Origin of the sequence: Aerococcus kribbianus, assembly GCF_026805545.1 — a bacterium.
GTDB classification, from domain to species: Bacteria; Bacillota; Bacilli; order Lactobacillales; family Aerococcaceae; genus Aerococcus; species Aerococcus kribbianus.
Genome location: NZ_JAPRFR010000001.1, coordinates 922,741 through 1,038,083 on the forward strand (window position 1 = coordinate 922,741; position 115,343 = coordinate 1,038,083).

Sequence of the window (115,343 nt, forward strand, 5' to 3'; positions counted from 1 at the left end):
TAATAAGCCAAAACTCTGGGAACACGCCCCTTGGCAAGGGCGCTACGCCAATCCCCAACCCAAATATGTTGGGGGACCGGTAAGGCATGACGGTGGTAGCGTCCTGGTAAAATAGAACGTTGCGATTGAAACTTTTCTTGAATATCTGAAGAGGGCGTCGCAGTTAAAAGTAAGCTCGTTCCGTTAGCCTTCAAGGCACGTTGACTGGCTTGTTCTAAACTAGCATTATGGCGATAAGGGAAGGCATCAATTTCATCAATAACTAACAGGTCAAAGGCTGCTTGAAAGCGGAGCAACTGGTGAGTAGAGCAAATCGTCAACGGGGTATAAGCATAGCTTTGTTCAGATTGGCCATGCAAAAGCACTGTCTCCCAGTCAGAAAACACCTCAGCCAAACGGAGGTAAAGTTCATTAGCCACATCAATCCGAGGAGTGGCAATCCCCACCCGATGACCTTGTCTTAAAGCTGCAGTTATAGTAGGGTAAAGCATTTCTGTTTTACCCGCCCCAGTTACCGCCCAAACAAGATGGTCCTGACCCGCCTTATAAGCCTGTAAAATTTCTTGCGCCACCCGATTCTGTCCATCCGAGAGCTGGCCTTGCCAACGACACTGACCCACTTTACTAGGAAAAGTACTGGTATCCTCTAAATGATAGAGAAATTGACAGCTGCTCACTTTCCCAAACTGAATGCATTTCAGACAATAATGACAAGAATCTTGCGCACAGGAACAATGATTACGGGCAAAACGATTTTGATCCTGGTTAAAACACCGATTACAATAATGACCCTTACTTCGCTGACAAAGTGCGGGTATTTTCTTTATGTCTGGACAAGCATCCAGGTCAGTTGGATTAACTCCTAATTCTTTAGCGGTCACTAGCCGTCCACGCAATAAATTTTTATCCATAGTTTCCCTCCTAAAAGCCCCCCTATAGATAAATACGAAAAAAGTCTGGCAAATTACTGCCAGACTTAAAAATAATAGCAAATAAATAATATTATTGGACGGTCCACCCAACACCATAAGCCCCATCTCCTAAGTGGGTACCAATCACAGGGCCAAAATAAGAACGTGATAGCGAATATTCTGGATAACGATCAGCAATCTCTCGCATTAGATACTGAACCATTTCACTGTCTTCATTCCCCACAACTCCAATCCGTAGTGGGCCCTCCACACGTGCATCTGCTTCAGCCAACATCTCTAAGATACGGCCTGCTGCCTTTTTGCTGGTACGAATTTTATCAAATACTTCAATCTTCCCATCCTTAAAATAAAGTAGCGGTTTGATTTTTAATAAGCCACCCATTAAGGCTCCCGCCTGACTCAGACGACCACCTTTAGCTAGATGTTGTAAGTCATCCACAATAAAATAGGCTTCGATATGTTGACGCTGTTCTTCCAAAGCCGCTAAGATGTCATCAATCTCTGCACTAGCCGCCACCATATCAACTGCCTTTTCAACCATAAAGGCTTGGGGCAGGCAGGTTAATTGACTATCAATCACATGGACTTGAGCGTCTGTAATGGACTGACTCAAGGCTTGAATAGTTTGCGCTGTTCCCGAAATCCCTGATGAAATAGTAATAACAAGTAAATGGTCATAGTCTTGAGATAGAGCGTTTAATTTTTCTGTAATTACACCTGAGCTAGGTTGGGAGCTAGTGGGAATTTCATTTAAGTTAGTCATTTTTTGATAAAATTCTTCTGGACTAATGTCTTGCCCTTCAACATAAGTGCCATCCGAAAAAGTCGTTGTCAAGGGCAAAATGGTAATTTTGTGGGCATCAATGTAATTTTGGTCTAAATATGAGGTAGAATCCGTTACAATGGCAATGGACATGTTTTAGACTCCCTTCCTTGTATTCATACATGAAAATAGTATAACATAATTGCAAATGAGAGCTGAAACCTAAAGCCAAGAAAGGACAGAAATTATGATTGAATACCGAACAATTAAAGAAAGCGGAACCAACGAGATTGATATCAAAGGCTCCCGTTTTATCGGCCATATCGCCCGTGCCTTCAGCCAAAAGGAAGCTGATGACTTTATCAATCAAATCAAAAAAGACCACTGGAAAGCCACTCATAATTGTGTCGCCTATCAAATTGGTGATCATCATGAAATCCAACGCGCTCTAGATGATGGTGAACCCTCCGGTACTGCAGGTGTGCCTATGTTAGAAGTCTTGAAACAAAATGACCTCCACAATGTCGTCGTAGTGGTCACTCGCTATTTTGGGGGCACCAAATTAGGATCAGGAGGTCTCATCCGAGCCTATTCTTCAGCTGTATCGGAAGTCATGCATAAGGTAGGTATCGTTGAACGCCAAGTCCAAACGCAAGTGGACGTCATCGTTGATTACTCTCTATCTGGTATGTTAGAAAATTGGCTAGAGAATTCAAACTATCAACTACTCGATACTAGCTATCTAGAACACGTCACCTATCATTTAGGTGTTCCAAGTCAAGCAGTAGAAACTGCTCAAAAAGAAATTGTTAATTTAACTTCCGACCAGGTTAAATTTTCTATTGGACAAGAAGACTATGTAGATGTTCCTGTTGCTTTTGACTAAATGACTTACTTCAGATGTATAGAAAGCAAATTTAGGTCAAATAAAAACCGCCTAAACGCGATTAAAACGCGTTTAGACGGTTTTTTTAAATTTAATTGCTTGAGGAAAAACCTTAATTCCAATCAGATAAATCCTTTAGACGGCTATTCTTAATGTCTTCAATAGTTTGCGTTCCAGCTAATTGCATTACCCGTTTCAAGTCAGACTCGAAGTACTCAAGAACAGACTTCACGCCTTTCCAACCACCGAGAGCTAAGCCAAACAGGACAGGACGTCCTAAGGCAACAATATCAGCACCAGCAGCTAAGGCTTTAAAAATATGTTCTCCCCGACGCACACCAGAGTCGAAGACAATTGGCACTTGCCCAGCAACTGCTTCAGCAATTTCTTCTAAAACTTCAAATGAAGCAGGGGCTTCATCTAATTGACGACCACCATGGTTAGATACCCAGATACCATCCGCACCCGCTCCAATAGCTATAGTAGCGTCTTCAGGGGTTTGCACACCCTTAACAAAAACTGGTAAACCAGAATATTCCTTGATGAAAGTAACGTCCTTAGGTTCAATTTTTTGTTTGGATTGAGCATAAATATTATTTAGAGACATGTTTTTACCTGAACCAGTGAGGTAGCGTGACACAATTGGCATACCAAATGGATAAACAAATTGATTTTTATTGTCACGATCACGGTTACCAGAAACTGTCGCATCTGCAGTTAAAATAATCGCAGTTGCACCATCTGCTTTGGCTTCATCTAAGATATTTTTATTTAGTTGGTCATCTTTAGACATATAAATTTGGAACCAACGCGGATTGCCGTTTAAACCTTCTTCGATTTCAGCAAAAGTAGCACCTGAATAAGCAGAAATCGACATAATTGTGCCACCAAATTCAGAAATTCCCTTAGCAGTTCCTGCTTCCTTGCTGTCATGAGCTAAACCATGAGCAGCAATTGGCGCCATAACAAATGGGACCTTCAAGTCATGTTCAAAAATTTTAGTATTAGTTTCTGGAAATTCCACATCAGCCAATACTCGTGGTAGGATTCCTTTTGATTTAAAAGCCTCAACATTACGTTTACGCGTAAACTCTTCACCAGAGGCGCCAGCTAAATAATCAAAACCACCCTTAGGCATATAGTCTTTAGCCAAATCTTCTAATTCAATGGTGTTATAAATTTCTAATTCACGCAGTTCTTTGGATGCATTATACTCTTCAGTCATATGATTTTTTCCTTTCCAATACATTTATAATATTTTAGTACATTCATTATAACATAAGAAAGGAACCGTTTACATATTTTATTGGTTTTTATCTATAAAAATAATTATATTATTTTTTCCACCAATGATCGTAGACAGTAATTGGCAAATGGCGTTTGTGTTGAGAATTTAGATACAGTTGTTCAATACGCTCCGCTGCTTGATCAGGAATCCTTTCACCACGTAAATAGGCATCAATATGGGCATAACTCACTCCTAAGGCTTCTTCATCAGCTAAACCAGGTTTATTATCTTCTAAATCAGCAGTTGGCACCTTATTGAGGAAAAGATCCTCAGGACAATTCAAATAGCTTAAAATTGCTTGGCCTTGACTCTTATTTAAGCGCCACAAGGGCATAATGTCCGCAGCACCATCACCAAATTTTGTATAAAAACCTGTCACTGCTTCAGCAGCATGGTCTGTTCCCACAACGACTCCTTGTTGGGCCCCAGCAATCCCATATTGGGCAACCATACGTTGCCGGGCCTTAATATTGCCTTTATTGAAATCAGAAACGTCTTGGTCATTCGTTTCTAAAGCGGTCACCATAGCGTCGGTAGCAGCTTTAATATTGACAGTTTGAATTTGGTCAGGACTAATGAAGTCAAGAGCCATTTCAACATCAGCCGCATCTGCTTGTTGACCATAAGGGAGTTTCACAGCAATAAATTGGTAAGCCTCTTGTCCAGTTTCTTCACGCATTTCTTGACAAGCTAATTGGCAGATTTTACCAGCTAGAGTAGAATCTTGCCCCCCACTGATCCCCAAAACTAAGGTTTTCAAAAATGGGAAGCGATAGAGATAATCCTTGATAAAACCAATACTAGTGATTAATTCCTTAGCAGGATCAATCTCGGCTTTCACTTTTAAGGTTTGGATAATTTCTGCTTGTAAGGGCCGCACAGTGATTCCTCCTATTTATCAGCGATTTTCTTGACTTGGTCTTTGATGGCCTTAATCGATCCCATCTTTTCATCATAGAGACTTTGTGACAAGTCAACTGGGTATGGTTCAGGGTTTAACATCCGTTTATACTCATCCCATAATAGGTCTAAACTGGCTTTAGAATAACGTTTAATGGCATGGACATCAGGAGCCTGGTCATAAACTAACTTCCCATTGGCAAAGATTGTTTGTAAGAGCGGACGAGCAGTAAAGTCTTCTACAGTCTTATTGACATAGGTATAAGTCGGATGAAACATAAAAATAGAGTTTTCTTGGCGAGGGTCTTCATAATCAAAGCTCACATAATCGCCTTCTGACTTCCCATCACTATTACGCATAATTCGCCAAACTTGTTTTTTACCAGGGGTAGTCGTTTTTTCTGGAGAAGAAGAAATTTTCATTGTTGGCTGCAAGCTACCTGATTCATCTTCAATAGCACACAGCTTATAAACCGCTCCAAGGGCAGCTTGATCAAAAGCCGTAATAATCTGCGTCCCAACACCCCAAGAATCAACTTTAGCTCCTTGCATCTTCAAATTGAGAATGGTTTTTTCATCTAAATCATTAGAGGCTACAATAATGGCATCAGTAAAACCAGCCTCATCTAACATATGTCGGATACGTTTGGAAAGGTAAGTGATGTCACCACTATCGATACGTACACCAATGAAATTAATTTGATCACCCATTTCCTTGGCAACCCGAATAGCATTAGGCACACCCGACTTCAAAGTATCATAGGTATCAACCAAGAAAACACAGTCACGGTGAGATTGGGCATAGGCTTTAAAGGCCGTATAATCATTTTGGAAGGCTTGTACCATGGCATGAGCATGGGTTCCAGAAATTGGTACACCAAATTGTTTACCAGCACGCACATTGGAAGTCGAATCAAAGCCACCAATATAAGCCGCCCGTGCGCCCCATAAGGCAGCATCCAATTCTTGAGCACGACGAGCACCGAATTCTGCTAAGGTATCATCACCACATACATTCCTTACCCGCGAGGCCTTAGTCGCAATCAAAGTCTGGAAGTTAACAATATTCAATATAGCGGTTTCCACCAACTGACAATCAGCTAAGCTTCCTTCAATTTGCATTAACGGTTCATTAGCAAAACATACCTCCCCTTCCAACATTGAGCGAATGGTCCCTTGGAATTGGTAGTCTGCTAAATAATCCAAGAATTCTTGTGGGTAGTCTTGGGTTGCCTGCAAATAAGCAATATCATCCGCCGTAAATGAAAGATTAGTAATGTAATCAATCACTCGTTCTAAACCAGCAAATATCGCATAACCATTATCAAATGGGTGTTTTCTAAAATAAACTTCAAAAACCGCTTGTTGGTCAGCCTTACCGCTTTGCCAATAAGTTTTCATCATATTAATTTCATATAGGTCTGTATGTAGAGCTAAACTGTCTACTTCATATTTACTCATAATATCCCTCCACACATGCTTTTTATTATTATAGCATTTTATTTATACGGGTAAAATGAATTAGAACACATAGCGTTAAAGACAAAAAAACGGCTAGGACAGTTGTCCTAGCCGTTTAAATGATCTATTTATTGAATTAAATCAATATTCATGGCTTTAATTTCTTCTGGGGTGACAGTTGGTTTCATGTTCTCATCGATTCCAGAGCTTGAGACCTTGTCAAAGAGAATTTTAATCGTTTGTAGTAAAATTTTAAAATCAAGAATAATTGAATATTGTTTAATATAAATCAAATCAAAATTTAATTTAGAGTTAAAGTCAGAAGCGTATTTCCCATAAACTTGCGCATAGCCGGTAATCCCTGCTTGTACATTATGGCGGAGATAATAGTGAGGGTTTTGCTCTTGGAATTGGTTGACAAAGAATGGCCGCTCAGGTCGAGGTCCAATCATTGACATTTCTCCACGCAACACATTAATCAACTGAGGTAATTCATCAATACGTAGTGAGCGAATATACTTGCCGACCGTCGTCACTCGACTATCATTTTTTGTAGCAATTACTGGTCCTGATTGGGCTTCAGCTGTGACTGTCATCGACCGGAATTTCAAGATATCAAACTCTTCGCCACCTTTAGTAATACGTACCTGCCGATAGAAAACCGGACCTGGTGACGTCAATTTAATCAATATCGCTGTAATTAACATAATTGGTGACGCTACGACCAATAAGATGACTGCCATAAAGATATCCAAGCCCCGTTTAATAACCGCCTGGTCTGCAGGAATTTTGAAGTCTGAAGTCTCAATAATCGACTCATCCTCAAAATTCATAATATTAGGATTTACCATAACTAAGTTCTCAAACTTCGAATTCAAGAATAATTTTTTATTGGCACGCATTAAGAGATCATAAATTTTTAATTTCTCATCTTCATTGATTTGCGAGGCCAGATAAACAATATCAAACTCTTCAAGACGGTCACAAACATTATTAAAGTAATCAGATAATACCACATGGGTCACAATATGCCGGGTGGTTTTACTTGATTTAAAGTTAAAAATTGCCGGGAATACCTCTGATTCCTTACCCACAATCATCACACGTTTAGTGCTTGCATACTTACGATAGACATTAAAAATTAAGACTCGGAAAATATAAAGCATGACCACTGACACCAGAAAGTTAATTAAAACAACTGACCGTGGAAAAGCTAACCAACGACCGGCAAAGCTTAATACCATTGTCACTACTGATAAGAGAGCTTGTATAATCAAGGTAATAAAAAACAAGTCACCCTTGGATTTGTTATAGAGAATATAGACCCCAAACAAAATATTAAAAATTATAAAAATAATAATAATCCAACCAATCGCCCCTTGAAAGGCTTCAAAATTACGGCTGGGCACATAACGGCCATAACGGATAAAAAAAGATAATAAATAGGATAAGAAGAGGACAAGCGATTCCGCTGCCACGATGACGATACGATACCAATTTGTCCATTCGCCATTTTTTTGCATACTTTCACCTTTTTCATTTCTAAACTAGGTATTTATAGGGTTAGTCTAAAAAGTCAGCTTCGGTAACATGGGAAAGCAGTTTGTTAATAAACACACTCTCAATTCATGAACCGAAGCTGTCTCGTACCCTTGTTGTTTATTATTTTAGCACACTTTTCATAGGGAAAACATTGCCCGTCTTTAAAATTTCCTTAAAGTCACTAGTCTATTCAGCTGATTGACTGCTTTCTGCTGGGGCTAAAGCACTCTCTTGACTAGGTTGGAGAGTTGGTTGATTCTCAGGAATACTTTCACTAGGTGAAGACTCACTAGCTTGACTAGAACTTTCTTGGCTAGAATCACCTGATTCTGCTGGTGCAGACGATGTCTGCTGACTTGATTGACTAGCTCCTTGGTCAGAAGCAGGCTGACTAGGCTGTGATGGTGAAGAACTAGTCGATGCAGACTCAGATGCACTTTCTTGTGTTTGTGGTGCACTCGACTGGGAAGACTGTTGTGACTGTGATTGGGAAGATTGACTACTTTGTTTTTGATTGTTCGGTTGTCGTTGTGGACGGTGGTTGGTACTATTTTGTCCTTGTTGATTATTTTGGCGGGTTGGACTCTGGGTTTGATAGAATTTTTGACTATCATCATTGTCTTTACGTTGTCGTTGTTCTGACGCTTTGCGCTGGTTGTCACCTTCTGCCTCAATCGCCTTAATCGTTTCCTGACTTTGGCCAGACTCTCGGGCTTCTTTAACTAGACGATCAGTGATTTGGTCAGTAAGTTTGTCATCAGCCTTAGAAATGATTTCTAAGACTTTTGCCTTCATATAAGGATTTTCCAAAGAAGCACTACTCTTACGCAAGTCATCCAAAGCTTCAACCAAACCTGCATAATCTAATTGATCATTTTCGGCAATCTTTTGAATATCCGCACGTAAATCAGTGAAGAAAGCGACCTGTTCCTCGGCTTCAGTGAGTAAATAATCTAAAGTTTGATAGAAGCCATCATCAGCGCTTTGTAATTCTTGGTCATATTGTTTACGTATTTGACTGATATCTTCTTCAGAAGTTTCTTGAGAAACTAAGACATATTCTTGTAAGGTAGCACCGTTAAGTGGGCGCTTATCATTAAGCCCTTGGAATAATTTATTAGTTGCAGTCAATGCATCAAATCGACTAGTAATGTCTTGAACACGATCTTCTAATTGGTCTTTTTCCTTACTATTAGCGAGCTGGTTGACTGCTGTTCTTGCATTATCAATGGCTTCTTTTTTAATGTCTTCCTTCAAAAACATATAAGCATCATCATAATAAAGGTCATTCACCTGACCAGCCACATCACTGATTGCTTGCTGTTGGTCAGCAGCACTATCATTGTTAGTGCGTGTTGCTGCATAGACACCCGCACCCACTACTGCCAGCAAGGCCAATGTAATTAAAACGACAACCTGCCAGCGTTTTTGTTTACGCATAAACTCTCCCCCAATACTAAAATAATTCACTTATAGGATAGCATCATTAAGGCTATAGACTGAGGTCAAAATCCAAATTTAAACTATTTTTAACAATTTTGTAAGACAAGACTTAACGAAAAAATCTCCTAGTGGTTAGCACGGTTGGCTCCCACCAGGAGATTTTTAATCAGTTATTTGATTGAGTTATTTAAGCTTAGAAGCGAGCAGCAAATTCAGCAAATTGTTTACCTGCATTAGCTAAGAAAGCCTTAGTGTCTTCGTTTGTGATTTGACCTTTATCATCAGCGAGATCAGCAGTGCTACCGATGTATAATTCTGGTTGCGCCATAGCAGGCATATCAAGGAAAACTAATGAGTGACGTAATACATGGTTAGCTAGCATACCACCCATACCAGAGATGGATTGAGAAGCAACTAAGGCAGGTTTACCAGCCCAAAGGTTTTCACCCCAAGGACGAGAAGCCACATCTAAAGCATTTTTCAATGCTGCTGGGATAGAGCGGTTGTGTTCAGGAGTAACGAAGATAATAGCGTCTTGGCTAGCTACTTCTTCACGGAATTTTGTATAAGCTTCCGGTGAGTTTTCGTCATAATCTTGGTTATATAATGGCAGGTCAGCAATATTTAAGAAAGTCACTTCAGCATCACTAGGTAAGCCAGCTACTATGGCATTAGCTACCCCTGCAGAGTATGAGTTTTCACGAATAGAACCTACAACAACACCAAATTTAGTCATAAAATAATTCTTCCTTTCTGTAATTTCCTTTCGTATTCAACATCATTATCTTAATATTTCTAAATCGAAATATCAAGTTATATGCTTACAATAACACTTCGAAACCGAAATATCAAGTCCTATAACTTAGTAATTTGCTCTAGAGCCGCCAATATATTTAGGTCGCGACCGCAAAGCCGTCACATGGGCCTGACCAAGGCTTTTATTTTGTGGACGTACGGGAACTTGAACATGTTTAATATGCATACCAATCGCTGTATCACCAATATCTATACCCGCTTGGCCGACAATGTGTTCCACTTCTACCGGATTTACCATTTGTTCAAAGGCTGCTACCGAACAGGCACCTCCAGCATGGTATTGAGGACGCACATTCACAATTTCAAGCTGGTGCGTTTTAGCCAATTCGGCCTCTACCACCAAAGCCCGATTGATGTGCTCACAACCTTGGACTGCGAGATAAATATCCTTTTTCCCTAAGCTATCTAATAAAGTAGAGATAATCATTTCCCCTATTTCAGGACTAGAGTTCTTACCAATATGGTCACCCTGAATCTCGCTTGTCGAACATCCTAAAACAAAAATATCACCTGCAGATAGCTTAGCTTGACTCAATACGTCTTCAACAATTGCTTGCAGATCAGCTTGTAACGTTTCAAACACAGAATCCCCTCTTTCTTGATTAGAGTATAGCATTTTTCTGAGTATGATGAGACTATTTACTACTGACTGATGCTTAGGAAGCTGAGACAAAAATTCCGTCCTACCGCTTTTCATCGCACCCTAATTTCCAACAACTCAGAGCTCCCCCATTTCATCTCATCTTGTTTAGTCGAGTTCGCAATCGCAGGGCCGGCGTCCATTTCTGAATGAGGCATCAAAATGATTTTCACCATTTTTCGCCTCCTTCCGATATGGTCCGGCCCTGATCGCGATTGACTCACATCCTGTTTAGTCGGGTTCGCAAAAGATTATAGAAAACACAAAAAAGAGGCTGAAAATCCAGCCTCTTTTTGGTTAAGTTCCAAAAGCTCTTGGAGCTAAAGGATCTTATCTCATCTTAGTTATTAATACATTCCTGGCATACCTGGGTCAGCAGGGGCTTGATTGTCATTGTCTTCTGGATGATCAGCTACAACGGCTTCTGTAGATAGAATTAGTCCAGCTACTGAACCAGCGTTTTGCAAGGCAGAACGTGATACCTTAGTAGGGTCAACAATACCAGCATCAATCATGTCTACCCATTCGCCAGTTGCGGCGTCAAATCCAACACCTTCATCTTGTCCAGAAATTTTTTCAACGATAACAGAGCCTTCAAGACCAGCATTTTCTGCAATTTGACGAATAGGTTCTTCTAAAGCTCTCAAGACGATAGCTGCACCTGTTTGTTCGTCATCAGCTAATTCTTCAACCAGATCTTGGATGGCAGAACGAACAGCCATAAAGGCAGTACCACCACCAGCGACGATACCTTCTTCAACAGCAGCACGAGTCGCATTTAAGGCGTCTTCAATCCGTAATTTACGTTCTTTTTGTTCGGATTCTGTTGCGGCACCAACTTTAACAACTGCCACACCGCCAGCTAATTTGGCTAAACGCTCTTGAAGTTTTTCGCGGTCATAGTCAGAAGAGGTTTCTTCAATTTGACGACGAATAGTAGCCACACGTTGTTCTAATTGTTCTGAGCTACCTGCACCTTCAACAATAGTTGTATCATCTTTTGTGATCACAACTCGTTTAGCAGATCCTAATTGGTCAATAGTAGCATCTTTTAATTCTAAACCAAGGTCTTCAGAAATTACTGTACCACCAGTCAAGACAGCTAAGTCTTCTAACATTTCTTTACGACGGTCACCAAATCCTGGAGCTTTTACAGCAACTACATTGAAGGTACCACGAATTTTGTTCAAGACAAGGGTTGGCATAGCGTCGCCTTCAACATCATCGGCTACTAATAGTAGGGCTTTACCTTCTTGAACCACTTGTTCTAACAATGGCAAGATGTCTTGGATATTAGAAATTTTACGGTCAGTTAATAAAATGTATGGGCTGTCCAATACTGCTTCCATTTTTTCATTATCAGTCACCATGTATTGAGACAAGTAACCACGGTCAAATTGCATCCCTTCAACAACATCTAGAGAGGTATCAATTGATTGGGATTCTTCAATTGTAATAACACCGTCTTTGCCAACTTTTTCCATAGCATTAGCCACTAATTCGCCAATTTGTTTATCGCCAGAAGAAATTGCAGCTACATTGGCAATTGCTTCTTGAGAATCGATAATTACAGAGTTTTTCTTCAATTCATCAGTGGCTAAACGAACTGCTTTATCAATTCCGCGCCGAATACCAACTGGGTTAGCACCGGCAGTCACGTTTTTCAATCCTTCATGGACAATTGATTGTGTTAAAACAGTGGCTGTGGTTGTTCCATCACCAGCAATGTCATTGGTTTTAGAAGCGGCTTCAGTTACTAATTTGGCACCCATATTTTCAAAGCGGTCTTCCAATTCAATGTCTTTGGCAATGGTTACCCCGTCATTAGTGATTAATGGTGAACCAAAGCTTTGCTCCAAGACAACGTTACGACCTTTGGGACCTAAAGTTACCTTAACAGTATTCGCTAATGTATCAATTCCGCGCACCATTGCTTGACGTGCATCTTCTGAAAATTTAATATCTTTTACCATTTAGAATTCACCTCAAAATAATTTGTTGTTTACTTCTTTGTTGTATGAAATTACTTAGTCGACAACAGCTACAATATCAGATTCTTTAATAATCAAGTAACTTTCGCCTTGATATTCTACTTCAGAACCGGCGTATTTTTCGAATAGAACCCGGTCACCAACACTTAATTGGCTTTTAAATTCTTCAGTGTCGTCAGAAACAGCCAAAACCTTACCAATCTGCGGCTTTTCCTTGGCAGCTGACGGTAAGACGATACCTGAAACTGTCTTTTCTTCGACTTCTTCAATTTGGATAACAACACGACCATTTAAAGGTTTTAACATGATATTCCCTCCAAGTTTTACATACACTATTTAACTATTAGCACTCATCAAGTGTGACTGCTAACCTATGTCTATTATGATATACCACATATAAAAGGAATGCAAGAGATATCCTTGACTTTTTTTGACCTTTTTAAAAAACTTGCAAAAAATGCCCGATTAAGTTACTTTAATACTACGAATTCAAACGAAGGAGGGATTATATGAACAAAAAGATGATATTAAACTCTGCATTATTTAAACTAGTGTTCGCCCTCTTATTTTTAACTTTTGCTGTTAATAGCGTGAATGAAAATGGTTGGAATATTATTGCCATCCTTTTTATTGTCTTCGCTAGTTTTGATGTCTATAACATTATCAAACTCAGCAAAGTCTATAAAATCATCAAAGACCGTTCGTAAAAATGTCACCAATAAAAAAGACTAGTTAGCACCTCCTTAGTCCGATACTAGCCATGGACTAAGGTTGGCTAACTAGTTTTTTTATTTAGACGCATTAATATAGTAGATCAAGGTTTGTAGCTCATTGACAAGGTCCACATTTTGCACATGAATCCCTTCAGAGACATCTAAGCGCACCGGAGTAAAATTAAAAATTCCTTTTACACCTGCTTTTTCTAAGTCAGGGATAATTTTTTGGACAGCATTTTCAGGAACCGTGATAATAACCACCTCAATATCCATCAAATCCAATTGTTCCTGTAAGTCAGACATGGGATAAATGGGTACACCATTGTGAACTGTTCCTACAATATCTTCATTAATGTCAAAGGCTGCTCCAATATGGACATTATTTGATTTTTTGAAATTGTAATTCAATAAGGCGTTACCTAAATTACCGACTCCAATAAGTGCCACCGTTTGCAAACGGTCTTGACTTAGAGTACGGCTAAAAAAGTTTAACAAATATTCAATATCATAGCCATAGCCTCGTTTACCCAAGGCACCAAAATAAGATAAGTCACGTCTAATCGTCGCAGAATCTACTTTAACTGCTTCGCTCAATTCTGTTGAGGAAATACGTAACTTCCCCATATCATGAAACATTTTTAGATAACGATGGTACAAGGGCAAACGTTTGGCCGTTGCTTTGGGAATTTCTTTCATTTAAGGACCTCCATCCCTAATCTTGGTGAGTCTTTTCGAGTTTTTTATGAAACTTTATCACAATATTTCACTTTAGTTCTATTTTAGCACGTTATAAACAAAACACAACAGGCAGAGTTTTAGCATGTTTAAACTTAGTCTGTAATTCCTAGTCACCTATTTTTATGCTAAACTGGTGACAGAGTATTTGAGAAGAGGTTATACGTTATGATTATCTTACAAGGATCCAACTTAGAGCGACGTTTCGCTAGTGATATTTTATTTTCCAATGTTAACATTCGTGTACAAAATCATAGTCGCATCGCCTTAGTGGGTCGCAATGGTACCGGGAAATCCACCCTTCTAAAAATCTTAGCAGGTATTGAACGTCCCGATGAAGGTACTGTTTCTAAAAACCGGGACCTCTCTATTTCCTATATGGACCAACACACTGCCATCGACAGCCAGCTCACCGTCTATGAAGAAATGTTAGAAGTTTTTACCCCTGTCCTCCGTCTACTAGAACAAGCTCAACTAGCTGCGGAAGAACTCGGTGATCCGGATTTAATGGCTGATGAAAAAAAATATCAAGAAGCCCTTAAAAATTACGACCGCCTACAAGAAAAATTACAATATTATAATGCTTATTCCTATGAGTCAGATATCCGTATGGTTTTGCATGGTTTCCAATTTTATCCTGAAGACTATGACAAACCCATCCAATCTTTATCTGGTGGTCAACGCACCCGCTTGGCCTTAGCTAAAATTTTATTGGAGAAGCGAGACTTATTGATTCTAGACGAACCGACCAACCACTTGGACATCGAAACGTTAACTTGGCTAGAGTCCTATTTACCCAAGTATCCTGGAGCCATCTTAATTGTCAGCCACGACCGTTACTTTCTAGACGCCGTCTGTAATGAAACCTATGAAATGGACCATCAGGGCATCAACTATTACAAAGGGAATTATTCCTTCTACTTGCGAGAACGTGCGCTGCGAATGGAACAAGCCTTAAAAGCTTATGAAAAACAACAAGACAAAATTGCCAAGTTAGAAGACTATGTTCAACGCAATATTGTCCGAGCTTCAACCACTAAAATGGCCCAAAGTCGGCGCAAACAACTTGAAAAAATGGATCGTATTGAAAAACCTCAGGCCGACCAAAGATCTGCCCGCATCCAATTTTCTACTGCTCAAGAAAGTGGCAATGTGGTTTTAACCGCCAATGACCTGGCCATTGGTTACGACCATGATATTTTGGCCCAACCCATTAACCTAGACTTGCGCAAGCAACAAGCCATAGCTATTGTCGGTCCCAACGGAGTCGGAAAATCCACCTTACTTAAGACTTTAATTGGCCAGATTCCTGCCTTAGCCGGTGACATTTCTTATGGAGCCAATGTTGACTTGGGTTATTATGACCAGAATCTTGGTAATTTAAATTCTAAGAAGGATGTCCTCCATGAACTCTGGGACAAGAATCCTAATATGCCAGAGCAGGATATCCGAACTATTTTAGGTAGCTTCCTTTTTTCTGGAGAGGATGTCTTGAAATCTGTTGCCAGTCTATCTGGGGGCGAAAAGGCGCGTTTAGAATTAGCTAAATTAGCCACTGACCATGATAATTTACTCATCCTCGACGAACCAACCAACCACTTAGATATTGATTCCAAGGAAGTTTTAGAGGATGCCTTGATTGCTTATGATGGCACTTTACTTTTCGTCAGCCATGACCGTTACTTTATCAATCGTATTGCCAGTCAAGTCATTGAAATTGGTGAAGAAGGTAGCCAACTTTACCTAGGCGATTATGATTATTATTTGGCCAAGAAAGCCGAAGAGGAAGAACGACAAGCAGCCCTGGCCCAAACACAAGAAACGCCCCAAAATAATAAGCAAGAACAGGCAGACCATTCTCGTAAAGAAGCTTACCAACTCTCTAAGGAAGAACAAAAACAAACCCGTAAGCTTCACCGGCAAGTCACTAAAATTGAAGAAGAAGTGTCTACTATTGAAACAGAAATTGCCCGTCTTCATGAAGAGATGACCCAACCTGATGTCATCCAAGATCATGAAAAACTTAGCCAGCTCTCCAAGCAAGTGGAAAGTCTTGAGGACCAACAAATGACTTTAATGAACCAATGGGAAGACTTAGAAATACAGTTAGAAGACTTGGAATAAGTGAAGCAAAAAACGACCAGGTGCGAAGGCTTCTTCGCACCTGGTCGTTTTTACTCTATTTGAATCTTATCTTCCACAACTCGGCAGTAGAAATTTACCTAGTCATTTAAGGCCAAGCCTGGTTTGGCATCTAAGGATAAGTCAGCAAATTCACCCTTGTCATAATGGTATTGAGCGGCCGCCCCAATCATAGCTGCATTATCTCCGCATAAGGCTAGTGGCGGGAAATGCAATTTAACATCAGGATAAGCTTTAGCTACGGCTATTTTTAATTTTTGACGTAAACTAGAATTAGCGGCTACACCACCGGCAACCACCAAATCTTTTACGGGATAGTGGTCAAGAGCGCGTAAAGTTTTAGCTACTAAAACATCAACAGCTGCAGCTTGAAAACTAGCTGCAATATCAGCCTGTTTAAGGGTTTCCCCACGTTGATCCGCATTATGAAGATGGTTAATGACAGCAGATTTTAAACCTGAAAAGGAAAAATCAAAATTATCTTCATTAATCATAGCTCGAGGATAATCATAAATATCTTGTCCTTCTTGAGCCAATTCATCAATTTTTTTACCCCCAGGATAAGCTAATCCCAAGACTCGGCCAATTTTATCATAAGCCTCACCAACTGCATCATCTCGGGTATCGCCAATAGTTTGGAAATGTCCATGACTCGGCATATAAACAAGTTCTGTATGGCCCCCTGACACCACTAGACTCAAAAGTGGAAAATTTAAACGCTCCACTAATTGACTGGCATAAATATGTCCCGCCATATGGTTGACAGCAATTAGGGGTTTATTATGAGCAAAAGCTAATGACTTGGCTGCCGTTATACCAATTAATAAGGCACCCACTAACCCAGGGCCTTGTGTTACAGCTACTGCATCGATGACGTCCCAGTCACAACCAGCTTCCTTAAAGGCTGCAGCAATGACTTGGGTAATTTGTTCCACATGATGGCGGCTAGCGATTTCAGGCACCACACCACCAAAACGCATATGGCTCTTGATTTGACTGGCCACTACATTAGACCGCATCTCATGTCCATCTTTGATAATAGCAGCACTGGTTTCATCACATGACGATTCAATTGCTAAAATATTAGTCATTATTCTATCCTTTCCATTGATAAACCAAGGCAGTTTCCTGAGTGTCACGATAATAATGGGGGCGATGATCAATCAAAGCAAAATCATTTTTTTCATAAAGTCGCTTAGCAGGGAGATTAGATTCTCTCACTTCCAAAAAACATTGACTAATCCCCATTGATTGTAGTCTTGCTAAACTTTGCTTCAAGAGTTCATTGCCTAGATTTTGATTTTGAAAATCGGGATGAACCGTCATATTCACCAAGTCAGCACTATCTAATACACAGAGAAATTGGCTCACTGCTAGCAAATGGTTTCCTTGCCACACGCCCAAAAAATAATACTTACTATCATTTAAGTTATCATCCAAAGATTGCTCAGACCAAGAACCGCTGTGATTGTGATAAGCTGCTATGAAGACCTGCATCACGGCTGCTTTATCGGCAGCCACCAATCGTCTAATCTTCATCACTTTGCTCCCATTCCAAAGTCATTATTATAGCATCTTCATGATTATCCAAGTAATAGTTACTTTTACTAGCACCAAAGTTAAAACCATGACGCCGATAAAAACGTTGGGCACCATAATTAGACGCTCTAACCTCCAAAGATAAAGATTGCCGATCCAATAACTTCGCACAATGAACGGCCTGTTCTAATAAGCGATGACCTATACTCTGTGACTGGTATTCTGGTAATACGACTAGGTTCGAAATATGCACGTCTCTGAGGTCACGTCGCAGACCAATAAAAGCCACTAAATTGTAATCAACCAAAGCCTGAATATAAAACGCATCCTTGTTTTGCGTCATATCATACAAGAGGTCACGCGCATCCCAAGGCAAAAGCCCTTGGTAAGCCGCCTGCTCAACCACTACCATATCTTTAATTAGATTAGTGTCTGATAGACGCATACTTAAATCACCCACACCAGGCCAATCACTTGTCTGTTCCAGTAGATATAGACTATCACCAACCCAAACAGGCAAGCGAAAAAAATCCCATTGCCAAAAACGTCGTTTAATACATTCAATCGATTCTTTCCACATAGGATTCCTCTCTTCCAATGGAATCGGGATGGGCAGCCAACCAATTTTCTTCGGCTTCAGCTTGTTTGGCATAATCCGGAACAAAGGTATCATAATCTTCTGCACTCAAGGGTAGGTGAATCAACTGGCTGGCATGAATAAAGCTTGTATCTACTTGCTTTTGGTAGAAGTTTTCGCCCAAACTAGCCTGAATCGTTTCATGAAAGACTTCTGTGTCAGGACTCACTAATCGTAATTGGTTCAAATCGTCCACCAGCTCTTGGCACTTAGCTAGGACTTGGTCAAATTTTTGATGACTGGCAGGTAAAATTTCTTCCCAAGTCTCATTTTTATAGTGATAAGCGGCTGCAAAGACCGTTTGACGACGAGCATTTATAAAGGGAATCACAATATCGCCCGGCTTAACACTTGATTCGGCGGCTAGGGCCAATAGTGATGACACGGAGTACAAAGGCAAATCTAAAGATGCAGCAATAGTTTTAGCCGCAGTAACACCGATTCGCAAACCCGTATATGAACCAGGTCCCCGAGTCACCAAAACTTGGTCCAAGCTATCCACTGACCAGTTTACATTACGACATAAACTAGCTAACAAAGGCAACAACTGGGTTGAATGTTGAATTTTAGTATTGGTATTCGTTTCTGCCACCAAATGATTGTCCGCTAGCAAGGCAATACTCAAAGATTGTGTTGCTGTATCAATTGCCAATGTTCGCATTTGTCTTCCTCCTAATAAGTGCTCTAATTCACCTTATTCTACCAAAAGGGCTAAGTATTAACAAGAAAAGGCCAAATATTAAAAGGATGGGAGGGCCAGCATAATCGCTGAACCCTCCCATCCCATTTTTTGTTCTCTCATTCTTAACTATCAGAATGGTTGAGATCTCTTTGCATTTGTTGATAGTCTTCGTCAGAAATGTTGAACACAAAACGATAAGCCACATAAACTAGAGCAAATCCAATTAAAGGGAATAGAATTGAAAGATTGGTTATAGCATTCACATTTGCAGTGGTCCAAGTTTCTGATTGATTAAGTTGCAGCGTTGGAGCCACAAAACTAATCAGAAGTGGGACCATTGATGAAGACAAGGCTGTTCCAATCTTACGACAGAAAATATATGACGAATACAAGGAGCCATCAGAACGGTGCCCATGTTTCCACTCATGATAGTCAACAGCATCAGAAATCATTGCCCAAGATAAGAGTTGGAAACCAAAAGTAAAGGCATTTGCCAAGGCTAAGAGCGAAATCCATACCCAGACATTATCTATTGGCAATACAAGCATAGCCGTATAAATCACCAAAGCCCCCGTTAAAGGATAAACAATCGTCCGTCGTTTACCAAAACGTCTCACCAGTGGCGTTACTAAAAATATACCTAAAGCTAGAGGCATAATCTCAATCAAAGTAAACCAAGAAAATAACGCCCCATTATTGAATTTAACTTGTAAGGTCATTTGATGAAGTTGAGAAGCAGAATAGATAAAAATAGTTTGTGCAGTTCCTGCAATCACTTGAGCCAAAAGTGGTCGGTTAGCAAATAATGACTTAATTGTTTCTAGAAAAGGTGCTTGTTGAGCAGCTTCCTGATTTTTAGGTTTTACCCGCTCTTCAACATTAAAATATAAAATCATAAAGGAAATTAATGCAAAAAAGCCAAGTCCTATCATTACAGGGAACATGCGCTCCCCTTTAAATTCATTCACTAATTGTCCATTACGGTAAACATCTTGATAAACCAATAACGGAATCAGGGCGATTGGTAATTTAGCCACTCCCGCTCCCACTGATCGCGCAGTGGATAACTTGGTTCGTTCAGTGGCCTTGTTTGAAATCACTGAATTCAACGTCCCATAAGGAATATTGACCAAGGTATAAGCCAGGTCCCATAAAATATAAGTCACAGCACATAGGAGCAGTCGTCCCCCATAAGCCATGTGGGAAGAATCATAATACATAAAGGCTGAAATCAGAGCTAAAAACGGTCCGCCCACTAAAATCCAAGGTTTGTATTTGTTCCCGTTAATGGGTTTCATTCGGTCTGACATATAGCCAATCACTGGGTCATTCACTGCATCTAGGACCCGCGTCAACAACATAATCGCTGAAAAATGGACAGGATTAATACCAATATACGAGACATAAAAAATCATTAAATAGTAAGTAACGACACTGTAAGAGAGATTGCTCCCAAAGTCTCCAAAGAAATAGCCAATAATATCGCGTTTACCAAAGGGGCGACGTTCACTATATTCTCGGGCCAAAGCATTTTCTTGACTCTGCATAATTTGTTCTCACCTTTCTGATTGCTTCCTTTTCTTAGTCTTATCATAGCAGATTTTAATTGTAAAATGGCCATCTCAACACTTTGTTTACTTATTTTTTACAATCCAAGACAAACAACGAATTTGCATCCTTTATTGCTTTCCCTTATAATTAATTCGAATATGAAATAATTTAGATTAACGCCAGTAAAGGAGGCCATCCATGCTAAAACCTATCCAATCCATCCATCATATCTCTGCTATCGTTTCTGATCCCGAGTTAACAGTGAGCTTTTATCGCGATTTTCTTGGTCTACATTTAGTGAAACAAACCGTTAATTATGATGACCCCTATACTTACCACCTCTATTTTGGCGACCAAGCAGCTAATCCTGGTAGTCTCATCACTTTTTTCCCTTGGCCTAATGGGTCACTAGGAAAAATAGGTGATGGCCAAGTCACAATCACCTATTTAGCTGTTGGCAAAGATAGTCTTGATTTCTGGGGCCAACGCTTAGACCAACACCATATTTCTTATGAGAAAGGACAAACTTTAGGACAAGACTACTTGCACTTTACTGATCAAAACGGCTTGGCCTATCGCCTTCTTGCCAGTAAATACCCAAGTTCAACACCTAGTAGTCAATCTGATATTCCCCAAGACAAAGCCATCCAAGGCATTGCCGGGGTTAGAATTCTTTCCCATCGGCCTGAACTCACACACCAACTCTTTACCCAATATTTTGCTTGGCAAATCGTTGAAGAAGATGCCGACTTTGTTCGCTTACGTTCTCCTAAACAAAACGACTTTTTGGAAATCAGCCAAAACAGTGGTAAATATGGTCGTTTCCAAGTGGGAACAGTCCACCATCTGGCCTTTAGCGTCAACAATGACCAAGACCTATCCGATTGGAAAGCTGCCATGACAAAACAAGGCTTACACACCTCTGAACTAAAGAACCGCGACTATTTCCACTCCCTTTATTTTAGAGAACGAGGCGGATTATTAATTGAATTAGCCACCCAAGGCCCAGGTTTTGCTATCAACGAAGATGCTGAACATTTAGGAGAAAAACTCATTATTCCCGACCTTCATCTAGACAAAAAAACTGACATTCTTAACCACTTACCCAAACTGGATGTTTAACTTATAGGAGGATTATCTATGTCATACACTTATCGTTATATCCCTAGTGACAAAGAAAACGCTAATACACTCTTGCTCCTACACGGAACGGGTGGCAACGAAAATGATCTCTTAGATATTGGTCGCTTTATCGATCCCAATGCCAACTTGCTCAGCCTAAGAGGTAATGAACCCGAAAATGGTATGAATCGATTTTTTAAACGCTTGGCTCCTGGCCAATTTGATGAAGAAAACTTGAAATACCATGTCCAAGACCTGTATACTTTTATTGCTGACCTTGCTCAGGAAAAAAAATTTGACGTGAATCGCATCATACCACTTGGCTATTCTAACGGGGCGAACCTAATTGCTGCTAGCCTTTACAGTTACGCCAACCCTTATTCGGCTGCCCTCTTACTCCATCCTATGGTCCCTTTCGCAGATGGCCCCAAAGAAAAGCTAGACAAAAGTCAAATCTTTATTGCTGCCGGTAATAACGACCCTATCTGTGCTCCAGAAGAAAGTCAACAACTCACTAAAGAGATTGAAGAAATGGGTGGCGAAGTTAATTTACACTGGGAAACAGCTGGCCATTCCATTACCAGTGACGAATTACGGGCCGCTAAAGAATGGTATGAGCGACTCAAATTCTAAATAAAGGAGTCTTAAGCCATGGATATGGATGCACTAATCAAACGAATCAATGAGCTAGCTAGTAAGCAAAAAGCTGGTAGCTTAACAGAAGAAGAAAAGGCCGAGCAAAAAGAACTACGGCAAACATACCTTAAACAATTCCGTTCTAACTTCAAGGAGGTCTTACTCAATACCAAAGTTGAAGACCCAGAAGGCAACGATGTCACGCCACAAAAAGTTAAAGACATCCAAGCTCAACGCAAACGCCAACAAGAAAGTAAGGACGGCGAATAAAAAGGGCTCAGTGCACAAATTAAACTTGCGCACTGAGCCTTTTAACTAAAATTTATTACAATTTAAATCGGATTCTAATCAATAAATATAACATTTCTCTTTAGGATAAAAGTTGGTTTTTTTACATTCTTTATATTAAAATAAATTTGAATTCAAAATAGGAGTACATTGTATGTCAATTAGTAAGAAAGAAATACTAACTAGTCATCATTATCGTTTTGAAATGTTAGAAGATATTCGCTCAGCTAAAATCGAGAAATATCAGCACCATTTAGACTTAGTGAGTTTAAAAGGAGATATATTTTCTCAATTAGGATTATCTAACCGAATCAAGACATCACATTTACGGTCAGCAAAAAACCATATGCTTTCTATGAATTCTATGTGTTGTTTGATGGCCGAATATGGCGGGCTTGACACCGTACTTTCTCACTATACAGCTGAAAAATACGCAATTTTAATTGAAGAAAGTCAATCATTAGGTCAACTGGATACTTTACTTTCTGAATTTCTTTACATCTATCTAGATCCTACTTATCGTAACTTTATTAATCATAAACTCACTTTTCAATCCCGTGTAGACCAATACATAGAAACTAATTTTATGAATAAACTAACAGTTCAGGACATAGCAGACCATTTCAACTTTAGTCGCGAATATATATCACGGAAGTATAAACAAGCTACCTATATAACAATAGGAGAAAAAATCAGTAAAGTTAGAATACGAGAAGCTCAAAAATTTTTAAGCCAAACAAATTTAAGTATTGTAGAAATTGCCTTACTAGTAGGATACAATTCATCACAGCACTTTTCAAAAGTTTTTAAAAACGCTTTATCAATTACCCCAAGTGATTATAGAAAGCTAAATATGTCACAAAATAACACAAATTTGTCATAATATAATAAGACTTTTTTAGGCGCTTACATTAACCTTTATGTAAGCGCTTTTGTTTTTTTGAGAAATACCAATGCCCAAAATTTGATATCCACATACAAGCTAGCTATGACCATGTTGTTAACAACAACCAAACTATCCCATCATTTAATAATTTTTTAAAAAATATAATCAACTTCTATTTTACCAAGAGCTTTTTTAACCAAGACTATGGCATTATTAATAAGAATCAAAACTTAAACGGTTAGAATTTATATTGGCCAAATAACATAATCAACTCTCTAAAGATCCTCATTACGCTTCGGAAGTGAAGATTCAGTACAAGTAGATGTACAATCACGTAATAGCTGTTCTAACGGAAAAATATTATCAACAAGAAACACCCTCAAAATTAGCTTAGTACTCTAATTTACTATAGTAATACAAAAATTTTTTGAATAATCTTAAGGAGAAATACGTATGAATCAAGATATTAACGACACAATAAAACAAAACATAAGTCAAGAAGGACCTATTCCAATTACTCAAGATAGTCACCCTTTTTCTGCTAACGCTTTTGCTCGTCAACCTGTTGACTTAACAGCCTATAAATATAAAGAAGAAGAGTATTTTATTTCTGGAAAAGCAAATATATATCAAGGTGAAAAAGTCGCTGAGGTTAAATACAGCAATCAACCTTATAAAACCCGTATTATGATAAGAAAACCCAACCCTGATCATTTTAGTGGTCGAGTATATTTAGATATATATAATGCTTCAAATGGTTATGATATCGAAGATGTATGGCGCCGATCTTACCAATATTATTTAGAGAATGGCCATATTTATATTGGAATAACATCTAAGCCAATCAATGTCCTTTCACTAAAAAATTTCGACTATAATCGCTATCAAAGTTTGAATTGGTCCAGTCCAGAAACTGCTCCTATGCCTACAACTATCAGTCCAACAATGTCAATACCTGGAACCGAAGAAGGATTAATATGGGATATAATTAGTCAATTAGGGTATGCTATAAAAAATAATTTACTAGAAGGCCTATCTAACTATCCTGTGCAAGAACTCTACCTAACCGGTCAATCGCAATCAGGTATGTATTTAAATTCTTATGTATATTATTTTCACCAGTTTGTAGAAAATATTTTTGATGGCTATTTAAATGTAGTCGGAGCAGGCGTTATGCGGGATCTTAATCAATACGAAAATCCAAACTCCTTTTTTTCAAGCAAAAAGCAATTACTTCCTAAACAGCTAAAACGCCCATTCATACTATTATCTTCCCAAGGAGATATCAATCTTTTCGAATCTATGGTTAATCGTAATCAAGTACTATCTGAAATAAATAATACTCTCGAGCCTATCAGACATTATGAGCTAGCGTCTAGCCCTCATACCGATCCAGCCTCACCCTTAATCCCTGATAATAGCGAAATTGTTAAAACTAAAAACCCTGCTAAGCTTTTAGATGGAGAATATAATTACACAGTCAACAACATTCAATTAGCTTATTATGTTAACAGTTGCCTTGAGGCTCTTCATAAATGGGCACAAGAAGACTATTGTCCGTCCGAAAATCTTTTAATTAATCGAGACAGCAAAGGTCATATAGATAAAGATGAATTTGGAAACGGTCGTGGAGGGCTCCGATCCGCTTATGTTGAGGTTCCAATAGCTCATTATCACGCTAATGCTATTGAACCTGGATACACAGATAAAAATCAATCAGCTAGTGTAAATGGTTCTATGGTTTATTTTAATACGAAATTATTACAGACCTTATATAAAGATAAGCAAGATTATTTAAAAAAATTTGCTAGTTATGTAAATCAACAAGTTAAAGAAAACTTTTTATTATCTAATGATGGTAAACGAATGATTGCTTGGTCAAAAGCAGTTGCTGAAGAGTTGTTTAATTAGGAGGGTATAGAATGACTGCTATTGAAGAAAAATATACTCCAGAAACTAATAAGTTATCTTGGAAGCATCGTGTAGGGTACGCAGCTGGAGACGCGGGTGGTGTTGTTACCTTAGTGATGGCTCAAACTTATATGAATCGTTATATCACAAATATCGTCGGAGTATCCTTTGAGACTTTATCAATTTTATTAATAGTTTGGAATATTTGGGATGCTTTAAACGATCCATTAATGGGCAATATTATAGACAGACTTTTTGAACATCGAAAAGCTTCGGATGATAAATTTAGACCTTGGATCTTAGCATCAATTCCTATTATATGCTTAGGACTTATAGCCTTATTCTCAGCACCATCTCATCTTAAAGGTATACTTGCTTTAGCAACACTTTTTATTACCAAAATCATTTATGAAGCAGGATATACTATGATTAATATTGCTATGGGATCAATTCAAGGAGTCATGGCAGTAAACGATACAGAACGGGCCACCCTCTCTTCTTTTCGAGGTTTAGGTTCAAACTTTGGAGCTTTAGTTGGTTCTATCGCTATTTCTCAAGTATTAGCCCATGTAGGTGAGAGTCAATTTGGCTACATGATTGCTTCAATAGTAGCGGCTTCATTGGCTGCTGTACTAATCTTTACCCATTATATATTTACAGAAGAACGTAATGAAGCTGCTAAATATGTGGACGAACATCAAGACTCTGTTAAATTTTCTGATATATGGTCAACTTTACGTCAAAATCCAGCCTATGTTGCCTTAATCGTTCACTCAATTTTTCTATCTTTCGGAGAAGCTATGTATAATGGAACTAGTTCATATATGGTAGCAGATGTGTTTGGAAATATTGGATTATTATCAATCGCTTCAATTGTACAAGTAACGGTATCAGTAATCATTCTTATATTTGTGCCTAAACTAGTCCAGTTTACCAATGGCTCAGTTAATCTATTGCGTATTATTATGGCGATTTCAATTACACTTTTTGTTTCTCTATTCTTTAGCTTAATGATTGCAGAATTACCAGGACTTGTTTATATTATTTGGGCAGGATCAGCCGCAACTTTATTAAATTTAGGTGTTCAATTACAATGGGGGTTGCTTGCTGAATCAGTAGACTACAATCAATTCACTCTTGGCAAACGTAATGAGGGAACTCTTTACGGTAGTTTCATGTTTTCTCGCCGACTTGGGCAAACTATCGCTCAATCCCTAGTAGTTCTAATAATTAGTTGGATAGGTTACAACCCTGACCTGACTAATGCAGGATTACGTCAAGCTGAATCAACAATTCGAGGATTGAGTATGACTAATTTAATAGGCCCTGCTCTAGGAGCTTTGGGATCTATTCTAGCTTTTACGATTATATGGAATATTAATGACGAAGTAAGAAAAGAAATTAGTCAATTTAAACAAAAGCAAGCACAACTTTATAAAGAAGAAATTGCAGCTGGTAAAATTGAATAACATTGAAGAAGCTGGGACCTCACAATCACCCAGCTTTTTTAATCTCATGTTTCGTTTAACAATAAATGTTTTTTATATAGACATTCACTTTTCCTTTACAATATAAAACACCCTCCACAACTATGGAGGGTGAAAAAGGAAAAAACAAAAATGAAAGGATGATGCAATCTTAATCAGAGGACAAGATTGCCTCACAGATAGTATATCATCTTCCCAACAATAATGAAAGGGTTTTTAGGAAACGTTTTCTTTTTTGCTTATTTTTATTTTCTATCTATCCACAATTTTGTTATCCTGATTTTTTCTTGCCAGATTGATTTTTCTCTGCTATACTTTCAAAAGTTAAGGACTTTTAAACTTATCCCGTGAGATAAGAAAAGAACATCACAGTTATAGCACATCCCTTGTGCCTAAAAGTCCTTTAGCAAAATAAAGGGCTTTTTCTATGCCCAAAAAGGAGTGCATGATTCGATGGAATCGTTAGACGTTAAGAAAAAAGAAATGCTTTTCCAACCGGAAGATACCCCACCTATTGGTCAAGGTTTGGTGATGAGTTTCCAACACATTTTTGCCATGTTTGGAGCAACTATTTTAGTCCCTTTGCTTTTAGGCATGCCGGTGTCAGTAGCCTTGTTTTGTTCGGGATTAGGCACATTGATTTATCAATTTGCTACTAAGAGCCAGGTCCCAGTTTATTTAGGGTCTTCCTTTGCCTTTATCGCAGCAATGAAATATGCGATTGAGCAAATGGGTGGCGATCCTTCTGCTGCCCAAACTGGGGTAATTATGACAGGGATTATTTATGTCATTGTCGCTCTCTTTGTCAAAGCTTTGGGGACCAAATGGATTGACTATATCTTACCGCCTATTGTTATTGGCCCTATGATTATTGTTATTGGTTTAGGTTTAGCGAGCTCGGCTGTTAGCAATGCTGACTTCATTGAGGGTGGAGACTGGCGTAATATGGTAGTAGCTGCTGCCACTTTCCTTATTTGTGCTTTTGTTAACACTCGCGGAAAAGGATTTATGCGGATTATTCCCTTTTTAATCGGTATTTTTGGCGGATACATAATTGCCTTAGTTCTAGGCTTAGTTGATTTTACACCTGTCATTGAAGCGCCATGGTTGCAATTACCTGAATTCTACCTTCCCTTTGCAACTGAACACTTTAATTCTTACCAGCTTTATTTCGGTCCGGAAGCTATGGCAATCTTACCAGTGGCCATTGTAACAATCTCCGAACATATTGGTGACCACACTGTCTTGAGTGAGATTGTCGGACGCCCTTTCCTCAAACAACCTGGACTCCACCGTACCCTTATCGGTGATGGGGTAGCCACCGCTGTTTCTGCCTTCTTGGGTGGACCTGCTAATACCACATATGGAGAAAATACTGGGGTTATTGGTATGACCAAGAACGCTTCTGTAAGTATTTTGAGAAACGCTGCTATTATTGCGATGTTCTTGGCATGTTTCGGTAAATTTACTGCCTTAATCACTACCATTCCAAACGCAGTACTAGGCGGTATGTCTATTCTCCTCTATGGTGTTATTGCTAGTAACGGGCTAAAGGTATTGATTGAACGTCAAGTAGACTTCAACCAAGTACGTAACCTGATTATTACTTCTGCTATGCTAGTACTCGGCTTAGGTGGTGCAGTTCTCGATATCGGTGTGGTGACCTTCTCAGGTACCGCCCTTGCCGCTATGACTGGTATTATCTTAAACTTGATCTTGCCAGAATAATTATTAAAAAATAATATACTAATAGTGAAAAATCCGGAGCAGTTCATTGATCAGTTGAACTTCTCCGGATTTTTTATTACTCACGTATATTATAGGGAACAGTTGGTGGCTATTCTTACAGTTACGCTCTTAAAGATAGTCCCACCGTTCCATTCATCACTTTCTTATTAATAAGCGCGGGCGAACCAGACGGTGTATTTGGCTGGTTTGCCTGAGTAGAGGTCAACTGATTTTTCCATCGGCGGGTCAAACGGAATGTTCCGGCTAGTGAAACCAGTAGCTTCTTTGATGGCAGCTTCTGATTCGTCAGTACCGTCCCAACCAGCTAATACCCAACCTGGTCGTTGACCATTTTCTTCGCATTTAGCAATATGAGCTTTTAGGTCTTCAAGCGTATCAATATCATAATGCTCATGGGTTTTGCGGAATTCCTTAGCCTTATCTAAGAGACGAACTTGCATGGTATCTAAGCGTTCCTGGATGGCTTCAGCTAACCCTTCTAAACGCAGACTTTCTTTATCATCAAGGTCACGCATTTTAATCATAACTTGGTCGTTAGCCATATCGCGAGGCCCAAATTCTACCCGTAATGGCACACCATGGACCTCAGCATCATTAAACTTATAACCAGCTGAATTATTAGAGTCATCCAAACGTACGCGTAAACCAGCATCTTGTAGCTCGCTCCGTAATTCAACTAAGCGATCTAGGACCTCAGGATTTTTCTTCATGTTACCCGCTGGAATAAGGACAACTTGAGTTGCTGCCATCTTCGGAGGCAAAACTAAGCCTTGTTCATCGCCATGAGTCATGATAAGTGCGCCTAACAGACGGGTTGATGTTCCCCATGAGGTCGTATAGGCCAAGACATGCTCATTGTCAGAGTTTAAATATTTGATATCAAAAGCATCAGCAAAGTTAGTACCCATATAATGAGAGGTTCCAGCTTGAACGGCTTTGGTGTCTTTCATCATGGCTTCGATTGAATAAGTATCGACCGCACCAGCAAAACGTTCAGAAGGCGTCTTCTGACCAGAATAAACTGGCATAGCTAATAGGTCTTCACATAACTCTTCATAAATTTTAAGCATCGTCATTGTCCGCTCTCTGGCTTCTTCTTCTGACGCATGAGCGGTATGACCTTCTTGCCACAAGAACTCTGAAGTCCGCAAGAATGGTAGGGTCCGTTTTTCCCAGCGGAAGACGTTGGCCCATTGGTTTAATTCCATTGGCAAGTCACGGTAAGAATTGATCCATTCTGACATCGCGCCCCCAATCACTGTTTCTGAGGTAGGGCGTAGCGCTAAACGTTCTTCTAATTCTTCACCAGCAGCTTCAGTGACCCATGGTAATTCAGGTGCAAAGCCTTCTACATGGTCTTTTTCCTTCAAGAAATAAGATTCTGGAATCAACATTGGGAAGTAAGCATTGCGGATACCTTCTGCTTGTAAACGTGCATTAAAGGCTTCCTTGTAGCGTTCCCATAGTTCATAGCCATCCGGTTTAAAAATAATTGTCCCTCTTACTGGTCCATAAGCAAACAAGTCCCCTTGCTGAATGGCTTGCAAATACCACTTTGAAAAATCAGTTTCTTGTAAATGTGTTTCAGCTTTTTTTCCCATTTATAACATCCTTTCTCATAATAAAAAAAGCACTTCATCCTAAAAGGACGAAATGCTCGCGGTGCCACCTTAATTAAGTCATGAAAATCTAGGATAACCCTAAAATTCATACTTCTCTCACTTAGTGGTAACGGAACTACCGTGCTGGATTAGAGCAAGTGACTATAGTAGGTTCACCATTGAGCGGGTTAGTCTTTGCAGCAAACAGACTCTCTCTAAATCCATCAATGATTACTAGGCTACAGCATTCAACACCTTGTATTATGCCCGACCCTAAGAACTTTGTCAACTTTTCCTCATTTTTTGACTTAGCTTATACATTGTTCCTTTAAATATTCCAGTATATAATAATGCTTAGGAGGGGTTAAAATGGTGACAAGAAAAACAAAAATGTTACTAAGCTTAGCAACAATTTTCTCGGGACTAAGATTAACTAAGGCTTATATCAATAATCGTAATAGCCACCGTAGCCTAAAAAGTCGCTTCATCGAAAACCAAGTACTACCTATTATTAATACCAAAGAAAAATTGGCTAATCCCAAGGTTTTTGCTGACTCTTTTAACCCTGACCGCTTACAACCTACCAAACAAAGATTGCCTAGACGTTGGCAGCGACGTTTTCAAATTCAAGCAATGACTGGTTACTCATTAAAAACCTACCATGTCCAAGCAGATAGCGACCACAGGGCAGAAACTATAATCCTATATCTCTATGGATCGGTTGAAGGGATTGAGATGCCTTACCTTCATTGGCAATTTTTGAGCCGCCTTGCTAACTATACAACAGCTTCAATTTATGTTCCCGAAATCCCGAGTCCCTTAGCTCACTCGGTTGATACTATTTACCAAGCTTTAGAAAATTATTATCGAGACTTACTGGAAGCCTATGACGCCAAACAAATTGTCGTCTTAGGCGCCTCATTAGGGGCTAGTATTGCGCTAGGTTTTAACGATTATCTCTACCGAGAAAAGCTTCCTCTGCCCCTACATACTGCCCTAATTTCACCTATCTTAAGCACTAAAATTGGTAATTATGTGTCTAGCCATGCCGACCAGCATGACGTCGTTTTAGCGCCCTACGGATTAGAGAAACTAATGGCGCGACTAGCTGGTAACCGTGATCTTGATGACCCACTGGTTAATCCAATTGCCACTGATTTTTCTCATCAAAGCAGCCTATCTCTCTATGTTGGTGGCAATGAATTATTGCTAGACTCTTGTCGACAATTTCTCGCTCGGGCCAACCGTGTCCAACACCGTATTTTTTATCAAGAATTCCCAGAAATGTTCCATCTCTTCCAACTCTATGATCTCACTGAAAGCTACCAACTCTTCGACTACATCGCCCGCTTCTTGTATTCAGACTCCCAAATGCATAATAATAACAAAAAAACGCAATCAAGTTAAAATTTTGACTGCGTTTTTATTTACACTAATTTCGATTGCTTAATTCCTCTAGCTAATGGCGTGGCTAATAGGGGGGTTAAAATTCCTGAAACTACGGCTTCTAATACACCATTACTCCCCATTGCCGCAATAAAGGTTGCCATTAAAGCGGTTTCTGGTATACCTAAAGCGTCAGCGTAGGATTCCCCAGCAAAAAGATAAATGGCAGTTAAGACGGTAACGGTATTAACAATTGAGCCAATAACCCCGGTTAAAGTGTAGCTTGTTTTAGTACTAAGATAACGACCTAAAAAATCCGCCACAACCCCCGAAATCCAACCCACCAATAAGCGTGGTAAGACTGACACCAAGGGATTAATAAATACGACAGACAAAATATCTGGCATCAACATGGCCTTAATCATCCGCAAGACACCCCATGATAAACCTAAAACAAAACCCGTCTTTCGTCCAAACAAACATGCTCCTACAATAACAGTAATATGAATGATTGTTGCCTGAATAGGCCCAATTGGAATATAACCAATCCCTGGCACAAAGGTTTGAATCACCAACACCGCAATTAATAAACTCAGCCGTGTCAGCTGCTTGGTTTTGTTTTCCATCATATTTACACGCTACTTTCTCTTATAATTTCAATAAATCTTTGGGTGAGTTTGGCAGTCATCCCCCATAAGAGATGGTCACCCACATCATAAAAGAGGATATCACGTTGGCTGCGATGATGGAAGGGATAATCTTCACCTCCAGGAATCCGATGATAAGGAAAATTTTCATCCATGTGACTTTCACTATAAATCGAATAGCTTTCCGGTTCTTGATTCATGAGGTGACTTAGGGATACTGCAAAGGCATAAGCTACCTCATCTTGATTAATTGATAAATCGTCTAAAGAATCAATAGCAATTTCACCAACAAAACAAGCGATAATACGATTGCCACTAACGAGGTAATCCATCTCACCCAATAATTCGATTTGTTCTGCTCGTACACCTAACTCTTCACAACATTCCCGCACCGCTGCCTGGGCAAAACTCTCATTTGCCTCTACTCGGCCCCCTGGAAAGGATGTATCCCCACCCTGGGAAATACCATAAGCGCGCGATTCAAAAAGAACCACGCGCTTACCATCAATTGTCACAATGGGTATGAGGACAGCGTAATAATGACTAACACCTAAGGGACGAGCAGAATACTGCGAAAAGATTGCTCGTAAATTCATAGTTTACTCCTATTATTTTGCCTCTTGATAAGCTTGCCAATCTTTTAGAAAACCAGCAATCCCTTTGTCAGTTAGAACATGGCCCCATAATTTAGGGAAGAGGCTTCCTGGTACAGTGGCAATATGAGCTCCGGCCAGGGCGGCACCTTCAAAATGACCGATATGACGGATTGACGCTGCAATAATTTCGGCATCATAGCCATAAGTATCTAAGACTTCACGCAATTCAGCAATCAATTTAAGCCCATCTTGTCCCATATCATCAATACGACCAATAAATGGTGAAATATAAGTGGCGCCCGCTTTAGCTGCTAGTAAACCTTGGGCAACTGAGAAAATTAAAGTCACGTTGGTCTTGATTCCTTCCTGAGACAATGTATTCACAGCCTTTAACCCTGCTTCTGTCATAGGAATTTTCACCACAACATTATCTGCCCATTTAGCCAATTGTCTGGCTTCAGATAGCATTTCTTCATATTCTAGTCCCACTACTTCAGCCGACACTGGTCCACTAACAGTATTAGCGATGTCTTTGATGACTTCTTCAAAGTCGCGACCTTCCTTAGCAACTAAAGATGGATTAGTTGTCACACCATCCACTAAACCTAGGTCATTAATACGTTTGATCTCATCAATATTGGCAGTATCTAAGAAAAATTTCATGACCTCTCTCCTTCTTGGCTAATTACCAGTGTCCTAATAATCATCTTACAAACTTTGATAAGTGGCAACCACATTCTCAGGGGTAAAGCCATAAGCTTCTTGAACCACTTGCCCCTTACCTGAAGCACCAAAATTATCAATCCCTAATACTTTACCGTTAAGACCAACATAACGTTCCCAACCAAATGACGATCCCATTTCAATGGCAAGCCGTTTAGTGACCGCAGCTGGAAGTACACTTTCTTGGTAACTTGAATCTTGCTCATTAAAGAGCTCTTGAGATGGCATAGAAACAACTTGCACATCATGGCCAGCATCTAACAATTGTTTTTGTGCTTCAATAGCTAGGGCCACTTCTGAACCTGTTGCGATTAAAATTCCTTCTGGCTTTTGACCTTGAGCAGGTGAAATCACATAGGCTCCTCGCTCAACACCTGTAGCCGCTAATTCTTGACTATTTTCTAATACTGGCAAGTTTTGCCGACTAAGAACCAATAAATTAGGACGATCAGTCGCATTTAAGGCAATCCGCCAAGCTGCATTCACTTCATTTCCATCGGCTGGTCGAATCACGTTAACGTTATGCATGGCTCTAAAGGAAGCCAATTGTTCTACCGGTTCATGGGTTGGTCCATCTTCACCAACACCAATAGAGTCATGGGTAAAGACATAGGTCACTGGTAAATGAGATAGAGCAGCCAATCGAATGGCAGGACGCACATAATCTGAGAAGACAAAGAATGTGCCTGCATAAGTTTTTGACCCTCCGTGTAAGGCAATACCATTCATGGCTGCACCCATGGCAAACTCTCTTACTCCATACCAAATGTTTCGTCCTTGGTATTGACCGGCTTGGAAATCCTGGTCTTCATCATTCATAGTGTTATTGGATGAAGATAAGTCAGCTGACCCTCCCCAGAATTCTGGTAAGGCCTTACCAATAGCCTGAATGGCTGCTTGGCTAGTTTTACGTGACGCTTTAGCTTCATCACCATACTGGTAAACGGGTAAGTCTTTATCCCAATCAGCTGGTAGTTCACCTGAATAAGCTCGTAAGAATTGTTTAGCTAAATCAGGATTTTCTTCTTGGTAATCATTGAATGTCGCCTGCCAATCCGCCATGGCTTGCTTACCATCTTCTAAAATCACTTCATGGAAATGATTATAAATCGCTTGAGGAATATCAAAACGATCATATTTCCAACCATAGTTAGATTTGGCAAAGGCAGACCCTTCTTCACCAAGCGGTGCCCCGTGCACTTGACTAGTTCCTTGATTTTCAGCGCCATAACCAATCACTGTCTTAACTTCGATTAATGTCGGTTGATCAGTGTTTTCTTTGGCTTGGCTAATAGCCGCATCAATGGCGTCTAAGTCATTACCATCTTCTACACGAAGATATTGCCAACCATAAGCTTGGAAACGGTCACCAACATTTTCGGTAAAAGCTTTTGAGGTTGGCCCATCCAAGGAGATATCATTTGAGTCATAAAGCATAATTAACTTACCTAGTTTCAAATGACCAGCAAGTGAGGCTGCTTCCTGAGACACGCCTTCCATTAAGTCACCATCACCACATAAGGCAAAGGTATAATGGTCAACAATTTTATGCGCATCCGTATTATAGATAGCCGCATCATGGGCTTCTGCCATGGCCATTCCAACTGCGTTCCCAATCCCTTGTCCTAGAGGGCCTGTAGTTGCTTCTACACCATCAGTATAATGAACTTCTGGATGACCGGGCGTTTTAGATTCATATTGACGGAAATTTTTCAAATCTTCTAATGAAATTTGATAGCCAGATAGGTGGAGCATGCTGTAGAGCATGGCTGACCCATGACCAGCAGATAAAACGAAACGGTCACGGTTAGTCCAATGAGATTCTAGAGGGTTTTGATGCATATGATTGGCCCAGAGCACATAAGCCATCGGAGCTGCTCCCATAGGTAAGCCTGGGTGGCCGGAACCGGCTTCATCAATCATATCCATACTCAAGGTACGAATAGCATTAATTGCATCTAATTTCACTTGTTCTACCATTTTTTCGACTCCTTTTTTGGGTATTCTTAGTCAAAGTATAGCAAAGTATGGTCCATAATACTATTTATTCTCCTAGTCTTGGTCTTTAAAAACTAAGGCTTCCAAGGCTTGTGCAATCCCTTCATCATCATTACTGCTAGTGACATAATCGCTGATTTCTTTGAGCTCTGGGATGGCATTACCCATAGCAACACCCATCCCTGCCCATTCAATCATAGATTGATCATTATTTTGATCACCAAAAGTCATTACTTCGCTCTTAGCCAAACCTAGTTGGTCGGCCAAAATTGCTAGGGAACTTCCTTTATCAATTCCTTTAGGATTAAACTCTAAAAAGTAAGGCTCACTCTTAACGATAGAAAATCGGTTGGGGTAATCAGCCGGCAGTTGAGACTGTATCTGGTCCAATAATTTAGGCGGTCCAGTAAACATAACTTTGGTAGTGCCTTCTGTTAAGTCATCTAAGTCAATGACAGTAATGGGCATATCGACAAGTTTTTCTTCAATCGTCATATAGTCATGTTGGGGCGCTTGCGGCGTTAAGAGTTGGGTATCATTATAGAAATGTATATCCACGCCACCTTCTTGAGCTTGATGAGCTAACTCTTTCACCTCTTCTAGCGACAGCTGACTTTGAGTCACCACTTGGCCACTATGGAGGTCTTTCACTAGCCCGCCATTAAAACAAGACACATAATCAATCAGGTCAGCACCGACCTTATCGGCAATCAGTTCTACACCATGAAATGGACGTCCTGAAGAAATCACTACTTTATGTCCTAAGTCATGTAATTTTTCTAGGGCAGCTTGAGTTTTCAGGGTCACTTCTTTGTCAGAATTAACTAAGGTACCATCAACATCAAAGGCAAATAATTGATACATAATCGTCTCCTTTTTATTTAAAGCGAGGAATTTCTATTTCTCCTTGGTATTCGATAATCACAGGTTGGTCTCCAACCTGAATCCCGTCTTGGTCCACATGATAAATTTGGTCATCGTAGAGGGAGTGGTAGTCTCCTTTAGGAATATCTAGGGGAATATGATAAGTTTCTTGGTCTGGGCGTAATTTAAAGCTTGCGAACAGGTGACGGTCATAATAATGGTAGGAACATAAGAGCACATTAGGTGGACAGGCTTGGACGACATAATACCCATTCTTACATTCTTCACGTTTCTTAATCTTAGCCATAGTCGCAATCACTGATGATAAATCTGTCTTCACAGTCCAATCTATGGCGTCCTTATGGCGAAAATTGATTTCCTTATTGATACCATATTCTTGACCCATCATAAGGGCAGCTGATCCTTTTTGAAAGAAGGAGAAAGCTGTCCAGTTGGCTAACATTTGTGGCTCTTGAACGCCTTGCGCCAAGCGTGGATGACCAATGTATTCTAATGACTGCAAGCGCACTGCTGTTGACGGGGTATTTAGTTCAGACCAGTTCAAAAAGTAGGCAAAATTTTCTAAGGATAAGTCCCCTTTATAGAATTTCTGGCACCAAGCCATGTGAGCGCCATTATCAATTAAGTCAAAATACGCAGACAACTCACTAAAGGTAAGATAAGGAATATCACCGATACAAATTTCTTGCATGAAACGGTTAGGCATCACACCCGCCAACCAATAAAAATATGGGTGAACGTCTTCAACTTCTGCTCGTGCTGATGCCCAAAATTCTGGACGTACCAACTGCGAATGGTTAGCTGAAAAACCATCAACCAAAGTCGCCCAATACTCTAACCGTTCAATCAAATAGTCCCATAATTTTGGGTTAGTATAATCTAAATCGTATGAAGTGTCATAAACACTCATCCGACTCATAAAGTTACCCTCTTCATCCTGCAAGAAAAACTCTGGATGTTCTGACACTAATTTCGAGTCACGGGCCAAATGGAAGAGTTGCAAATTAATAACGGCCTGCATGCCTAACTCATGAATGGCATCGACCAAGGCCTGGAAATCCTCTAAGCTACCATATTCAGGATTCACTCCATCAAAATCTTTGATAATAAAGGGGTTCCCTTCATTGTCTTCACTCTGAACCAATTGAGTGGTGGGGAATATCGACTGAAAGACAATAATATCCACACCTAATGCCTGTAAACGTGGTAAATCAGGAATGACTGCTCGGAAAGTCCCCTCAGTCGTATAATTCCTTACATATAAATAATACACTAGCTTATGCCGTAAGGTGAGATTGGTTACCTTGGCCATGCGACTACCTCCCTAATTTGACTACTCTCCCCTACACTTTATCACATAATTTACATTAGTGAAAGCGATTAAAAATCAGCTGTAAAAACGAATTATTGGCTAACTAAGGGTAAAACAAACCGCTAAACACGAACATTAATTTTTATGAATGCAAAAATTATTCGTATTTAATCTTGATTTCCTTATAGAATGCCGTATAATAAGGAGGTAAATTATTGAAAAGGAGATTTATTCATGTCTAAGCTTGCCGAATTCTTCCATGTGCAAGAAGAGGGGTCATCCGTTTCTACAGAAATTATTGCGGGATTATCCACTTTCTTCGCTATGTCTTATATCATTTTTGTTAACCCAGCTATTTTGTCTGAAACGGGAATGCCTTACCAAGGTGTTTTCCTAGCTACGCTCATTTCATCAGCATTGGCTACTTTATTTATTGGCTTATTCGCTAATGTCCCTTATGCTCTAGCGCCAGGGATGGGATTGAATGCCTTCTTTACCTATACTGTTTGTTTTAGCCTAGGCTTTACTTGGCAAGAAGCTCTCGCTATGGTCTTCATCTGTGGCTTATTCAACATTGTCATCACTGTGACGCGTTTCCGCCAACTTATTATTGCAGCTATCCCTGTTAGCCTACAACATGCGATTTCTACTGGGATTGGGATGTTCGTCGCCTATATCGGAATTAAAAACGCCGGATTCATTACCTTTACCTCTGATCCTGGTAGCATTGCTTCAATTAATGGCCAAGCCTTTGACGCTAGTCAGTCCCTTTATGAAGGTGGGATCAATACCATTATCTCTACAGGAGGCGCTGTTCCAGGCATCACGTCTTTCACTGACCAAACGTCATTACTGGCTTTAGCAGGTTTAATTTTAACTATTATTTTAATGCTTCGCGGAGTCAAGGGCGCCATTTTAATCGGAATTATTGCAATAAGTGTGATTAATGTCATCATTAATCCGGATGTCTTAAGCACCTTGAATTTTGACCAATCCGGATTGGGTGCTTCCTTTGCTGACTTGGGTACAACCTTTGGAGCGGCTTTTGGTCAAGAAGGGATGCTATCACTCTTCTCTGATCCTGCTCGTCTCCCCTTAGTAATCATGACTATCTTCGCCTTCTCCTTATCCGATGTTTTTGATACAATCGGTACCTTTATCGGAACAGGCCGGTCATCTGGTATCTTCTCAGAAGCAGACATTAAAAACATGTCTAAAGCAGGGATGATGAACACTAAATTGGACAAGGCCTTATTCGGAGATGTTGTGGGTACTTCACTAGGAGCCATTTTTGGTACATCTAATACCACTGTTTTTGCCGAATCAACTGTTGGAATTGGAAATGGTGGTCGAACTGGATTAACTTCTACAGTGGTTGCTATTTGTTTTGCCGCTTGTATCTTCTTATCACCATTTATTAGCTTAGTACCAGGAGCGGCAACGGCACCAGCCCTAATCATTGTTGGTATTATGATGATGTCTTCTGTCCAAGAAATTGACTGGTCCGACTTTACTGAAGCCGTACCTGCCTTCTTTGCTTCAGTATTTATGGCTTACGCTTATTCAATTTCTTATGGGATCGCTGCTGGTTTCATCTTCTACTGTATTGTTAAAACAGTGAACGGTGAGAGCAAAGAAGTTCATCCAATTATTTGGGGTGCTTCTGCTCTATTCTTAATTAACTTTGTCGTCATGGCAATTCTTTAAGCGACCGTCCCAAAAACTTGAATGAATGGCTGAGTAGCCACCTTTCATAAAATTATCTAATCGTTTCCATTAGTAAACCATTGACTCAAACCAGTAATGGTGTCATTCAGTTAAATTTTTGGGCTAGGATTGCCAGTAAAAAAAGAGAGAGGCCAGGACAAAAGTCCTGGCCTCTTCATATATATGAACATTTATCTTCTAGTCGGGTTCCAAAAGTCAGAACAGACTGCCTTTCCTAAAACTCTCTGATGGCCGTTTGCCATCTTTCACGTTTTAGTCCAAGGCTTCTGTTCTTAACGACTTTTGTCGCACCCTGTTTAGTCGAGTTCTGAAATGCAGGACTGACATGCGTTTCCCAAAAGCTTTTGATAGCTAATTGCTATCTTCAATCTTTTGGTCCAACGATTCCGTCCTACCGCTTTTCATCGCACCCTTACAGTCGGGCTCTGAAATGCAGCCCTACCAGTATTTTCTGAAAATGGAGCTAACCGTTTTTCCTCTCATCCTATTAGTTGAGTTCTGAAATGCAGCTCCTTCGACTGTTTCCTAAAGTTGTTTGGATAGGTTTCTTCTATCCAAACAACTTTAGTCCAACAGCTCAGAGCTCCCGCATTTCATCTCATCCTTTTTTATGCTTTTCCATCAACAGAATATGGGGTGATTTCTTGGCGTTCATTGATTTGGAAATAGAGGATTATCCACGTTGCCAACCAAACAGCAAAAACGTCTAAAGCACACCTTGACACCATATCCCACCAGGACAGCTGATAAGTGAGCAACATATAAGCATGGTAAGCGATACTATAACTAGCAAAAAAGCTTAAGGCAAAGGCTTGGCTCTTGCCTTTTTGATCTTGGCGTAAGAGATAGCGCTGTATCGTTGAAAAAGATAAACCAATAGCCAGTCCCATAGACAAGGTCCACATTAAAGAAATCCCAAACATATCATGGCTAGCTTGGTAGCCATCCAAGCCCCAATAAGTGAGCATTCGAAACAGGGTAAAAGTTAGCATATAAACTAAAATGCCCCTAGGATAGAAAAAAGGCTTAGGACGGTACATCAACCGCTCCCTAGCCAGTAGGGATTGGATTAACTTGCCTTGAACCATAAATAAAATAACCAATTTCAAAGGATTGACTAACCAATCCAAGTCTACCCGATGCGGTAAGGGTTCCGATACATAGAGGAGCAGAATTAATAATTGACTCACTACATATAGGGTTGCTTTGAAACTCTTAGGTCCTGGTAAACGAAAATCAATCAAGAAATAATGATAAGTCATTACTGAGAAGGCCAACCATGCACCTAAAAACAGTAAAGGATAGTAGGTTCCCGTTTCCACAAAAACCGAATTCGCCAATATCGCTTGGAAAGAGGCATTAGCAAAAAATAATGAAAAAACGACAAATAAGGCAGCCATTAAGCCGCCAATTATCGCTGAATGCAAGAGTCGTTGTTTCCTCATTATTTTTCCGTCTCCTTATTAAATTGGTCTAAATAATCCATTAAAACTAATACATGGTTTTCTTCTTGATTTTTAGCCGCATATAGCAAGGTTACTGTTCCTTGGCTTTCCCAATCCAGTAATTTTTGACAATAAGCTTGTGCATCATCAGATTCGGATAATTCCTTTTGATAATCTTGGGCAAAACGAGAATAATCAATATCCCCCTGGTGCCAAGCCTTACGCAAACCATTAGAAGGAGCCAGAGCCTTAGCCCAATCATCAACATGCGCGTCTGATTTTTTGACACCTCTAGGCCATAAACGATCCACCAAGATACGTTTGCCATCTGAGTCAGCTAGGTATTGATCATAAATGCGTTTCTTTTGTATCATAGTAAGTGCCTCCTAACACACTATTAGTATAGCAAAGCCTTAATTTATTTTGAAAGTATTTGCTAGCCAACAGCCAAACAAGTCTCATGATATACTCTATACAAAGGAGGAAGTCCATGTTATCTAAACGCCAAACTGCTATCCAAAGACTAGAAGACTGGCAAGACGACTTAACTTGTCCCCATTGTCAGGAAAAATTAGCTTGGACTGGTCAACAAGTCAGCTGTCCCCAAGGTCATAGTTTCGACCTAGCCAAGAGCGGGTATTTAAACCTTGCCCCTCAACACCAAGAAAAGCACTATCATAAAGACCTTTTCGTAGCTCGCTACCAACTCATGGCCCAACACGAATTTTATCAAGGAATCTACCAAGACATACTAGCTTTATTAGATAAACACCATTATCAAGCCCATAATTCCTGCCATATTATCGACTTAGGGACCGGTGAGGGGAGTCATTTCGACCAATTTTTACAGGCTTATCAATCCGCCTATCCCCAAGACAATTTTGCTGCCATGGGCTTTGACTTGGCAAAAGACGGTATCCAAATTGCTGCTAAGCACCATTATCAAGCCTTATGGACAGTGGCAGACCTGGGTCATATTCCCTTGGCAGATAATAGTGTCGACTTGGCCCTAACCATCTTATCCCCCTCCAATTATAATGAAGTCAAACGCGTCTTAAAAACAGGAGGCTATCTCATCAAAGTTATTCCCGGACCAAATTACCTTGCAGAATTACGTGCTTGTGTCCTATCAGCTGACAAGCAAAAACAGGATTCACAAACGACAATGAGTCGGTTTCAAACGGAATTTAATCAGGTCGATGCCATTGATTACCAGCGTGATTTCACACTCAATAGTAGTAGTCGCGATGCCTTACTTAAAATGACCCCTCTAACTTGGCATGCTGACGCTGAGCAACTGGCTGCTGCCCAAAAGCTGAGCCATATCCAAGTCGACCTAAAAATTCTTATTGGTAAAAATTAAGAGCCTAGCAAGTTGATAAAGACAAAAGTCTCGTAAGCTAAGCTCCACTCTAACAATTAAAGAATAAAACACATTTACCATGTATGATAAATCGAGGCATACATGGTTTTTAATTCTAATTATTTACTCAAAATTTTGGCGCACAAATTAAAACTCTTCATCAAATTAATTTGATGAAGAGCCTTAAAATCGCTTAATTTTCAATTATCTATTTTTCGAGAAATGTCATAACCACTGATATTTTATCTAGTTATTAAAGAACTGCGGCTGACCCACCATCGATATTAATGGCCACACCAGTTAAGTAAGATGCCGCTTGAGAAACTAAGAAGGTAATCGTATTGGCAGCCTCTTGGGTTTGACCAATCCGACCTAAAGGAATGTCAGTAAAGCTTTGTGAAAATTCCTCCCAAGTTTTATCCGGCGCTTCCTTTTGCCAACGTTTCTCAATTTGTTCACTACGAATAAGACCCATGCAAACGGTGTTGACCCGAATATTATCTGGTCCCAGTTCCTTGCTTAATCCCTTAGTCAAAGCTTGACCTGCAGCCCGACTCACTGAAGTTGGGAAACTTGCTGCTCCTGGCGTCCGACCACCTACAGCTGTCACATTAACAATCGCTCCCTGGTCAGCAGCCTGCAAATAAGGTAAAGCAGCCTTAATAAAACGGATCGCACCAAAAAGTTTAAGGTCCAAATCCCCTTGCCATAAGTCATCATCAACCGTCATAAAAGGATTAGCTGATGAAGTTCCAGCATTATTAACTAAAATATCAATGCCATCGAAATGTTCGACTGTCTTAGTGACAACATTCTTAACAGCTTCATCATCAGTGACATCACACACGACGTAGTGAACCTCTTTACCCGTTGCTTCCTTAATCTCCTCTACAGCTGTTTGCAAACGCTCTTCGCGTCGGGCACAAATCACTACATTAGCCCCTTCTTGAGCCAATGTTTGAGCCGTTTGTAAGCCAATTCCCTTACTCGCTCCTGTAACAATGGCTACTTTTCCTTGTAAACCTAAATCCATAAGGCACCTCCATTAATTTAATCCACTTTTAGTGTTTGACTAGTTTTAGTACACCAAACTTTTCTAAGCTTATCTTACCAAACAAAAGGAATTCCACAAAAAGACACACTAGAAGTCCTTAAGCCACAACCCCTTGTAAGAAAATCGTAACAAATTTCTTCGCCAGTTGCGTCGCTGACAAATGAGGATAGACCTTCATGGCAGCAAACATCAGACTAAGATACAACGAACCTAATTCTTCGGCCGTAAAGTCAGGTCGAATGACCTCATCTGCCTTGGCAAAAAGTTGACAAATTGGGGCTAACATCTTCTCTTGCCACAGTTGGCGAAGACTTTGACGAATCTCATCAGATACCATATGTGTCATATCATGCTGCATCATCATATAATCCATCGATTGATAGGTTAAAAGGGTAAGCGACAAGTCATAAAGACTTTTTGTCATATCGCCTTGATAGCAGTCTAAAATAACTTGCAGCTCTTGGTTCAACAAATCTAGTTGATAGGCCATAACGCCTTGGTAGAGACTCTCTTTATTCTTATAATAATGATAGAGATTGGGTTGGGTCATGCCAATTTCCTGGGCTATAGCTCGAGTTGAAGTCGCCTTATAGCCTTGGGTCATAAACATCCGACTAGCGCACTCCAAAATCCGTGCCTCTGTATCAACATTATAGCTTTGCCCCATGATACCAACTCCTTATGCTTAAACTTCTTCAACAACCCCATCATGCATTTCTAAAATTCTATCACATTTTTTTATCATCCGCTTATCATGGGTAACCATCACAATAGCCTTTTGTTTATCTTTGGCTTCTTGGGCGAGAATATCCACCACTTCATAGGCTCGGTCAGTGTCTAAACTAGCAGTGGGTTCATCTGCCAAAATTAGAGTAGGATCATTGTACAGGGCCTTGGCAATAGCCACCCTCTGTTGTTCTCCACCTGATAAATCTTCTGGGTACTTATCAGCCAAATCAGCAATGCCCAATTGTTCTAATAACTGATCACGATACTGGCTATTGTCGGATTTTTTCACCTTATCAAACAGAACAAATTGGTCAGCAACAGTTAAATAAGGAACTAAATTACTGGCTTGGAGAATAAACCCAATTTCTTCTAAACGTAATTTTGCTAGGTCAGCATTAGATAATTGGCTAATGTCTTGACCACTAATAATCACCTGACCACTTGAGGGCTTCTGAAGTCCCCCTGCAATGGTTAATAGGGTGGATTTTCCAGACCCAGATGGCCCTAAAATTGCCACAAATTCGCCCGCTTCTATGGTGAAGGAATTATCTTTTAAGGCTTGGATTTCTTTATGACCACTAGTAAAATTCTTGCTCACATTAGTAAATTCGATTGCTGTCATATGCTCCATCTCCTAACTAATTGCATCTAAAGGATCAATATCAGTGATCGTTTTTGCCGAGAACAAACCACCCAGCATGGCCACAACCACCATCATTACCGCAATAACGGAAAAGAAAAGCCAATTATTCAGGTATGGCATCTGTGCTGGCAAGACTAAGGAAGATAAGTAAGTCACCAGTAAACCTAATACCACCCCACAAGTTGATAAGAGGAAGGTTTGTCCAATCACCGAGCCAATAATATAGCGCGCTGGAATCCCTTGCGCCTTCATCACGCCAAAGGTTTCAGTTTTCTGTAAGGTCAATACATAAATAAAAATGGCAATAACAATAGCAGAAATAACTATCAAGAAGCCAATCATCAATAAAAAGGTCATATTCTGAGCTGAATAACCGGGTAGGTCATTAATAAAATCAGAAATAGCCACAACTTGTAAGTCATTAGAATCAGTTTGGGCACTCCCTCTCACCACGATGGCTGATAGTGGCTTATCATTGCCCTGGCCGCCACCCATTATTTCTAAATTTTTATAATCAGCTAGAGCCATGTAAATCACTGGCTGGACACTCATCTGTGCCTGGTCAGTGAAACCAACAATGGTTAGCTGGTCATCACTTTGTTCAAAAGCCAAAGTATCACCAAGAGCAAAACCATACTCTTCTGCTAATGATTGATCGACCACCACTTCATTTTTATCTTCAAAAGGACGCCCTTCAATAATATTCGGCATCAGAAAATTATCCTTTTCAATCCCAAACAATTGTCCACTAACAGCTTCTTCTTGGTCAGCTGGTGGGGTAAATAAGGCCATTTGAATGCCAATCGGTGCCTTTTCCTCAGCAGACACTTGGTCTAGTGCCTCTTCAGACAAATGCGACATAGTAACTCGGTTAGACACCCCTTCTGATAAAATAATTTCATCGGCTTGCCACTTGTCAATCGCAGATCGGTTGGATTGGGCCAAACCATAAGCCAATCCGGTTAAGAAAAACACCAAATAAGCCACCAAAAATAAAAGACCCGCTACTAGAACATAACGCCACTTTGAATGCTGGATTTCCTTTAACGCTAGAAACATTACTTCACTCCTTATCAATTGATAAATTTTATCACTTGATAATTATAGCGGAAATCATTGGATTCGTCTAGCTAAAGCAAGCTGCCATGGCAAAATTTGATGATTTAAGGTATACTTAAGGCAAAAAAGAGGGAGAATTATGGATATTAAAATCTTCGACAAGCAAGTAGATGCGGCTAGCTATACGGTAAAAATTTTTCAAGCAGCGATTGATCAAGGCGCTGAGGTATTTGGCTTAGCCACTGGATCAACACCGATTCCTGTTTATGACCAGTTAGTAGCTTCTGATATCGATTTTTCTGAGTGCGTATCAATTAATTTAGATGAGTATTATGGTTTAAACAGCGACCATCCGCAATCCTACCACCAATTCATGGCTGACCACCTATTCAATAAGAAACCCTTCAAAAAATCTTATCTGCCTGATGGTGCCACTGATGATCTTCCTGGTGAACTTGCCCGTTATGACCAAATCATCCAAGCACATCCGATCGATTTACAAATTCTTGGCATTGGAGAAAATGGCCATATTGGATTCAATGAGCCGGGTGCCCCTATGGACGGACACACTCAATTAGTTCAACTCACTGATTCCACTATCCAAGCTAATGCCCGTTTCTTTACTGATCCTAGCCAAGTGCCTACTCAAGCCATCAGTATGGGCTTAGCTTCTATAAGCAGTGCCAAACAGATTGTTTTACTCGCATTTGGTGCCAATAAGGCTGATGCCATCGCCAAAACTGTTAATGGCCCCCTAAGCAACCAAGTTCCAGCGAGCATCCTAAAAAAGCACGATAATGTCACTTTGATTTTAGACCAAGGCGCCGCTAGCCAGCTCTAAACGAAATAAGAAGTAAAAATATAGGCTGGGACAAAAAGTCCCAGCCTATTTATAATATCGGAATATTTATCTTCTAGTTGGGTTCCAAAAGTCAGAACAGACTGCCTTACCCAAAATCCCTCAGATGACCGTTAGCCATCTTTCGTGTTTTGGTCCAAGGCTTCTATTCTTAACGACTTTTGTCACACCCTCTTATTTATATTATTCAACAGTAACTGCCTTAGCAAGGTTACGTGGTTTATCAACATCTAAGTCACGATCTAATGAGGCATAGTAGGCCAATAATTGTGTTGGTACTACAGTAACTAGAGGCGCTAACAAGGAATGGACGGCCGGAATAACAATTTGGTCATCTTGGCGTTCCATACCTTCCATGGTAATAACCACTGTATTGGCGCCCCGAGCCCGTGTTTCTTCTAAGTTGCCTCGGGTATGGGCTGCGGTATCTTTTTGACTGATGACAGCTAAAACAGGTGTGCCATCCTCAATCAAGGAAATGGTACCGTGTTTTAATTCCCCACCAGCAAAACCTTCTGTTTGAATATAAGAAATTTCTTTTAGCTTAAGGGCAGCTTCACAGCTGACATAGTAGTCTAAGCCCCGGCCAATATAGAAGGCGTTACGCACATCGGTAAAGATTTGTGTGGCAATCTCATGGAGATGGTCTTTGTCATCCACAACTGTTTCCATGGCATTGGCCACCAAACTCAATTCGGTTTCCATATCGAAATCAAGTTTTCTTCCTTGGGCATTAGCTAAAACATCCGCTAAAACGGCCATTACTGCAATTTGACCAGTGTAGGCCTTAGTTGAAGCCACTGCAATTTCAGGTCCCACATGGAGAAGCAAGGTGTAGCTAGCTTCCCGAGACAGGGTTGACCCCTTCACATTAGTAATGGTTAGGGAATCATAACCTAATTCATTGACTTGAACCAACACTTGCCGGCTGTCAGCAGTTTCTCCTGATTGTGATAGGAAAATAAAGAATGGTTTTTCAGTTAGCAGCGGCATGTTATAAGCGAATTCAGAAGCCACATGAACCTCAACTGGAATACCATTTAATTGTTCAAAAAGGGCTTGTCCTACTAAACCAGCATGCATTGATGTCCCCGCACCGATAATATAAATTCGGTCACTAGCTTGCATGGCTGCAATAATCTCAGAATCAATAGTCAATTGGCCTTGATCATCTTGATATTCTTGAATAATACGACGGATAGCTGCTGGTTGCTCGTCAATTTCTTTGAGCATGTAATAAGGGTAAGTGCCCTTACCTAGATCATTGGCATCTAAGGCTGCAGTATAAGGGTCACGACTGATTTCTTGTCCGTCACGGTTTTCAATAACCACTTCATCATTGGTTAAGGTAACCATTTCACCATCGTGAATTTCAATATATTGGTTGGTGATATCAATTGACGCCATAGCATCAGAAACAATCGTATTGAAATCTTCTCCATGACCAATTAATAATGGACTCTTGTTTTTAGCCGCATATAAACGGTCAGGCGTTTGATTATCAATCAAGGCAAAGGCGTAAGATCCTTCCACTACAGCTAAAGCTTTTTTGAACGCTTCTTTACCATCCAAGTTTTCTGTTTGTGCAAAGTGTTCAATCACATTGACAACCACTTCGGTATCTGTTTCACTTTGTAGATCAACATCTGCCAAGTAATCTGCTTTTAATTCTTGGTAGTTTTCGATAACGCCGTTATGTACTAAAGTAAAACGACCGCTAGCAGATTGGTGAGGGTGGGCATTAGACACACTTGGCACCCCATGAGTCGCCCAACGCGTGTGACCAATCCCCATATTTGTTGTTTCAGCAGCATTAACCTTATCGTTTAAGGCAGCAATTCGTCCTTGCTCCTTGTATAATTGTCCAAATTGACCATCTTGGTTAAGCAAGTAAATTCCTGCTGAATCATAGCCCCGGTATTCCAACCGTTCTAATCCATTAAGCAAAACTTCCTTAGCTGAGTTATTTCCAATATATCCAACAATACCACACATAAATGTAGTCCTCCTAATTTAAGACAGACCTTCCCCTTGGAAGACCTGTCCATTTTATTTGCTACTACATACATGTCATGCTTTTTCACTAATTGCTTAGTTTGTTACATCACTTTGGACCGTATAGCCCCTGAGTCACCCGCCGAAAAATCGATCAACCCAGTCCTCGTCACTTTATAATAAAAGTCTGGCGCTATCCCTAAGACCTTAACCGTCTAATTGGGCGGTCATGGTGCTCCTATAGAGATTTTAATAAAAGTAATAGCTTACTCATTATATATTACCTTTTTCACAACTGTCAATGACTTCTGCTTAGTCTTTTTAAAAAGTTAAAACACTTAAACAAAAGCAAACAAGGTTAGCAATAAGTTTTACATACAATAAAAAAGGATGAGATTACTATCCCATCCTCAACTAATTATTTAAATTTAAGTTTGGCTAGCTCTTAGTACCAACCATTTGCTTGCCAGAATGATTGGGCGTTAGTCCATGAGCCGTAACGACCAGCAACATAAGCATCAGCAGCAGCTTCTTGTTGGGCTGGAGAAGCACCATAAGAAACTAAGCTAGGGTTTAATTGGTAACGACCATAGTAGCCACCTGCTGGGTTGTACGCTGAGTATGAACCGCCTGATTCGCGTTGAGCAATCCATTCTTTAGCAGCCGCTTCGCCACCAGTTTGCGCAGTTCCTTGTGAAGAACCTTGAGATTGTTGTTGAGCTGGTGCTTGGTTAGTTTGTGTTTGTTGTTGAGCTGGAGCAGCTTGTGCACTTACTTGGTAAGAAGCTTCTTCATGACCTGAAGCGTCAGAAACAGTGACTTCTGTTACTTCACCTTGGGCATCTTCAGTGAATGATAATTTGTTGCCTGGGAAGATAATGTTCGCATCTTCAATACCGTTAGCAGCAGCTAAAGCGTTAAGGTCAACATCAGCAGCAGCAGCGATAACGCCTAAAGTATCACCTGATTGAACAGTGTAAGATACAACGTCGCCTTCTTCTACTTTCATGTCAGCTTGTACTTGTTCTACAGTACGTGCTTCCCATTCAGCAGCGTCAACATCAACAGTTTCGTTGAAAGCAAGGAAACCTGCTAAAGCAATTGAAGTAGTTGCAAAAATCTTAGTTAATTTCATTAGTAAATAAAACTCCTTTAAAGTCATTTGGTGGTCTTAGCACCTGTAAAGTATTAATTTCAATTTCATTGGACACCTGTTTCGTCCACAAGCAATATACTAGCACAGGCCTAGAAGGGAAGTAACCCAAAAGGGGGCTTTGTTAATGCCTCTTAACCCTTTTGAAATTCAAATCGAGGTTCTTGAAATCGGCTCGTTAATTTGTCATATTTTTGTAACTTTATGTTCGCCTTTTTACCGAGTTTTCTTTTCTGAATTCTGCTTTTGTGACAAAATACCACTTATTATTGATTGTTTTTCACTATAGCGCACAACAGAATCGCTGTAAAACAAGGTTTTCAATTGTTTCAGTGTGTCTATCTTGTAACAAAAGCTGTCAACTACCATTGTAAAGTCAGGCGAACACTACGTAAATAAAACCAGCTAATTTAGCGTTTATACGGTTTTTTCTGCTCTAATGACCCTAAAAACCCCCTATAAATTCAAATTACATAATTCTTTAACTTGTTTATAAGTACTATTATATTTTAATAATAATGATTTTATACAATTAATAGCCGATTGTTACTTTATGCACTAAATCGTTTAAATTGGCGCAAAATAAATATAACCTGGATTGTTAGACTAACGTTCTTAGTTCGTGATAGGGTTAATTTGTAATCAATAAACTAGTATATTGTATTACAAATAATCACGAGGAAGGATGCTTTAAATAATGAGATATTCTAAAGAGTATTTACAATCCCATTTTGATACCCAAAACATCCCGTATGATGACGATGATATTCGTCGTGTCCAAATGATACTTGATTTTATCAGCGAAGGTGAAGAAAAACTCGACCAATTTGATAATATCCAGTCAACTAAAATCTTTTTAAGAAATAATATGGAGGTAATCGATCATGACTAAGTTAATCTTTAAGCCGGCTCATGAATTAGCGACGATGATTAAAAACCGCGAAGTTACTTCTGTAGAAGTCACTCAAGCTTTCTTAGATCGTATTCATGCCATTGATGACCACGTAAAAGCTTTTATCACAGTAACTGATGAATCAGCCCTGGAACAAGCCAAGCAAGCCGATGAGGAAATTGCAGCTGGCAATTACAAGGGGTATTTACATGGCATGCCAGTTGCCATTAAAGATACTTATATGACAGAAGATATTCGCTCAACTAGTGGATCAGGTTTATTTAAGGACTACATCCCTGATGTCACTTCAACACCTGTTAAAAATATTATTGAAGCAGGCGGTGTCATGCTCGGTAAGCTAAATATGCACGCACTAGGTCCTGGTTCAGCTGGTTTTAATCCATTTTTTGGCCACACCCGTAATCCTTTTGATCTCAATCATATTGTCGGTGGCTCAAGTGGAGGATCCGGTGCAGCCTTAGCAGCAGGAATGGCACCAATCGTAACCGGCACCGACATGTGGGGGTCTTTACGAGTACCCGCTGCCATGAATGGCGTCTATGGTTTCAAACCAACTTACGGTTTACTTAGTTCAGCCAACAATATTCCAACTTCTGAAACCCATGACTCTACCGGACCAATGGCGCGTCATGTTGAAGACTTGGCTATGTTACTAACTGTTATGTCGAGTTACGATCCCCAAGACCATAATAGTCTCAAGGATGTTGACCGCCCTGACTATACGCGCAACCTAGACAAAGGAATTGACGGTCTAAAAATAGGAATCCCAACTTACTATAAAAAAGGCCTAGATGATGAAGTTGCTCGTTTGTTTAACCACTCCCTTGAAAAACTCCAAGAATCAGGCGCTGAAATCACTGAGTTTGACATGCCTGAACTTGAAGTCACGCAATTTGCTGGTCAAGTTACCCCAATCGCCGAAGCAGGAGCCAACTATTTTGATGAATTAAAAAACCAACCAGAAAATATAGCTAAAGATGTTCGCGCTTATCTGATGGCAGGTTCAGTGGTAACTGGTCAACAATATGTTCGAGCTCAAAAAGCAAGACGTCTCCAAGCTTTGGCTTGGAATGAGGCCTTCAAGGAATATGATGTCATTTTAGGACCCACTATTCCAATACAAACCCCAGCCTTCCGTTCTGAAGATCAACTTCCAGAACAAGCCATTGATGTGGTTAAGGCTGTCCAACCATTTACCGTCCCTGGTAATATGACGGGACTACCGGTTATTTCATTGCCAATGGGCTTAGATAAGGATGGCTTGCCAACCGGAATGCAATTCTTTGGGCGTCCTTTATCAGAAGAGCGACTATTGCAAATCGCCAAAGCCTGGGAAAACACCCAACCAATCACTTATGACAGTATTGTCGTATAGAAAATCGCTCTCAACAGAATAATTGGTTAAAAACCAAAAGGACGCTGGCCAAGCTAATCTGGTCAGCGTCCTTTTCTTATATTATAGATAGAAAAAAAGACAGCAATCTAATCGCTGTCTTTCAATGATAAACTGGGATAGCTGGATTCGAACCAGCGCATGATGGAGTCAAAGTCCATTGCCTTACCGCTTGGCTATATCCCACTATTGAAATGGAGGGAGAAGGATTTGAACCTTCGAACCCGAAGGAACGGATTTACAGTCCGCTGCGTTTGGCCACTTCGCTATCCCTCCAAAATTATCGTACTTGATTATAATAACATCTAGACAAGGGAAAAATCAAGGGATTTTTCCTCTTTTTTGATATTTTTTGGCTAATTCTTGCATGGCATGTTTTTCACCTGGCCTTAACTCCCTAAATTCGCCGGGTGCCAAGTCCCCATTATTTTGAATTGGCCCTAATTGAATTCGTTCTAAATTAGTCACCTTAACCCCAATACTAAGGAACATTTTTTCACTTGATGTCTTTTTCCTTCTATTATAGTCACTTCTGCTGTGCTTTCTTGCTGGCTCGTGGATATAATTTTTAATTGTGCCGGTTGGCATTGGTAACCATCCAAGAAACGGACCCCCAGATTGAAATAATCCACCGCCTCTTCTGCAATCGGACCATTGACTATCACTCGATAGGTTTTCGCCACGGAAAAATATGGATTTTCTAAAACATAGTGCAGTTGACCATTATCCGTTAAGAGCACGATGCCACAAGCATCACGGTCCAAACGGCCCACTATACTTAACTGGCTAGTATCAATGTGTTTTTCCACCAAATCCAAGACAGAAGGATAGTTAGGATCACGTCGAGCCGAAAGATAACCCGGTTTTTTATTAAGTACCCAATAGTGGTGACTAGGGATGGTTAAAGGTTCTTGGTCTAGAGTAACTTGGTCCCAGTTCCCATCCACTGCCATAGTGAAGTGACTTATCGTCTCTCCATTAACCTGAACCCGCCCTTGTCTAAGCCATTGTTTGGCCTGTTTATGGGAACACTGAACAGCCACTTGTAAAGCCTTTAAAATATGCATAAGCCACCCCTAATCGAAAAGCTTTCTCATTACTGACCTCTCACTATATGCTATAATAGTAGAGAACGACAATTTTAACAAGGAGGTAGCATATGGACTTTGATTGGACAGGGCTTCTGTCCTGGCAGGGGCTCGCAAACTTAATCGATATCCTTATTGTATGGTTTCTGATTTTTCAATTATTGCGAATCGCACGTAAATCACGAGCCATCAATATTTTAAATGGTGTTCTATTCATCTTATTAATCAAAATCATTTCTACTGTCTTCCATTTAGAGACAATCGACTGGATTATGGACTCTATCATTCGTTGGTCAGTAGTAGGGGTCTTAATTATTTTTCAACCAGAAATTCGTCGCGGTTTGGAGCACCTCGGCCAGCAGGTATTTATTGGTAATAAACAAAACAAATATTCCAACCCTAGCGAGAAAATGGTGGGTGAAATCATCGATGCCTGTAAGTATATGGGCAAGCGACGGATTGGAGCTTTGATTTCTATTCAGAAAAATCAACCGCTCGATGACTATGCCGCCACCGGAATCAGCATGGATTCTAAAATTTCTTCCCAATTGCTAATCAATATTTTTATTCCTAATACGCCACTACATGATGGGGCAGTCATTATCCAAGACTTACGCATTTCTTCTGCCGCTTCCTACCTCCCCTTGTCAGAGAATCCCAATATTCCTAAAGAACTAGGGACTCGTCACCGGGCAGCAGTAGGTTTGAGTGAAGCATCCGACTCATTGACGGTCGTTGTATCAGAAGAAACTGGCAATATCTCAATTGCTGAACATGGGGAAATCACCCGTGACTTAAATGAAGATGAACTTTATCACATCCTAAGTGATAATTTCATCGTATCTGATGATAATGATAACAATTTCTTTACGAATCTCTTCCAAACCACTTCCGGGGAGGGCGATGACAATGAATAAATTTTATGACAACAAAATTGTAATGGCCGTCCTATCATTGATTTTGGCCTTAGTTTTATTTGTCTTCGTTAAAACAGAACGATCAAATCAAAGTCCCTTGCAACTCTTCCAAAATGTTAGCGAGTTATCAACTGAGACTGTTTCCAATGTCCCTGTCCATATTGAAGGTGACGTGGATAATTATTATGTTACTGGCTTACCGGAATCAGTGACCGTAAAGTTAACCGGACCTAGCAATGTTATTAACCAAACCTTAGAGAGTCAAGATTTCAAAGTGGTCACTGAGGACCTATCCAACCTAGAAGAAGGAAACCATTATATTCAATTACAGATGCGCAATGTTTCCGATAACATCTCTTATGAGATTTCTCCTTCTAGTGTCAATATTACGCTAGACCCGCTCTATACCGAAACTTTCCCGGTAACAATCAATATCAATAATCAAGATGCTGTAGCAGCAGGCTATGAGGTCATCCAATCAAGTGCGGAACCTGCAGAAGTCACTGTTTCTGGCTCTCAAGCGACGATTGAGCAAATCGCCCATGTCTATGCTAATGTTTCTCTGCCAGATAATATCAGCGAAAACTATAGCCAAACTTCAACAATCATTGTTGAAGATGAAGACGGTAATATTTTAAATGCCAATACTAATCCTAGCGAAGTGCAATCTACAGTAGAAATTGGGGAAGCAGGTTATGAGGTTCCCGTTAAAATTAATCTTAGCAATCAATCCGATGATTTCACCTATAATGTTGAAAATCTGGGTTCATCTACTGTACAATTGATTGGTGTGTCAAACGACACCCCAACCGTCAATGAAGTAAGCGGAACAGTTGATGTTTCTGACGTCACTGAAAGTACGGTCCTTACCGTCCCACTAGAAGTGCCTGATGGGGTCCAATCCATTAACCCACAATCCATCCGGGTTCGGATTACCCCACAAAGCAATTCAAACAATTCATCCAATGCTGATGAAGAAAGTGCGAACAGTAACGAGGCCAATTCGAATAATACAAATAATGATAACAACAACCAAGGAGCGACTACCGAATCGGGGGAGACTAGTGCTGGTTCACCCAACCAAAATCAAGCAAGCAATACAAGCTCACAAAACAGTGAGCCAGCCAACTCAACTACTGACAACCCTGAAGCTCAAGAAAGATCTGAAGTTAGTGAAGCAAATCATCCAGAACAAGACAGTCAATCCATGCTTCCACAGAGTTTTAGCCGATTATTCACTCGTCCGTTACGTTATTTCCAACAATTTCTAAGTTAATGTTTAAAGCAATACAACTTAAATGAAGGAGTTTAATTATGAGAAAATATTTTGGTACTGATGGCGTTAGAGGCCAAGCAAATAGTGAGTTAAGTCCTGAACTAGCCTTTAAATTAGGCCGTTTTGGTGGCCATGTATTAATGAAGCATGCCCCTGATATTGAACACCCACGTGTCTTAGTGGCTCGTGATACCCGTATTTCTGGTCAGTTATTAGAACATGCCTTAATCTCTGGTCTCTTATCTGTTGGTGTAGAAGTCCTACACTTGGGAGTCATCCCTACACCAGCCGTAGCTTATCTTACGCGAACCACTGGTGCCACTGCGGGTGTAATGATTTCAGCTAGCCATAACCCTGCCCCAGACAATGGCATTAAATTCTTTGGCTCTGATGGTTTTAAACTTTCTGACCAACAAGAAGAAGAAATCGAAGCCTATCTTGACCGTGAAGATGATTTGGAACGTCCAAGCGCTCAAGGTTTAGGTGTCATGATTGATTATCCTGAAGGGGCCGGTAAGTACATGGAATTCTTACGGTCAACGATTTCTAATAGCTTAGAAGGCCTCAATGTCGCTGTGGATGCTGCTAATGGCGCTACCTCTCCGCTTGTCTCACGGCTCTTTGCTGACTTAGAGACCGACTTTACCACTATTGGTAGCAATCCTGACGGGATTAACATCAATGATGGTGTAGGGTCTACCCATCCTGAAAACCTAGCCCAACACGTCATTGATTCGGGAGCAGATGTTGGATTAGCCTTTGATGGTGATGGTGACCGGTGTATTGCTATCGATGAAAAAGGAAATATCGTCGACGGCGACCACATTATGTTTATCTGCGCGAAATACCTTAATGAGCGTGGTAAATTAGATAATAATACAGTTGTTTCAACTGTAATGTCTAACCTTGGTTTCCATAAAGCCATCGAAGCCAACGACATGCATGCGCCACAAACTAAGGTGGGCGACCGTTATGTGGTAGAAGAAATGCGTAAAAACGGCCATATCCTAGGTGGAGAACAATCTGGTCATATTGTCTTTATGAAACATAATACCACTGGTGATGGGCTCTTAACCGGTATTCAATTGCTTAATGTGATGAAGCAAACTGGGCGTAGCTTATCCGAATTAGCGAGCGAAATGCAAACTTACCCTCAAGAACTTGTCAATGTTAAAGTAAGCAAAGAAGGTAAGGAAGCAGCAATGTCTTCTCCAACAGTCAAAGCAGTAATTGCTGATGTCGAAGAAGAAATGGCTGGTGAAGGTCGCATTCTTGTTCGTCCTAGTGGTACTGAAAATCTATTACGAGTTATGGTAGAAGCTAGCACTGATCAAGAAGCTCTTGATTACGCGAATAAGATTGCTGACCAAGTTCGCCAAGAATACGGTGTCGAAGACTAAAAAGCGAACACCAATGATCGCTAACAAGGAAATAACAGTAAAAAGACTGGTCTTAAATACTTGAACCAGTCTTTTTTGTGCCTTTTGCCAGCCTAGAAATGCCTTGAAGCCAGGATTGTTGCTTAGAATTACTGAATAGCAATTCTTTTTTCATTAGCTATAGTTTATAACTATGATACGTCATACTTTATAGGTATTTCCACCTTCTAAACTTATTCTCTATAATATGGCTATAAATTCGTTAAAACAGTGAAGAGTAGAGTAGTTGATAAATTAGGATTGCCCAGAGAGCTTCAGTCGCTGAGAAGAAGCCAATCTTAAATCAATGAAAATGAGCTCAGAGTTGCTCAGTCGTTCAAGTGACTAAGTCGGTTAGTATCCGTTATCTTACCCTTGTTATAATCTACTATATATTGACAAGTAAAGTGTCCCCTTGCTTTTGCAAGGAGGAATTAGGGTGGTACCGCGAGTGATTCGTCCCTTTGGCTATTTAGCCAAGGGGACTTTTTTTAACGAAACAATTAATTTAGGAGGGTTTATATGAAGAAATTTTATCGGATCACAGGATTAATAACCACATTATCACTCATTTTAGTAGCGTGCGGTAATGGTGATAATGGTGAACAAAATAGCCAAGCCACTACCCAGTCATCAAATGACCAAGAGGAAGTGGTTAACTGGGTAGTAGGGACAGAATTATCTAGCTTAGACACTAGCGTTCTCAACCAGATTGACACATCCAATGTAGCCTCTCACCTTCAAGAAGGCTTATATTGGGAAGATAAAAATAATGAAGTCCACCCTGCCTTAGCAGAAGACCTGCCCCAAATCTCTGATGACCAATTGACTTATACGATTAAAGTCAAAAAAGGGGCCAAATGGTCTAATGGTGACCCTATCACGGCCCATGATTTCGTCTACGGTATCCAACGTTTGGTTGACCCAGAAACGGGGTCAGGCCATGCCTACTTAGCACGGCCCATTGAAAATGTCCCTGAAATTCAAGCCGGAGAAAAATCACCAGAAGAAGTAGGCTTTAAAGCGCTAGATGACTATACTATTGAGGTTCATTTAACCCAACCAATGCCTCACCTATTAAATATGTTAGGTTACACCCCTTTTTATCCATTGAACAAAGACTTTGTTAAGAAACAAGGGGAAGCATTTGGAACCAATTCAGACACGGTTATTTCTAGCGGTCCTTATGTTATCCAAGATTGGGATGGCACCAATCAAGAATGGACCTTAGTCAAGAATGACAAGTATTTTAATGCGGATAAGATCGATATCGAAAAAATCCACACCCAAGTCATTAAGGAAGTTGCTACTGGCGTTAATCTCTTTGAAGCAGGTGAAGTTGATAATGCACCAATTTCTGGTGAATTAGCCCAACAATATGTAGACCACCCCGAAGCCAAGTCCACACCACGCGGTGCTGTCTACTTCCTTAATTTCAACCATAAAAATAACGCCTTACAAAACCATGACTTACGCCTAGCCATTGATTACGCCATTGACAACCAAACTGTAGTAGACCAAATTATTGCCAACAGATCGCAAGCGACAGCTTCCTTAGTTCCTAAGGATATTGCTAATAATCCAAAAACTGGCCAAGAATTTGTCGAAGATAGTGATCTTGATCCTCGTGTTAGCACTGACCAAGCCCAATCCCACTGGAAAAAAGCTCAAGCAGAATTAGGTGATGAAGTTAATTTAACCCTCTTAGTCGGTGACTCTGAGGGGACAAAACGCCTAGCTGAATATATCCAAGGGCAACTTCAAAACAACTTACCCGGCTTAAAGGTAAACATTAATGTCCAACCAGGTAAGTCTGCACTAGAAGCAAAGTCCAAAGGGAACTATGATCTTGCCCTATCTGGTTGGGTTCCTGGCTATGCTTCACCGTCAAACTTATTGGAACTCTTACAATCTGATAGTGATAACAACGACTCCTACTACAGTAACAATGAATACGATGAACTAGTCAATAAAGCCATTAATTCAATTGATGACCAAGAACGCTATGACTATGAGCTCCAAGCCAACCAATTAGCCTATGAAGATGTTGCCATTTTACCTCTCTACCAATCATCTGACTTGGAGTTATTCAATAGTCGCATCAAGGACCTCACCGAACGTCCGGTTGGAAATGAATATGACTTCAGAACGGCCCATATCGATTAAATCATTTTAACTCTCTATTCTGCTAACTCTCTTTTTTGCTTATTCAATTTAATGATAAGATAAGCCGTTCTGCCTAGAAAAAAAGCACAATCCCATGGCCATTGGTTCACTGGGATCGTGCTTTTATTAAAATAATGCCTAATCTGTATAATGATCAATCAAGTGACTAAACTGTTCTTTGATTAAGGCAGTGTTATTTTGCCAGTACCATTCATACATAGCTCGTCCATAACGAATAATTTGAATTTCCGCCAAATATTTAGGATTATCGCGACGGTTTTCATAACTTTCAATATATAGCTTGGTTTTTTCTTGGGACACTTGATAAGCCTGGTAAAAGGTATTCACAATAAGATTACGGCGTGTAGCCCATTCTAAAGGGACCTCAATATTACGAATCCCCAAATAGCCTAATAGCAAACCAGTGATAACATATAATTCATTATTATCTGGTTGGCCTTTGAGTTCAGACTGCCATAGCTTTAATACCCCTTCAACTTCTTCCTTAGCATCTGCTAAGAGTTTCAGCTCAGCCCCTGATAGGGTCACTGTATCATCAATCGAAGGAATATAAGTATGCTTAGAGGCTTGGTCTCGTTTATTGTCTAAGTCTTTTGCTTCAGCTGTTTCCTCAGTATCTTCTTTAGCTTTTTTCTTTGTCGGCTTAATTTCGGGTACTCGTGCAATTAAGACTTTTTCTTGTTTGCCACTTACCTTAGGCGGTTTATACTGAGGAAAATGCGCCTTAAAGACTTCAGAATCACTAGGAATACGGTCTAAACTAGAAGCTAATTCAACCTTATCGAAGCTATCATTATAAACAAAATGTTTATTATCCACCTGGCTAAAGAATTGAAAATCAGCGCCAATAGGATACCAATAAATACCTGCTACCATGGGTTCAATTTCAAAAATTTCATTTAAGCTCACCATCAGCATTCGCTCTTCAGGCAAGATAGTTAAATCAGTATCCTTGTCAGATAAGAAACGCCAACCACTATCACTAGGCATTAAAGGTTTTTCACGCCAAGCCCATAATATATGGCCATCTTCTTCTAATAACTTTCGCGAAGCCAAACAGTTGCCCGGATTCGGTATCAGTTCTTCCATACAAGTCCTCCATTAGCCTAAGTCGAGACAACCAAGTCTCTTAGGCTCATTCAATTAAACGGCCCCAATTCGAAGCCAAAAATGTCTCTTTTTCATTATAACCTACTTTTCACTAGGTTTGCGAAAAATTAAGCGACGATTTTTACGTACAAATTTGGGGCGTTTATTATTATAAATAACATTCACAAAACTATCGACGGTAAAAACAGCTAGGGCAATCGATAAGGCAATAAACATAGTCGTTCCGAGTTCGCGCATCCCAGTAGTCGTTTCAGCCTGGATAAAAGCCAAGGCTGTCCGATACATTCCTCCTCCTGGTACCAAGGTAAAGAAACCTGGCAAGAAGAAGACCGTTACAGGTTCACGGTAACGACGCGCAAAAACATGCGACATAATCGCTATAACCAAGCTACTAATATATGTAGATACCGGTAAACTCCACTGCAAGTAATCCACCGCGATTAGATAAACCAACCAACCGACCACATCAATCACAGGAATACGGAAACGTAAGTTAGCTGGCGCCTCCAAGAAGATACAACAACAATACCCAACAAAGTAAGCTCCGATTAATTGAAAAATCAACCCAATCATATGAGCACCCCCGTAATAAAGGACAAGCCGACTGCTGCACCAAGAGCAATCATCAAGGCTTCAAGAAAAGCTTCCACCGCTCGGGCGCCCCCAGCCAGATAGTCTTCCCGGAAAATATCCCGGAAGGAGTTGGTGATAGCCGTTCCAGGAACCATAGGCATCAAGGTCGCCACAATCACCGTGTCGGTATCTAAACCAGGGAAGATGAATTCCCGCAAGACATAGGCCACAATAGTAACCACAAAGGCTTGGAAGACATTCGATAGACCAGAATTAATATAATAGTGGCTAGTCAAACGAATTAACAAGGCCAGGATTACCCCATTGATGGCAGTCGCCCCAAATTCATGGATTCCACCACCAAACAAGACCGAGAAGGCTACCGTTAATCCCCAAGTTCCAATACTCTTCTTCAAGGCATTAAATTGGTCCCCTTGTCCCTGGACTTCTAATAATTTTTGATAGGCCTGGTCAATGTTAATTTGATCAGAAGTCAATTGACGTGAAATATTATTCACCTGGGTAATTTTATTTAAATTAGTCGATTTTTGATTGATCCGTTTAATCCCAGTGAAACTACCGTCCGTAAAGGAAGGGTCATCTAAAGTTGCATACAAAGAAGTTGAAAAAGAAACCGCCACTGCATAGGCTGCTCTAGAAGAGGTTAAAATTCGGTTCATAGTGTCCTCTACCCGGTAAGATTCAGCATTAGACTCAGTCATAATCTTACCTGCCAAGAGAGCCGTTTCTAACATTTTTTTATGTTGGTTCATAAGGCCACCTTCCTTCATGATATACTCTATAGTATTGTAACACACAAAAAGTAATCGTCACTGACATGTCGTGTTTTATTTCAAAAGATTTTTCTCAAGGCATTTATTGCTTCTAACTTGTGATATAATCAAAGGCGACGATAAAAAAGGAGGAAGATATTGTGATTGTTTTAGCGGGTATGATTGGAGCCGGCAAGACGACTTATGCCGAAAAAATTGCCGACCACCTCAATAGCCAAATCTTCTATGAGAGCGTAGACGACAACCCTATCCTCAATGACTACTATCAAAATCCCAAGAAATATGCCTTCGCCCTACAAATTCATTTCCTAAACACACGTTTCCAAAGCATTAAAGCCGCCTACCATGATGATTCTAATGTCTTAGACCGCTCTATCTATGAAGATATCCTCTTCACCCAGGTAAATGTCGATAACGGTAATATTAGTCAAGAAGAATTTGCTATCTATCTTGATTTACTGGCCAATATGATGGAAGAACTCGATAACCTCCCTCAAAAGGCACCAAAACTATTAGTCTACCTCAGTGGCTCGTTTGACCATATCCTCAAAAAAATTCAATACCGTGGTCGTCCTTATGAACAAACAGATGGTAATGACTACCTTTACCAATATTACCAACAACTTTTCAGCAAATATGATGACTGGTTTGACAACTATAACTATAGTCCCAAACTCAAACTAAACATTGAAGACTATGACTTAGTCAACCAACCGGAAGATTTAGCTGCGATGTTAAATAAAATTGATACCAAACTAAATGAAATTGAATAAAAAACTCAAAAAGCGGCTGGAGCTTGTCCCAGCCGCTTTGTTTTATAGAAATAGCCATCTTGGGTCCAACGCTTCAGTCCTACCGCTTTTCATCACACCCTAATTTTCAAGAGCTCGGGCTTCCCACATTTTTCCGCACCTTATCTTTTAATCAACATTAGTATTGGCAATGATCCGAGTCAAGTAGAATATAAAGGTAGCCGCCAAGTTGGCAGTGTGGTGGTCAATGTCGTGAGAAGGCGAGGTTTCCACCACATCAAAGCCGAGTAGCTTACCGCTAGCAGCCAAATGTTCCAATAGAGCTAAGGTTAATTGTGGACTGTTACCCAAGGATTGGATAGCAGAAACCCCAGGGGCAAAGGCTGAATTAAAGGAATCCATATCAATTGTTAGGTAAATTTTTTCCATGTCGGCAGTGAACTCATCAACCATTTCGCGAATCTTATCGTAAGGCATTTTATACATTTCTTGTGACGTAAGAAAATCAATATTATCCGTTTTAGCCACAAAATCAAAAAGATTTAAATTATTCGAATGCTCTTGAATGCCCAAAACTAAATATTTAAAATACTCACCACGGTCATGGTTCAAATCATGCATTTGTCTAAAACCAGTTCCTGAGTTAGGACCAGATTTATAGTAAGGTCTAAGGTCAAAATGCACGTCAAAATTAACGACACCCAAACGTGAAACATCTTTACGCGTGCCATGTTTCAAGCCAACATAATGACCAAAAGCCGTTTCATGGCCTCCACCAATCACAATAGGGAAGAGATTCAACTGTAACATCCGCTCAATAGCATAAGATAAACTCTCTTGTAATTGTTCCATGGTCCGGTTAGGGCCATCAATATCACCAACATCATACACCTCAATGTCGCGACCCAAATGCCAAGGCATTTTAGCAAGTTGATGGCGAATTTCTCTAGGTCCTTCTACTGCCCCAGGACGACCATTATTAATATAGACCCCCTTGTCACTCTTAAAACCAATGAGTCCAAATTGTAAAGTGTCAAAAGCGGGTAAACTGTCATCATTCAAGTCTAATAGTTGAATCTTATTGCCCCACTTGGCTGTATATAAATCTTTGTCTGATGCTTGCAAATAAGAATATGGTCGTGCTACCCGATAATCTTGTAACATAATCTCTTCCTTTCTTATTGTGTTTCTCTAATTCCATTATAGTACTAGCTTCAACTAAAGTTCAATTCACATCTAATGGCATTGAATGATTCATTATTTGAATTGTCAATCTTTTGTGAATTATTAAACATTTTTCTATGATTTAGCTTGTTATTAATTTTTAACTTGTGCTATAATTAAACCAACACTATAAGAAAACGCTTTCTGGAGGAGGATATTATGTTTTACGAACCAAAAAACGACGACCATGGCTTACCGCATAGCCCATTTAAGTCATCTACTGTTCCACGAGTTATTGGTTGGATTTCAACCAAGAACGAGGACGGAACGGACAATATTGCCCCTTACAGTCAATTCACTAACCTTACCTATGATCCACCAATGGTTATCTTCTCAGCTAACCAACATCCAGTAACAGGTGGTCCTAAAACAACCGTTCAAAATATCGAACGGACTGGTGAATTTGTTTATAACCTAGTTCCTGGCGACTTGGCCGAAGAAATGAATAAATCATCAATCGCCATGTTACCAGATGGAGTCAAGGACAAATTCGAATACAGTGGCCTTGAACGAGAACAAGCCAACTTAGTTGATGTTGCTATGGTAAAAGGCGCCCCAATCAAATACGAAATCAAGTATATGCAAACCACTCACCTACCAGCTAATGGTAAAATTGCTCCAATCGATGTTATTTTCGGTGAAGTTATTGGGGTCCATGTTGATGACAAATTTATCATGGACGATGGTAAAATCGACATTGTCGGTATCCAACCCGTTGCCCGCCTAGGTTATTATGACTTCACTAAGGTGAACAATAGTTTTGAAATGAAACCACCTCAAATTGATCCTAAATATCAAGAATTAGTGGATAAAGGACTAGAAGGCAAAGTTTAATCAAATATAAAAACGGCTGGGATTTTTCCTAGCCGTTTTTTTATTACCATTACTTAGGTCAGCAAGGTAATCAGAAGTGAGCCAACAAGAAATAAGGCAATTAAAGCCAGCAAACAACCACCACAACTAAATGAGCAAAAGCGAAACGCATTAAAATATTGTTCACTCTTCTTCTCACTACTTGCTTCACGCACATGATTTATACGATTCGCGAAGTGCTTCTGATAAGCTGCGTGGTCTTCATAGTCTAAACGACAGCCACAATAGGGACAGGCAAATAACTCTGGTAATAAATAAAATTGTTCTCCACATTCTGGACATATAAATAGAATTTTATTTTCTTCAGCCATAGAACCACCTTAACTAAACTTTAAACCAATAATAACTAATAAAAATTAGCATAGCAAGAAAACTTAGTATCTAACAATATAAAATTCTATTTCTAAAAATATTTTTTAAATCTAATATTAGCTAAATTTATGCAAGATTAGAGTCATCTCGGTACTTTTATCGGTACCTTTTTAAACAGAATAAAAAACTTGTTAGACCAACGTTATAAAAACGCTGATATAACAAGCTTTCTAGCTATGGACCCTGAGGGGCTCGAACCCTCGACCCACGGATTAAGAGTCCGTTGCTCTACCAACTGAGCTAAAAGTCCAAAAAGTCAATAAATAAATATTACTCCTATCTGAATAGAATTTCAAGCCTTTTTAACTAAAAAATTAAAAAATACTAGAAGATTCTCCTAACTAAACGCCATTTTAACAGAGAATTTTCTAGTATTTTTATTAAGCAAACATATTCTCATCTTCTCGGAAGGAAACTGAGGAGAATTTATTGAATTCTTTGGTAAAAATTAGTTTCACTGTCCCCCGAGCACCAGCCCGGTTTTTCTCAATAATTACTTCAACAATATTATTGTCTGCTTCTGGTCCAGCTTCTTCACCATCCTCACTACGATAATAATCCTCACGATAAAGGAAGGCTACGATATCCGCATCTTGTTCGATGGAACCAGACTCCCGAATATCACTAAGAACCGGCCGTTTGTCTTGTCGTTGTTCCACTCCCCGTGATAATTGAGACAGGGCAATTACTGGAACTTCTAATTCCTTGGCTAATTTTTTCAATTGCCGCGATATTTCTGATACCTCTTGTTGACGGTTCTCATTACGACGACCAGATCCCTCAATTAATTGTAGGTAGTCAATCACAATAAGGTCTAATTGGCCTTGTTCTTTTTGTAAACGACGGGCTTTCGCTCTAATTTCTGCCACCCTAATTCCTGGGGTATCATCAATAAAGATATTAGAATCTCCTAGAGCTCCCATGGCCACTACTAAGTCTGACCACTCTTGATCTTGCAATTGGCCTGTCCGTAGACGGCTCGCATCAATACTTCCTTCAGCACATAACATCCGATTCACTAGGGATTCTGCACTCATTTCAAGTGAAAAAATTGCCACCGTAGCCTCTTGTTTAGTGGCTACATTCTGAGCGATATTTAAGGCAAAGGCCGTCTTACCAACAGCTGGGCGGGCCGCCAAAATAATTAGTTGGTCCTTTTGCAAGCCGGCTGTCATATGGTCAAGGTCGGTATAACCAGTAGCTAAACCAGTTACATCACTTTGTCCTTGCGACAAGCGCTCAATTTCTCCGATATTAGCCATAACAATATCTTGAATATGTTTAAAGCCAGCACGATTTCTTTGTTCGGATACACCTAAAATACTTCTTTCGGCAGAGTCAAGGATTGCCATTACGTCATCCTGCTCTTCATAAGAGTCACGAGCTATCTCATTAGAGGCATGGATTAATTTTCGTAATAGCGATTTTTCTTCAACAATCTTGGCGTAGTATTCTGCGTTGGCTGCAGTGGGCGTTTTTTCGGCTAATTCATAAATATAGTCTGCTCCACCGGCATTATCTAACATCTCGCGATTATGCAAGGTTTCCGTTACCGTAATAACATCAATGGCTTCATCATTATTATATAGACTAACCATCGCATCAAAAATCAACTGGTGGCTTCGTTTATAAAAATCAGCAGGCGTTAATAATCCCATCACTTGGACAAAGACATCAACGTCCAATAATACGGACCCCAGAACTGCCTGCTCAGCTTCGACACTCTGAGGTGGGATGCGTTCAATTAATTGATCTTCCACCTTGTCACCTCATTTCAACTCTCTTCATTATACAAAAAAACCAGCCCGATTGGAAACTCTGGCTTCCTTTAATGGACTAGTTTTCTTGCAATCTGTGCTAGTTTCTAATCACTATTCTTCAACGATATGAACACGGATGGTTGCAGTGACGTCATGGTGAAGTTTTACAGGGACATTCGCGTAACCAAATGACCGTAATGGCTCATCAAGTTCGATTTTTCGCTTATCTAGCTTGATATCATATTGCTTTTGTAGGCCTTGTGCAATTTGTTTTGAAGGCACAGAACCAAATAAACGACCATCTTCGCCACCCTTGGCTTTAATTTCAACCACTGTTGCTTCATCCTCAAGGGTTGCTTTTAATTCTTTGGCTTCAGCTAATTCTTCAGCAGCCACTTTCTTTTCTTTATTTTTCTTACCTTTAAGTTCACTCAAGGCAGATTTAGTAGCTTCTTTGGCCTTTCCATTTTTTAGTAAGAAGTTTTGGGCGTAACCTGTAGAAACATCCTTCACTTCGCCTTTTTTACCTTGGCCTTTAACGTCTTCTAGAAATATAACTTTCATCTAAGAATCCTCCTTATTACGTTCTAATAATATGTCTTTTAACTGCTGAACAGCTTCAGACACTGTGACATCAGAAATTTGTGTAGCGGCATTAGATAAATGACCACCACCGCCTAATTGTTCCATGATTGTTTGAACATTGACATTTCCCAAACTTCGGGCAGAGATGCCCACTCGTTTATCGGAACGGAGAAAAACAACAAATGATGCATCAATATTACGCATGGATAAGAGCGTATCTGCGGCTTGGGCAGCTGTCACTGTATCATAAGTCAGCTTATCTTCACCATAAGCAATTCCCATATTAGGTTCAATAAATTCCACTTGTTCCACTAAATGATTCCGTTTAATATAGTCCGATAAGTCTTCTTTCAATAAGTGTTGAATCAAGAGTGAATCTGCACCCACTGATTTCAAATAAGAAGCTGCATCGAAGGTCCGCGATCCAGTTCGTAGAGAAAAGTTCCGGGAATCGACGATAATACCTGCTAACATGGTTGTTGCTTCAATCCGGTTAATCTGGCGCGCATTTTGATCTTGGTATTCGAAAAATTCCGTAATCAACTCGCAAGCCGAAGAAGCATAAGGCTCAATGTATTCCAAGAGCACATTTTCAGGCACTTCTTCTCCTTTACGATGGTGGTCAATAATTATAATATTATTAAACTTATCAATCAAATCAGGGGCGATGGTAATCGATGGTTTGTGGACATCCACAACAAACAAGAAGGAATCATCCTGAATCATATCTTCGGCTTGTTTAGGTGAAATAATCGCTTCAGAAATGGTATCGTCTTTACGCAGCTCCACTAAGAGTCGTTCGATATCGGAATTAATCCGACTTTCATCCAAAATAATATAACATGTTTGACCATTCATTTCCGCAATCCGACGAATCCCTAACGATGCCCCCACAGCGTCCATGTCCGGATAATCATGTCCCATAACAAAGAATGAATCATTATTTGTAAAGATAGTTGAGATGGTATTAGCAATTTGCCGTGACCGCACGTGGGTCCGTTTTTCCATAGGATTTGTTTTTCCACCATAATAACGGGCTTTATTAGAACGCGTTTTAATAACTACCTGGTCACCACCCCGACTCAAGGCTAAATCAAGATTTGCTTGAGAAAGGTCAGAAATCGCAATCAATGAGGAGTCTTCCTCTTCTTCATGATAAGACATTCCGATTGAAATCGTTAATGGGAAATTTGCTTTAGAGGTGGTTTCTCGAATCGTATCAACAATATCGAACCCATCTTCTTCCATTTTAACCATTTCACCATATGTAGTCACCAAGAGGAATTTATCATCATCCAAGCGTTTAATATAAGAATCATGGTTAAAGGCCCAATTGGATAATTTTTTCATCATAAAATTATCTATGGTAGATTTGCGACGGTCAGAAATCATGGTTGAACTTTCATCATAGTTATCGATCATGATATTTCCAATAACAATACGGTTGTTACTGGCTTCCGCAGCAATCTGTCCATAATGAGTCACATCAATAAAATACATCGCTCGTTCGTCACGCAGAGCCATAACTTGGAAGTAGGAATCTTCCCAGTAAAATTTCTTTTCTTTTAATTCTTCATGGTCACGGAACTCTTCGAATAAAGAATATAATTCTGCATCCAATTCCGCTAAGTCATTACCTATCAAATCTTTTTTAAAGAAAAATTTTTGCATGAAGGGATTCAACCATTTTACCTTGGAGCCTTCATCAAAAATAATAATTCCAATCGGCATTTTCAACAGAATTTCACTCTGAACCGTTTCGATTTTATTACCTAAATCAAGCACATAATCACGGGTATTATTATCGACTGCAAAAAAAGCAATCAACAACATAACTATGGCAAATAATAATAGGATAAATAAAACTAAGCTCAATACCGTCTGATTAGCAACAATAAAAGCTGAAACAAATAACAGTAGGAAAATTGCGATAAAAATAGGAATATATATATTCGCTTTCTTTAAAAAAGGAGGGATTAAATTTTTCATTATTTTTGAATTCATCATTAGCTCCTTTTAACTCCATAAATAGTATAACAATTTTAACACAATATTATGATATTTTAAAATAATATTAGAATATACAGAACGTATGTTCTTGAAGCGAAGACTAAATAAGTATTTTCTTAACTCTCAATAATACAGATCTAAAATGTTTCACGTGAAACATTTGTTGTTATTGTCTTGCATCATTTTATAATTAAATAAAAAACTGAAATATTATTTGTTTACCAATCATTTGCTGCACAAAATGGACTTCCACTAAAGATAGTGAATTGAGAGTAAATAGATAGAAGCGAAATTAACAACACAACAACACTATGAACAAGATAACATCATAAAATTAAACAATATCATAATTATAATCCTCCCCCTATAATAAATAAAGTAGACGACTCTTAATCATATTTTTCAATTCGTAAAATAAGAAGGCCCATTTATTAAATAGTATTAGATTTAACTATCCGAAAACACTTCACTTGCCTCATTAAAAGTAATTGAATTGTTTATTTCATTCCATCACTATTAATAAGACTTTCATTAGCTAATAAAAAGTAAAGCAAATCAAAAAGTTCCCAAGAAAGACTTCATCCCAGGCATTATATTATTAAATCTACATACACGACAGAGATCTAAAGATAAATTTTTCTAATACTATAATTACCAACTTTTTTAGTCAAGATTACTATATTATAGCTTTACTTTATTTTTATAATTAGTTTAGCATGATGTGTGTGGTTTAATTAGTATTTTTATTTTTTTAGTCCAGTGAAATTTGAGGCAAAGTGCAAAAAAGTAATTGATTGAAATAATTTACTTTATTAGTGACATATTTTTAAATAATTGTTTCACGTGAAACATTTTTATTTTGATATTTACCATTTATAATTATATTACAAGTCGGCATTTTCATAAGTTTTCTCCAGACTCTCGATCTCGATTAAAATTACACCAATAATTACTAGCAAGAGTAAAGTTGTAAACATTTAATAAGTTGATAACAAGAATGCCTACTTATTTTTTTATTAACGGTAATTTTCAAAATAACCTCGCTGTTAAGAATAAAAACATGTGCTGATACCTGTTCAAACAACTATAACTATAACAAGCAAACCCCATTTTTAGTTTCACCGGGGTTAATCATGGAAAGGATTAACAAATATTTCTTTTCTTAATTACTAAGCCAAGCAAAAAAATTATAATTAAATAAGATAATACAATCTTCCTGCCGTCTTCTTTCTTCTCTAGTAGTTCTATAAAAGGAAAGAAATTAATAGACTTATATTGATTAATTAATTGGCCAAATTTACTAAGTAAATATGAATAAGTGCTGGATAAATAACCATTCAATTCGATAGTTATCCAGGTCTTTAACTGCAAATAAAGGATTCCAACCTGCGAATTAATCTAGTAAGAAGAATATTTCTATTAAAACACTACTTATTATTTATATAGAATGAGTTCTGTACAAACTTTATCCATCTATTTGTTAGATGAAATGCAAATCTGCCTGAAAATAATACTTGTAAGGATCATTATTCACACCCACAACGAAGCAAGCAAAAATAATAAGAATAGAAGAGGAAGAGAGTATTGTTGTTATATGTTTTTCTAACTAATTATTGGAAATAAAATTATAGCTCTTCTTTTCAAAGTTCAATTGGGAAAAATTGTTACACGTGAAACATTTTTAAGGCTAATAACCAGCCTATTTATGAAATTTTTTCTAAATACAGCCAGTTATTCATTGCTTTTCATATATAATCAGTAAACTACTGCTCTTATTATAGGTTTCACCATTAGGATTGGCATCTGTAATGAAGTCTACCTTATTATTATATTACCTTACTAGCATTCAAACACTGTTATCGATTAATGTCCTTAAAGCAACCTATGTATAATCTTTTTAATTTCACAAGCCTTGTGAAATTAAAATATAAATTAGGAATAAAAGTAGGGTAGAGAAGTAAAGAGTTTTTATAAAATTTCCTGAATTAATAGGCCACTATATAAACTAAGTAAGTTCCATTCTCCCAGCTACTTCTTAACCACGTACGTACAACCAACAAATCAAATATAGCTTTTGCTTATCTCCTCTGGGATGAGATTACGTATTATACTTTTCAATACCAAATAAAACTTAGTAAGGAGAGTGACTCTCAAATGATGGGAAGTATCAATAAAAAATGTACACATGTGTAAATTCACGGTTAAACAGAACTAATGTTCTTATTTGACGAAAGTTATCAACAAAAAGAACACCTTTTCCCCAAACTTATCCACATATTCATGCCTGTGGACTGTTCCACGTGTAACATTTATCTTCTTTTCCACAAATACGAACACTTATTCACATTTGTGGAAAACTATATCACTATTTTACCCACAAAAAAAGAGCCTACCTTACGATAGACTCTACGATATTTTTAATATTATAATTAGTTTTCTTCAGTGGTGTAAGGTAACAAGCCCATGAACCGTGCCCGTTTAATTGCTTGAGTTAATGGACGTTGGTTTTTAGCTGTTGTTCCTGTTACACGACGAGGTAAGATCTTACCTTTTTCAGAAACAAAACGTTTTAATAAGTCAGTGTCTTTGTAGTCGATGTAGTCGATATGGTTAGCGTTAAAGAAATCGACTTTTTTACGTCTACGTCCACCGCGACGACGTGGTGCCATAAGTGCAATCCTCCTTTGTTAGTCTATTAGAATGGTAAGTCGTCATCTGCAATATCAATAGAATCATTGCCTGAATTAGAAGCAAATGGATTGTTAGCAGATGAGTCATTATTATTGTTGTTATTTGAGCTATCCGGCGTAAAACTACTTCCGAATGGGTCATCGCCACCGAATGATGGTTGTTGGTTATCATTGTTACCGCCAAAGCCGCCATAGTTTGACGACCCATTATCTGATGAAGCAGGACGTTGTTCAGTCACAGATTTCGGTTCCAATAAACTAAAGTTATTGGCTAAGACTTCAGTGACATAAACACGTTGACCTTGTTGGTTCTCGTAATTACGCGTTTGGATAGAGCCTTCGATTCCGACTAGGGAGCCTTTACGCGTGAATTTAGAAAAGTTTTCCGCAGCTTTCCGCCACATGACACAATTAATAAAATCTGTTTGACGTTCACCTTGAGCATTCTTGAATGAACGTTCAACTGCAACAGTAAATGAGCCGACAGCTGTACCATTTTGCGTATAACGTAAATCGACATCTCTGGTTAAACGACCGACGAGTACGACATTATTAATCATGAAATAACTCCTCTCTCACGATTGGCTATTAGTCTTCTAATTTAATAATTAAATGACGTAAGATATTGTCATTAATTTTGGCTAAACGATCGAATTCGTTAAGTGAATCCGCAGTGTCCGCTTCAAACGTAACTAAGTGATAAATACCTTCACGGTAATCCTTAATTTCGTATGCGAAACGGCGTTTTTGCCAGTCTTTTGATTCAGTGATTGTCGCACCATTATTTGTCAAAATATTGTCAAAATAATCAACGACTTCTTTTTTACTTGCTTCATCGATATCAGGTTTGATAATGTATAAAGCTTCGTATTTTGTAGTTTGTTCACTCATCAGACTTCGCACCTCCTTTTGGTCTTATGGTCCTCCCTCTCTGAGAGGACAAGGAGTATATACATACTCACAATTTATCATTATAGCAATTTTTTCACCGAATTGCAAAAGTTTTTACCGCGAATTCAGTAATAAAAATAAGGGGATGACAAAAGTCGTTAAGAACAAAAACCTTGGACTAAAACGCGAAAAATGGTAAACAGCCATCAGAGAGTTTTAGGAAAGGAAGTCTGTTCTGACTCTTGGCGCCCGACTATAAAGGGTGTGATGAAAAGCGGTAGGACTGAATCGTTAGACCAAAAGACTGCAGATAGAGACTAGCTATCAAAGACTTTTGGGAAACGAACGTCAGTCCTGATTTTCAGAGCCCAACTAAAAGCAGTACGATGAAAAACGATGAGGCTAGGAATTTTATCCCAGCCTCATCGCTAACTATTATTTATTCTTCTGAGTCATTATCGTCTTCGACAATCAAATCATCCGCAAAGTTTTGCATTTTTTCAGCTAAATCTTCGCTATCTAAACGCGGATTAGCTTCCTGATCCGTACTTACTTGATCAGAATTTTTCTCGCCACTTACTTGACCAGGGGCTTGGTCAGTTTTGTCTACTTCATCAACTTCTTCATCAGAAACTACCCGGGTCATAGTAGACACCTGAGCATCTTCATCTAAACGAATGAGACGGACACCTAATGTCACCCGACCTGTTTGTGAAATATCTTTGGCGTGGAAGCGAATAAGGACTCCCTTGTTGGTCATCAACATAATATCTTCATCACCGCGAACAGTGGTTAGCCCTACTAATTGGCCGTTTTTAGAGCTTATATTAGCGGTTTTTACCCCTACACCACCACGGCGCCGGATGCCATATTCAGAGGCAGGAGTCCGTTTACCATAACCATTTTCAGTAACCACTAAAACATTAGAGTCAGGGTGGAGGATAGCCATACCCACGACGTATTCTTCGTCTTTAAGGCGAATTCCACGTACACCAGTAGCGGATCGTCCAGTTGCCCGCACGTCGGTTTCATTGAAGCTGACTGCATAACCTGAATTTGAACCGAGGATAAGGTTCTGCTCACCTGAAGTCAAAACGACCTTAACGAGTTGGTCATCTTCACGCAGATTAATCGCAATTAAACCATTATTTCTAATATTGTAGTACTCACTCACCACTGTCCGCTTGATCGTTCCGTTTTTAGTGGCGAATACTAGGTGGGCATTGTCATTATCAATATCACCTAGACTAATGGCCGCTTGAACGCGTTCGTCATTTTCTAAATTCAATAGGTTGACAACTGGAATTCCTTTGGCAGCACGACTAAATTCAGGAATCTCATAACCCTTACTCTTATACACTTTTCCGCGGTCAGTGAAGAAGAGTAGGGTATCATGGGTGGACGTTGATAGGATAGATTCAATGGCGTCATCATCATGTACTCCCATGCCTTGAACACCACGACCACCACGATTTTGCGCCCTAAATTCATCATCGTCCAAGCGTTTAATGTAACCATTCTTGGTAAGGGTAATGATGACATTCTTCTGTTCAATTAAGTCTTCGTCTTCTAGATTAGTGATTTCACCCACCATTAATTCTGTGCGACGATCATCATCAAAACGGTCTTGAATTTCTAGAAGCTCTTGATAAATAATTTCATAGCGTTTGGCTTCAGAGTTTAAAATTTCATTTAAACGGGCGATTTCAGCCATCAAGTTAGCATGTTCGGTATCAATTTTTTCCCGTTCCAAGCCAGTTAAGCGCACCATCCGCATATCGAGGATGGCTTGAGATTGTTTATCCGACAAGCCAAATTTTTCCATAAAAATGTTCTTGGCTTCATCCCCTGTTGCAGAAGAACGCAAGATATTTACAATTTCATCAATATGGTCAAGGGCAATTTGCAGACCTTCAAGAATATGGGCACGCGCTTGGGCCTTGTTTTTTTCGAAGATGGACCGACGCCGAATGACTTCTTCTTGATGAATTAAATAATATTGCAGGATTTCTTTTAGGCTTAGGGTATGGGGCACACCATTAACAATAGCCACCATATTAAAGGCAAAATTAGCCTGCATTTGGGTGTACTTGTAGAGATTATTAACGACCACACCTGCAGACACATCTTTGCGGCATTCGATAACAATCCGCATCCCTTCACGGCCAGATTCATCACGGATGGCGGTAATTCCATCAATTCGTTTATCTCGGGCCATATCAGCAATCCGTTCCACTAATTTGGCCTTATTAACCATGTAAGGAATTTCATGAACAATAATCCGTTCCTTGCCAGAAGCCATGGTTTCAATATCTAATTTGGCGCGAACAATGATTGAGCCTTTCCCAGTTTCATAGGCCTTGCGAATACCGGATTTACCAATAACAATTCCACCAGTTGGGAAATCAGGCCCTGGTAAGGCTTCCATCAATTCAGAAGTTGTCGCATCAGGATTCTTCATCAAAACTTGGATAGCTGAAATCACTTCTCCCAAATTATGGGGGGGAATATTGGTGGTCATCCCAACCGCAATACCAGTCGCACCATTCACTAAAAGATTAGGAAAGCGAGAAGGTAAAACTTCTGGTTCTCGTTCTTCCCCGTCGTAGTTAGGAATAAAGTCGACTGTTTCCTTGTTCATATCTCGGACCATTTCATGAGCAATTTTACTCATACGCGCTTCTGTATAACGCATAGCAGCCGCTTGGTCTCCATCCACTGACCCAAAGTTACCGTGTCCATCAATTAACATATAACGGAAAGAAAAATCTTGGGCCATCCGTACCATGGATTCGTAGATAGCAGAGTCACCATGGGGATGATATTTCCCCATAACGTCCCCAACAATACGGGCAGATTTTTTATAAGGTTTATCGCTTGTTACCCCTAACTCATTCATCCCATAGAGAATGCGCCGGTGTACGGGCTTCAAACCATCCCGCACATCTGGTAGGGCACGTGAAACGATAACAGACATGGCATAATCCAGGAAGGATGTCCGCATTTCTTGTGATATTTCACGCGAAGGCATTTTTTTATCATTTTCAGTCATTTAACTTCCTCCTCGCTTACATATCAATAGTGGCATAGGTGGCATTAGCCTCGATAAAGTCACGCCGAGGACCAACTTGGTCACCCATCAACATATCAATAATTTTATCGGCTTCTACAGCATCCTCAACATTAACTTGAAGCAGGGTCCGATTTTCAGGATCCATAGTGGTTTCCCACAATTGTTCAGCATCCATTTCACCTAATCCTTTATACCGTTGGATGGCTGGTTTTGGTGTTGGTGATAAACTGGCCAAGTACTCGTCCAATTCCTTGTCAGTATTGACATAATGGACTTTCTTCCCTTGACGCACTTGGTAAAGGGGTGGCACAGCAATATAGACATAACCTGCTTCCAAAATAGGGCGCATATAACGATAGATTAAGGTCAATAATAAGGCACGAATATGAGCGCCGTCGACATCGGCATCCGTCATAATCACTAATTTATGGTAGCGCGCTTTAGAGACATCGAATTCATTGTCCCAACCAGTTCCCATGGCTGTAAATAGGGAGCGAATCTCTTCATTGGCCAAAATCCGATCCATAGAGGCTTTTTCCACGTTTAAAATCTTACCACGAATCGGTAAAATGGCTTGGAAGTGGCGAGACCGCCCTTGTTTGGCTGAACCCCCAGCTGAGTTCCCTTCGACAATAAATAGTTCACTTTCTTCTGGGTCACGGCTAGTACAATCGGCCAGTTTACCGGGTAGGTTAGAAATTTCTAAGCCTGTTTTCTTCCGAGTCATATCTCGGGCGCGTTTAGCAGCCAAGCGGGCTTTAGAGGCAACAATCCCTTTGTCGACCACTTTACGCCCGATACTTGGATTTTCCATTAAGAATTTTTCAAAATGTTCTGAGAAGAGACGGTCAGTAATAGTCCGCACTTCAGAGTTTCCTAATTTCATCTTAGTTTGCCCTTCAAATTGGGGATCTGGGTGGCGAACAGACACAATCAAGGCTAAACCTTCCCGGACGTCTTCACCAGATAAGTTACTGTCATTGTCTTTTAAAAGATTTGCTTGGCGAGCATAATCATTGATGGTCCGAGTAAGGGCCGTTTTAATCCCAGATTCATGCATCCCACCTTCAAAGGTATGGATGTTATTGGCAAAGCTCAAAATATTGGTATGGAAACCATCCGTATATTGGAGGGCTACTTCGACTTCAATGCCTTCTTGTTCACCTTCCAAGTAAATGGGATCATCAAAAAGCACTTCCTTGTTGTGGTTGATATAAGAAATGTACTCCTTAATTCCACCTTCATAGTGGTAGTCAACAGTCTTCTCTTCTTCACGATTATCAGTCAAGGAAATATGTAAGCCCTTATTCAAGAAGGCCAACTCGCGAATCCGTCGATTTAAAATATCAAAGTCATAAACAGTCGTATCTGTAAAAATTTCAGGATCGGGTAAGAACTGGACCACTGTACCATGTTGGTCAGTGTTACCAACCACTTCTAGGTCTTTGACAATGGCTCCTTTACGGAATTCTTGTTGGTGAATTTGACCATTTTTATGGACACGAACGGTTAGCCATTCGGACAAGGCGTTTACCACCGAAGCTCCAACACCATGGAGTCCCCCGGATACCTTATAACCGCCACCGCCAAATTTACCACCGGCATGAAGAATAGTAAAGACGGTCTCTACTGCTGGACGACCTGTATTGGATTGAATATCTACAGGGATTCCCCGACCATTATCAGTGACAGTGATTGAGTTGTCTTCTTCAATCACTACATCAATTTTAGAAGCAAAGCCAGCCAAAGCTTCGTCAATCGAGTTATCAACGATTTCCCAAACCAAGTGGTGAAGGCCAGTTTCACTGGTTGAACCAATATACATCCCTGGCCGTTTTCTTACGGCCTCTAAACCTTCTAATACTTGAATTTGGCTGGCATCATAGTGACCTGCTAATTCTTTGAGTTCGGCTTCTTTTTGGCGTTTTTCTTCTTCACTAATTACATGTTCTTCTGCAAATTGTTCGCGCTCTTCTTGAGAGGCTTGTTGTTTTTCATCTGCCATGCTGTCAACTCCTATTGTTGAATTTGCCCATCCTTAATGGTATAGAGATGTGGCTCATCGATATAATCTTTTTGGATACCATCCAAAGACGTCGTAGTCAGAAAGGTTTGGACCTTTTTCTCAATGGTTTTAAGTAAGAGAGTCTGGCGTTCATTATCCAATTCACTCAAGACATCATCTAGGAGCAAAATAGGGTATTCGCCTTTGACGGTCTGCATACATTCAATTTCTGCTAATTTCATACTTAATACAGTGGTACGTTGCTGGCCCTGAGAACCAAATTTTTGGACATCTTTGCCATTAATTTTAAAAATCAAATCATCACGGTGGGGACCGAGTAAGGTCACACCTCGCTCAATTTCCCGGTCACTTAGGGTCTGAAATTTATCTATTAAGGCCTGGTAAATTTCCTGGTCAGCCATCTCTGACTCTAAAGGGATTGGCGGATGATAATGCAGGGTCAATTCCTCTAAGCCGCGTGATACTGACTGGTGAATAGGTTGGGCCCACTCTTCTAATTGTTTAATAAAATCGCGACGTTGGGCCACTATTTTACTGGCTGATTCTGCTAATTGTTCCGTCAACACTTGTAAATATAAACGGTCCTTGGCTTCATGTGCTTGCAAAGACTTCAAATATTGATTACGTTGTTTCATAATCCGTTGGTAATTAACTGCTTCATAGAGGTAAATTGCCGACATCTGACCTAATTCCCGGTCAATGAATTTGCGACGATTTTGTGGTGACCCCTTAACTAGTTCTAAATCTTCCGGTGCAAAGAGGACCACATTGAGATAACCAATAAAATCAGTTAAACGACTTTGGTCGAGATGGTTGACTTTGGCGGCTTTGCCATGTTTACCAATCTTTAAGGCCAAGGGAATTTGACTCCTTTTATTAGTCATCTGTCCTTTGATGTAGGCGGTATCGGCCTGCCAATTAATCATTTCCTTTTCATTACCAGTACGGTGGCTACGGGCTAGAGATAACATATAAATAGCCTCTAGTAGACTGGTTTTACCCTTAGCATTTTCACCAATAAAGACATTAATCCCTGGAGAAAAATCTACACTAATTTCTTGATAGTTACGAAAATTTTCCAGTTGAATCCAATCAAGCTTCATGGGCATCATCCTGGCTGACAATTAGATAAGATCCTTCATCAGGAATGTCAATTCGTTGTCCAGGATATAATTTACGGCCGCGTCGTTCTTCTAATTCTCCATCTACATAAACAATGTACTCACTCAAAAACCACTTAGCCTGGCCTCCAGTACCAATGATTCCGGCATATTTCAATAATTGGCTCAAAGTCATATAGTCGGTTTCGATGTATACTTTTTCTGGCAAGTCGCTCACCCCTTAGCTAATCACATAAAAATAAATCGCTGTCTCTAGAAAAGCATCTCATTCTTCTAGATTGGCGATTTTCCCCTTCGTTTTTACCCCTTAATTATACGCTAACTACCGAAAATAAGCAAATAAAGGCCTTATATTGGCTTTTTAGGTCTTTGGGGGTTTCTACTAGGCAAAAGGCTAAAAAGCAATCTTCCTTATTTGATTGTTAATTTAGTTTCTACATTGGTATTCTACTTAATAAAAAATTTGATTTAAGCAAAAAAATTTTCCTAATGTGATGAATTTCTCATTTAGTTCTCTATAAATCCTGTTATACTATATAGGAAAACGGTTACATTATAGGAGGATTGCCATGACGACCATAAAAGATGTCGCACAACATGCTAAAGTATCACCAGCGACAGTTTCACGCTATATCAATAATCGTGGCTATGTGGGTACTGATACCCGGCAACGAATTGCCAAGGCTATTGAAGAACTCAATTATGTTCCCAATGAGGTAGCTCGGTCGCTCTTCCAGAAGAAATCTAAACTCATTGGTCTACTCTTACCTGATATCGCCAACCCTTTTTTCCCGCTATTGGCCCAAGGGGTGGAGGATTACTTCCACCAATATGGTTACCATGTTATTTTGGGAAATATCCAAGAAAATCCTGATAAAATTGCTGCCTATCTGAAAATGTTCCAACAAAATTTTGTGGCGGGTATCCTATCAGCCGTGCCTTTAAATAGCGATGAACTCAACAAGGCCACTGTCATTGTTGACCGTACAGACTGTCAATCAACTTATTCTATTTCTGCCAACAACCAACAGGGCGCTCAATTAATTGTCGATGCGATTACTGAGACATCTTATGAAAATATTGTGATCATTGCTGGCCCTCAAGATGTCGTGACAGCCAATACCCGCTTCCACTATGTTACTCGGGCTTTAGCAAATCAAGGAGTTAATTATCAAGTATTAGAAAACACGTCGTATCGTTTCAATAATGCCTTAACTACAGCAGACCGTTTGTTTACAGAATTCCCTCAGGTAGATACAGTAATAGCGGCTAATGATGTCCAAGCCATTGCAATTATCCAAAAAGCCCACCAGTTAAAACGTCGAGTCCCAAAAGACTTACAAATCATCGGCTATGATGATATCCCTATGAGCGAATTGACTATTCCTCGTCTTACTACAATCCAGCAACCGGCTTTTGCTATGGGTTGGCAAGCTGCTGATATGCTCTATCAGTTAATTAATGAGGAGGAGCTTGTAGACAAACACCGCCTTCTCGACGTAAAATTAATAACAAGAGATACACTTAGAAAGTAGGATAATTATGGGAAAAATTGCTGTTATTGGATCTTGTTCTACTGATTTTACAGTGACTACTGATAAATTAGCCCACATGGGAGAAACCGTTTTAGGACAAGATCTGCACACTGCCTTTGGAGGCAAAGGAGCAAACCAAGCTATCGCAGCGGCTCGTTTAGCTAGCCCAGTTAAGATGGTTGCTTGTGTAGGAGAAGATCATTTTGGTCAAGAAATCATTAATAACTTCACCAACAATCAAGTAGATGTCACTGATCTTCGTCAAGTTTCAGGGCCTTCTGGTACGGCCCATATCACCCTCTACCAAGGCGATAATAGTATCATTGTCGTTCCCTCTGCTAACAATAAGATGACCTTTAGCTCAACAGAAGAAATTGCTGCTGTTTTAAACGGAGTAGATATAGTGCTTCTTCAACATGAAATTCCGTTAGCCACTAATGAAACGGTCATTAATTATTGCTATGATCAGGGGATTACAACCATCCTTAATCCTGCGCCAGCCGCAGAAATTTCTACTGACTTATTAAATAAAGTAAACTATTTAACTCCTAATGAACATGAAGTACAAATTTTACTGGATAACAAAAACTGGCAAGACCAGCTAAGTGATTATCCCAACAAAGTGATTGTCACCCTAGGAAAAGAAGGAGCAGTTTTTCATAACGGTAAAAACTTACACTATATCCCAGCTTATCCTAGTCAAGTTGTTGATAGCACTGGCGCTGGCGATACCTTCAATGGTGCCTTTGCCCATGGCTTAATGATAGGATTAAAGCTAGAGGAAGCCATCAAATTAGCTAACCTAGCAGCTTCATTATCAATTCAAGCAGTAGGTGCCCAAGGAGGCATTCCAAGCCAAGAAGAATTAATGCAAAGTCCCCATTATGAACAGAAGTGGAAAAAAGAATAAAACAAAAACATCCCGCTACCAAGCAATTAATCGCAAAGTAGCGGGATGTTTTCATTTTATATTGATTAATTACCCGGAGTACGAATTGGCGTAATTAATTGCACCATATTGAAGTTATCAGCTTCTTGGCTAGGTAAGATAATAAATGGATGAGAAGGTGATTGGAAGGTCAATTGGACATCTTGTTGGCCAAAAGTACGTAAAGCTTGGCGTAAGTAATCTGGGTTAAAGGAAATGTTTAGTCCTGACCCTTCTGCATTAATAATATTTAAAGTTTCTTCGACATTACCAATTTCAGCCGAATGTCCGGATAAAATAATATCATCAGAAGAAATACTCAATTTCACCACATTATTATGACCTTCGTTACTTAAGATCAAGGCCCGTTCGACTGCACCCAATAATTCACTAGCAGAAATTTCTAATAGGGTTTCATGGCTACTTGGCAAGAGGCGGTCTGTATCTGGATAATTTCCCTCTAACAAACGGGAGTAGAGATAAATATTATCAACTTTAAATAGAACTTGGTTGTCAGTCACCATCATTTCAATATCTTCATTGTCATCAGCAATACGGACTAACTCGTTAAGACTGCGTCCAGGAATATTAAGTTGAATGCTCTCGTCTGCTAATTCTTTAGGACTATTAAGAGGAACAATCCGCTGACTGAGACGGTGAGAGTCTGTTGCCACTGCCTTCAACTTGTCATTCCCTAATACAAAGTGAATCCCAGTAAATAATGGACGAATTTCTTGGTCAGAAACCGAAATAATCGTTTGTTGGATCACTTGTTTAAAGAGATTAGCTGGTAAATTAAAGGTTGTTTGCGCATCAATTTCTGGTAAGCGTGGATAGTCATCAGGATTGATTCCATTTAAGGTAAATTCTGCTTGATCAGATTTAATAATAGTTTGGAAATTAACAGTTACTTCTAAGGACATGGAATCAGAAGGTAATTTTTTAACAATTTCACCTAAGAAACGTGCAGGTAAAACAATTTCACCGCGTTCAGCAATTTCTAATTGATGACTCTCATCTTCAGTAGAAATAAAGGCTTCAATAGAAATTGTTGAATCAGATCCTGTTAATAGTAAACCTGATTCAGTGGCTAAGATTTTAATTCCTGTTAATACAGGAATAGCTGTTTTACTCGAAATGGCTCGTTGAACATGATTAAGATTTTTAACGAAGGTTGACCGATTAATGGTAAATTTCATGGATGAATGTTCCTCCTTGTCTTACTTATTTATTAATAAATAAATAATAGTAGTAATAGGTCTTGTTAGTATTGTGGAAAACTATGGAAAAGTAACGGGATTAAAGCTTTTCCACATGTGGATAGCTTGTGCATAAGTCTTGAAGTATTACTTTATTTGTCCACAAGCTGATATGAGTCTATTTTAGCATAATTGTCATTAATCAACTGTTTTGATGATTATTTTTGTAGTAATTTTTTGATACTTTCGACATCGCGACTAACTTCACCATTTTCTTGGATAAGGTCAGCGATTTTTTCATGGGCATGAAGGACAGTTGTGTGGTCCTTACCCCCAAATTCTTGGCCAATTTTAGGTAGGGAAGATTCTGTGACTTCACGGGATAAATACATGGCAATTTGTCTAGGGACAACAATACTCCGAACCCGTTTCTTGCCTTTTAGGTCAGCAACTTCTAGGTTGAAATATTGCGCGACAGTATTTTGGATATCCGCAATAGATGGGGCTGATTTAGCTGCATTAGACCGGTAAGAGCGTAAGGCTTTGGCAGCCGTATTAGGGGTTAAATCTTCTTGATTCATCACAGCATAGGCTTGGACAGAAGTTAATGCCCCTTCTAGTTCACGAATATTGGAATCAATTTGTCCGGCAATATAGGATAGGGTGTCATCAGGAATTTGTAAGCCGTTGACATTGGCCTTATTCCGTAAAATAGCAATCCGTGTTTCTAGATCAGGTGGTGTAATATCCGTTGATAGGCCTTGTTTAAAACGTGATACTAGCCGGTCTTCTAATTCAGGTATTTGACTGGCATCGCGATCAGAGGTCAATACAATATGTTTATTGTTGTTATATAAGGCATTAAAGGTATGGAAAAACTCTTCCTGAGTGGATTGTTTGTTGCCTCCAATAAATTGGATATCATCGACTAATAACATATCAACCGTACGGTAGTCTTTATGGAATTGGTCAGTGGTATTGGTTCGAATGGCATTGATAAAATCATTGGTAAAGGTTTCACTGGTTACATATTTGACTCTAGCATTAGGGTTGGTTCTCAATACTTCATGGCCTATTGCTTGCATGAGGTGCGTTTTTCCTAATCCTACACCCCCAAAGAAGAAGAGGGGATTATAATCCCGACCAGGTCCCTCAGCAACAGCTAAGGCGGCAGCATGGGCCATTTTATTGCCTTCTCCAACAATAAAATTATCAAAAGTATATTTTGGATTTAACAAGTCTTTTGATGGGTTAGTGATGATTTCTGTGTCTGCTTGCCCTTGATTACCCATTTGAATGCGATTGTTAGGTTGGTCCAGATGCAAGAGCACATCCACTTCTTGGTTAAGAAATTCATAGATTACTTGTTTAATCGTTAATAAATAGTAATTTTCAATATGTTTTTTATGTAATTCACTGGGAACACGAATATGCAACACTTGACCAGAGAATTCAATGGGGTCTAGGGCTTGAATCCAGGTTTCATAAGACCCTTTGGAAAGTTCTTGGCGAAAATGTTGTTTGACATAATCCCAGAGTCGCTCCATTTCATTCATATTTCTATCTCCTTAAATCCTTACTGATTTCATAAAATCATTTATGCCTATCCATTTTAACATGGTCATAATAACTTTTCCACAGATTTTAAAGACTTTGGAAAAAGTTTTCCCAAACAAGGGATAAAGATATCCACAATCTGTGCATATCTGTTCACTTATCTTGGATAACTCCTTATCTTGTGTATAAAAATAAGGTCTAAAAGACTGATATCATAAGATTTGTAGATACTTATGCACAGATGTGGATAAGTTATCAAAAACTGTGGATTTGTTTACAACTTTGTGTTTAAGGCTGGGGATATTTATGTTTAAAGCAGTCAAATCAACAGCCCTGTGAGTCGATTATCCCCAATTGTGGTTAAAAATTGCAGATATAGATACTGATGAGCGGTTAGTAATGTTAGGAGATGAATCGGCAGAATGCGTTGTCAAATAAACAGAATTATGCTAAGATGGTCGGTATGAGTGAAAAAAATTAAAAAAGAATTGAAACGAGACTATTTTTTCAGTATAATAGTTAAGGTCGCGTTATTAGTAACGCATTTCAAGAACTTAGGAGGTGCATTTCCCGTGAAAAGAACATATCAACCAAAGAAACGGACGCGTAGCAAAGTTCATGGCTTCCGTAAACGTATGCAAACTAAAAATGGACGCCGCGTTCTAAAATCTCGTCGTCGTAAAGGAAGAAAAGTTATTTCAAGATAAGATCACAGAGCGCTGTGGTCTTTTTTTGCATGTAAAGGAGGTTTTTGAGCTGATGCGCAAGTCCTTTCGCGTAAAATCGGAACAGGATTTTTCTGCTGTTTTTCATCGTGGGGCTTCTAAGGCTAACCGTCAATTTGTGGTTTACCAGTTGGAGAAACAACAAAATCATTTTCGTGTTGGCATTTCTGTAGGTAAGAAAATTGGCAATGCTGTAGAACGTAATGCGGTGAAGCGGAAGATTCGTCAGGCGATTTTTGAATTAAAACCTTTTTTACAATCTAATGTTGACTTCATTATTATTGCTCGCAAACCTACTGCACAAATGTCAACTGCTGAGGTAAAGAAATCGTTAATCCATGTGTTGCGGTTAAGTGATTTATTTGTCACTGATCCGCAAAATGGGACAAAATCTGCTAGAACATCGGAGGAAAACCCTAGTGAAACTCATCAAAAATAAAAAAATGGGGCGTTTACTGACCCTAATTATGCCCATAATCTTGTTTTTAGCGGCGTGTGGTCGCTCAGTTCGTGAACCCATTACGGAAAATTCTACTGGTCTTTGGGATCGCGGTATTGTTTATAACTTATCACGTATTATCATCTGGTTCTCAGACCTTTTTGGCGGGAATTATGGTTTAGGTATTATTGCCGTTACCTTAATTATTCGGATTTTACTGATTCCTTTGACCATGTATCAAATGAAATCCACCGAAAAAATGCAAGCTGTGCAACCAGAAATGCAAGCCTTACAGAAAAAGTATTCATCTAAAGACCCAGAAACTCAACGAAAACTTCAAGAAGAGATGGGTAAATTAAATGAGAAGTATGACTATAATCCGTTTGCTGCCTTTATTCCTTTATTGATTCAATTGCCTATTCTAATGGCACTTTACCAATCGATTTCACGGACTGAAGCCATTGCGACTGGTAATTTCTTGTGGGCACAGTTGGGAACCCCTGATCCTTATCTTATTTTCCCAATTATTGCTGCTATCTTAACTTGGTATAATTCAAAACTAATGATGATTGGCTCACCCACTCAAAATGGATCGACAGCTGTGATGCAATGGGTTATGCCTTTAATGATTTTGTTTATGGGAATTTCCCTTCCAGCAGCTATTGCTTTATACTGGGTAACAAGTACTGGTGTGACTATTATCCAAACTTTGGTGCTCAATAATCCTTATAAAAAACGGCAAGAGCGACAAGCCCAAGCCGCTAAAGAAAAAGACTTGGCCCGGCGTTTGGAGAAGGCCAAACGTAATCCACGTAAGAAATAAGTGATTTGCTTGACTGATATCAGTTAAAGCATGAATAAGGAGGAGTCTAGATGACGACAGAAAAATTTCAAGCAACCACTATTGATGCAGCTATTCAAAAAGGCTTAGATAAATATCAAGTGGAACGGTCAATGGTAGAAATTGAAATTATCCAACGTGACCGTAAAGGTTTTATGGGAATTGGTGCCAAAGATGCCATAGTAGCAATGCGTTTAGTAGAAACCCCTGAGAGTAGTGACTCAAGCCAAGCCAGTCATACAGCAGGTGAAGTGAATCGGATTCCTGTAGAAGACTCACTAGGTGGCGATACTGCCGTTGAGGAAACAGAACTTGATAAATCAGCCCATGCAGATGACAAAATTATTAGTAAAATTGATGAAAATTCTGATAGTCAAACAGAAACTGAGGGCGTAGACTTTGTCGCAGCTAAAGAACTTGAATCAGTGTCCAGTGACGAATTAACTAAAGAGGAAAGTGACTCGCAAACTGACCAAGTGTCTGAAGCTGCTGAAGGAGTAGTTGCTCCTGAAGAAGGTCAATTAAAAGAAACTAAGGCAGATACTGGTTTGCCAGTATCAAATGCGGTTCCTGGAGAATTAGATGGCCCAGATAAAGCAGCTAGTGGCTTGGAAGCCAATCCTGCTGAGTCAACAGTGGCTACTCAAAACGACTTGAATTCAGAAGTCCAAGCAGAAACGATAACTAGCCAAAGTGCGACTGGGTTAGCAAGTAATGTCGCTAACAACGAGACGACAGATTTGGCGAGTCAAGAAGCTGATGACTTAGACTCTTCACAAAATAATGAAGAGGAAGAAGAAATGGCAACACCAGATTCTGAAGTTGAAAATATTGAAAAAGTAGCTCGCTATCTAATGGATGTTTGCGATGCCTATTTGGCGCCAATTACAGTAGACGTGGAAGACTATGGTAATGAAATTATCTATCATTTAAATACAGATAAACCCGGTTTAGTGATTGGTAAGCATGGTAAGATCATTAATTCTTTAGAAACTTTAGCTAAAGTATTGACCCACCGTCATGTCCGTAATCGTGTAATTGTGAGCGTTAATGTTGGTGACTACCGTGAACGTCGGCAAGAAACCTTGGAACACTTAGCCCAACGTACGGCAGATGAAGTTACAGAAACCCAACAATCAATCGCTCTTGATCCATTACCAGCTTCTGAACGTAAAATTATTCATTCCCAACTCGCTAAATACCCACACATCAAAACCTCATCCCAGGGCCGTGAACCGCATAGATACCTGGTCGTTAAATATAAAGGTTAGGATGTGAGCAAAAGCGGTAAGAGCGAGAGATTTGAGCCAATAGGCAAAAGAGACGAACTTGAATCTTTTAGCCTATTGGACAAATATCCGAAGCTCTTGCTTTTGCGAACTCGACTAAAAAGGGTGCGATGAAAAGCGGTAGGACGGAATCGTTGGACCAAAAGGCTGCAGATAGCGACTAGCTATCAAAGTCTTTTGGGAAACGCATGTCAGTCCTGCTTTTCAGAACCCGACTATAAGGATGTGATGAAAATTCATCCTTATAAGTCACTAAACAAAGAGCCAATTCCTGCAAATTCGTTTTGCAGTGAGTTGGCTCTTTTTATTATGAAATTCCCCTTTACATACATTATTGTATTCTTATTTTAACCTGTCTTCTCGATATTTAGAACAGAAAGATTTCTTTTGTGTCTGATTTCCATTAGAATTCCTCTAATTTTTAACTTATAAGTTGAATTTTAAGGCAAAACTGTTGTAAATGTCTTAAGTTTTCTTTAATATATGGTTCATAGGAAGAAAATTTATTGTCAAAATTTTATAAAGAAAGAAGGAGAATAACTATGGATTTTTCAACTTTAGGAGAAAACCTGTTGGCAGCAATTCCAACAGTACTCTATGGTATTGTTTTAATAATTGCGGCTTGGATTATCGCTAAATTAGTGAAGAAAGCCGTTGTCAAAGGAGCCGAAGCGGCTAACCTAGACAGCAAGTTAGTGCAATGGAATGTTGCTAACACAAATGATCAAGCACAAAGTACATTGTCATCAATTGCACAAGTACTTTACTACCTAGTATGGGTATTATTCTTACCAGGTATTTTTGAAACATTTGGTTTAACTTCAATTGCCCAACCAATTCGTGATATGACAGCTGGCGCTCTAGAATTTATTCCAGCCTTGGCTATGGCTATCATTATCTTCGTGATTGGCTTTATCGTAGCTCGCCTAGTGAAGAACTTAGTGGTTAACTTAGCTGAAACGGTAAATATTGACCACTATGTTAACAAATTTACTGGTTCAGATGACGAAGGTGGCAACACCTTAGCTAATGCCCTTGGTTACATTGCTTTTGCCTTAGTCATTATCCCAATTGCCATTGTTGGTTTAGAAACATTAGGAATCCAATCAATTACTGTTCCAATTGTTGGTGTGTTTAATTCTGTTTTAGCAGCAATTCCTAATATTTTAGTCGCTGCTATTTTAGTGGCTGTTGGATTAGTCATTGCTCGTGTTGTTGGTCAATTAGTTTCTTCATTACTTGAAGGAACTGGCATCAATTCCCTATCAAAATATGTTGAAGATAAAACAGAAAACAGCAAACCAATTAACTTTGCCAACATTATTGGTCAAGTAGTGGCTGTTGTTATCGGCCTATTCTTTGTGGTTGAAGCCTTAAATGCCTTAAATCTAGAAGTATTAAATGAGGTTGGGGTAGCAATTATTGCTTACATTCCTAACGTTCTTGTAGCCTTGATTATTCTTGGCCTTGGAATTTTTGGTGGTCGTTTCTTAGGAAACTTTGTGGCTGACAACACTAACTCTAAATGGATTGCTGAAATCGTTAAGGCGATCTTCGCAGTATTTGCTGTGTTTATGGCGCTTGACCAATTAAACTTTGCCAATAATATTGTTAATCTTGCCTTCCTATTTATCATTGGTGGTCTATCTGTAGCCTTTGCCTTATCATTTGGTTTAGGTGGCCGCGACTTCGCTGCTAAACAATTAGACAAATTAGACCGTAAAATCAATGACGAAAACAAAGACAATAATAACAACCAACAATTCTAATGCTATCAAGTGAATTGTTAGTGAAGGGTCCGGGATAAAATCTCGGACTTTTTTGATGGCATCTTTGGGCAAAGGAGTTTACAAAGGCCAGTAAATGCTCTATAATACGATGGAATATGAATAAGTTTGACAGTCAAAGTGTCTACTATTTCGCCGACTTGGGGAGGGGGATAGTCTAGACACTTTTTATTTTTAAATAATAGAGAGGAGTTTGTCATGATTACGGCAGGTTTTGATACAATTGCAGCAATTTCAAGTGCACCAGGTGAAGGCGCCATCGGGATTGTCCGTTTATCCGGAGACCAAGCAGTGGACATAGCGGATACGGTTTACCAAATGGGGAAGAAAAAATTAGCCAACCAAGACAGCCATACCATCCATTATGGTCATATCGTTGATCCAAATAATGGTCAGGAAATTGATGAAGTTATGGTGTCTGTGATGCGGTCGCCTAAAACCTTTACGCGGGAAGATATCGTAGAAATTAATTGCCATGGAGGAATGGTAGCGACCAATCGTATCTTAGAATTAGTTTTACGCCAAGGGGCTCACCTGGCTGAACCAGGTGAATTTACTAAACGAGCCTTTTTAAATGGGCGAATTGATTTGACCCAGGCCGAAGCTGTTATGGATTTAATCCGTGCCAAAACTGATAAATCTATGGATATGGCCGTTAAACAATTAGATGGTAACCTGTCGCAATTAGTAGCAAACCTACGCCAAGATATCTTAGATACCCTGGCTCAGGTGGAAGTTAATATTGACTATCCAGAGTATGATGACGTCGAAGAAATGACCTTGCAACTCTTATCCGAAAAAACCGACCAGGTCAAAGGACGGATTGATGGTCTATTAGCCACTGCCAAGCAAGGAAAAATTCTCCGTGATGGGATTCAAACCGCCATTATTGGCCGACCTAATGTAGGAAAATCAAGTCTCCTTAATGCCTTATTGCATGAAGAAAAAGCCATCGTCACTGATATTGAAGGGACTACCCGTGACACGATTGAAGAATATATCAGTATTCGAGGTGTCCCTTTGAAATTAGTAGATACAGCTGGTATTCGTGACACTGAAGATACCGTCGAAAAAATTGGGGTGGAACGGTCACGTCAAGCCATTCAACAAGCTGACTTAGTGATTTTAATTCTTAATCAGAGTGAAGCCCTAACGGCAATGGATCAGGAATTATTAGCTATGACCCAGGACCAACAACGGATTATTCTCTTAAATAAGTCTGACTTACCAAGTCAATTGGACCAAGAGCAATTAGTTGATTTGATTAATTACCAAGAAATCATTACCACTTCAATTCTCAAAGAAGAAGGCATGGACAAGTTAGAAGCGCGAATAGCTGACCTCTTCTTTTCAGGGCAAACCGGAGAACGTGATGCTACTTATGTCTCAAATGCCCGCCATATTGACTTGCTCCAAAAAGCCTCTCAAGCTTTGGATGATGTCAAAACAGGAGTTGAAGCAGAAATGCCAGTGGACTTAATTCAAATTGACTTTACCCGGGCTTGGGAACTCCTAGGAGAAATTGTTGGTGAAGGCGCCCCTGATGAACTGTTAAATCAACTATTTAGCCAATTCTGTTTAGGAAAATAACAAAGGAGAAAGGAAAAGTATGCAAAGATACGAAGCTGGAAATTATGATGTCATTGTCGTGGGTGCCGGTCATGCTGGTTCTGAAGCCGCCCTAGCTGCCGCTCGTTTAGGACAAGAGACCCTATTAATTACGATAAATTTAGATATGGTTGCCTTTATGCCCTGCAATCCGTCACTGGGTGGGCCTGCCAAAGGGGTCGTCGTTAGAGAAATCGATGCCTTGGGTGGTCAAATGGGGAAAAACATTGACCAGACCTATATTCAAATGCGGATGCTAAACACTGGTAAGGGCCCTGCAGTACGTGCTCTACGTGCCCAAGCAGACAAAGATGATTATTCACGACAAATGCGTCATACCATTGAAAACCAAGACCACCTTACCTTGCGCCAAGGGATTGCTGAAGATCTAATTATTGAAGATGGCCTTTGTAAAGGGATTGTCACTCAAACCGGTGCCATTTATCGGAGCCAAGCAGTTATCTTGACCACTGGGACTGCAGCGCGCGGAGAAATTATCATTGGAGAATTGAAATATTCTTCTGGGCCTAATAATTCGCAAGCAGCTGAAAAATTAACTGCCAACTTGGAAGATAAGTACGGCTTTGATATTACGCGTTTCAAAACTGGTACCCCACCACGGGTTGATAAGCGAACCATCAACTATGAAGCCACCGAAATTCAACCAGGTGATGAGGCAGCTAATCATTTTTCATTTATGTCTAATGACGAAAACTACTTGCCCTTAGACAAACAAATTCCATGTTACCTAACCTATACCAACGAAAATACCCATACTGTAATCCGGGAAAACTTAGAACGGGCTCCAATGTTTACAGGGATCGTTGAAGGGGTAGGGGCGCGTTATTGTCCATCCATTGAAGACAAGATTGTCCGCTTTGCTGATAAACCTAAGCACCAACTCTTCCTGGAACCAGAAGGCCGTCACAACGAAGAAATTTATGTCCAAGGCTTCTCAACCTCTCTACCAGAAGATGTGCAAGTCGCTATGCTCCAAACGGTTAAAGGGCTTGAAAATGCTCGTATCATGCGAACTGGTTATGCCATCGAATACGATGTTGTTCGTCCCAACCAATTGAAGATGACCCTAGAAACCAAGCAAGTGGAAAACCTCTATACTGCTGGCCAAAGTAACGGCACATCTGGTTATGAAGAAGCAGCTGGTCAAGGCCTAATCGCCGGTATTAACGCTGCCCTAAAAATTAAAGGTGAAGAGCCCTTTATCCTGGGACGTGATGAAGCCTATATTGGTGTAATGATTGATGACTTAGTGACGAAAGGAACCACCGAACCATACCGTCTACTCACCTCGCGGGCAGAATACCGTCTACTTCTCCGTCATGATAACGCCGACTTACGGCTAACCGAACGTGGTCATGCCATCGGTTTGGTAGAAGATGACCGTTATCAACGCTATCTCCAAGACAAAGCAGAAGTTGAAAACGAAATGGCTCGTTTACAAAGCACACGGCTGAAACCAAGTGACGACCTTCAAGATTACCTTGCCAACCATCAATCCGCACGTTTGAAGGATGGTATCTTAGCCGCTGACCTGTTGCGGCGACCAGAACTTAAAATTGATGATATTTTGGTCTTTGCCCCTAGCGACCATGAACTCTCACGTCGAGTGAAAGAACAAATTGAAATTCAAATTAAATATGATGGCTATATCAAAAAAGCCCAAGCCAAAGTCGATAAGCTCCACCGGATGGAAGAAAAAGCCATCCCAGAAGACATCGATTGGTCAGCTATCGATGGTTTAGCTACCGAAGCCAAACAACGTCTGGCAGAAATCAATCCACGTACCTTAGCTCAAGCTAGTCGCGTGTCAGGGGTTAACCCAGCTGACGTTTCTATATTAATGGTTTACCTTCAAGCTGGTAAAATTGCCCGGGTCAAGAAATAAAAAAGGTATGACAAAAGGCGCTAAGAACAGAAGCCTTGGACCAAAAGACTGAAGATAGCAATTAGCTATCAAAGACTTTTGGTAAACGTATATCAGTCCTGCTTTTGTGAGCCTAACTAGGAGATAAATGGTCATATATTATGAAGAGGCTAGGACTTTTGCTCCTAGCCTCTTTTTGATCGTTTCTGTTAGAGAAGTATCGGTATAAACGATCAAGAGTGGTCATATATTGGTATAAGCAAGAAGCAGCTGAGAATGATATATTATACTTAATATGATTAGGGGGAAATATTATGAAACGAATTTTACAGGTAATCACGCTAAGTTTATTGGCCTTATTTTTAGTGGCTTGTGGCAATAAAAACGGTGAAGAGGACAAGCAAAGTGCTGAGAAAGTAAAAGTGGCTGTTGTTGGTTCCAAGGAAAAAGAATTGTGGGAGTATGTAGCTGAAAAAGCCAAAAAAGAAAATATTGATTTAGAAGTGGTTGAACTTAATGACTATAACCAACCCAACCAGGCCTTAGTGAATGGGTCAGTGGACATGAATGCGTTTCAACATTACGCCTTCCTCAAACAATGGAACGAGGAGAGTGGGGAAAATGTTGTTCCTATCGGATTAACCTTTATCACACCGCTCTATATCTTCTCTGATAAAATTGACAGCCTAGATGATTTACCTGAAAATGGCCAAGTCATTGTTCCAATCGAAACGGCCATCCAAGGGCGTGCCTTATTAGCCTTACAAACTGCTGGGGTCATTAAATTAAAAGATGGTGGTTCTACCCAATCAAGCTTGGCCGATATCACCGAAAACCCTAAAAATATTGAATTTGTCGAAGTTGAGTCTGCCCAAGCCCCACGGATGATTCAAGACGTGGACGCTGCTGTTTTAAACGGTGGCTTTGCTGAAGATGCTGGTTTAGCGATTGAAGACAACATCTTCACCGATGCTGATTATTTAGATACCATTCCAGCTGATCGTTATAATCTTATTGCTGTCCGTGAAGAAGATAAAGACAACGAAACCTACCGCAAAATTGTCGACCTCTATAATTCAGATGACGTTGCCGAAAAAATGGATGAAATCTCACCAGGACAATATTATCCTGTATGGGAACGGGCAGATGAAGTTGATTTTTTGGAGTAGAGGGATAGAAAGAAACCAAAGAATGAGTGGAAGTTCATTCTTTGGTTTTTTGTTAGCTAAATTTTAAATATTACTTGTAACCCTTTTCAAAATATGATAGTCTATGTGTATGGATTGTTACTGTTCGGCAGGCAAAACCTAAATAAATGTTCTTTTGATGACTCTAGCGTTATTGTAAGAAGATTTATTTAGGTTTTTTCTTTAATGGAAGGTGGGACTAATGCATATTGTAAAAGTTTTAAATAACAATGCGGTCCACGCCCAAAATCAACAGGTCGAGCATATATTAATGGGCAAAGGCATTGGTTTCCAAAAAAAGACTGGTGATGAAGTCGATATGGACAAAGTTGAAAAAACTTTTGTCTTACAAGGTGATCAAATTGATATTTTAAACGATATTTCCCACCATATTGCTAGTGAAGAAACAGATGTTATTATAAAAATCATTGATTTGGCAGAAAAAACACTAAATGTTGAGTTCTATACTAATCTTTTTGTTACTTTAACCGATCACTTACATTTTGCCTATCAACGCGTCAGAGAAAATACACCAATTAGAAACCCATTAACCTGGGAAATTCGAAAATTTTATCAAAAAGAATATAGTATTGGTAAACAAGCATTAGATATTATCGAACAAGACGTTGGTATTCGATTACCAGAAGACGAAGCCGCAGCTATTGCCCTCCATTTGGTGAATGCGCAAAAAGAAGGCGGTCTAATGGAAGAAACAGTTAAGATGGTTACTATTGTTCAAGATATTCTTAATATAGTACAAATTCATTTTCAAACGACATTTGATGAAACTAGTATTTCTTATAATCGCTTTATTACTCATTTACAATATTTTGCTCAACGGATTATTAATGGGGAATTGCCCAATTCGGGAGATACCTTTTTATATGAACAAGTACAGCGAGATTATCCAGAAGCCTATCAATGTAGCTTGCGTATAAAAAAATATGTTGAAAATAATTACAAGTTCGAATTAAGTATTGATGAATTGGTTTATCTTACCATTCATATTAAACGTATCACAGCAAAATAAAATTCATAACAGGATTGTTACTGTTTGGCAGGCAAAACCTAAATGAAATGCAGAGGGAACTAAGTATTAGCTCCTTGTGTTTTTCATTTAGGTTTTTTCTTTTGAAAGGAGACGCGAAATTATTTATTTAGAATAACTAACAATTAAATAGAAAGAAGGAGAAAAAATGGAAAAATATAATGAATTAGCCACAGATATTATTAAACATGTTGGTGGTTCGGGAAATATTAAGGATGTACGTCATTGTATTACTCGCTTACGTTTTCACCTAAAAGATGAGAATAAGGCAGATACAGAATTTCTTAAACAAAGAGAAGGAATAGTAACAGTCGTTCAGAGTGGCGGTCAATACCAGGTTGTTATTGGTAACCATGTTCCTGATGTGTATGAAGAAGTTGTAAAAGTTGGTCAACTCAAAGACGATACTGAAGAGGAAGATATCACAGAAGGGTCTTTAATCAATCGTTTCATTGATTTAATGTCAGGGATTTTTCAACCGTTCTTGGGCCCTATGTCAGCTGCTGGGATGATTAAAGGTCTTGTCGCTATACTAGCTGTGGCTGGTGTGTCAGAAACAGATGGTCTTTACATTATTTTAAATGCTGCTGGAGATGCTTTCTTCCAATTCTTGCCAATTATGATTGCCGTGACTACTGCCAAAAAATTTAAGATGAATGTGTTTACGGCTTTAGCTTTGGCAGGAGCCATGTTGTATCCTACTTTATTAGATGTTACTACTGGGGATGCGCTTTATACCTTATTTTCTGGAACAGTATTTGAATCACCAATTTACACGACCTTCTTAGGTCTTCCAGTAATTTTAGGAATGGGATATTATCAAACAGTTATTCCCGTTATTTTGGCAGTTTGGTTAGCTTCTAAGTTTGAACATTTCTTTAAGGCACGTTTACATGCTAATGTAAAAAGTTTTCTTACACCATTTATGGTCTTATTACTCGCTGTACCATTATCTATCTTAATTATTGGTCCAATTGCAACTTGGGGATCTAACTTAGTTGGAGCGGCTTTCCAAGGATTGAATCAATTTAGCCCAATTTTATTTGGTATGGCACTTGGTGGTTTATGGCAAATTTTAGTTATGTTTGGTTTACATTGGGGATTAGTACCATTAGGTATTATTGAGTTAACTAATACTGGAACGTCAAGTATTTTTTCTATAGTTAATGGTGTAAGTTTTGCGCAAATGGGTGCGTTGATCGCAATGGTACTTAAGATGAAAGATAGTAAGAAACGTGCTTTAGGTATTCCAGCTATTATTTCTGCCTTCTTTGGGGTAACAGAACCATCTATCTATGGATTTACTCTTCCAGCGAAATTACCATTTTACCTTTCTTGTGTCGGAGGCGCCATTCAAGGTTTATATTTAGGTCTGTTTGGTGTGCTCACTTATGCTATGGGTGGTTTGGGAATCTTTTCAATTCCTGCCTATATTGATCCGAGTGGAGTTAATTCATCACATGTATGGCATTATGTGATTTCAATTATTATCGCAACCATTGTTGGTTTCATCTTGACTTACTTATTCTATAAGGACAAAGGTGGCGCTGTGGAGGAAACCACAGAAGCATCTGCAACTGATACAGTCGTCAACAATCAACTAAAATCACAAAACAAAAATGTAGTTATTAATCAAGAAATTGTGGCTAGTCCGTTAACTGGAGAAACTTTACCGTTAGCAGAGGTGCCAGATAGCGTTTTTTCTAGCCTAGCCATGGGAGATGGTATGGCTATTATTCCTAAAGTTGGAGAAATTTTTTCACCTGTTAATGGAACAGTGACGACTATTTTTCCGACGGGTCATGCCATTGGAATTACTTCTGAAAATGGCGCTGAAATATTAGTTCATATTGGCATGGATACAGTACAGCTAGAAGGAAAAGGCTTTGAAAAATTTGTTTCTGATGGGGACACTGTAGTAGCTGGAGAAAAACTAATCAGTTTTGATATTGAGTATATTAAAGAGCGAGGCTATTCTACTATTACTCCTGTTATCGTAACAAATACTGACCAATATACCGATATTGTAAAAACTGATGTTAAAGAAATTTCCAGTGGCGATTTCTTATTAGATACCGTTAAATAGATAAAAAATTATTTAGAAAGGATGAGATGATGTCTGTATTTCCAGAAAACTTTTTATGGGGTGGCGCAACAGCTGCTAATCAGCTTGAAGGTGCTTATGATGTTGATGGCAAAGGATTATCTGTTCAAGATGTTACTCCTGATGGGGGAATGGGTCCAATAACTGATGGACCGACTCCTGATAATTTAAAGTTAGAAGCTGTTGATTTTTATCATCATTATAAGGAAGATATTGTCTTGTTTGCAGAAATGGGCTTTAAAGTTTTTCGGCTCTCAATTGCGTGGTCACGAATTTTTCCTAATGGGGATGAAACAGAACCAAATGAAGCAGGATTACAGTTTTATGATGATGTTTTCGATGAATTAGCCAAGTACGGTATTGAACCATTAGTAACTATATCTCATTATGAAACACCTTTACACTTATCCAAAGAATATAATGGTTGGGCTAACCGCAAATTAATTGATTTTTATGCTCATTATGCTGAAACAATTTTTAAACGGTATAAGGATAAGGTAAAGTATTGGTTGACTTTTAATGAAGTGAACTCTGTGTTACATGCACCGTTTATGAGTGGGGGAATTTTAACACCTCCAGAAGAATTGAGTAAACAAGATTTATATCAAGCAGTTCATCATGAACTAGTTGCTTCTTCCTTAGCAACTAAGATTGGTCATGAGATTAATCCTAACTTTAAAATTGGTTGTATGGTTCTTGCTATGCCAGCCTATCCAATGACACCAGATCCCTTAGACCAGTTAGCGGTACGTGAGTTTGAGAATCAAAATTATCTATTTTCAGATATTCATGTACGTGGTAAATACCCAAATTATATTAAACGCTACTTTGATGAAAATAATATTACTATCGATTTTGCAGAAGGCGATAAACAATTACTTGCTGAACATACCGTTGATTTTGTTTCCTTCTCATACTATATGAGTGTTGCTCAAGCACATAATCCAGAAGAATATAGTACTGGAAAAGGTAACATTATGGGAGGGATTTCAAATCCTTATTTAGAATCTAGTGAGTGGGGCTGGCAAATTGATCCAGTGGGTTTACGATTAGTTCTAAATGATTTTTATGATCGTTATCAAATTCCATTATTTATTGTTGAGAATGGCTTAGGTGCCAAAGATGAACTTGTAGAAACTAAAAATGGCTACACAGTTAATGATGATTATCGGATTGATTATATGCAAAAACATCTTCAACAAGTTGGTGAAGCAGTTAAAGATGGTGTAGATATAATGGGTTATACTTCATGGGGTTGTATTGATTTAGTATCTGCTTCAACTGCTCAATTGTCAAAACGTTATGGATTTATTTATGTTGACCGTGATGATAACGGAGAAGGGAGCTTTAAACGTTATAAGAAAAAATCATTTGATTGGTATAAAGATGTGATTGCAAGTAATGGGGAAAGTTTGGATGATTAGAATTAAAAGGACGCTGGAAGTGATATTCCAGCGTCTATAAATAAAACAACTAAGACTCTTGCAATAAATTTGTGTCGGAGTGGCGTCTTTCTAAAGTTTTGTTCATTGATTGCAGATAATGGAAATTATAATCATAATCTATAGCAAATAAGATGGAATAAATAACATTGAGGAGAAAATTTAATGAGGTCGTTGAATTGAAGCTTCCAATTTTTGAATATAGTTTCTCATGGGTGCTCATACATAAATGATACGTGCTTTCTTTAGAAAGAGTATTCTCTCCAACATTGGTAATACTGATGGTTTTGACTCCTTGTTCCTTTGCAAACTTAAAAAAGCGAAGGATTTCTGGGTTTTCACCAGAATAAGATATAAATAAAGCCACAGTATGTTGAGATAAATTATAGGCTTCAAATTCAGGATAATCGAAGGTATCAGCTACTTGGACATCATATTGGATTCGGCGTAGATAAGAAACAAAAACATTAACGGCATTTAAATTATTTTTTCCGGAGAAAATCATTATCTTTTTGCTATTTGATAATAAGCGACAAATATATTTGATTTCGTCATAATCAATTAATGAAAGGGTGTCATCAATTGATTCCTTCATTACGATACCTATTTTATTAGCAATTGTTCGACTAGAATCTTTCGCTTGAAAGGGTTTATTTGCGTCTTGGACTTCTAAATTTGCGTTTAAATAGTCACGCTCATGGATCAGTTCATTCTTTAAGTCTTTCCAACCATTTAAATCTAATTTTTTTGCTATACGAATAAGGCTCGTCGTATTGGTGTGAGTAGCAGCAGCAATTGAAGAAGTCGTTAAATTTTCGATACTATCAATATTACCTATAAGATAATTTATAATGATTCGTTCAGAAAATGAAAAGATATCTTGATCTAACTTTTCTTTGAGTAACACGAGATTACCCCCTTCTATGTGTATTATATTAGCAAATCTATGGATAAAAATGGTAGTTTTATGTAAAGTTTTTTTCTAATTAATGAAAGCGCTTGAATTGTATTGAGGGTATAGTTAATATAAGGTGTTGTAAGCGGTTTATTTATAAAAGACAGGTGATTTATGAAACGCGTAGTAATTATATGTATGGGAGGTATGTCATCTTCATATATATCTAGTGAATTAAATAAGTATTTTGATGAAAAAAATCTAGCAATTGAAACAGTATCGGTTTCCTTAGGTAAGGGTAAAAAATTATTGAATGAGGGAGATTTTGATATCTATTTAATTAGTCCACAAGCTAAATATGCTAGTGAGTGGCTAAAAGAAATCGCAATTAAAAATCATAATGATTTATTTGATATCGCTCCACATTTATATGTGCCGATACCTCAAAAAATTGAAGAACTAAGTCACTATATAATCAATTTAATTAAGATAAAGGATGGTACTCTATGAAAAAAGGTTTAATTATTTGTAATGCAGGAATGTCTTCATCAATGATTGCCCAAAAAGTAACGAAGTTTTTTGAAGGACGAGATTTACCAATAGAAATCGAAGCGACTACTGTTACTAAGGGAAAGGAAATTATTGAAAAAGATCAATATGATTTATATTTGCTTAGTCCCCAAGTAAAAATGGCTAGTGAAGGTTTAACAAAAGCTGCGGAAGCAAAAAATAAACCATTAATTAATATTGAGCCTGATGCTTATCTTCCTACTGAAGAAAGTACAGTAAAACTAGCGATGCAAATTTTTCCAATTTTTAAAGAAGATTTGAAAAAAGAAAAAGCTGAGAAAGAAGGTAAATAATGGACTCTTCACAAGTACAACAAATGGCTTTTCAGATTATTCTAGCTGCTGGTAATGGAAAAACCATTGCTCATGAAGCAATTCAACTAATGAAAGAGTATAAATTTGAAGAAGCCGAGCAAAAATTAGAAGAATCAAATGAGGCTTTTATTGAGGCACATAATGCACAAACAGAATTATTACAAGCTTACGCAGGTGGAGAAGAAATCATTATGGAAATCATAATGGTCCATGCTCAAGATCATTTGATGACAGGGATGACTTATAGAGATATGGCGATAGAATTACTTGATGTTTATAAGAAATTAGCGGAAAAGGACTGATAGTAATGGCTAATACGGATAAAAAGGAGCTTATTGAAAAACAAAGTAAACAAGTATTATTGTTTAATCGTTTTTTATGGCTGCGTTATAGCTTAGCTTTACTATTTTTTATCAATTTTTACTGGTTTATTTTCTTGATTGGTATGAAATCATATGGTGCAATCTTACCGTTAATACTATTATTTTTAAATATACCTTCATTGGCTGAACAAATTAAATTGTATAGTCATCATAAAAATAATTTAACTTATGCAAGATATTTTTTTGTCTTTCAAGTAATCATTTTAGGAATTTTAGGAATAATTATTAATTTAGAAATCTTTTTTAATTTGTTTTTTCCGTTTTTAATATTTAATTCACTATCTTTAGGATTAATTTATATAGTTATGTTTATTATTTTAGGTATTTCTTTATTAAATTTACATGCTTTGAAGAGTATACGGCATAATACTGATACTTTTTACCAAAAATTAAGTAAAGAATATAATTAAAGAATTGAGGAGAAAAATATGTCTCAAAATCAGAATAATGGTATGTTTGGAGTAATGGAAAAATATTTAATGACACCATTAACTAAGCTATCTCAGACTAAACTTGTAAGAGCGATTCAATCTACAGGGGTTACAACTATTCCATTTACAATTGTAGGATCAATGTTTTTGGTATTTAATATATTACCTACAGCAATTCCAGGATTAACGAATATATTTGAAGCCACTTTTTTTAGATTTAGCGAACTATATATGATTGCTAATAAAGCAACAATGGGTGTTTTAGCTTTATACTTTACTATTGCTTTAGGATATCACTATACACGAATAATGATAGAAGATGATCCAGATTTGGATTTAGATCCTATTTATGGTGCTACTTTAGCTTTGTTTGGTTTTGTAATGACCATTCCACAAATTATTTGGGAAGATGGTTATATGAAAATTGTTCATGTAATCGAAGAAGAAACTATGATAATTAATGGATGGTCAATTGGTGCTGATGGGGTATCTCGCTTTGGTTCAATTGGAGTTTTTGTAGGTATTATTATGGCTATTATAGCCGTACATATTTATAAATTTTGTGTAGAAAAAAATATTATTATTAAGATGCCTGCTGCAGTTCCGTCAGGAGTCGCTAATTCTTTTACAGCATTAATACCTACTTTTATAGTAGCGTTTTCTGTATTAATTATTAATGCGTTATTTGTCTTTTTAGGAACAGATATTTTCCAAGTCATTCAATTACCCTTTGCTTTTGTTACTAATTTAACAGGATCTTGGCTTGGATTTATGGTTATTTTATTTTTAATACATGCATTATGGAGTGTCGGTGTACATGGAGCAACTATTATTACCAGTATTATTAATCCTATACTTATAAATAATATGGCTCTCAATGCTTCAGGACAAGCAACAGAAACTTTAGCTGGAGAATTTTGGAATGCCTATACTTACCCAGGAGGATCAGGTTCAACATTATTATTAACATTTATTATGGCAACGCTATGTCGTTCACAGCAATTAAAGATTTTAGGACGTAGTTCTTCAGTTCCTGCGATTTTTAATATAAATGAGCCTGTTATTTTTGGAGTGCCAATGATCTATAACCCTGATATGTTAATTCCATTTATTTTAGCACCAATGGTAGCAGGTTCAATTGCCTATTGGGCTACTGAACTAGGTTTTGTTCAACCAATCATTGCTTTGATGCCTTGGCCAACTCCAGTAGGTATTGGCGCATTTATTAGTACAGGTGATTGGAGAGCAATTATTGTCGCGTTAATATGTGTTTTGGCAGCTGGATTAGTTTATTATCCATTTATTATGCGTTTTGATAAGAAATTATATGCAGAAGAACTCGAAAAAGCAGCTAAATTAGCAGCTGAAGGGTCAGATGAAGGTGAACAAGCATTAGATGATTTCTTTAGCTTAGATTAAGCTATGTCATTTGTGTATTTAATATAAGGAGGATTTTATGGCTTTTAGAGAAGACTTTTTATGGGGAGGCGCAACTGCAGCCAATCAATGTGAAGGTGCTTATGATGTAGATGGTCGTGGTTTAGCTAACGTTGACTTGGCGCCAGTAGGTGAAGATCGAGCAGCGGTAGTGACTGGACAACGAAAAATGTTTGATTTTGAAGATGGTTATTTCTATCCAGCCAAAGAAGCAATTGATATGTATCATCATTATAAGGAAGATATTGCTTTATTTGCTGAAATGGGATTTAAAACCTATCGCTTTTCTCTAGCATGGTCACGTATTTTTCCTAAGGGTGACGAACAAGAACCTAATGAAAAAGGATTAGAATTTTATGATAATTTAATTGATGAGTTATTAAAATATGACATTGAACCCTTGGTGACAATTACTCATTTTGATATTCCTATGCATCTAGTAAAAGAGTATGGTGGATGGCGTAATCGTAAAGTTGTTGAATTTTATGAAAATCTTTGTCGTGTAATTTTTAATCGTTATAAAGGTAAAGTGAAATATTGGATTACCTTTAATGAAATTAATATGCTCTTGCATGCACCATTTATGGGAGCTGGTATTTGTTTTGAAGAAGGAGAGAATCGCGAACAGGTCTTATACCAAGCAGCTCATCATGAATTATTAGCCTCTGCAGCAGCAACTAAAATTGCCCATGAAGTAGATTCTGAAAATATGGTTGGTTGTATGATGGCTTCTGGTGTGCATTACCCATTAACTCCTAAACCAGAAGATGTATGGGGTGCATATACTAGTGATCGTGACAATTTATTCTTTATTGATGTCCAATCTCGTGGTTATTATCCAAACTATGCCTTGAAATTCTTTGAACGTAATGGATTGGATATTAAAATTACTGAAGAAGATAAAGAATTATTGAGAGAAAATACTGTTGACTATATTACTTTCTCTTATTACAACACCCGTGTTGGGGTTGGGGATGATTCTAATGAAGAAACCGTTGAAAGTAATCTATTCCAAACACCTGATAACCCTTATCTTGAAAAAACTGAATGGGGATGGCCAGTTGACCCATTAGGCTTTAGAACCACAATTAATAGTATTTATGACCGTTATCAAAAACCATTGTTTGTGGTTGAAAATGGTCTGGGTGCTGTTGATAAACCTGATGACGATGGCTATGTTGCTGATGATTATCGAATTAATTATTTAGCAGATCATATCAAACAAATGAAAGATGCTGTTGAATTAGATGGTGTTGAAATGCTAGGTTATACCACTTGGGGATGTATTGACCTAGTTTCTGCAGGTACTGGTGAAATGAAAAAACGTTATGGTTTTATCTATGTTGACCGTGACAATTATGGAAATGGCAGTCTTGAACGTTCTAAGAAAAAATCATTTGATTGGTATAAACAAGTGATTGCTTCTAATGGGGAAGACTTATCTAATAATTAGAACTTGAGGCAGGTGATTTTCACCTGCCTTTAAATTTTAAATAGACTATTCTTTTATAAAAGCAAGTAAAGAAAGGAAGAATATAATGATTAAATTTCCAAAAAACTTTTTATGGGGTGGTGCGGTTGCAGCCCATCAATTAGAGGGAGCTTGGAATGAAGATGGTAAAGGACCGAGTGTTGCCGATGTATTGACTGCTGGCTCAGCTCAACAACCACGACAAATTCATACAACTATTGACCCTGAAACGTATTATCCTAACCATGAAGCGGTAGATTTTTATCATCACTATAAGGAAGATATTCAGTTATTTAAAGAGATGGGTCTAAAAGCCTTTCGAACGTCTATCTATTGGGCCCGTATTTTTCCTAAAGGGGATGAAACTGAACCAAATGAAGCAGGGCTAAAATTTTATGATGATTTGTTTGACGAATTAATTGCGAATGGTATTGAACCAGTAGTAACATTAACTCATTTTGAAATGCCTTTATACCTCGCTCAGGAATATGGAGGCTTTAAAAATCGCAAGGTTGTTGACTTCTTTGTAAAATATGCTGAAACAGTCTACAAACGTTATAAAGATAAAGTAAAATACTGGATGACTTTTAATGAAATTAACAACATGATGGATTATTCTAATCCCATATTTCTATGGACGAATGCTGGAGTGACTGTTGAAGAAGGAGAGAATCCTGAAGAAGTGATGTATACAGCTGCCCATCATTTAGTTTTAGCATCTGCATTGGCTGTTTCTAAAGGAAAAGAAATAAATCCTAATTTTGAGATTGGAACTATGATTTCACACGTCCCTATCTATCCAAATAATTGTGATCCTAAAAATGTGATGTTAGCGGAAGAGGCTTTACATTTACGTTACTTCTTCCCTGATATTCAAGTTCGCGGCTATTATCCTAGTTATGCCTTGAAAAATTTTGAGCGAAAAGGCTTTGATATTCCAATTTTGGATGGTGATGCAGATATTCTAGCTAAGGGGACCGTTGATTATATTGGTTTTTCTTACTATATGTCAAATGTTGTTGATTATGATAAAGGTGAACCACTTGATAGCGATAAAAATGTTCACGGAAAAATTCCTTATCAAGTTGATAATCCATATATTCAGTCATCTGATTGGGGATGGGCTATCGATCCAATTGGATTACGTATTACCTTAAATCGTCTATGGGAACGTTATCAATTACCTTTATTTATTGTTGAAAATGGCTTAGGCGCCTATGATGAAATAGCATCGGATGGATCAATCCATGATGATTATCGAATTGATTATATGCGGCAACATATAGAAGAAATGGCTAAAGCTATCAACCATGATGGTGTTAAGCTTTTGGGTTATACTCCTTGGGGAATTATTGATTTAATCTCATTTACATCAGGGCAAATGGCCAAACGTTATGGCATGATTTATGTTGATCGAGATGACGAGGGTAATGGTAGCTTTGCTCGTTCCAAGAAAGATTCTTTTGCTTGGTACCAAAAAGTTATCGCATCAAACGGTGAAGAGTTAGACAACAAATAACTATAATAAGTGGAGTTGTTATGAAAGAATTATTGAATTTAAATAAAGGGCATCCTTGGTTAGCCAATGGACCTTATGAAGAAACGATGCAAAAAAATCGCAAGTCAGACATGGATAGCTGTTTCTAAAATGAATACAGAGTCACTGGAAGATCCTGATGATATGCGTCTCAGAGTAGAATTTTTAATTAAAGAAATGATTCCTGAATCGACTCGTATTCGACAACCATTTTATACTGACTTTGGCAAGAATATAAAAATTGGTGCTGGAGTATTTATTAATGCAGGAGTCCATATGCAAGACCAAGGAGGCATAAGAATTGGTAACAATGTTCTTATTGACCATCAAGTAGTATTTGCTAGTTTAGATTATGATTTAGCGCTAGACAAACGTGCTAATCTGTATCCTAAACGTATTGTTGTTGAAGATGATATTTGAATTGGACCAAATGCAACAATTACTAAAGGTAACGCAATTGGTCGTGGTTCTGTAGTTGCAGCAGGAGCTATGGTTAACCAAAATGTACCTAAAAATACTATCGTGGCTGAAGTACCAGCCAAAGTAATTAAGAAGTTATAGCGTAGAGGAGATTATTATGACGACTGATATTTATCTCGTCCGTCATGGACAAACGCTCTTTAATAAATTAAAGAAAACCCAAGGATTTTGTGATTCACCACTAACGGATTTAGGCATTCGCCAAGCTCAAGCAGCGGGGCAATTCTTTATTAATCAAGCGATTCATTTTGATGCTGCTTATTGTTCGACACAGGAACGTGCAGAAGATACCTTATTAGCTATGTATGAGGGGTCATATCAACGCTCTAAATTACTTAAAGAATGGAACTTTGGTTTATTTGAAGGTAGCCCCACTTACCTAGAACCTCCTCATAAGGCAGGAGAAGAATCACATGGAGACAACTTTGTGCCTTATGGTGGCGAAGGAGTTGATCAAGTACAAGAGAGAATGACACAAGTTATGACACAAATTGCTAAAGAAAATGACGATAAAACGATACTGGCTGTTTCTCATGCCGGATCACTTTACGCATTTTATTTAAAATGGCGTCGTGCAGAAGACAAGCGCCCTAAATTTTCTAATTGTTGCATTCTACATTATCGTTACAAAGATGGGAAATTTGAATTAATTGAAACTTTTGACCCTGCTATAGCTATTAAGGAGAATTAGCATGACAGAAAAATTAATTTTTATTGATATTGATGGGACTTTAGTGGATTATGAAAATAATTTACCATCTTCAGCTGTTGATGCTATTCATCAAGCTCAAGATAATGGACACTTAGTAATTCCAGTAACCGGACGTTCTAAGGCAGAAATGTATGAAAATATACTCGCTATTGGTTTTGATGGTTATATTGGTGGAAATGGTAATTACGTTGAATTAAATGATCAAGAAATTTTCCATAAACATCTAACAGCTGAGGATACTAAGGCAATTGTCGATTGGTTACATCAACGAGGTTTAGAGTATTATTTAGAATCCAACTCTGGACTCTATGGGTCTAAAAAATTTGCTGAACGAGGCAAGGAAACAATTCAAGCCTATTCTGCCTATAAAGGGAAAGCTGATGCTAAGCAAATGGATGTAAAAAAAGTATTCCCGGATATGATATTTGGTTCAGATCCTTACCGTGATGACATTAATAAAATAAGTTTTATCCTCGATGATTACCAGGATTACCTTGATGCTAAGAAAGAATTTTCGAATTATAAAGTAGGCACTTGGGGTGGTGTTGGTGAAAAAGCCCTCTTTGGTGATGTTGCGCTTGATAATATTGACAAGAGTGTAGGAATTGGATTTTTATTACAGTATCTAGGTAAGAGTAAGGAAGATGCCTTTGCCTTTGGAGATGCTAAGGTAGATATCCCTATGATTGAATATTGCGGAACTGGTATTGCTATGGGTAATGCTGGTCCTGAAACCAAAGAAGCTGCAGACTATATTACCGCTGATGTTGATCAAGATGGGATGTGGAAAGCGTTTCAACATTTTGGATTAATATAGATAATAATAGCTACATATCAAACAAGTCAGTAAATAGAGTACTGACTTGTTTTTGATTGTAGATAACTTTTAATTAAAATGTGTACTATTAAGCGGTTAAATATGCGAATGATAATCTAATTAAATTTATATATTCTATTAATATCATTTATCTCTAAATTTTATTCCACAGAAGAAGGACTTATAAATTACCAGATAATTAATAAATAGAAATTAAAATAAAATTGAAGGAATATATTTTCGATTGGTTAAACAACTTTAACAATTTAAAAATGCGTAAAAACCAAAATTATCTTATACCCCCTCAAGAATCCTTATTCTCATTGATTCTTGAGGGGGTTTCGAATTTTTTGCTATATTAAGTAGCAAATTAAACGATAAAAAATTATAATTTATATATTAATAATAATTAGTATAATAAATTTTAGTATTCGGGAAAAAATGATGAATTAAATTTTAACCATGAAAACGCTATACTTATAAGTGAACAAGAAAAGGAGGAATTATAAATGCAAAATTCATGGTTAAATATTGAGGATAAAGTCTATGTCGTTACAGGTGGTTCTTCTGGAATTGGGGCAGCAGTTATTGAAGAATTATTAGCCAATGGTTCTAAAGTCGCTAATTTCGATATTAATGAGGGAGACAAAAAACATGATAATCTGTTATTTGTCAAAACTGATGTGAGTTCGCGAAAAAATGTTGAAGATAGCGTAGAAGCAGTTATTGATAAATTTGGAACGATTGATGGTGTTGTAAATAATGCTGGGATAAATATTCCACGTTTATTGGTGGATCCAAAAAACCCTAAAGGTGAATATGAATTAGCAGATGATGTATTTGACAAGATGTTACAGATTAATCAAAAAGGGGTATTTTTAGTTGCTCAAACAGTTGGAAGAATTTTAGTAGAAAAGGGCGAAGGCGTTATTTTAAATATGGGGTCAGAATCTGGTCTTGAAGGTTCTGAAGGCCAAAGTCCTTATGCAGCAACAAAAGCAGCAGTATATAGTTACACTCGTTCATGGGCAAAAGAACTAGGGAAACATAATGTACGTGTCGTTGGTGTGGCACCCGGTATATTGGAAGAAACTGGTTTAAGAACAATTCAATATGAAGAGTCGTTAGCATATACTCGAAATATTACAGTTGAAAAATTACGCGAAGGGTATTCAAGTACAAGTACTACACCTTTAGGACGTTCTGGAAAATTAGATGAAGTGGCTGATTTTGTTAGCTATTTATTATCTGATCGAGCAAGTTATATTACAGGTGTAACGTTGAATATAGCCGGAGGAAAAACAAGGGGCTAGGAGTGAGCTGAGTGGCTCTCATTAATCGATGGTACAAGATATTATCTATATTAGAAAAAAAGCATCAAGTTTCCCAAAATGAGCTTGAAAACTATTTAGGGACTAGTCGAATAACAGTAAAGAATAATATAAAAATGCTCAATAATGAATTAGAAGATACTGCCCGTATTGATTTAATCGATGCATACTATCAGCTAACGATTTTAGATTATGTTGCGTATTCATCAATTTTGTCAGGACAGTTACGTAAAGAAAGTGATTTTAATTCAAGTAGTAAACGTAAAGCTTATATTATTAAAAAACTGGCTGAAATAGACGAGTCTATAACAATTGCTGATTTGACAGAGAAATTAAATGTCAGTCGCGGAACAGTAAATAAGGATATTAATAGTTTAAGAAAACAGCTAAAAGATTATGGAATCGATTTAATTGGAACGACTAATAAAGGAATCCAATTAAGTGGTGAAGAGTATCAAATAAGATTACTATACATAAATTATGTTTTAGAATATTTTGATTTTTCATTTATCGATTTAGATTTTATAAAAATAATTGATCCAACGTTTACAGATATTAATATTAGTGATGAAGTTAAGCATATATTTTTGAAAGCTGTGGAGACAACACTAGTAAGAAAAGATAATGGATTATCTAAGAATAGTAACTTGTATACGAATTATATACAGAATGATCTTAATTTCGATAGTATATTAACCACTGTTGAGCAGTATTTTCAAATTAATTTAAACGCTTATGAGAGAGAATTTTTATCCTATCCATTTAATATCTATAATCAAGGAGATTATCTTAATAAGAAATATGAAAGTCATTTTATACCAGTTTTATTTGATGATATAATCACGGCTATTCAACGTGAGTTTGCTATAGATATTAACCAAGAAAAATTATTTGAAGACATTAATATCCATCTTCATTATCTTGTCAATCGATTAGTTACACATACACCATTGGATGATATATTATTTGATAAATTATCATCTAAATATCCTTTATCTTATGAATTATCTCAACTTGCTATTACAGTAATTGAAAATAAACTAGGAGAAAAATCCTATCCAGCAGAAAAGAACTATTTAGCCATTTATATAGAAATGGCGATGAATTTAAATGAAAGTGCTCAAAAGAAGAAAATTGCTGTTGTATGTCATACCGGGAGAGGGACTGCAAAGATTATTGAACGAAGATTTGCCCAAGTTCTTGGATCCGAGGTAGAAATTGTTTCATTAGCGATTCATGAAATTTCCCAAGAAAAATTAAATCACTTTTTTGCTGTTTTTTCTACGGTACCTCTTAGATATCCGGATTTAAACATTCCTGTCGTTCAAATAAACACCTTATTTGAAGATTCACAAATTCGGAAAGAATGGGAAAAAATTGAGAGACTCGAATTTATTGAAAGTGAGACACTTGAAGTCAGTCAATCCGTATTAACTTCTGAAGATAATTATTATAAGTATTTAGTCAAGATGGCCTCCGATTTACAAGAGAAGAATTTTGTAGATAACGAATTTTGTTTTCGAATCATCGAACGTGAAAGATTAAAATCGACAATTTTTGAAAATGGTATAGCGATGCCTCATGCAATAAATCATAAATCGGATCGTGTCGTCCTTAATATTGGTTACTTAGAAAATAATTATTCAAATGAAAAAATAGAAATTATTTTTATGATTGGGATTCCAGAAAATAATACTAAACAAATAGAAAATACATTAATTGAACTATATGATTTTATTTTTTTAGTGGCTCAAGATCATAATTTGAGAAAGCAAATTAAAAAGGCTAAATCTAAACAAGACATTCTAAATATTGTTAGAAGGAAGTGATAAGATGAGTTTTCTAATGTTATTTGGAATTATTGCAGTATCTGCATATGGAATTCAAATATTGTTAGGGTATCAACAAATTAAAGAATTTAACAAAGTGTATTTGGAAGTTAGAAATAAAGGTAGAGTGGTTATTGGTAGAAATCCTGGGCGTTTAAAAGCTGGAACCCTTATCTTATTTGGAATAGATGATAAGGATATTATATTTGCAGCTTATAAAATGCAAGGAGTGACTGTTTTTTCTAAATTCAAAGCTCTAGAACAATTTATTGGGCAGGACATACACTTTATTGATCAAAAACATCCGTTAGTGCAAAAAGAAAATCGTTTAACACAAATTGCAATGGAAGATGCGAGAAATTTATTTATCAATTACCAATTAGGTATTCATGTCGAAGAAGAAAAACCTTCGCCATTACGTAAATTAGGGCAAGTGACTAGTCACTTGTTCGACGATTTAAAATCAAAAGTTAAGGGGAGTGTACAATAATGCAATGGATAATAAACTTTGCTGAAGGCTTTATGAACTTATTCCAATTAGGAGCAGATACCTTCATTGAGTGGATGGGTTCAATCGTTCCTTTAGTGTTAATGCTATTGATAGCGATGAATGCAATTATTAATTTACTAGGAGAAGAAAGGGTGCAAAAGTTAGCAGCGGTATCTTCTTCTAATCCATTTACTCGCTATATGATTTTACCTTTTGTTTCAGCATTTATGTTGGGTAATCCGATGTCAATGACTATGGGTCGCTTTTTACCTGAATACTATAAACCTGGATATATCGCTGCCCAAATGCAATTTTGTCATACAAGCAACGGTGTGTTTCCTCATATCAACCCAGGTGAATTATTTGTTTGGATGGGGATTGCTCAAGGGATTATGACATTAGGTTTAAATGAAATGGAACTAGCCATTCGTTACTTACTAGTAGGTTTAGTGATGAACTTTATTGGTGGATGGACGACAGATTTCTTTACTGAACGTGTTAGCCGTCAACAAGGCATAAAATTAAGTAAATCTGTGGAAACAGTGACTGATTAGAGAGCGGGGTTGTAATAAAATGACTGAATACAAAAGTATAAAAATAAATAAGGGTTCTGGTGGATTTGGCGGTCCCTTAGTGATTACTCCAACTGAAAAGAAAAATAAATTCATTTATGTGGTTGGTGGTGGTGATCGCCCAGAAATCGTTGACTATATTGAAGAATTAACTGGCATGGAAGGAGTTAATGGCTTTAAAACATCTATTCCTGATGACGAAATTGCCTTAGCTATTATCGACTGTGGTGGAACCCTAAGATGTGGTCTATATCCTAAGAAAGGGATTCCTACGGTAAATATTATTGCCACTGGGAAAGCTGGCCCATTAGCCCAATATATTACTGAAGATATTTATGTATCTAATGTTGGAAAAAAACAAATTAGTTTGACAGAAGAAACCGTAGCTGAGCAATCTCAAGCTGATACAGCAACCCATGAGCCAGAATCAGCAGAAGAAGATAAACCTAAGTATGATACCTCTAAAAAGATTACTGAGCAACAAAAGGGTGGAATTATTGCCAAAATAGGAATGGGCGCCGGAAAGTTTGTGTCTGTTTTTAATCAAGCTGCGCGTGAAGCTGTACAGACAATGTTAAACACAGTGATTCCATTCATGGCTTTTGTTTCCTTGATTATTGGTGTAATACAAGGTTCTGGTGTTGGTGATTGGATTGCCAATACTTTAGCGCCTTTAGCTGGTAATATTTGGGGACTAGTTATCATTGGTTTTGTGTGCTCTTTACCATTCTTATCTCCCTTATTAGGACCAGGTGCGGTAATAAGTCAAGTCGTAGGAACGTTAATCGGTGTAGAGATTGGCCGTGGAAATATTCCACCAAATCTTGCTTTGCCAGCATTATTTGCAATTAATACTCAAAATGGATGTGACTTTATTCCCGTTGGATTAGGGTTAGCTGAAGCAAAATCAGAAACAGTAGAAGTTGGGGTACCAGCAGTACTTTATTCACGTTTCTTAAATGGTGTCCCACGTGTGGTTGTCGCATGGTTAGCAAGTTTTGGATTATATAGTTAAGGAGTTAATTATGTCTGTATTTGAAACAAATGTTATTAATATTGGTAATGAAGCAGAATTATTTCAATCAGAAAATATGATTATTTTATTTGGATCAGATGCACCTGATGATTTAGCCGATTATTGTTATAATATTGAGCTTAATGAGGTTAAGGAATCTATTCAAGAAGGACAAACCTTGTCTGTAGGTAATGAACAGTATAAAATTACAGCAGTGGGTAATGTCGTTGAGAAAAATCTAAGAGACCTAGGTCATATCACCATAAAATTTGATGGTTCTAATGAAGCAGCATTGGCCGGTACTTTATATGTTGAAGAAAAAAAACTACCAGAAATTAGTGTCGGCACAGAAATTACAATTAAATAATAATAACTATGCCGTTCAAATTGAGCGGCATATTTTATCAGGAGGCATATATGAATACAATTATTTTTGATATGGATGGCGTAATTGTTGATTCTGAATATACTTATTTACAATCTAAAACCAAAATTTTAAATCAGCTAGGCTATGATAAGGATATCAGTTATCAATATCAATTTATGGGAACAACCTATCAATATATGTGGGAAAAAATGAAAGAAGAGTTAAATCTAGAAGAATCGGTTGATTATTACATTAATTTGATGAATCAAGAAAGACAAAATATGATTAACGAAGATGGGGTAAAGGCAATAAAAGGAGTCCAAACTTTCATCGCTGAAGCCTATCGAATGGGCTTTAAATTAGGTGTCGCATCTAGCTCGCCAATAGTTGAAATTAAACGTAATTTAACGGAATTGGAACTAATTAATTATTTTGATGTTTATGTTTCTGGCGAAGAAGTAAATAATTCAAAACCTTTTCCAGATATTTATCAATATGCAATGGAAAAACTAGATAAAAAGCCTTATGAATGTATAGCAATTGAAGACACACTGAATGGGGCCACATCTGCAAATAGGGCGGATTTATATTGTGTTGGGTTTAAAAACCCAGATTATCCAGCACAAGATTTATCATTAGCAGATAAGGTAGTCACATCTTTTAAAGATCTCGATTTGCAAGCACTAAAGCATTTAAATAGAGAGGGAAGAGAATGAATTTAATTATAGACTCAGCCAATACTTGTAAAATCAAAGACTATTTAACGTATTTACCAGTCGTTGGGGTGACAACAAATCCATCAATATTAAAAAAAGAAGGTAATATTGATGTAATCGAACATTTAACAGAAATAAGAAATATAATTGGAAAAAATCGAACCCTACATGTACAAACAATTGCTTCAGATTATACAGGAATGATGGAAGATGCTAAAAAAATAGCGGAGTCAATTGGCAAAGATGTTTATATAAAAATTCCTTGTTCAAAAACGGGTCTAAAAGTTATTAAGGAATTGAAAAATGAAGGGTATAATATCACCGCAACTGCCATTTATTCTGAAATCCAAGCGTTACTAGCACTTGCAAATGGAGCAGATTATTTAGCTCCCTATGTCAATCGGATGGAAAATCTGAATACCAATCCATATACAGTAATTTCTAATATTAGAAATTATATTGATCATAATAATCATGATACGAAGATACTTGCGGCGAGTTTTAAAAATGTTAATCAGGTATTAGAATCTTTGCATAAGGGTGCACATACTGTGACAGTAGGAGCAGAGGTAGTAGATAAATTCTTAGATGATGCAAATATCAATAAAGCTATCACCGATTTTTCAAATGATTGGGAAGAAATACACGGTAACTTGAATATATAAAAGAGACAAAATGAGGCTGGGCAAAAATCCCAGCCTCTTTGTAATATATGAACATTAATCTCTTAGTTGGGCTCGCCAAAGCAAGAGCTTCGGATATTTGTCCAATAGACTAAAAGATTTAAGTTCAAATCTTTTGTCTATTGGATCAAATCACTCGCTCTTACCACTTTTGCTCACAGTCTTTTAATCGAGTTCTGAAATGCAGCTCCTTCGACTGTTTCCTAAAGTGTGCAGGATAGGTTTCTCCTGTCCTGCACACTTTAATCCAAGGATTCTGTTCTTAGTGACTTTTGTTCCAGCCTCATTTCGTATTATTTTTTATAATAATGCATTACTTCTCCAACAATTTTGCGGCTTCTTTATCTAATAAAACAGTCACATTGGGATGATTTTGTAAAATAGAGGCCGGTACTTCAGATGTAACAGGTCCTTCAATCATGGCTTTGATGGCTTCGGCTTTATTTTCTCCAAAGGCGAGTAAAAGGATTTGTGAAGCAGACATGATTGAAGCCAATCCCATGGAATAAGCTTGAGTAGGGACTTCTGATTGGTCAGAGAAGAATCTCGAATTTGCCATAATGGTTTCTTGAGTAAGATCAACTAACCGTGTTTTTTCAGTGCTGGAAGAGCCTGGTTCGTTGAAACCGATGTGGCCATTTTGACCAATTCCTAGTAGTTGTAAGTCAATGGGATTCTCTGCCAAAACGGTATTATAACGGTCGATTTCTTCGGATACATTAGTATTCTCTCCATTGGGAATATAGGTTTTCTT

General features: G+C 38.5%; 107 protein-coding genes, 3 tRNA genes and 1 other annotated feature (2 of these 111 only partly in view). Of the genes, 53 read left to right on the top strand and 57 right to left on the bottom strand.

The annotated features are described in order from the left end of the window. Positions 1 to 911: the 5' portion of an ATP-dependent helicase ComFA gene (locus tag OW157_RS04300; RefSeq protein WP_268752101.1), read on the bottom strand. 439 nt of this gene lie to the left of the window's left edge; the window shows 911 of its 1,350 coding nt (coding positions 1-911); it begins with the start codon at positions 909 to 911; its stop codon lies beyond the left edge, outside the window. Between the two features lie 91 nt (positions 912 to 1,002). Next, positions 1,003 to 1,848: a DegV family protein gene (locus OW157_RS04305; protein ID WP_268752102.1), complete on the bottom strand. Its 846-nt coding sequence runs from the start codon at positions 1,846 to 1,848 to the stop codon at positions 1,003 to 1,005. Positions 1,849 to 1,942: 94 nt separating this feature from the next. Between OW157_RS04305 and OW157_RS04310 the strand changes: the two genes are divergently transcribed. After that, positions 1,943 to 2,581 (top strand): YigZ family protein, encoded by a 639-nt coding sequence (locus tag OW157_RS04310; RefSeq protein ID WP_268752103.1) that lies wholly within the window; start codon positions 1,943 to 1,945, stop codon positions 2,579 to 2,581. A 112-nt stretch (positions 2,582 to 2,693) separates the two neighbouring features. On the opposite strand, the gene OW157_RS04315 is transcribed toward OW157_RS04310, so the two are convergent. From OW157_RS04315 to OW157_RS04360, 10 genes are all read right to left on the bottom strand, one after another. Further along, positions 2,694 to 3,806 (bottom strand): alpha-hydroxy-acid oxidizing protein, encoded by a 1,113-nt coding sequence (locus OW157_RS04315; protein ID WP_268752104.1) that lies wholly within the window; start codon positions 3,804 to 3,806, stop codon positions 2,694 to 2,696. Between the two features lie 109 nt (positions 3,807 to 3,915). Beyond that, positions 3,916 to 4,749, bottom strand: coding sequence for an ammonia-dependent NAD(+) synthetase (nadE, locus tag OW157_RS04320; RefSeq protein WP_268752105.1), 834 nt, complete (start codon positions 4,747 to 4,749; stop codon positions 3,916 to 3,918). An 11-nt stretch (positions 4,750 to 4,760) separates the two neighbouring features. Further along, positions 4,761 to 6,230 carry a nicotinate phosphoribosyltransferase gene (locus tag OW157_RS04325; RefSeq protein WP_268752106.1) on the bottom strand — a complete coding sequence of 490 codons (1,470 nt, stop codon included), beginning with the start codon at positions 6,228 to 6,230 and terminating at the stop codon, positions 4,761 to 4,763. Between the two features lie 128 nt (positions 6,231 to 6,358). Next, positions 6,359 to 7,753, bottom strand: a complete 1,395-nt coding sequence (locus OW157_RS04330) for a sugar transferase (RefSeq protein ID WP_268752107.1) — start codon at positions 7,751 to 7,753, stop codon at positions 6,359 to 6,361. 205 nt (positions 7,754 to 7,958) lie between these two features. Further along, positions 7,959 to 9,212: a toxin Cry1Ac domain D-VI-related protein gene (locus OW157_RS04335; RefSeq protein ID WP_268752108.1), complete on the bottom strand. Its 1,254-nt coding sequence runs from the start codon at positions 9,210 to 9,212 to the stop codon at positions 7,959 to 7,961. 196 nt (positions 9,213 to 9,408) lie between these two features. Further along, a complete protein-coding gene (locus OW157_RS04340) occupies positions 9,409 to 9,951 on the bottom strand; it encodes an NADPH-dependent FMN reductase (RefSeq protein ID WP_268752109.1) in 543 nt (180 codons plus the stop codon). A gap of 126 nt (positions 9,952 to 10,077) precedes the next feature. Next, positions 10,078 to 10,614, bottom strand: coding sequence for a TIGR01440 family protein (locus OW157_RS04345; RefSeq protein WP_268752110.1), 537 nt, complete (start codon positions 10,612 to 10,614; stop codon positions 10,078 to 10,080). Positions 10,615 to 10,724: 110 nt separating this feature from the next. After that, positions 10,725 to 10,847: a hypothetical protein gene (locus OW157_RS04350; protein WP_268752111.1), complete on the bottom strand. Its 123-nt coding sequence runs from the start codon at positions 10,845 to 10,847 to the stop codon at positions 10,725 to 10,727. A 171-nt stretch (positions 10,848 to 11,018) separates the two neighbouring features. Next, the gene (gene groL / locus OW157_RS04355) at positions 11,019 to 12,644 is read right to left on the bottom strand and encodes a chaperonin GroEL (protein ID WP_268752112.1); all 1,626 of its coding nucleotides are present in this window, start codon (positions 12,642 to 12,644) and stop codon (positions 11,019 to 11,021) included. 54 nt (positions 12,645 to 12,698) lie between these two features. After that, on the bottom strand, positions 12,699 to 12,968 hold the full coding sequence (locus OW157_RS04360) for a co-chaperone GroES (RefSeq protein ID WP_268752113.1): 270 nt from the start codon (positions 12,966 to 12,968) through the stop codon (positions 12,699 to 12,701). A 203-nt stretch (positions 12,969 to 13,171) separates the two neighbouring features. Here OW157_RS04360 and OW157_RS04365 point away from each other — a divergent pair, with 203 nt between their 5' ends. Next, positions 13,172 to 13,369, top strand: a complete 198-nt coding sequence (locus tag OW157_RS04365; protein ID WP_268752114.1) for a DUF4305 domain-containing protein — start codon at positions 13,172 to 13,174, stop codon at positions 13,367 to 13,369. Positions 13,370 to 13,450: 81 nt separating this feature from the next. On the opposite strand, the gene OW157_RS04370 is transcribed toward OW157_RS04365, so the two are convergent. Beyond that, positions 13,451 to 14,074 (bottom strand): redox-sensing transcriptional repressor Rex, encoded by a 624-nt coding sequence (locus OW157_RS04370; RefSeq protein ID WP_268752115.1) that lies wholly within the window; start codon positions 14,072 to 14,074, stop codon positions 13,451 to 13,453. Between the two features lie 207 nt (positions 14,075 to 14,281). Here OW157_RS04370 and OW157_RS04375 point away from each other — a divergent pair, with 207 nt between their 5' ends. Further along, positions 14,282 to 16,237 (top strand): ABC-F family ATP-binding cassette domain-containing protein, encoded by a 1,956-nt coding sequence (locus OW157_RS04375; protein WP_268752116.1) that lies wholly within the window; start codon positions 14,282 to 14,284, stop codon positions 16,235 to 16,237. A 98-nt stretch (positions 16,238 to 16,335) separates the two neighbouring features. Here OW157_RS04375 and tsaD read toward each other — a convergent pair whose 3' ends face one another. From tsaD to OW157_RS04400, 5 genes are all read right to left on the bottom strand, one after another. Further along, positions 16,336 to 17,346: a tRNA (adenosine(37)-N6)-threonylcarbamoyltransferase complex transferase subunit TsaD gene (gene tsaD, locus OW157_RS04380; protein ID WP_268752117.1), complete on the bottom strand. Its 1,011-nt coding sequence runs from the start codon at positions 17,344 to 17,346 to the stop codon at positions 16,336 to 16,338. Positions 17,347 to 17,350: 4 nt separating this feature from the next. Next, positions 17,351 to 17,794 (bottom strand): ribosomal protein S18-alanine N-acetyltransferase, encoded by a 444-nt coding sequence (rimI, locus tag OW157_RS04385; RefSeq protein ID WP_268752118.1) that lies wholly within the window; start codon positions 17,792 to 17,794, stop codon positions 17,351 to 17,353. Further along, positions 17,784 to 18,374, bottom strand: a complete 591-nt coding sequence (gene rimI, locus OW157_RS04390) for a ribosomal protein S18-alanine N-acetyltransferase (protein ID WP_268752119.1) — start codon at positions 18,372 to 18,374, stop codon at positions 17,784 to 17,786. The genes rimI (OW157_RS04385) and rimI (OW157_RS04390) overlap by 11 nt, the downstream gene beginning before the upstream one ends. Then, entirely contained in the window at positions 18,355 to 19,092 is a 738-nt protein-coding gene (gene tsaB / locus OW157_RS04395; protein ID WP_268752120.1) for a tRNA (adenosine(37)-N6)-threonylcarbamoyltransferase complex dimerization subunit type 1 TsaB, read from the bottom strand. The genes rimI (OW157_RS04390) and tsaB overlap by 20 nt, the downstream gene beginning before the upstream one ends. A 143-nt stretch (positions 19,093 to 19,235) precedes the next feature. Continuing rightward, positions 19,236 to 20,660, bottom strand: a complete 1,425-nt coding sequence (locus tag OW157_RS04400) for an MFS transporter (RefSeq protein WP_268752121.1) — start codon at positions 20,658 to 20,660, stop codon at positions 19,236 to 19,238. A 202-nt stretch (positions 20,661 to 20,862) separates the two neighbouring features. Between OW157_RS04400 and OW157_RS04405 the strand changes: the two genes are divergently transcribed. The 7 genes from OW157_RS04405 (at position 20,863) to OW157_RS04435 (ending at position 28,722) form a co-directional block, all read left to right on the top strand. Further along, positions 20,863 to 21,786: a VOC family protein gene (locus OW157_RS04405; protein WP_268752122.1), complete on the top strand. Its 924-nt coding sequence runs from the start codon at positions 20,863 to 20,865 to the stop codon at positions 21,784 to 21,786. A gap of 18 nt (positions 21,787 to 21,804) precedes the next feature. Then, positions 21,805 to 22,419 carry an alpha/beta hydrolase gene (locus tag OW157_RS04410; RefSeq protein WP_268752123.1) on the top strand — a complete coding sequence of 205 codons (615 nt, stop codon included), beginning with the start codon at positions 21,805 to 21,807 and terminating at the stop codon, positions 22,417 to 22,419. Positions 22,420 to 22,437: 18 nt separating this feature from the next. Beyond that, the gene (locus OW157_RS04415) at positions 22,438 to 22,692 is read left to right on the top strand and encodes a DUF896 domain-containing protein (RefSeq protein WP_268752124.1); all 255 of its coding nucleotides are present in this window, start codon (positions 22,438 to 22,440) and stop codon (positions 22,690 to 22,692) included. 172 nt (positions 22,693 to 22,864) lie between these two features. Continuing rightward, positions 22,865 to 23,593, top strand: coding sequence for a helix-turn-helix transcriptional regulator (locus OW157_RS04420; RefSeq protein ID WP_268752125.1), 729 nt, complete (start codon positions 22,865 to 22,867; stop codon positions 23,591 to 23,593). Between the two features lie 456 nt (positions 23,594 to 24,049). Continuing rightward, complete coding sequence (locus OW157_RS04425) at positions 24,050 to 25,507, top strand: alpha/beta hydrolase domain-containing protein (RefSeq protein ID WP_268752126.1); 1,458 nt, start codon at positions 24,050 to 24,052, stop codon at positions 25,505 to 25,507. Between the two features lie 11 nt (positions 25,508 to 25,518). Continuing rightward, complete coding sequence (locus OW157_RS04430; protein WP_268752127.1) at positions 25,519 to 26,976, top strand: MFS transporter; 1,458 nt, start codon at positions 25,519 to 25,521, stop codon at positions 26,974 to 26,976. Between the two features lie 471 nt (positions 26,977 to 27,447). Next, positions 27,448 to 28,722, top strand: coding sequence for a uracil-xanthine permease family protein (locus OW157_RS04435; protein WP_417882742.1), 1,275 nt, complete (start codon positions 27,448 to 27,450; stop codon positions 28,720 to 28,722). Positions 28,723 to 28,889: 167 nt separating this feature from the next. Here OW157_RS04435 and proS read toward each other — a convergent pair whose 3' ends face one another. Continuing rightward, entirely contained in the window at positions 28,890 to 30,344 is a 1,455-nt protein-coding gene (gene proS / locus OW157_RS04440) for a proline--tRNA ligase (protein WP_268752128.1), read from the bottom strand. A gap of 369 nt (positions 30,345 to 30,713) precedes the next feature. On the opposite strand from proS, the gene OW157_RS04445 reads away from it, so the two are divergent. After that, positions 30,714 to 31,751, top strand: a complete 1,038-nt coding sequence (locus OW157_RS04445) for an alpha/beta hydrolase fold domain-containing protein (RefSeq protein ID WP_268752129.1) — start codon at positions 30,714 to 30,716, stop codon at positions 31,749 to 31,751. 20 nt (positions 31,752 to 31,771) lie between these two features. Here OW157_RS04445 and OW157_RS04450 read toward each other — a convergent pair whose 3' ends face one another. The 6 genes from OW157_RS04450 to OW157_RS04475 form a co-directional block, all read right to left on the bottom strand. Then, positions 31,772 to 32,359 (bottom strand): ECF transporter S component, encoded by a 588-nt coding sequence (locus OW157_RS04450; RefSeq protein WP_268752130.1) that lies wholly within the window; start codon positions 32,357 to 32,359, stop codon positions 31,772 to 31,774. A gap of 2 nt (positions 32,360 to 32,361) precedes the next feature. Next, on the bottom strand, positions 32,362 to 32,973 hold the full coding sequence (locus tag OW157_RS04455) for an NUDIX hydrolase (protein ID WP_268752131.1): 612 nt from the start codon (positions 32,971 to 32,973) through the stop codon (positions 32,362 to 32,364). A 12-nt stretch (positions 32,974 to 32,985) separates the two neighbouring features. Then, the gene (gene fsa, locus OW157_RS04460; protein WP_268752132.1) at positions 32,986 to 33,636 is read right to left on the bottom strand and encodes a fructose-6-phosphate aldolase; all 651 of its coding nucleotides are present in this window, start codon (positions 33,634 to 33,636) and stop codon (positions 32,986 to 32,988) included. Between the two features lie 45 nt (positions 33,637 to 33,681). Then, positions 33,682 to 35,676, bottom strand: a complete 1,995-nt coding sequence (gene tkt, locus OW157_RS04465) for a transketolase (RefSeq protein ID WP_268752133.1) — start codon at positions 35,674 to 35,676, stop codon at positions 33,682 to 33,684. Between the two features lie 72 nt (positions 35,677 to 35,748). Then, complete coding sequence (locus OW157_RS04470; protein ID WP_268752134.1) at positions 35,749 to 36,558, bottom strand: Cof-type HAD-IIB family hydrolase; 810 nt, start codon at positions 36,556 to 36,558, stop codon at positions 35,749 to 35,751. A 13-nt stretch (positions 36,559 to 36,571) separates the two neighbouring features. Further along, the gene (locus tag OW157_RS04475; RefSeq protein WP_268752135.1) at positions 36,572 to 37,891 is read right to left on the bottom strand and encodes an alpha-amylase family glycosyl hydrolase; all 1,320 of its coding nucleotides are present in this window, start codon (positions 37,889 to 37,891) and stop codon (positions 36,572 to 36,574) included. 234 nt (positions 37,892 to 38,125) lie between these two features. On the opposite strand from OW157_RS04475, the gene OW157_RS04480 reads away from it, so the two are divergent. After that, positions 38,126 to 39,598 carry an NCS2 family permease gene (locus OW157_RS04480; protein ID WP_268752136.1) on the top strand — a complete coding sequence of 491 codons (1,473 nt, stop codon included), beginning with the start codon at positions 38,126 to 38,128 and terminating at the stop codon, positions 39,596 to 39,598. Positions 39,599 to 40,227: 629 nt separating this feature from the next. Here the strand turns inward: OW157_RS04480 and OW157_RS04485 are convergent. After that, positions 40,228 to 41,064: a hypothetical protein gene (locus OW157_RS04485; RefSeq protein WP_268752137.1), complete on the bottom strand. Its 837-nt coding sequence runs from the start codon at positions 41,062 to 41,064 to the stop codon at positions 40,228 to 40,230. Beyond that, the gene (locus OW157_RS04490; RefSeq protein ID WP_268752138.1) at positions 41,064 to 41,438 is read right to left on the bottom strand and encodes a DUF488 domain-containing protein; all 375 of its coding nucleotides are present in this window, start codon (positions 41,436 to 41,438) and stop codon (positions 41,064 to 41,066) included. The genes OW157_RS04485 and OW157_RS04490 overlap by 1 nt, the downstream gene beginning before the upstream one ends. Positions 41,439 to 41,554: 116 nt before the next feature. Here OW157_RS04490 and OW157_RS04495 point away from each other — a divergent pair, with 116 nt between their 5' ends. Continuing rightward, entirely contained in the window at positions 41,555 to 42,427 is an 873-nt protein-coding gene (locus OW157_RS04495) for a putative RNA methyltransferase (RefSeq protein WP_268752139.1), read from the top strand. 253 nt (positions 42,428 to 42,680) lie between these two features. Here the strand turns inward: OW157_RS04495 and OW157_RS04500 are convergent, their stop codons facing one another. The 4 genes from OW157_RS04500 to OW157_RS04515 form a co-directional block, all read right to left on the bottom strand. Continuing rightward, a complete protein-coding gene (locus OW157_RS04500; RefSeq protein WP_268752140.1) occupies positions 42,681 to 43,460 on the bottom strand; it encodes an SDR family NAD(P)-dependent oxidoreductase in 780 nt (259 codons plus the stop codon). Between the two features lie 118 nt (positions 43,461 to 43,578). Next, on the bottom strand, positions 43,579 to 44,148 hold the full coding sequence (locus OW157_RS04505) for a TetR/AcrR family transcriptional regulator (protein ID WP_268752141.1): 570 nt from the start codon (positions 44,146 to 44,148) through the stop codon (positions 43,579 to 43,581). Between the two features lie 18 nt (positions 44,149 to 44,166). After that, positions 44,167 to 44,832, bottom strand: a complete 666-nt coding sequence (locus tag OW157_RS04510; protein ID WP_268752142.1) for an ABC transporter ATP-binding protein — start codon at positions 44,830 to 44,832, stop codon at positions 44,167 to 44,169. A gap of 12 nt (positions 44,833 to 44,844) precedes the next feature. Next, the gene (locus OW157_RS04515) at positions 44,845 to 45,912 is read right to left on the bottom strand and encodes an ABC transporter permease (RefSeq protein ID WP_268752143.1); all 1,068 of its coding nucleotides are present in this window, start codon (positions 45,910 to 45,912) and stop codon (positions 44,845 to 44,847) included. A gap of 139 nt (positions 45,913 to 46,051) precedes the next feature. Between OW157_RS04515 and OW157_RS04520 the strand changes: the two genes are divergently transcribed. Further along, complete coding sequence (locus tag OW157_RS04520) at positions 46,052 to 46,753, top strand: glucosamine-6-phosphate deaminase (protein ID WP_268752144.1); 702 nt, start codon at positions 46,052 to 46,054, stop codon at positions 46,751 to 46,753. Positions 46,754 to 46,954: 201 nt separating this feature from the next. On the opposite strand, the gene glmS is transcribed toward OW157_RS04520, so the two are convergent. Further along, complete coding sequence (glmS, locus tag OW157_RS04525; protein ID WP_268752145.1) at positions 46,955 to 48,766, bottom strand: glutamine--fructose-6-phosphate transaminase (isomerizing); 1,812 nt, start codon at positions 48,764 to 48,766, stop codon at positions 46,955 to 46,957. A 445-nt stretch (positions 48,767 to 49,211) separates the two neighbouring features. After that, on the bottom strand, positions 49,212 to 49,901 hold the full coding sequence (locus OW157_RS04530) for a LysM peptidoglycan-binding domain-containing protein (protein ID WP_268752146.1): 690 nt from the start codon (positions 49,899 to 49,901) through the stop codon (positions 49,212 to 49,214). A 715-nt stretch (positions 49,902 to 50,616) separates the two neighbouring features. Between OW157_RS04530 and OW157_RS04535 the strand changes: the two genes are divergently transcribed. Both OW157_RS04535 and OW157_RS04540 read left to right on the top strand, forming a co-directional pair. Beyond that, on the top strand, positions 50,617 to 50,811 hold the full coding sequence (locus OW157_RS04535) for a hypothetical protein (RefSeq protein WP_268752147.1): 195 nt from the start codon (positions 50,617 to 50,619) through the stop codon (positions 50,809 to 50,811). After that, on the top strand, positions 50,804 to 52,207 hold the full coding sequence (locus tag OW157_RS04540) for an amidase (protein ID WP_268752148.1): 1,404 nt from the start codon (positions 50,804 to 50,806) through the stop codon (positions 52,205 to 52,207). Before OW157_RS04535 ends, OW157_RS04540 begins: the two co-directional genes overlap by 8 nt. A gap of 132 nt (positions 52,208 to 52,339) precedes the next feature. Here the strand turns inward: OW157_RS04540 and OW157_RS04545 are convergent. The 4 genes from OW157_RS04545 to OW157_RS04560 all read right to left on the bottom strand — a co-directional run bounded on the left by OW157_RS04545 (position 52,340) and on the right by OW157_RS04560 (position 53,292). Next, positions 52,340 to 52,411: transfer RNA gene (locus OW157_RS04545), tRNA-Gln, on the bottom strand. A gap of 9 nt (positions 52,412 to 52,420) precedes the next feature. Continuing rightward, positions 52,421 to 52,501, bottom strand: a tRNA-Tyr gene (locus tag OW157_RS04550). 45 nt (positions 52,502 to 52,546) lie between these two features. Beyond that, the gene (locus tag OW157_RS04555; RefSeq protein WP_268752149.1) at positions 52,547 to 52,693 is read right to left on the bottom strand and encodes a hypothetical protein; all 147 of its coding nucleotides are present in this window, start codon (positions 52,691 to 52,693) and stop codon (positions 52,547 to 52,549) included. Then, a complete protein-coding gene (locus OW157_RS04560; protein ID WP_268752150.1) occupies positions 52,690 to 53,292 on the bottom strand; it encodes a pseudouridine synthase in 603 nt (200 codons plus the stop codon). Before OW157_RS04560 ends, OW157_RS04555 begins: the two co-directional genes overlap by 4 nt. Before the next feature lie 92 nt (positions 53,293 to 53,384). On the opposite strand from OW157_RS04560, the gene cdaA reads away from it, so the two are divergent. From cdaA to OW157_RS04580, 4 genes are all read left to right on the top strand, one after another. Next, positions 53,385 to 54,230 (top strand): diadenylate cyclase CdaA, encoded by an 846-nt coding sequence (gene cdaA / locus OW157_RS04565; RefSeq protein ID WP_268752151.1) that lies wholly within the window; start codon positions 53,385 to 53,387, stop codon positions 54,228 to 54,230. After that, positions 54,223 to 55,506, top strand: coding sequence for a CdaR family protein (locus tag OW157_RS04570; protein WP_268752152.1), 1,284 nt, complete (start codon positions 54,223 to 54,225; stop codon positions 55,504 to 55,506). Before cdaA ends, OW157_RS04570 begins: the two co-directional genes overlap by 8 nt. A gap of 38 nt (positions 55,507 to 55,544) precedes the next feature. After that, positions 55,545 to 56,906 carry a phosphoglucosamine mutase gene (gene glmM, locus OW157_RS04575; protein ID WP_268752153.1) on the top strand — a complete coding sequence of 454 codons (1,362 nt, stop codon included), beginning with the start codon at positions 55,545 to 55,547 and terminating at the stop codon, positions 56,904 to 56,906. Between the two features lie 240 nt (positions 56,907 to 57,146). Then, positions 57,147 to 57,391, top strand: a binding site (T-box leader). A 55-nt stretch (positions 57,392 to 57,446) separates the two neighbouring features. Next, positions 57,447 to 59,090, top strand: coding sequence for a peptide ABC transporter substrate-binding protein (locus OW157_RS04580; RefSeq protein ID WP_268752154.1), 1,644 nt, complete (start codon positions 57,447 to 57,449; stop codon positions 59,088 to 59,090). Between the two features lie 138 nt (positions 59,091 to 59,228). Here OW157_RS04580 and OW157_RS04585 read toward each other — a convergent pair whose 3' ends face one another. The 3 genes from OW157_RS04585 to OW157_RS04595 all read right to left on the bottom strand — a co-directional run bounded on the left by OW157_RS04585 (position 59,229) and on the right by OW157_RS04595 (position 61,567). Further along, positions 59,229 to 60,200 (bottom strand): immunity protein Imm33 domain-containing protein, encoded by a 972-nt coding sequence (locus OW157_RS04585; protein WP_268752155.1) that lies wholly within the window; start codon positions 60,198 to 60,200, stop codon positions 59,229 to 59,231. A gap of 102 nt (positions 60,201 to 60,302) precedes the next feature. Further along, on the bottom strand, positions 60,303 to 60,794 hold the full coding sequence (locus tag OW157_RS04590; protein ID WP_268752156.1) for a threonine/serine exporter family protein: 492 nt from the start codon (positions 60,792 to 60,794) through the stop codon (positions 60,303 to 60,305). Beyond that, a complete protein-coding gene (locus OW157_RS04595; RefSeq protein ID WP_268752157.1) occupies positions 60,791 to 61,567 on the bottom strand; it encodes a threonine/serine exporter family protein in 777 nt (258 codons plus the stop codon). The genes OW157_RS04590 and OW157_RS04595 overlap by 4 nt, the downstream gene beginning before the upstream one ends. A 158-nt stretch (positions 61,568 to 61,725) precedes the next feature. Here OW157_RS04595 and OW157_RS04600 point away from each other — a divergent pair, with 158 nt between their 5' ends. Then, positions 61,726 to 62,361, top strand: coding sequence for a deoxynucleoside kinase (locus OW157_RS04600; protein WP_326938041.1), 636 nt, complete (start codon positions 61,726 to 61,728; stop codon positions 62,359 to 62,361). A 147-nt stretch (positions 62,362 to 62,508) separates the two neighbouring features. Here the strand turns inward: OW157_RS04600 and hutG are convergent, their stop codons facing one another. Then, the gene (hutG, locus tag OW157_RS04605; RefSeq protein WP_326938036.1) at positions 62,509 to 63,504 is read right to left on the bottom strand and encodes a formimidoylglutamase; all 996 of its coding nucleotides are present in this window, start codon (positions 63,502 to 63,504) and stop codon (positions 62,509 to 62,511) included. 219 nt (positions 63,505 to 63,723) lie between these two features. On the opposite strand from hutG, the gene OW157_RS04610 reads away from it, so the two are divergent. Further along, positions 63,724 to 64,398 carry a flavin reductase family protein gene (locus tag OW157_RS04610; protein WP_268752159.1) on the top strand — a complete coding sequence of 225 codons (675 nt, stop codon included), beginning with the start codon at positions 63,724 to 63,726 and terminating at the stop codon, positions 64,396 to 64,398. Between the two features lie 53 nt (positions 64,399 to 64,451). On the opposite strand, the gene OW157_RS04615 is transcribed toward OW157_RS04610, so the two are convergent. From OW157_RS04615 to yaaA, 12 genes are all read right to left on the bottom strand, one after another. Further along, complete coding sequence (locus tag OW157_RS04615; protein ID WP_268752160.1) at positions 64,452 to 64,748, bottom strand: hypothetical protein; 297 nt, start codon at positions 64,746 to 64,748, stop codon at positions 64,452 to 64,454. A gap of 238 nt (positions 64,749 to 64,986) precedes the next feature. Then, positions 64,987 to 65,059 (bottom strand) — tRNA-Lys (locus tag OW157_RS04620). Between the two features lie 130 nt (positions 65,060 to 65,189). Then, complete coding sequence (gene dnaB / locus OW157_RS04625) at positions 65,190 to 66,569, bottom strand: replicative DNA helicase (RefSeq protein ID WP_268752161.1); 1,380 nt, start codon at positions 66,567 to 66,569, stop codon at positions 65,190 to 65,192. A 111-nt stretch (positions 66,570 to 66,680) separates the two neighbouring features. Continuing rightward, positions 66,681 to 67,133, bottom strand: coding sequence for a 50S ribosomal protein L9 (rplI, locus tag OW157_RS04630; protein ID WP_268752162.1), 453 nt, complete (start codon positions 67,131 to 67,133; stop codon positions 66,681 to 66,683). After that, positions 67,134 to 69,158, bottom strand: a complete 2,025-nt coding sequence (locus OW157_RS04635) for a DHH family phosphoesterase (RefSeq protein WP_268752163.1) — start codon at positions 69,156 to 69,158, stop codon at positions 67,134 to 67,136. It lies immediately after the preceding gene. Between the two features lie 2,435 nt (positions 69,159 to 71,593). Continuing rightward, positions 71,594 to 71,833, bottom strand: coding sequence for a 30S ribosomal protein S18 (gene rpsR, locus OW157_RS04640; RefSeq protein WP_268752164.1), 240 nt, complete (start codon positions 71,831 to 71,833; stop codon positions 71,594 to 71,596). 26 nt (positions 71,834 to 71,859) lie between these two features. Further along, positions 71,860 to 72,414 (bottom strand): single-stranded DNA-binding protein, encoded by a 555-nt coding sequence (gene ssb, locus OW157_RS04645; RefSeq protein WP_268752165.1) that lies wholly within the window; start codon positions 72,412 to 72,414, stop codon positions 71,860 to 71,862. Positions 72,415 to 72,442: 28 nt separating this feature from the next. Beyond that, a complete protein-coding gene (rpsF, locus tag OW157_RS04650; RefSeq protein WP_268752166.1) occupies positions 72,443 to 72,745 on the bottom strand; it encodes a 30S ribosomal protein S6 in 303 nt (100 codons plus the stop codon). 439 nt (positions 72,746 to 73,184) lie between these two features. After that, the gene (gene gyrA / locus OW157_RS04655; RefSeq protein ID WP_268752167.1) at positions 73,185 to 75,797 is read right to left on the bottom strand and encodes a DNA gyrase subunit A; all 2,613 of its coding nucleotides are present in this window, start codon (positions 75,795 to 75,797) and stop codon (positions 73,185 to 73,187) included. 16 nt (positions 75,798 to 75,813) lie between these two features. Further along, on the bottom strand, positions 75,814 to 77,823 hold the full coding sequence (gene gyrB / locus OW157_RS04660) for a DNA topoisomerase (ATP-hydrolyzing) subunit B (protein WP_268752168.1): 2,010 nt from the start codon (positions 77,821 to 77,823) through the stop codon (positions 75,814 to 75,816). Positions 77,824 to 77,834: 11 nt separating this feature from the next. After that, positions 77,835 to 78,947 (bottom strand): DNA replication/repair protein RecF, encoded by a 1,113-nt coding sequence (recF, locus tag OW157_RS04665; RefSeq protein WP_268752169.1) that lies wholly within the window; start codon positions 78,945 to 78,947, stop codon positions 77,835 to 77,837. Then, the gene (gene yaaA / locus OW157_RS04670; RefSeq protein WP_268752170.1) at positions 78,937 to 79,173 is read right to left on the bottom strand and encodes a S4 domain-containing protein YaaA; all 237 of its coding nucleotides are present in this window, start codon (positions 79,171 to 79,173) and stop codon (positions 78,937 to 78,939) included. The genes recF and yaaA overlap by 11 nt, the downstream gene beginning before the upstream one ends. Before the next feature lie 361 nt (positions 79,174 to 79,534). On the opposite strand from yaaA, the gene OW157_RS04675 reads away from it, so the two are divergent. Together OW157_RS04675 and rbsK are read left to right on the top strand one after the other, a co-directional pair. Beyond that, a complete protein-coding gene (locus OW157_RS04675) occupies positions 79,535 to 80,500 on the top strand; it encodes a LacI family DNA-binding transcriptional regulator (RefSeq protein WP_268752171.1) in 966 nt (321 codons plus the stop codon). Positions 80,501 to 80,507: 7 nt separating this feature from the next. Continuing rightward, complete coding sequence (gene rbsK, locus OW157_RS04680) at positions 80,508 to 81,410, top strand: ribokinase (RefSeq protein ID WP_268752172.1); 903 nt, start codon at positions 80,508 to 80,510, stop codon at positions 81,408 to 81,410. A 65-nt stretch (positions 81,411 to 81,475) separates the two neighbouring features. On the opposite strand, the gene dnaN is transcribed toward rbsK, so the two are convergent. Continuing rightward, a complete protein-coding gene (gene dnaN, locus OW157_RS04685) occupies positions 81,476 to 82,627 on the bottom strand; it encodes a DNA polymerase III subunit beta (RefSeq protein ID WP_268752173.1) in 1,152 nt (383 codons plus the stop codon). Positions 82,628 to 82,845: 218 nt separating this feature from the next. Further along, complete coding sequence (gene dnaA, locus OW157_RS04690; RefSeq protein WP_268752174.1) at positions 82,846 to 84,183, bottom strand: chromosomal replication initiator protein DnaA; 1,338 nt, start codon at positions 84,181 to 84,183, stop codon at positions 82,846 to 82,848. A 573-nt stretch (positions 84,184 to 84,756) separates the two neighbouring features. Here dnaA and rpmH point away from each other — a divergent pair. The 11 genes from rpmH (at position 84,757) to OW157_RS04745 (ending at position 98,521) form a co-directional block, all read left to right on the top strand. Beyond that, the gene (rpmH, locus tag OW157_RS04695; RefSeq protein ID WP_268752175.1) at positions 84,757 to 84,891 is read left to right on the top strand and encodes a 50S ribosomal protein L34; all 135 of its coding nucleotides are present in this window, start codon (positions 84,757 to 84,759) and stop codon (positions 84,889 to 84,891) included. A gap of 52 nt (positions 84,892 to 84,943) precedes the next feature. After that, the gene (gene rnpA / locus OW157_RS04700) at positions 84,944 to 85,348 is read left to right on the top strand and encodes a ribonuclease P protein component (protein ID WP_268752176.1); all 405 of its coding nucleotides are present in this window, start codon (positions 84,944 to 84,946) and stop codon (positions 85,346 to 85,348) included. Positions 85,349 to 85,352: 4 nt separating this feature from the next. Beyond that, positions 85,353 to 86,171, top strand: coding sequence for a membrane protein insertase YidC (gene yidC / locus OW157_RS04705; RefSeq protein ID WP_268752253.1), 819 nt, complete (start codon positions 85,353 to 85,355; stop codon positions 86,169 to 86,171). A 50-nt stretch (positions 86,172 to 86,221) separates the two neighbouring features. Next, on the top strand, positions 86,222 to 87,460 hold the full coding sequence (gene jag / locus OW157_RS04710) for an RNA-binding cell elongation regulator Jag/EloR (RefSeq protein ID WP_268752177.1): 1,239 nt from the start codon (positions 86,222 to 86,224) through the stop codon (positions 87,458 to 87,460). 560 nt (positions 87,461 to 88,020) lie between these two features. After that, the gene (locus tag OW157_RS04715; protein ID WP_268752178.1) at positions 88,021 to 89,247 is read left to right on the top strand and encodes a mechanosensitive ion channel; all 1,227 of its coding nucleotides are present in this window, start codon (positions 88,021 to 88,023) and stop codon (positions 89,245 to 89,247) included. 216 nt (positions 89,248 to 89,463) lie between these two features. Further along, positions 89,464 to 90,855: a tRNA uridine-5-carboxymethylaminomethyl(34) synthesis GTPase MnmE gene (mnmE, locus tag OW157_RS04720; RefSeq protein WP_268752179.1), complete on the top strand. Its 1,392-nt coding sequence runs from the start codon at positions 89,464 to 89,466 to the stop codon at positions 90,853 to 90,855. Positions 90,856 to 90,874: 19 nt separating this feature from the next. Continuing rightward, entirely contained in the window at positions 90,875 to 92,779 is a 1,905-nt protein-coding gene (gene mnmG / locus OW157_RS04725; RefSeq protein WP_268752180.1) for a tRNA uridine-5-carboxymethylaminomethyl(34) synthesis enzyme MnmG, read from the top strand. 293 nt (positions 92,780 to 93,072) lie between these two features. Continuing rightward, positions 93,073 to 93,927, top strand: a complete 855-nt coding sequence (locus tag OW157_RS04730; protein WP_268752181.1) for a MetQ/NlpA family ABC transporter substrate-binding protein — start codon at positions 93,073 to 93,075, stop codon at positions 93,925 to 93,927. Between the two features lie 220 nt (positions 93,928 to 94,147). Then, positions 94,148 to 94,975, top strand: a complete 828-nt coding sequence (gene licT, locus OW157_RS04735) for a BglG family transcription antiterminator LicT (protein ID WP_268752182.1) — start codon at positions 94,148 to 94,150, stop codon at positions 94,973 to 94,975. Positions 94,976 to 95,141: 166 nt separating this feature from the next. Continuing rightward, positions 95,142 to 97,079 carry a beta-glucoside-specific PTS transporter subunit IIABC gene (locus OW157_RS04740; RefSeq protein WP_268752183.1) on the top strand — a complete coding sequence of 646 codons (1,938 nt, stop codon included), beginning with the start codon at positions 95,142 to 95,144 and terminating at the stop codon, positions 97,077 to 97,079. 26 nt (positions 97,080 to 97,105) lie between these two features. Next, on the top strand, positions 97,106 to 98,521 hold the full coding sequence (locus tag OW157_RS04745) for a glycoside hydrolase family 1 protein (protein WP_326938037.1): 1,416 nt from the start codon (positions 97,106 to 97,108) through the stop codon (positions 98,519 to 98,521). Between the two features lie 49 nt (positions 98,522 to 98,570). On the opposite strand, the gene OW157_RS04750 is transcribed toward OW157_RS04745, so the two are convergent. After that, positions 98,571 to 99,446: a MurR/RpiR family transcriptional regulator gene (locus OW157_RS04750; RefSeq protein WP_268752185.1), complete on the bottom strand. Its 876-nt coding sequence runs from the start codon at positions 99,444 to 99,446 to the stop codon at positions 98,571 to 98,573. A gap of 162 nt (positions 99,447 to 99,608) precedes the next feature. On the opposite strand from OW157_RS04750, the gene OW157_RS04755 reads away from it, so the two are divergent. The 18 genes from OW157_RS04755 (at position 99,609) to OW157_RS04840 (ending at position 114,571) form a co-directional block, all read left to right on the top strand. Continuing rightward, entirely contained in the window at positions 99,609 to 99,944 is a 336-nt protein-coding gene (locus OW157_RS04755; protein WP_268752186.1) for a PTS sugar transporter subunit IIB, read from the top strand. After that, a complete protein-coding gene (locus OW157_RS04760; RefSeq protein WP_268752776.1) occupies positions 99,941 to 100,297 on the top strand; it encodes a PTS cellobiose transporter subunit IIB in 357 nt (118 codons plus the stop codon). Before OW157_RS04755 ends, OW157_RS04760 begins: the two co-directional genes overlap by 4 nt. Next, entirely contained in the window at positions 100,297 to 100,620 is a 324-nt protein-coding gene (locus OW157_RS04765) for a PTS lactose/cellobiose transporter subunit IIA (protein ID WP_268752188.1), read from the top strand. The genes OW157_RS04760 and OW157_RS04765 overlap by 1 nt, the downstream gene beginning before the upstream one ends. 5 nt (positions 100,621 to 100,625) lie before the next feature. Further along, positions 100,626 to 101,111, top strand: coding sequence for a hypothetical protein (locus tag OW157_RS04770; RefSeq protein WP_268752189.1), 486 nt, complete (start codon positions 100,626 to 100,628; stop codon positions 101,109 to 101,111). A gap of 18 nt (positions 101,112 to 101,129) precedes the next feature. Next, the gene (celB, locus tag OW157_RS04775) at positions 101,130 to 102,551 is read left to right on the top strand and encodes a PTS cellobiose transporter subunit IIC (RefSeq protein WP_268752190.1); all 1,422 of its coding nucleotides are present in this window, start codon (positions 101,130 to 101,132) and stop codon (positions 102,549 to 102,551) included. Positions 102,552 to 102,588: 37 nt separating this feature from the next. Beyond that, positions 102,589 to 104,022: a 6-phospho-beta-glucosidase gene (locus OW157_RS04780; protein WP_268752191.1), complete on the top strand. Its 1,434-nt coding sequence runs from the start codon at positions 102,589 to 102,591 to the stop codon at positions 104,020 to 104,022. An 85-nt stretch (positions 104,023 to 104,107) separates the two neighbouring features. Next, positions 104,108 to 105,559 carry a 6-phospho-beta-glucosidase gene (locus OW157_RS04785; protein ID WP_268752192.1) on the top strand — a complete coding sequence of 484 codons (1,452 nt, stop codon included), beginning with the start codon at positions 104,108 to 104,110 and terminating at the stop codon, positions 105,557 to 105,559. A gap of 129 nt (positions 105,560 to 105,688) precedes the next feature. Then, entirely contained in the window at positions 105,689 to 105,997 is a 309-nt protein-coding gene (locus OW157_RS04790) for an acyltransferase (RefSeq protein ID WP_268752193.1), read from the top strand. A gap of 157 nt (positions 105,998 to 106,154) precedes the next feature. Next, positions 106,155 to 106,748 (top strand): histidine phosphatase family protein, encoded by a 594-nt coding sequence (locus OW157_RS04795; RefSeq protein WP_268752194.1) that lies wholly within the window; start codon positions 106,155 to 106,157, stop codon positions 106,746 to 106,748. Position 106,749: 1 nt separating this feature from the next. Then, positions 106,750 to 107,586 carry a Cof-type HAD-IIB family hydrolase gene (locus tag OW157_RS04800; RefSeq protein ID WP_268752195.1) on the top strand — a complete coding sequence of 279 codons (837 nt, stop codon included), beginning with the start codon at positions 106,750 to 106,752 and terminating at the stop codon, positions 107,584 to 107,586. A gap of 509 nt (positions 107,587 to 108,095) precedes the next feature. Beyond that, positions 108,096 to 108,899 (top strand): SDR family oxidoreductase, encoded by an 804-nt coding sequence (locus OW157_RS04805; RefSeq protein WP_268752196.1) that lies wholly within the window; start codon positions 108,096 to 108,098, stop codon positions 108,897 to 108,899. 11 nt (positions 108,900 to 108,910) lie between these two features. Then, entirely contained in the window at positions 108,911 to 110,746 is a 1,836-nt protein-coding gene (locus OW157_RS04810) for a BglG family transcription antiterminator (protein WP_268752197.1), read from the top strand. A gap of 4 nt (positions 110,747 to 110,750) precedes the next feature. Next, positions 110,751 to 111,236: a transcriptional regulator GutM gene (locus OW157_RS04815; protein ID WP_268752198.1), complete on the top strand. Its 486-nt coding sequence runs from the start codon at positions 110,751 to 110,753 to the stop codon at positions 111,234 to 111,236. Next, positions 111,236 to 111,790: a PTS glucitol/sorbitol transporter subunit IIC gene (gene srlA / locus OW157_RS04820; protein WP_268752199.1), complete on the top strand. Its 555-nt coding sequence runs from the start codon at positions 111,236 to 111,238 to the stop codon at positions 111,788 to 111,790. Before OW157_RS04815 ends, srlA begins: the two co-directional genes overlap by 1 nt. 19 nt (positions 111,791 to 111,809) lie before the next feature. Then, complete coding sequence (gene srlE, locus OW157_RS04825) at positions 111,810 to 112,823, top strand: PTS glucitol/sorbitol transporter subunit IIB (RefSeq protein ID WP_268752200.1); 1,014 nt, start codon at positions 111,810 to 111,812, stop codon at positions 112,821 to 112,823. A gap of 10 nt (positions 112,824 to 112,833) precedes the next feature. Next, the gene (locus OW157_RS04830; protein WP_268752201.1) at positions 112,834 to 113,190 is read left to right on the top strand and encodes a PTS glucitol/sorbitol transporter subunit IIA; all 357 of its coding nucleotides are present in this window, start codon (positions 112,834 to 112,836) and stop codon (positions 113,188 to 113,190) included. 50 nt (positions 113,191 to 113,240) lie between these two features. Next, positions 113,241 to 113,906 (top strand): HAD family hydrolase, encoded by a 666-nt coding sequence (locus OW157_RS04835; RefSeq protein ID WP_268752202.1) that lies wholly within the window; start codon positions 113,241 to 113,243, stop codon positions 113,904 to 113,906. Further along, positions 113,903 to 114,571 carry a fructose-6-phosphate aldolase gene (locus OW157_RS04840; RefSeq protein WP_268752203.1) on the top strand — a complete coding sequence of 223 codons (669 nt, stop codon included), beginning with the start codon at positions 113,903 to 113,905 and terminating at the stop codon, positions 114,569 to 114,571. Before OW157_RS04835 ends, OW157_RS04840 begins: the two co-directional genes overlap by 4 nt. Before the next feature lie 331 nt (positions 114,572 to 114,902). Here OW157_RS04840 and nagB read toward each other — a convergent pair whose 3' ends face one another. Continuing rightward, positions 114,903 to 115,343, bottom strand: partial view of a glucosamine-6-phosphate deaminase gene (nagB, locus tag OW157_RS04845; protein ID WP_268752204.1) — the 3' portion only. 267 nt of this gene lie beyond the right edge of the window; only the last 441 of its 708 coding nucleotides appear in the window; the start codon falls outside the window, past its right edge; the stop codon is at positions 114,903 to 114,905.

Excerpts from the sequence above, each read along its gene's own strand:
- OW157_RS04510 (WP_268752142.1), bottom strand. The coding sequence starts at position 44,832 with ATGACAGCAATCGAATTTACTAATGTGAGCAAGAATTTTACTAGTGGT.
- OW157_RS04410 (WP_268752123.1), top strand. The coding sequence starts at position 21,805 with ATGTCATACACTTATCGTTATATCCCTAGTGACAAAGAAAACGCTAAT.
- OW157_RS04370 (WP_268752115.1), bottom strand. The coding sequence starts at position 14,074 with ATGAAAGAAATTCCCAAAGCAACGGCCAAACGTTTGCCCTTGTACCAT.
- OW157_RS04840 (WP_268752203.1), top strand. The coding sequence starts at position 113,903 with ATGAATTTAATTATAGACTCAGCCAATACTTGTAAAATCAAAGACTAT.
- OW157_RS04830 (WP_268752201.1), top strand. The coding sequence starts at position 112,834 with ATGTCTGTATTTGAAACAAATGTTATTAATATTGGTAATGAAGCAGAA.
- OW157_RS04635 (WP_268752163.1), bottom strand. The coding sequence starts at position 69,158 with ATGAATTCAAAAATAATGAAAAATTTAATCCCTCCTTTTTTAAAGAAA.
- OW157_RS04805 (WP_268752196.1), top strand. The coding sequence starts at position 108,096 with ATGCAAAATTCATGGTTAAATATTGAGGATAAAGTCTATGTCGTTACA.
- OW157_RS04835 (WP_268752202.1), top strand. The coding sequence starts at position 113,241 with ATGAATACAATTATTTTTGATATGGATGGCGTAATTGTTGATTCTGAA.
- OW157_RS04420 (WP_268752125.1), top strand. The coding sequence starts at position 22,865 with ATGTCAATTAGTAAGAAAGAAATACTAACTAGTCATCATTATCGTTTT.
- cdaA (WP_268752151.1), top strand. The coding sequence starts at position 53,385 with ATGGACTTTGATTGGACAGGGCTTCTGTCCTGGCAGGGGCTCGCAAAC.
- gyrA (WP_268752167.1), bottom strand. The coding sequence starts at position 75,797 with ATGACTGAAAATGATAAAAAAATGCCTTCGCGTGAAATATCACAAGAA.
- tsaB (WP_268752120.1), bottom strand. The coding sequence starts at position 19,092 with ATGCGAACATTGGCAATTGATACAGCAACACAATCTTTGAGTATTGCC.
- gyrB (WP_268752168.1), bottom strand. The coding sequence starts at position 77,823 with ATGGCAGATGAAAAACAACAAGCCTCTCAAGAAGAGCGCGAACAATTT.
- OW157_RS04375 (WP_268752116.1), top strand. The coding sequence starts at position 14,282 with ATGATTATCTTACAAGGATCCAACTTAGAGCGACGTTTCGCTAGTGAT.
- OW157_RS04815 (WP_268752198.1), top strand. The coding sequence starts at position 110,751 with ATGAGTTTTCTAATGTTATTTGGAATTATTGCAGTATCTGCATATGGA.
- OW157_RS04470 (WP_268752134.1), bottom strand. The coding sequence starts at position 36,558 with ATGTATCAATTATTTGCCTTTGATGTTGATGGTACCTTAGTTAATTCT.
- OW157_RS04785 (WP_268752192.1), top strand. The coding sequence starts at position 104,108 with ATGATTAAATTTCCAAAAAACTTTTTATGGGGTGGTGCGGTTGCAGCC.
- OW157_RS04445 (WP_268752129.1), top strand. The coding sequence starts at position 30,714 with ATGGTGACAAGAAAAACAAAAATGTTACTAAGCTTAGCAACAATTTTC.
- licT (WP_268752182.1), top strand. The coding sequence starts at position 94,148 with ATGCATATTGTAAAAGTTTTAAATAACAATGCGGTCCACGCCCAAAAT.
- OW157_RS04765 (WP_268752188.1), top strand. The coding sequence starts at position 100,297 with ATGGACTCTTCACAAGTACAACAAATGGCTTTTCAGATTATTCTAGCT.
- OW157_RS04365 (WP_268752114.1), top strand. The coding sequence starts at position 13,172 with ATGAACAAAAAGATGATATTAAACTCTGCATTATTTAAACTAGTGTTC.
- OW157_RS04435 (WP_417882742.1), top strand. The coding sequence starts at position 27,448 with ATGGAATCGTTAGACGTTAAGAAAAAAGAAATGCTTTTCCAACCGGAA.
- tsaD (WP_268752117.1), bottom strand. The coding sequence starts at position 17,346 with ATGACTAATATTTTAGCAATTGAATCGTCATGTGATGAAACCAGTGCT.
- rpsR (WP_268752164.1), bottom strand. The coding sequence starts at position 71,833 with ATGGCACCACGTCGTCGCGGTGGACGTAGACGTAAAAAAGTCGATTTC.
- rplI (WP_268752162.1), bottom strand. The coding sequence starts at position 67,133 with ATGAAAGTTATATTTCTAGAAGACGTTAAAGGCCAAGGTAAAAAAGGC.
- hutG (WP_326938036.1), bottom strand. The coding sequence starts at position 63,504 with ATGTTACAAGATTATCGGGTAGCACGACCATATTCTTATTTGCAAGCA.
- OW157_RS04485 (WP_268752137.1), bottom strand. The coding sequence starts at position 41,064 with ATGAGGAAACAACGACTCTTGCATTCAGCGATAATTGGCGGCTTAATG.
- OW157_RS04475 (WP_268752135.1), bottom strand. The coding sequence starts at position 37,891 with ATGGCCAAGGTAACCAATCTCACCTTACGGCATAAGCTAGTGTATTAT.
- OW157_RS04770 (WP_268752189.1), top strand. The coding sequence starts at position 100,626 with ATGGCTAATACGGATAAAAAGGAGCTTATTGAAAAACAAAGTAAACAA.
- OW157_RS04675 (WP_268752171.1), top strand. The coding sequence starts at position 79,535 with ATGACGACCATAAAAGATGTCGCACAACATGCTAAAGTATCACCAGCG.
- OW157_RS04570 (WP_268752152.1), top strand. The coding sequence starts at position 54,223 with ATGAATAAATTTTATGACAACAAAATTGTAATGGCCGTCCTATCATTG.
- OW157_RS04615 (WP_268752160.1), bottom strand. The coding sequence starts at position 64,748 with ATGGCTGAAGAAAATAAAATTCTATTTATATGTCCAGAATGTGGAGAA.
- OW157_RS04795 (WP_268752194.1), top strand. The coding sequence starts at position 106,155 with ATGACGACTGATATTTATCTCGTCCGTCATGGACAAACGCTCTTTAAT.
- OW157_RS04425 (WP_268752126.1), top strand. The coding sequence starts at position 24,050 with ATGAATCAAGATATTAACGACACAATAAAACAAAACATAAGTCAAGAA.
- OW157_RS04740 (WP_268752183.1), top strand. The coding sequence starts at position 95,142 with ATGGAAAAATATAATGAATTAGCCACAGATATTATTAAACATGTTGGT.
- OW157_RS04360 (WP_268752113.1), bottom strand. The coding sequence starts at position 12,968 with ATGTTAAAACCTTTAAATGGTCGTGTTGTTATCCAAATTGAAGAAGTC.
- OW157_RS04540 (WP_268752148.1), top strand. The coding sequence starts at position 50,804 with ATGACTAAGTTAATCTTTAAGCCGGCTCATGAATTAGCGACGATGATT.
- glmS (WP_268752145.1), bottom strand. The coding sequence starts at position 48,766 with ATGTGTGGTATTGTTGGATATATTGGAAATAACTCAGCTAAGGAAGTT.
- OW157_RS04405 (WP_268752122.1), top strand. The coding sequence starts at position 20,863 with ATGCTAAAACCTATCCAATCCATCCATCATATCTCTGCTATCGTTTCT.
- srlE (WP_268752200.1), top strand. The coding sequence starts at position 111,810 with ATGACTGAATACAAAAGTATAAAAATAAATAAGGGTTCTGGTGGATTT.
- OW157_RS04330 (WP_268752107.1), bottom strand. The coding sequence starts at position 7,753 with ATGCAAAAAAATGGCGAATGGACAAATTGGTATCGTATCGTCATCGTG.
- dnaA (WP_268752174.1), bottom strand. The coding sequence starts at position 84,183 with ATGAATGAAATGGAGCGACTCTGGGATTATGTCAAACAACATTTTCGC.
- OW157_RS04715 (WP_268752178.1), top strand. The coding sequence starts at position 88,021 with ATGGATTTTTCAACTTTAGGAGAAAACCTGTTGGCAGCAATTCCAACA.
- tkt (WP_268752133.1), bottom strand. The coding sequence starts at position 35,676 with ATGGTAGAACAAGTGAAATTAGATGCAATTAATGCTATTCGTACCTTG.
- OW157_RS04350 (WP_268752111.1), bottom strand. The coding sequence starts at position 10,847 with ATGGTGAAAATCATTTTGATGCCTCATTCAGAAATGGACGCCGGCCCT.
- glmM (WP_268752153.1), top strand. The coding sequence starts at position 55,545 with ATGAGAAAATATTTTGGTACTGATGGCGTTAGAGGCCAAGCAAATAGT.
- celB (WP_268752190.1), top strand. The coding sequence starts at position 101,130 with ATGTCTCAAAATCAGAATAATGGTATGTTTGGAGTAATGGAAAAATAT.
- yidC (WP_268752253.1), top strand. The coding sequence starts at position 85,353 with ATGGGGCGTTTACTGACCCTAATTATGCCCATAATCTTGTTTTTAGCG.
- OW157_RS04595 (WP_268752157.1), bottom strand. The coding sequence starts at position 61,567 with ATGAACCAACATAAAAAAATGTTAGAAACGGCTCTCTTGGCAGGTAAG.
- OW157_RS04560 (WP_268752150.1), bottom strand. The coding sequence starts at position 53,292 with ATGCATATTTTAAAGGCTTTACAAGTGGCTGTTCAGTGTTCCCATAAA.
- OW157_RS04310 (WP_268752103.1), top strand. The coding sequence starts at position 1,943 with ATGATTGAATACCGAACAATTAAAGAAAGCGGAACCAACGAGATTGAT.
- OW157_RS04760 (WP_268752776.1), top strand. The coding sequence starts at position 99,941 with ATGAAAAAAGGTTTAATTATTTGTAATGCAGGAATGTCTTCATCAATG.
- OW157_RS04790 (WP_268752193.1), top strand. The coding sequence starts at position 105,689 with ATGAATACAGAGTCACTGGAAGATCCTGATGATATGCGTCTCAGAGTA.
- OW157_RS04335 (WP_268752108.1), bottom strand. The coding sequence starts at position 9,212 with ATGCGTAAACAAAAACGCTGGCAGGTTGTCGTTTTAATTACATTGGCC.
- OW157_RS04745 (WP_326938037.1), top strand. The coding sequence starts at position 97,106 with ATGATGTCTGTATTTCCAGAAAACTTTTTATGGGGTGGCGCAACAGCT.
- OW157_RS04340 (WP_268752109.1), bottom strand. The coding sequence starts at position 9,951 with ATGACTAAATTTGGTGTTGTTGTAGGTTCTATTCGTGAAAACTCATAC.
- OW157_RS04610 (WP_268752159.1), top strand. The coding sequence starts at position 63,724 with ATGTTTTACGAACCAAAAAACGACGACCATGGCTTACCGCATAGCCCA.
- dnaN (WP_268752173.1), bottom strand. The coding sequence starts at position 82,627 with ATGAAATTTACCATTAATCGGTCAACCTTCGTTAAAAATCTTAATCAT.
- OW157_RS04490 (WP_268752138.1), bottom strand. The coding sequence starts at position 41,438 with ATGATACAAAAGAAACGCATTTATGATCAATACCTAGCTGACTCAGAT.
- OW157_RS04755 (WP_268752186.1), top strand. The coding sequence starts at position 99,609 with ATGAAACGCGTAGTAATTATATGTATGGGAGGTATGTCATCTTCATAT.
- OW157_RS04450 (WP_268752130.1), bottom strand. The coding sequence starts at position 32,359 with ATGATGGAAAACAAAACCAAGCAGCTGACACGGCTGAGTTTATTAATT.
- groL (WP_268752112.1), bottom strand. The coding sequence starts at position 12,644 with ATGGTAAAAGATATTAAATTTTCAGAAGATGCACGTCAAGCAATGGTG.
- OW157_RS04535 (WP_268752147.1), top strand. The coding sequence starts at position 50,617 with ATGAGATATTCTAAAGAGTATTTACAATCCCATTTTGATACCCAAAAC.
- OW157_RS04325 (WP_268752106.1), bottom strand. The coding sequence starts at position 6,230 with ATGAGTAAATATGAAGTAGACAGTTTAGCTCTACATACAGACCTATAT.
- OW157_RS04495 (WP_268752139.1), top strand. The coding sequence starts at position 41,555 with ATGTTATCTAAACGCCAAACTGCTATCCAAAGACTAGAAGACTGGCAA.
- OW157_RS04305 (WP_268752102.1), bottom strand. The coding sequence starts at position 1,848 with ATGTCCATTGCCATTGTAACGGATTCTACCTCATATTTAGACCAAAAT.
- OW157_RS04730 (WP_268752181.1), top strand. The coding sequence starts at position 93,073 with ATGAAACGAATTTTACAGGTAATCACGCTAAGTTTATTGGCCTTATTT.
- rimI (WP_268752118.1), bottom strand. The coding sequence starts at position 17,794 with ATGAAGATTAGACGATTGGTGGCTGCCGATAAAGCAGCCGTGATGCAG.
- jag (WP_268752177.1), top strand. The coding sequence starts at position 86,222 with ATGACGACAGAAAAATTTCAAGCAACCACTATTGATGCAGCTATTCAA.
- mnmG (WP_268752180.1), top strand. The coding sequence starts at position 90,875 with ATGCAAAGATACGAAGCTGGAAATTATGATGTCATTGTCGTGGGTGCC.
- OW157_RS04415 (WP_268752124.1), top strand. The coding sequence starts at position 22,438 with ATGGATATGGATGCACTAATCAAACGAATCAATGAGCTAGCTAGTAAG.
- srlA (WP_268752199.1), top strand. The coding sequence starts at position 111,236 with ATGCAATGGATAATAAACTTTGCTGAAGGCTTTATGAACTTATTCCAA.
- rbsK (WP_268752172.1), top strand. The coding sequence starts at position 80,508 with ATGGGAAAAATTGCTGTTATTGGATCTTGTTCTACTGATTTTACAGTG.
- proS (WP_268752128.1), bottom strand. The coding sequence starts at position 30,344 with ATGGGAAAAAAAGCTGAAACACATTTACAAGAAACTGATTTTTCAAAG.
- OW157_RS04505 (WP_268752141.1), bottom strand. The coding sequence starts at position 44,148 with ATGGGGCAAAGCTATAATGTTGATACAGAGGCACGGATTTTGGAGTGC.
- rnpA (WP_268752176.1), top strand. The coding sequence starts at position 84,944 with ATGCGCAAGTCCTTTCGCGTAAAATCGGAACAGGATTTTTCTGCTGTT.
- OW157_RS04585 (WP_268752155.1), bottom strand. The coding sequence starts at position 60,200 with ATGGAAGAACTGATACCGAATCCGGGCAACTGTTTGGCTTCGCGAAAG.
- OW157_RS04430 (WP_268752127.1), top strand. The coding sequence starts at position 25,519 with ATGACTGCTATTGAAGAAAAATATACTCCAGAAACTAATAAGTTATCT.
- recF (WP_268752169.1), bottom strand. The coding sequence starts at position 78,947 with ATGAAGCTTGATTGGATTCAACTGGAAAATTTTCGTAACTATCAAGAA.
- rimI (WP_268752119.1), bottom strand. The coding sequence starts at position 18,374 with ATGTGGAAAGAATCGATTGAATGTATTAAACGACGTTTTTGGCAATGG.
- OW157_RS04580 (WP_268752154.1), top strand. The coding sequence starts at position 57,447 with ATGAAGAAATTTTATCGGATCACAGGATTAATAACCACATTATCACTC.
- rpsF (WP_268752166.1), bottom strand. The coding sequence starts at position 72,745 with ATGAGTGAACAAACTACAAAATACGAAGCTTTATACATTATCAAACCT.
- OW157_RS04315 (WP_268752104.1), bottom strand. The coding sequence starts at position 3,806 with ATGACTGAAGAGTATAATGCATCCAAAGAACTGCGTGAATTAGAAATT.
- OW157_RS04455 (WP_268752131.1), bottom strand. The coding sequence starts at position 32,973 with ATGAATTTACGAGCAATCTTTTCGCAGTATTCTGCTCGTCCCTTAGGT.
- OW157_RS04520 (WP_268752144.1), top strand. The coding sequence starts at position 46,052 with ATGGATATTAAAATCTTCGACAAGCAAGTAGATGCGGCTAGCTATACG.
- OW157_RS04515 (WP_268752143.1), bottom strand. The coding sequence starts at position 45,912 with ATGTTTCTAGCGTTAAAGGAAATCCAGCATTCAAAGTGGCGTTATGTT.
- OW157_RS04500 (WP_268752140.1), bottom strand. The coding sequence starts at position 43,460 with ATGGATTTAGGTTTACAAGGAAAAGTAGCCATTGTTACAGGAGCGAGT.
- OW157_RS04780 (WP_268752191.1), top strand. The coding sequence starts at position 102,589 with ATGGCTTTTAGAGAAGACTTTTTATGGGGAGGCGCAACTGCAGCCAAT.
- fsa (WP_268752132.1), bottom strand. The coding sequence starts at position 33,636 with ATGAAATTTTTCTTAGATACTGCCAATATTGATGAGATCAAACGTATT.
- ssb (WP_268752165.1), bottom strand. The coding sequence starts at position 72,414 with ATGATTAATAATGTCGTACTCGTCGGTCGTTTAACCAGAGATGTCGAT.
- mnmE (WP_268752179.1), top strand. The coding sequence starts at position 89,464 with ATGATTACGGCAGGTTTTGATACAATTGCAGCAATTTCAAGTGCACCA.
- OW157_RS04590 (WP_268752156.1), bottom strand. The coding sequence starts at position 60,794 with ATGATTGGGTTGATTTTTCAATTAATCGGAGCTTACTTTGTTGGGTAT.
- OW157_RS04400 (WP_268752121.1), bottom strand. The coding sequence starts at position 20,660 with ATGCAGAGTCAAGAAAATGCTTTGGCCCGAGAATATAGTGAACGTCGC.
- OW157_RS04800 (WP_268752195.1), top strand. The coding sequence starts at position 106,750 with ATGACAGAAAAATTAATTTTTATTGATATTGATGGGACTTTAGTGGAT.
- OW157_RS04480 (WP_268752136.1), top strand. The coding sequence starts at position 38,126 with ATGTCTAAGCTTGCCGAATTCTTCCATGTGCAAGAAGAGGGGTCATCC.
- OW157_RS04530 (WP_268752146.1), bottom strand. The coding sequence starts at position 49,901 with ATGAAATTAACTAAGATTTTTGCAACTACTTCAATTGCTTTAGCAGGT.